This window comes from Arthrobacter globiformis NBRC 12137 (assembly GCF_000238915.1).
GTDB classification, from domain to species: domain Bacteria; phylum Actinomycetota; class Actinomycetes; order Actinomycetales; family Micrococcaceae; genus Arthrobacter; species Arthrobacter globiformis.
This window is the reverse complement of sequence record NZ_BAEG01000027.1, coordinates 54,721-166,403: the sequence shown is the minus strand read 5'-3', so window position 1 is coordinate 166,403 and position 111,683 is coordinate 54,721. Positions and strand designations below refer to the sequence as shown.

106 protein-coding genes (1 of these 106 running past the window's edge) are annotated in these 111,683 nt (G+C 67.0%); 61 read left to right on the top strand and 45 right to left on the bottom strand.

Translation table 11 applies throughout. The features are described 5' to 3' along the window. Positions 1-1,142, top strand: partial view of an amidohydrolase gene (locus tag ARGLB_RS04490; protein WP_003799368.1) — the 3' portion only. Its footprint begins 523 nt before the window's first position; only the last 1,142 of its 1,665 coding nucleotides appear in the window; its start codon lies beyond the left edge, outside the window; its stop codon occupies positions 1,140-1,142. On the opposite strand, the gene ARGLB_RS04485 is transcribed toward ARGLB_RS04490, so the two are convergent. The 5 genes from ARGLB_RS04485 to ARGLB_RS04465 all read right to left on the bottom strand — a co-directional run bounded on the left by ARGLB_RS04485 (position 1,139) and on the right by ARGLB_RS04465 (position 5,859). Further along, a complete protein-coding gene (locus ARGLB_RS04485) occupies positions 1,139-1,525 on the bottom strand; it encodes a VOC family protein (RefSeq protein WP_003799366.1) in 387 nt (128 codons plus the stop codon). The two genes, ARGLB_RS04490 and ARGLB_RS04485, sit on opposite strands and share 4 nt — an antisense overlap. Before the next feature lie 113 nt (positions 1,526-1,638). Further along, positions 1,639-2,649: a carbohydrate kinase family protein gene (locus ARGLB_RS04480; RefSeq protein ID WP_003799364.1), complete on the bottom strand. Its 1,011-nt coding sequence runs from the start codon at positions 2,647-2,649 to the stop codon at positions 1,639-1,641. Positions 2,650-2,768: 119 nt separating this feature from the next. Then, the gene (locus ARGLB_RS04475) at positions 2,769-3,563 is read right to left on the bottom strand and encodes an ATP-binding cassette domain-containing protein (RefSeq protein ID WP_003799362.1); all 795 of its coding nucleotides are present in this window, start codon (positions 3,561-3,563) and stop codon (positions 2,769-2,771) included. Beyond that, on the bottom strand, positions 3,560-4,606 hold the full coding sequence (locus tag ARGLB_RS04470; RefSeq protein ID WP_003799360.1) for an ABC transporter permease: 1,047 nt from the start codon (positions 4,604-4,606) through the stop codon (positions 3,560-3,562). The genes ARGLB_RS04475 and ARGLB_RS04470 overlap by 4 nt, the downstream gene beginning before the upstream one ends. A gap of 134 nt (positions 4,607-4,740) precedes the next feature. After that, complete coding sequence (locus ARGLB_RS04465; protein ID WP_003799358.1) at positions 4,741-5,859, bottom strand: substrate-binding domain-containing protein; 1,119 nt, start codon at positions 5,857-5,859, stop codon at positions 4,741-4,743. Positions 5,860-6,023: 164 nt separating this feature from the next. On the opposite strand from ARGLB_RS04465, the gene ARGLB_RS04460 reads away from it, so the two are divergent. Together ARGLB_RS04460 and ARGLB_RS04455 are read left to right on the top strand one after the other, a co-directional pair. Further along, positions 6,024-7,022 (top strand): LacI family DNA-binding transcriptional regulator, encoded by a 999-nt coding sequence (locus ARGLB_RS04460; protein ID WP_003799357.1) that lies wholly within the window; start codon positions 6,024-6,026, stop codon positions 7,020-7,022. A gap of 43 nt (positions 7,023-7,065) precedes the next feature. Next, positions 7,066-7,359, top strand: coding sequence for a putative quinol monooxygenase (locus tag ARGLB_RS04455; protein ID WP_003799355.1), 294 nt, complete (start codon positions 7,066-7,068; stop codon positions 7,357-7,359). 120 nt (positions 7,360-7,479) lie between these two features. On the opposite strand, the gene ARGLB_RS04450 is transcribed toward ARGLB_RS04455, so the two are convergent. Then, positions 7,480-10,155 (bottom strand): GH32 C-terminal domain-containing protein, encoded by a 2,676-nt coding sequence (locus ARGLB_RS04450; RefSeq protein ID WP_050934273.1) that lies wholly within the window; start codon positions 10,153-10,155, stop codon positions 7,480-7,482. A gap of 296 nt (positions 10,156-10,451) precedes the next feature. Here ARGLB_RS04450 and ARGLB_RS04445 point away from each other — a divergent pair, with 296 nt between their 5' ends. Together ARGLB_RS04445 and malQ are read left to right on the top strand one after the other, a co-directional pair. Further along, the gene (locus ARGLB_RS04445) at positions 10,452-10,790 is read left to right on the top strand and encodes a hypothetical protein (protein WP_003799352.1); all 339 of its coding nucleotides are present in this window, start codon (positions 10,452-10,454) and stop codon (positions 10,788-10,790) included. Between the two features lie 121 nt (positions 10,791-10,911). Then, positions 10,912-13,170 (top strand): 4-alpha-glucanotransferase, encoded by a 2,259-nt coding sequence (malQ, locus tag ARGLB_RS04440; RefSeq protein ID WP_003799348.1) that lies wholly within the window; start codon positions 10,912-10,914, stop codon positions 13,168-13,170. Positions 13,171-13,226: 56 nt separating this feature from the next. Here the strand turns inward: malQ and ARGLB_RS04435 are convergent, their stop codons facing one another. After that, entirely contained in the window at positions 13,227-16,088 is a 2,862-nt protein-coding gene (locus ARGLB_RS04435; protein ID WP_003799347.1) for an alpha-amylase family glycosyl hydrolase, read from the bottom strand. A 160-nt stretch (positions 16,089-16,248) separates the two neighbouring features. Continuing rightward, positions 16,249-17,292, bottom strand: coding sequence for a lactonase family protein (locus ARGLB_RS04430; protein ID WP_003799345.1), 1,044 nt, complete (start codon positions 17,290-17,292; stop codon positions 16,249-16,251). A gap of 249 nt (positions 17,293-17,541) precedes the next feature. On the opposite strand from ARGLB_RS04430, the gene ARGLB_RS04425 reads away from it, so the two are divergent. After that, positions 17,542-18,363 carry a putative protein N(5)-glutamine methyltransferase gene (locus ARGLB_RS04425; protein WP_003799343.1) on the top strand — a complete coding sequence of 274 codons (822 nt, stop codon included), beginning with the start codon at positions 17,542-17,544 and terminating at the stop codon, positions 18,361-18,363. A 110-nt stretch (positions 18,364-18,473) separates the two neighbouring features. On the opposite strand, the gene ARGLB_RS04420 is transcribed toward ARGLB_RS04425, so the two are convergent. The 4 genes from ARGLB_RS04420 to ARGLB_RS04405 form a co-directional block, all read right to left on the bottom strand. Next, positions 18,474-20,690, bottom strand: a complete 2,217-nt coding sequence (locus tag ARGLB_RS04420) for an HNH endonuclease signature motif containing protein (RefSeq protein ID WP_003799342.1) — start codon at positions 20,688-20,690, stop codon at positions 18,474-18,476. A gap of 341 nt (positions 20,691-21,031) precedes the next feature. Beyond that, positions 21,032-21,514, bottom strand: coding sequence for a hypothetical protein (locus tag ARGLB_RS04415; protein WP_003799339.1), 483 nt, complete (start codon positions 21,512-21,514; stop codon positions 21,032-21,034). 111 nt (positions 21,515-21,625) lie between these two features. Continuing rightward, a complete protein-coding gene (locus tag ARGLB_RS04410) occupies positions 21,626-21,895 on the bottom strand; it encodes a GlsB/YeaQ/YmgE family stress response membrane protein (RefSeq protein ID WP_043417940.1) in 270 nt (89 codons plus the stop codon). 140 nt (positions 21,896-22,035) lie between these two features. Then, positions 22,036-22,866, bottom strand: a complete 831-nt coding sequence (locus ARGLB_RS04405) for an aldo/keto reductase (RefSeq protein WP_003799335.1) — start codon at positions 22,864-22,866, stop codon at positions 22,036-22,038. Between the two features lie 271 nt (positions 22,867-23,137). Here ARGLB_RS04405 and ARGLB_RS04400 point away from each other — a divergent pair, with 271 nt between their 5' ends. The 3 genes from ARGLB_RS04400 (at position 23,138) to ARGLB_RS04390 (ending at position 24,460) form a co-directional block, all read left to right on the top strand. Beyond that, positions 23,138-23,749 carry a CDP-alcohol phosphatidyltransferase family protein gene (locus ARGLB_RS04400; RefSeq protein WP_245531468.1) on the top strand — a complete coding sequence of 204 codons (612 nt, stop codon included), beginning with the start codon at positions 23,138-23,140 and terminating at the stop codon, positions 23,747-23,749. Positions 23,750-23,898: 149 nt separating this feature from the next. Further along, positions 23,899-24,108: a hypothetical protein gene (locus tag ARGLB_RS04395; protein ID WP_043417876.1), complete on the top strand. Its 210-nt coding sequence runs from the start codon at positions 23,899-23,901 to the stop codon at positions 24,106-24,108. 160 nt (positions 24,109-24,268) lie between these two features. Beyond that, the gene (locus ARGLB_RS04390; RefSeq protein WP_003799330.1) at positions 24,269-24,460 is read left to right on the top strand and encodes a hypothetical protein; all 192 of its coding nucleotides are present in this window, start codon (positions 24,269-24,271) and stop codon (positions 24,458-24,460) included. A 78-nt stretch (positions 24,461-24,538) separates the two neighbouring features. Here ARGLB_RS04390 and ARGLB_RS04385 read toward each other — a convergent pair whose 3' ends face one another. Both ARGLB_RS04385 and ARGLB_RS04380 read right to left on the bottom strand, forming a co-directional pair. Beyond that, positions 24,539-24,751: a dodecin gene (locus tag ARGLB_RS04385; RefSeq protein ID WP_003799328.1), complete on the bottom strand. Its 213-nt coding sequence runs from the start codon at positions 24,749-24,751 to the stop codon at positions 24,539-24,541. A gap of 75 nt (positions 24,752-24,826) precedes the next feature. Beyond that, on the bottom strand, positions 24,827-25,528 hold the full coding sequence (locus ARGLB_RS04380; RefSeq protein ID WP_003799326.1) for a FadR/GntR family transcriptional regulator: 702 nt from the start codon (positions 25,526-25,528) through the stop codon (positions 24,827-24,829). Between the two features lie 154 nt (positions 25,529-25,682). Here ARGLB_RS04380 and ARGLB_RS04375 point away from each other — a divergent pair, with 154 nt between their 5' ends. From ARGLB_RS04375 to ARGLB_RS04365, 3 genes are all read left to right on the top strand, one after another. Next, on the top strand, positions 25,683-27,164 hold the full coding sequence (locus tag ARGLB_RS04375; RefSeq protein ID WP_003799324.1) for a four-carbon acid sugar kinase family protein: 1,482 nt from the start codon (positions 25,683-25,685) through the stop codon (positions 27,162-27,164). 62 nt (positions 27,165-27,226) lie between these two features. Continuing rightward, complete coding sequence (locus tag ARGLB_RS04370; protein ID WP_003799323.1) at positions 27,227-28,135, top strand: NAD(P)-dependent oxidoreductase; 909 nt, start codon at positions 27,227-27,229, stop codon at positions 28,133-28,135. Then, positions 28,135-29,004: a class II fructose-bisphosphate aldolase gene (locus ARGLB_RS04365; protein ID WP_003799322.1), complete on the top strand. Its 870-nt coding sequence runs from the start codon at positions 28,135-28,137 to the stop codon at positions 29,002-29,004. Before ARGLB_RS04370 ends, ARGLB_RS04365 begins: the two co-directional genes overlap by 1 nt. 67 nt (positions 29,005-29,071) lie before the next feature. Here the strand turns inward: ARGLB_RS04365 and ARGLB_RS04360 are convergent, their stop codons facing one another. The 3 genes from ARGLB_RS04360 to ARGLB_RS04350 form a co-directional block, all read right to left on the bottom strand. Next, positions 29,072-29,560: a DUF3237 domain-containing protein gene (locus ARGLB_RS04360; protein WP_003799321.1), complete on the bottom strand. Its 489-nt coding sequence runs from the start codon at positions 29,558-29,560 to the stop codon at positions 29,072-29,074. After that, positions 29,557-31,302 (bottom strand): CocE/NonD family hydrolase, encoded by a 1,746-nt coding sequence (locus ARGLB_RS04355; RefSeq protein WP_003799319.1) that lies wholly within the window; start codon positions 31,300-31,302, stop codon positions 29,557-29,559. Before ARGLB_RS04355 ends, ARGLB_RS04360 begins: the two co-directional genes overlap by 4 nt. A 92-nt stretch (positions 31,303-31,394) precedes the next feature. After that, positions 31,395-32,768, bottom strand: coding sequence for an MFS transporter (locus ARGLB_RS04350; protein ID WP_003799317.1), 1,374 nt, complete (start codon positions 32,766-32,768; stop codon positions 31,395-31,397). Between the two features lie 179 nt (positions 32,769-32,947). On the opposite strand from ARGLB_RS04350, the gene ARGLB_RS04345 reads away from it, so the two are divergent. The 4 genes from ARGLB_RS04345 to ARGLB_RS22340 all read left to right on the top strand — a co-directional run bounded on the left by ARGLB_RS04345 (position 32,948) and on the right by ARGLB_RS22340 (position 36,247). After that, on the top strand, positions 32,948-33,877 hold the full coding sequence (locus ARGLB_RS04345) for a PaaX family transcriptional regulator (RefSeq protein ID WP_003799316.1): 930 nt from the start codon (positions 32,948-32,950) through the stop codon (positions 33,875-33,877). Positions 33,878-34,062: 185 nt separating this feature from the next. After that, positions 34,063-35,340, top strand: coding sequence for an acyltransferase family protein (locus ARGLB_RS04340; protein ID WP_003799314.1), 1,278 nt, complete (start codon positions 34,063-34,065; stop codon positions 35,338-35,340). Further along, positions 35,337-35,690 (top strand): GNAT family N-acetyltransferase, encoded by a 354-nt coding sequence (locus ARGLB_RS04335; protein ID WP_003799312.1) that lies wholly within the window; start codon positions 35,337-35,339, stop codon positions 35,688-35,690. Before ARGLB_RS04340 ends, ARGLB_RS04335 begins: the two co-directional genes overlap by 4 nt. Positions 35,691-35,917: 227 nt before the next feature. After that, positions 35,918-36,247, top strand: a complete 330-nt coding sequence (locus ARGLB_RS22340) for a hypothetical protein (protein WP_003799310.1) — start codon at positions 35,918-35,920, stop codon at positions 36,245-36,247. Positions 36,248-36,294: 47 nt separating this feature from the next. On the opposite strand, the gene ARGLB_RS04325 is transcribed toward ARGLB_RS22340, so the two are convergent. Continuing rightward, positions 36,295-36,657, bottom strand: a complete 363-nt coding sequence (locus ARGLB_RS04325) for a hypothetical protein (RefSeq protein ID WP_003799308.1) — start codon at positions 36,655-36,657, stop codon at positions 36,295-36,297. A 285-nt stretch (positions 36,658-36,942) separates the two neighbouring features. Here ARGLB_RS04325 and ARGLB_RS04320 point away from each other — a divergent pair, with 285 nt between their 5' ends. Genes ARGLB_RS04320 through ARGLB_RS04300 form a run of 5 tightly spaced genes read left to right on the top strand, consistent with a single transcriptional unit; the run spans position 36,943 to position 43,209 of the window. Further along, positions 36,943-38,583, top strand: coding sequence for a pyridoxal phosphate-dependent decarboxylase family protein (locus tag ARGLB_RS04320; RefSeq protein WP_003799307.1), 1,641 nt, complete (start codon positions 36,943-36,945; stop codon positions 38,581-38,583). Next, on the top strand, positions 38,580-39,950 hold the full coding sequence (locus ARGLB_RS04315) for a lysine N(6)-hydroxylase/L-ornithine N(5)-oxygenase family protein (protein WP_003799305.1): 1,371 nt from the start codon (positions 38,580-38,582) through the stop codon (positions 39,948-39,950). Before ARGLB_RS04320 ends, ARGLB_RS04315 begins: the two co-directional genes overlap by 4 nt. Continuing rightward, a complete protein-coding gene (locus ARGLB_RS04310; RefSeq protein ID WP_003799303.1) occupies positions 39,947-40,519 on the top strand; it encodes a GNAT family N-acetyltransferase in 573 nt (190 codons plus the stop codon). Before ARGLB_RS04315 ends, ARGLB_RS04310 begins: the two co-directional genes overlap by 4 nt. Further along, positions 40,516-42,351 carry an IucA/IucC family protein gene (locus tag ARGLB_RS04305; protein ID WP_003799301.1) on the top strand — a complete coding sequence of 612 codons (1,836 nt, stop codon included), beginning with the start codon at positions 40,516-40,518 and terminating at the stop codon, positions 42,349-42,351. Before ARGLB_RS04310 ends, ARGLB_RS04305 begins: the two co-directional genes overlap by 4 nt. Before the next feature lie 54 nt (positions 42,352-42,405). Continuing rightward, on the top strand, positions 42,406-43,209 hold the full coding sequence (locus ARGLB_RS04300; protein ID WP_003799300.1) for an SDR family NAD(P)-dependent oxidoreductase: 804 nt from the start codon (positions 42,406-42,408) through the stop codon (positions 43,207-43,209). On the opposite strand, the gene ARGLB_RS04295 is transcribed toward ARGLB_RS04300, so the two are convergent. Both ARGLB_RS04295 and ARGLB_RS04290 read right to left on the bottom strand, forming a co-directional pair. Continuing rightward, positions 43,148-44,233, bottom strand: coding sequence for an FUSC family protein (locus ARGLB_RS04295; protein WP_003799290.1), 1,086 nt, complete (start codon positions 44,231-44,233; stop codon positions 43,148-43,150). The two genes, ARGLB_RS04300 and ARGLB_RS04295, sit on opposite strands and share 62 nt — an antisense overlap. A gap of 218 nt (positions 44,234-44,451) precedes the next feature. Next, entirely contained in the window at positions 44,452-46,062 is a 1,611-nt protein-coding gene (locus ARGLB_RS04290; RefSeq protein ID WP_003799288.1) for an MFS transporter, read from the bottom strand. 156 nt (positions 46,063-46,218) lie between these two features. Here ARGLB_RS04290 and ARGLB_RS23110 point away from each other — a divergent pair, with 156 nt between their 5' ends. From ARGLB_RS23110 to ARGLB_RS04280, 3 genes are all read left to right on the top strand, one after another. Beyond that, positions 46,219-46,404 (top strand): hypothetical protein, encoded by a 186-nt coding sequence (locus tag ARGLB_RS23110; RefSeq protein ID WP_139023247.1) that lies wholly within the window; start codon positions 46,219-46,221, stop codon positions 46,402-46,404. A 46-nt stretch (positions 46,405-46,450) separates the two neighbouring features. Continuing rightward, positions 46,451-46,957 (top strand): DUF2231 domain-containing protein, encoded by a 507-nt coding sequence (locus ARGLB_RS04285; protein WP_003799286.1) that lies wholly within the window; start codon positions 46,451-46,453, stop codon positions 46,955-46,957. 229 nt (positions 46,958-47,186) lie between these two features. Further along, a complete protein-coding gene (locus ARGLB_RS04280) occupies positions 47,187-47,447 on the top strand; it encodes a hypothetical protein (RefSeq protein WP_003799283.1) in 261 nt (86 codons plus the stop codon). An 83-nt stretch (positions 47,448-47,530) separates the two neighbouring features. Here the strand turns inward: ARGLB_RS04280 and ARGLB_RS04275 are convergent, their stop codons facing one another. Beyond that, positions 47,531-50,068, bottom strand: coding sequence for an ATP-dependent DNA ligase (locus ARGLB_RS04275; protein ID WP_003799282.1), 2,538 nt, complete (start codon positions 50,066-50,068; stop codon positions 47,531-47,533). A gap of 40 nt (positions 50,069-50,108) precedes the next feature. On the opposite strand from ARGLB_RS04275, the gene ku reads away from it, so the two are divergent. Beyond that, positions 50,109-51,257 (top strand): non-homologous end joining protein Ku, encoded by a 1,149-nt coding sequence (gene ku / locus ARGLB_RS04270; RefSeq protein ID WP_003799279.1) that lies wholly within the window; start codon positions 50,109-50,111, stop codon positions 51,255-51,257. A 40-nt stretch (positions 51,258-51,297) separates the two neighbouring features. Here ku and ARGLB_RS04265 read toward each other — a convergent pair whose 3' ends face one another. The 7 genes from ARGLB_RS04265 to ARGLB_RS04235 all read right to left on the bottom strand — a co-directional run bounded on the left by ARGLB_RS04265 (position 51,298) and on the right by ARGLB_RS04235 (position 57,058). Continuing rightward, positions 51,298-51,564 carry a DUF7218 family protein gene (locus ARGLB_RS04265; protein WP_043417874.1) on the bottom strand — a complete coding sequence of 89 codons (267 nt, stop codon included), beginning with the start codon at positions 51,562-51,564 and terminating at the stop codon, positions 51,298-51,300. 53 nt (positions 51,565-51,617) lie between these two features. Continuing rightward, positions 51,618-52,097 (bottom strand): SRPBCC family protein, encoded by a 480-nt coding sequence (locus ARGLB_RS04260; RefSeq protein ID WP_003799276.1) that lies wholly within the window; start codon positions 52,095-52,097, stop codon positions 51,618-51,620. Positions 52,098-52,355: 258 nt separating this feature from the next. Further along, positions 52,356-52,634: an HPr family phosphocarrier protein gene (locus ARGLB_RS04255; protein WP_003799274.1), complete on the bottom strand. Its 279-nt coding sequence runs from the start codon at positions 52,632-52,634 to the stop codon at positions 52,356-52,358. 51 nt (positions 52,635-52,685) lie between these two features. Beyond that, complete coding sequence (locus tag ARGLB_RS04250) at positions 52,686-54,743, bottom strand: PTS fructose transporter subunit IIABC (protein ID WP_003799273.1); 2,058 nt, start codon at positions 54,741-54,743, stop codon at positions 52,686-52,688. A 2-nt stretch (positions 54,744-54,745) separates the two neighbouring features. Continuing rightward, positions 54,746-55,744: a 1-phosphofructokinase family hexose kinase gene (locus ARGLB_RS04245; RefSeq protein WP_003799271.1), complete on the bottom strand. Its 999-nt coding sequence runs from the start codon at positions 55,742-55,744 to the stop codon at positions 54,746-54,748. After that, positions 55,741-56,547 (bottom strand): DeoR/GlpR family DNA-binding transcription regulator, encoded by an 807-nt coding sequence (locus ARGLB_RS04240; RefSeq protein WP_003799270.1) that lies wholly within the window; start codon positions 56,545-56,547, stop codon positions 55,741-55,743. The genes ARGLB_RS04245 and ARGLB_RS04240 overlap by 4 nt, the downstream gene beginning before the upstream one ends. Positions 56,548-56,800: 253 nt before the next feature. Beyond that, entirely contained in the window at positions 56,801-57,058 is a 258-nt protein-coding gene (locus ARGLB_RS04235) for a DUF6458 family protein (protein ID WP_003799269.1), read from the bottom strand. Between the two features lie 170 nt (positions 57,059-57,228). Here ARGLB_RS04235 and ARGLB_RS04230 point away from each other — a divergent pair, with 170 nt between their 5' ends. The 3 genes from ARGLB_RS04230 (at position 57,229) to ARGLB_RS04220 (ending at position 61,667) form a co-directional block, all read left to right on the top strand. Continuing rightward, entirely contained in the window at positions 57,229-57,846 is a 618-nt protein-coding gene (locus tag ARGLB_RS04230) for an alpha/beta hydrolase (protein ID WP_003799266.1), read from the top strand. A 619-nt stretch (positions 57,847-58,465) separates the two neighbouring features. Next, positions 58,466-59,212 carry an HAD family hydrolase gene (locus ARGLB_RS04225; protein ID WP_003799264.1) on the top strand — a complete coding sequence of 249 codons (747 nt, stop codon included), beginning with the start codon at positions 58,466-58,468 and terminating at the stop codon, positions 59,210-59,212. Positions 59,213-59,297: 85 nt separating this feature from the next. Continuing rightward, positions 59,298-61,667 (top strand): glycoside hydrolase family 65 protein, encoded by a 2,370-nt coding sequence (locus ARGLB_RS04220; RefSeq protein WP_003799262.1) that lies wholly within the window; start codon positions 59,298-59,300, stop codon positions 61,665-61,667. Positions 61,668-61,746: 79 nt separating this feature from the next. Here the strand turns inward: ARGLB_RS04220 and ARGLB_RS04215 are convergent, their stop codons facing one another. Continuing rightward, positions 61,747-63,039 carry an MFS transporter gene (locus ARGLB_RS04215; RefSeq protein WP_003799260.1) on the bottom strand — a complete coding sequence of 431 codons (1,293 nt, stop codon included), beginning with the start codon at positions 63,037-63,039 and terminating at the stop codon, positions 61,747-61,749. A gap of 61 nt (positions 63,040-63,100) precedes the next feature. Between ARGLB_RS04215 and ARGLB_RS04210 the strand changes: the two genes are divergently transcribed. The 3 genes from ARGLB_RS04210 to ARGLB_RS04200 all read left to right on the top strand — a co-directional run bounded on the left by ARGLB_RS04210 (position 63,101) and on the right by ARGLB_RS04200 (position 65,349). Beyond that, positions 63,101-63,691: a hypothetical protein gene (locus ARGLB_RS04210; RefSeq protein ID WP_003799259.1), complete on the top strand. Its 591-nt coding sequence runs from the start codon at positions 63,101-63,103 to the stop codon at positions 63,689-63,691. Between the two features lie 127 nt (positions 63,692-63,818). After that, a complete protein-coding gene (locus tag ARGLB_RS04205; protein WP_003799257.1) occupies positions 63,819-64,616 on the top strand; it encodes a hypothetical protein in 798 nt (265 codons plus the stop codon). Continuing rightward, complete coding sequence (locus ARGLB_RS04200; RefSeq protein WP_043417936.1) at positions 64,600-65,349, top strand: LamB/YcsF family protein; 750 nt, start codon at positions 64,600-64,602, stop codon at positions 65,347-65,349. Before ARGLB_RS04205 ends, ARGLB_RS04200 begins: the two co-directional genes overlap by 17 nt. Before the next feature lie 39 nt (positions 65,350-65,388). On the opposite strand, the gene ARGLB_RS04195 is transcribed toward ARGLB_RS04200, so the two are convergent. Then, a complete protein-coding gene (locus ARGLB_RS04195; RefSeq protein WP_003799253.1) occupies positions 65,389-66,759 on the bottom strand; it encodes a DUF445 domain-containing protein in 1,371 nt (456 codons plus the stop codon). Positions 66,760-66,809: 50 nt separating this feature from the next. On the opposite strand from ARGLB_RS04195, the gene ARGLB_RS04190 reads away from it, so the two are divergent. The 4 genes from ARGLB_RS04190 (at position 66,810) to ARGLB_RS04175 (ending at position 69,614) form a co-directional block, all read left to right on the top strand. Next, on the top strand, positions 66,810-67,739 hold the full coding sequence (locus tag ARGLB_RS04190; RefSeq protein ID WP_003799249.1) for a glycerophosphodiester phosphodiesterase: 930 nt from the start codon (positions 66,810-66,812) through the stop codon (positions 67,737-67,739). Positions 67,740-67,751: 12 nt separating this feature from the next. Further along, positions 67,752-68,546 (top strand): AzlC family ABC transporter permease, encoded by a 795-nt coding sequence (locus ARGLB_RS04185; protein ID WP_003799248.1) that lies wholly within the window; start codon positions 67,752-67,754, stop codon positions 68,544-68,546. Next, complete coding sequence (locus ARGLB_RS04180; RefSeq protein ID WP_003799246.1) at positions 68,543-68,854, top strand: AzlD domain-containing protein; 312 nt, start codon at positions 68,543-68,545, stop codon at positions 68,852-68,854. The genes ARGLB_RS04185 and ARGLB_RS04180 overlap by 4 nt, the downstream gene beginning before the upstream one ends. Positions 68,855-68,948: 94 nt before the next feature. After that, positions 68,949-69,614, top strand: a complete 666-nt coding sequence (locus ARGLB_RS04175; RefSeq protein WP_003799244.1) for an SIS domain-containing protein — start codon at positions 68,949-68,951, stop codon at positions 69,612-69,614. 105 nt (positions 69,615-69,719) lie between these two features. Here ARGLB_RS04175 and ARGLB_RS04170 read toward each other — a convergent pair whose 3' ends face one another. After that, entirely contained in the window at positions 69,720-69,884 is a 165-nt protein-coding gene (locus tag ARGLB_RS04170) for a hypothetical protein (RefSeq protein ID WP_245531467.1), read from the bottom strand. Positions 69,885-70,111: 227 nt separating this feature from the next. Further along, the gene (locus ARGLB_RS04165; RefSeq protein ID WP_003799241.1) at positions 70,112-70,732 is read right to left on the bottom strand and encodes a TetR/AcrR family transcriptional regulator; all 621 of its coding nucleotides are present in this window, start codon (positions 70,730-70,732) and stop codon (positions 70,112-70,114) included. A 113-nt stretch (positions 70,733-70,845) separates the two neighbouring features. On the opposite strand from ARGLB_RS04165, the gene ARGLB_RS04160 reads away from it, so the two are divergent. Both ARGLB_RS04160 and ARGLB_RS04155 read left to right on the top strand, forming a co-directional pair. Continuing rightward, the gene (locus ARGLB_RS04160) at positions 70,846-71,184 is read left to right on the top strand and encodes a thiamine-binding protein (RefSeq protein WP_003799239.1); all 339 of its coding nucleotides are present in this window, start codon (positions 70,846-70,848) and stop codon (positions 71,182-71,184) included. Positions 71,185-71,239: 55 nt separating this feature from the next. Beyond that, entirely contained in the window at positions 71,240-71,917 is a 678-nt protein-coding gene (locus ARGLB_RS04155; RefSeq protein WP_043417873.1) for an O-methyltransferase, read from the top strand. A 106-nt stretch (positions 71,918-72,023) separates the two neighbouring features. Here the strand turns inward: ARGLB_RS04155 and ARGLB_RS22335 are convergent, their stop codons facing one another. Continuing rightward, complete coding sequence (locus ARGLB_RS22335) at positions 72,024-74,189, bottom strand: VCBS repeat-containing protein (RefSeq protein WP_003799235.1); 2,166 nt, start codon at positions 74,187-74,189, stop codon at positions 72,024-72,026. 362 nt (positions 74,190-74,551) lie between these two features. Here ARGLB_RS22335 and ARGLB_RS04145 point away from each other — a divergent pair, with 362 nt between their 5' ends. The 6 genes from ARGLB_RS04145 (at position 74,552) to ARGLB_RS04120 (ending at position 80,648) form a co-directional block, all read left to right on the top strand. After that, on the top strand, positions 74,552-76,156 hold the full coding sequence (locus ARGLB_RS04145) for a multicopper oxidase family protein (RefSeq protein WP_003799231.1): 1,605 nt from the start codon (positions 74,552-74,554) through the stop codon (positions 76,154-76,156). Between the two features lie 112 nt (positions 76,157-76,268). Next, positions 76,269-76,718 carry a signal peptidase I gene (gene lepB, locus ARGLB_RS04140; RefSeq protein WP_003799229.1) on the top strand — a complete coding sequence of 150 codons (450 nt, stop codon included), beginning with the start codon at positions 76,269-76,271 and terminating at the stop codon, positions 76,716-76,718. 119 nt (positions 76,719-76,837) lie between these two features. Next, on the top strand, positions 76,838-77,317 hold the full coding sequence (locus ARGLB_RS04135) for a Dps family protein (protein WP_003799227.1): 480 nt from the start codon (positions 76,838-76,840) through the stop codon (positions 77,315-77,317). Between the two features lie 162 nt (positions 77,318-77,479). Then, positions 77,480-78,538 (top strand): acyl-CoA dehydrogenase family protein, encoded by a 1,059-nt coding sequence (locus ARGLB_RS04130; RefSeq protein ID WP_003799226.1) that lies wholly within the window; start codon positions 77,480-77,482, stop codon positions 78,536-78,538. Continuing rightward, positions 78,532-79,896 (top strand): bifunctional PIG-L family deacetylase/class I SAM-dependent methyltransferase, encoded by a 1,365-nt coding sequence (locus tag ARGLB_RS04125; RefSeq protein ID WP_003799223.1) that lies wholly within the window; start codon positions 78,532-78,534, stop codon positions 79,894-79,896. Before ARGLB_RS04130 ends, ARGLB_RS04125 begins: the two co-directional genes overlap by 7 nt. Next, positions 79,893-80,648 carry a glycosyltransferase family 2 protein gene (locus tag ARGLB_RS04120; protein ID WP_245531466.1) on the top strand — a complete coding sequence of 252 codons (756 nt, stop codon included), beginning with the start codon at positions 79,893-79,895 and terminating at the stop codon, positions 80,646-80,648. The genes ARGLB_RS04125 and ARGLB_RS04120 overlap by 4 nt, the downstream gene beginning before the upstream one ends. A gap of 60 nt (positions 80,649-80,708) precedes the next feature. Here ARGLB_RS04120 and ARGLB_RS04115 read toward each other — a convergent pair whose 3' ends face one another. After that, a complete protein-coding gene (locus tag ARGLB_RS04115; RefSeq protein WP_003799220.1) occupies positions 80,709-81,887 on the bottom strand; it encodes a YihY/virulence factor BrkB family protein in 1,179 nt (392 codons plus the stop codon). A gap of 117 nt (positions 81,888-82,004) precedes the next feature. Further along, positions 82,005-82,220 carry a hypothetical protein gene (locus tag ARGLB_RS04110; RefSeq protein ID WP_003799218.1) on the bottom strand — a complete coding sequence of 72 codons (216 nt, stop codon included), beginning with the start codon at positions 82,218-82,220 and terminating at the stop codon, positions 82,005-82,007. 204 nt (positions 82,221-82,424) lie between these two features. On the opposite strand from ARGLB_RS04110, the gene ARGLB_RS04105 reads away from it, so the two are divergent. Beyond that, positions 82,425-83,000, top strand: coding sequence for a hypothetical protein (locus ARGLB_RS04105; protein WP_003799216.1), 576 nt, complete (start codon positions 82,425-82,427; stop codon positions 82,998-83,000). Between the two features lie 40 nt (positions 83,001-83,040). Here ARGLB_RS04105 and ARGLB_RS04100 read toward each other — a convergent pair whose 3' ends face one another. Beyond that, on the bottom strand, positions 83,041-84,105 hold the full coding sequence (locus ARGLB_RS04100) for an NAD-dependent epimerase/dehydratase family protein (RefSeq protein ID WP_003799214.1): 1,065 nt from the start codon (positions 84,103-84,105) through the stop codon (positions 83,041-83,043). A 178-nt stretch (positions 84,106-84,283) separates the two neighbouring features. On the opposite strand from ARGLB_RS04100, the gene ARGLB_RS04095 reads away from it, so the two are divergent. Beyond that, complete coding sequence (locus ARGLB_RS04095) at positions 84,284-85,252, top strand: sigma-70 family RNA polymerase sigma factor (protein WP_003799211.1); 969 nt, start codon at positions 84,284-84,286, stop codon at positions 85,250-85,252. Here ARGLB_RS04095 and ARGLB_RS04090 read toward each other — a convergent pair. After that, positions 85,147-86,091: a glycosyltransferase family 9 protein gene (locus ARGLB_RS04090; RefSeq protein WP_003799210.1), complete on the bottom strand. Its 945-nt coding sequence runs from the start codon at positions 86,089-86,091 to the stop codon at positions 85,147-85,149. The genes ARGLB_RS04095 and ARGLB_RS04090 overlap by 106 nt on opposite strands. Positions 86,092-86,206: 115 nt before the next feature. On the opposite strand from ARGLB_RS04090, the gene ARGLB_RS04085 reads away from it, so the two are divergent. The 7 genes from ARGLB_RS04085 (at position 86,207) to ARGLB_RS04055 (ending at position 93,080) form a co-directional block, all read left to right on the top strand. Continuing rightward, positions 86,207-86,758, top strand: coding sequence for a D-glycero-alpha-D-manno-heptose-1,7-bisphosphate 7-phosphatase (locus ARGLB_RS04085; protein ID WP_003799208.1), 552 nt, complete (start codon positions 86,207-86,209; stop codon positions 86,756-86,758). Continuing rightward, complete coding sequence (locus ARGLB_RS04080; protein ID WP_043417871.1) at positions 86,755-87,831, top strand: glycosyltransferase family 9 protein; 1,077 nt, start codon at positions 86,755-86,757, stop codon at positions 87,829-87,831. Before ARGLB_RS04085 ends, ARGLB_RS04080 begins: the two co-directional genes overlap by 4 nt. Further along, positions 87,828-88,895 (top strand): glycosyltransferase, encoded by a 1,068-nt coding sequence (locus tag ARGLB_RS04075; protein WP_003799204.1) that lies wholly within the window; start codon positions 87,828-87,830, stop codon positions 88,893-88,895. Before ARGLB_RS04080 ends, ARGLB_RS04075 begins: the two co-directional genes overlap by 4 nt. Next, positions 88,892-90,145, top strand: a complete 1,254-nt coding sequence (locus ARGLB_RS04070; protein WP_003799202.1) for a glycosyltransferase — start codon at positions 88,892-88,894, stop codon at positions 90,143-90,145. Before ARGLB_RS04075 ends, ARGLB_RS04070 begins: the two co-directional genes overlap by 4 nt. Before the next feature lie 176 nt (positions 90,146-90,321). After that, positions 90,322-90,945, top strand: coding sequence for a D-sedoheptulose-7-phosphate isomerase (locus tag ARGLB_RS04065; RefSeq protein WP_050934275.1), 624 nt, complete (start codon positions 90,322-90,324; stop codon positions 90,943-90,945). Then, positions 90,942-92,315, top strand: coding sequence for a PfkB family carbohydrate kinase (locus tag ARGLB_RS04060; protein WP_043417869.1), 1,374 nt, complete (start codon positions 90,942-90,944; stop codon positions 92,313-92,315). Before ARGLB_RS04065 ends, ARGLB_RS04060 begins: the two co-directional genes overlap by 4 nt. Before the next feature lie 63 nt (positions 92,316-92,378). Continuing rightward, positions 92,379-93,080, top strand: a complete 702-nt coding sequence (locus ARGLB_RS04055; protein ID WP_003799194.1) for an SDR family oxidoreductase — start codon at positions 92,379-92,381, stop codon at positions 93,078-93,080. Here the strand turns inward: ARGLB_RS04055 and ARGLB_RS04050 are convergent. Then, complete coding sequence (locus tag ARGLB_RS04050) at positions 93,046-94,290, bottom strand: glycosyltransferase family 9 protein (protein ID WP_003799191.1); 1,245 nt, start codon at positions 94,288-94,290, stop codon at positions 93,046-93,048. The two genes, ARGLB_RS04055 and ARGLB_RS04050, sit on opposite strands and share 35 nt — an antisense overlap. A 291-nt stretch (positions 94,291-94,581) precedes the next feature. Between ARGLB_RS04050 and ARGLB_RS04045 the strand changes: the two genes are divergently transcribed. The 3 genes from ARGLB_RS04045 to ARGLB_RS04035 all read left to right on the top strand — a co-directional run bounded on the left by ARGLB_RS04045 (position 94,582) and on the right by ARGLB_RS04035 (position 98,695). Next, entirely contained in the window at positions 94,582-96,021 is a 1,440-nt protein-coding gene (locus tag ARGLB_RS04045; RefSeq protein WP_003799189.1) for an aldehyde dehydrogenase family protein, read from the top strand. 65 nt (positions 96,022-96,086) lie between these two features. Continuing rightward, a complete protein-coding gene (gene rfaE2 / locus ARGLB_RS04040; RefSeq protein WP_043417918.1) occupies positions 96,087-97,604 on the top strand; it encodes a D-glycero-beta-D-manno-heptose 1-phosphate adenylyltransferase in 1,518 nt (505 codons plus the stop codon). A gap of 110 nt (positions 97,605-97,714) precedes the next feature. Next, positions 97,715-98,695: a spermidine synthase gene (locus ARGLB_RS04035; RefSeq protein WP_043417866.1), complete on the top strand. Its 981-nt coding sequence runs from the start codon at positions 97,715-97,717 to the stop codon at positions 98,693-98,695. Here ARGLB_RS04035 and ARGLB_RS04030 read toward each other — a convergent pair. Beyond that, on the bottom strand, positions 98,674-99,618 hold the full coding sequence (locus ARGLB_RS04030) for a LysR family transcriptional regulator (RefSeq protein ID WP_043417917.1): 945 nt from the start codon (positions 99,616-99,618) through the stop codon (positions 98,674-98,676). The genes ARGLB_RS04035 and ARGLB_RS04030 overlap by 22 nt on opposite strands. Before the next feature lie 152 nt (positions 99,619-99,770). On the opposite strand from ARGLB_RS04030, the gene ARGLB_RS04025 reads away from it, so the two are divergent. After that, positions 99,771-100,520, top strand: a complete 750-nt coding sequence (locus ARGLB_RS04025) for a 3-hydroxybutyrate dehydrogenase (RefSeq protein WP_043417916.1) — start codon at positions 99,771-99,773, stop codon at positions 100,518-100,520. A 24-nt stretch (positions 100,521-100,544) separates the two neighbouring features. On the opposite strand, the gene ARGLB_RS04020 is transcribed toward ARGLB_RS04025, so the two are convergent. The 5 genes from ARGLB_RS04020 to ARGLB_RS04000 all read right to left on the bottom strand — a co-directional run bounded on the left by ARGLB_RS04020 (position 100,545) and on the right by ARGLB_RS04000 (position 104,726). Continuing rightward, positions 100,545-101,180, bottom strand: coding sequence for a LysE family translocator (locus ARGLB_RS04020; protein WP_003799179.1), 636 nt, complete (start codon positions 101,178-101,180; stop codon positions 100,545-100,547). 78 nt (positions 101,181-101,258) lie between these two features. Continuing rightward, complete coding sequence (locus ARGLB_RS04015; RefSeq protein ID WP_003799178.1) at positions 101,259-101,477, bottom strand: helix-turn-helix domain-containing protein; 219 nt, start codon at positions 101,475-101,477, stop codon at positions 101,259-101,261. Between the two features lie 47 nt (positions 101,478-101,524). Next, positions 101,525-101,779, bottom strand: coding sequence for a hypothetical protein (locus ARGLB_RS04010; protein WP_003799177.1), 255 nt, complete (start codon positions 101,777-101,779; stop codon positions 101,525-101,527). Positions 101,780-102,036: 257 nt separating this feature from the next. Then, positions 102,037-103,521, bottom strand: a complete 1,485-nt coding sequence (locus tag ARGLB_RS04005; RefSeq protein WP_003799176.1) for an amino acid permease — start codon at positions 103,519-103,521, stop codon at positions 102,037-102,039. A gap of 287 nt (positions 103,522-103,808) precedes the next feature. Continuing rightward, entirely contained in the window at positions 103,809-104,726 is a 918-nt protein-coding gene (locus tag ARGLB_RS04000) for an SDR family oxidoreductase (protein WP_003799174.1), read from the bottom strand. Positions 104,727-104,936: 210 nt separating this feature from the next. On the opposite strand from ARGLB_RS04000, the gene ARGLB_RS03995 reads away from it, so the two are divergent. From ARGLB_RS03995 to ARGLB_RS03980, 4 genes are all read left to right on the top strand, one after another. Beyond that, entirely contained in the window at positions 104,937-105,761 is an 825-nt protein-coding gene (locus tag ARGLB_RS03995) for an IclR family transcriptional regulator (RefSeq protein WP_003799171.1), read from the top strand. 222 nt (positions 105,762-105,983) lie between these two features. Next, a complete protein-coding gene (gene hutU, locus ARGLB_RS03990; RefSeq protein ID WP_003799169.1) occupies positions 105,984-107,681 on the top strand; it encodes a urocanate hydratase in 1,698 nt (565 codons plus the stop codon). 72 nt (positions 107,682-107,753) lie between these two features. Beyond that, entirely contained in the window at positions 107,754-109,346 is a 1,593-nt protein-coding gene (gene hutH, locus ARGLB_RS03985) for a histidine ammonia-lyase (RefSeq protein WP_003799167.1), read from the top strand. A gap of 165 nt (positions 109,347-109,511) precedes the next feature. After that, on the top strand, positions 109,512-109,748 hold the full coding sequence (locus tag ARGLB_RS03980) for a hypothetical protein (RefSeq protein ID WP_003799164.1): 237 nt from the start codon (positions 109,512-109,514) through the stop codon (positions 109,746-109,748). A 111-nt stretch (positions 109,749-109,859) separates the two neighbouring features. On the opposite strand, the gene ARGLB_RS03975 is transcribed toward ARGLB_RS03980, so the two are convergent. Continuing rightward, positions 109,860-110,120: a hypothetical protein gene (locus tag ARGLB_RS03975; RefSeq protein ID WP_003799162.1), complete on the bottom strand. Its 261-nt coding sequence runs from the start codon at positions 110,118-110,120 to the stop codon at positions 109,860-109,862. Positions 110,121-110,342: 222 nt separating this feature from the next. Here ARGLB_RS03975 and ARGLB_RS03970 point away from each other — a divergent pair, with 222 nt between their 5' ends. Further along, positions 110,343-111,647, top strand: a complete 1,305-nt coding sequence (locus tag ARGLB_RS03970) for a cation:proton antiporter (RefSeq protein WP_003799161.1) — start codon at positions 110,343-110,345, stop codon at positions 111,645-111,647. Positions 111,648-111,683 lie beyond the last annotated feature (36 nt).

Sequence of the window (111,683 nt, the reverse complement as noted above, 5' to 3'; positions counted from 1 at the left end):
ACGGAAGCGGCCGGCCGACAGGGCTCCTGTTGGAGGCGGCCGCCGTCGAACTCGTTGCGCGGGTGATGCCTGCCGAGTCCTTCGCCGAACGGAAGGCACGGCTGGCTGAACTGCTTACGCAGTTTTCGCGGTCCGGCCTGACCGGGGCACACGTGATGGACTGCAACGACGATTCGCTGGAGCTTTACCGGGCCCTCGAAGAAGAGACCGACGGCGGCCTCCCGCTGCGCCTGCGGATCTCGCCCTGGTGCATGCCCGGCACCGGTGAGCCGGACTGGCGCGGGCTGGCCGAACAGATCGGCGTCGGCGGGCGGCGCTGGGAGGTGGACGGCGTCAAGCTGTTCGTTGACGGGACGGTGGACAACGGCACGGCGTGGCTGTTTGAGCCCGATGCGTATGGCGAGTCGGTGGCGCCGTTCTGGCCCCGGCCCGAGGAATACGCGGCGGCTGTACGGTACTTCGCCGGGCGCGGCATTCCCACGGCCACGCACGCAATCGGCGACGCCGGGGTTGCCGCGGTCCTGGATGCCTTCGAGTCCCTGCCTCCGGGCACAGGGGCTACTCCGGCGTTGCCGGGAGTGCACCGGATTGAACACCTCGAGACCGTCCCGGATGAGCTGATCGGGAGGTTCTCCCGATCCGGCCTCATCGCCAGCATGCAGCCGACCCACTGTACGCACTACTCCCGTGCCGACCACTCGGATAACTGGTCCATCCGGCTGGGCACGGACAGGGCCAACAACGCCTGGCGGTGTGCGGATCTCCGTGCAGCGGGAACCATCCTGGGGCTCGGCTCCGACTGGCCGATCGCCCCCTTCGAACCGCTGCCCATCCTGGCGGACGCGCAACTGCGACGGCGGTCGGGCCGGCCCGGTGAACAGCCGATCGTTCCCGGCCAGGCCCTCACGGCCCGCCAGGCGCTCGAAGGCTACACCTCGCACGCCGCCCGGGCTGCGGGGGAGTGGCAGGTTGCCGGCTCCGTCACGGTGGGCAAGCGCGCCGACTTCACGGTGTTTGACGTGGATCCGCTGGCGGCTGCTCCGGATGACCTTGCAGCGGCCCGGGTCTTGGCGACATTCGTGGACGGGCAGGCGCAGCACTCGTCGGTCGGGACCGGCAGGCAGCTGTCCTCGCTGCCTTAGGCGGTGATGGGCTCAAGCCGCCTGCGCAGGAGGCAGAACTCGTTGCCCTCAGGATCGGCCAGGACGTGCCATTGCTCGTCGCCGGTCTGCCCGACGTCGGCGGGCCGGGCGCCCAGGGCGAGCAACCGTTCCAGCTCGGCGTCCTGGTCCCGGTCCACGGGGTTGACGTCGATGTGCAGGGGCAGCTTTCCGATCCGGGGGTCGCTGCTGGGGCTCAGGATGATGGTGGGCTGCAGGCCGCCGAACCCGGCGTCGGGCGGGCCGATCTCAATCGCACCATCCTCCCGGTCGAGCTCGACGTAGCCGAGGACCTCGCACCAGAATCGCGCGAGCAGCTCGGGGTCGGCGCAGCTGAGGACAAGTTCGCTGATACGGCATGCCATGAACCTCAGTGTACGGAGACGCCCGGCTCGGATGCGGCAATTTCCCGGCCCGCGTGTGGCGGCGCTCGTCGCCGTCCCTGACCTGCCCGCGCGATCCTTAGTCGACGGCTCTCTTAGACGGCGGCGGGGGCCACCTCCGCGGGTGCTGCACCCTCGGGTGCAGTGTCTTCAGGCAGGTCCGCCAGGAGCTCGGCCGCCGTAGGCGGATTGGCTCCGGGGCGGCGCACGGTGATCGCGGCGGCCTTCGAGGCGGTGCGTCCCAAGGTTTCCAGGACGGCCGGCGCCAGGCCGTCGGTTCCACGCGCAAGCAGTCCGTAGATCAGCGCCGCCATGTAGGAATCCCCGGCGCCGATGGTGTCGGCCACGGCGGACCGGACGGCCGGCACTGTCAGCTGCAGGTCGGCAGTGGCAAGCAGTGATCCCTCGGAACCGCGCGTGACCACCGCGAGCCCCGCACCCAGCCCCAGGATTCGTGCTGCGGTGTCCTCGAGCTGCAGGTCCGGGTACAGCCACCTGGCATCCTCGTCGCTGAGCTTGACCACATCGGTGAGCGGGACCAGCTCCTCGAAAATGGTCCGGGCCTCAGCCTGGCTGCCGAGGAGTGCGGGGCGGATGTTGGGATCGTAGGTGACCACGCACTCGCGGTGTGCCTGCTCCAGGAGGGTCCTGACTGCTGCCGCGCCCGGAGCCAGGAAGGTCGCGATCGAACCGGTGTGGAGCACCTTGGGAAGGGATGCCGGGGCCACCGCAGGCAATTCCCAGCGGATGTCGAAGTCGTAGGTTGCGGAGCCGTCTGCGGCCAGCGTCGCGGTGGCGCTGGCCGTCCGTCCCGGTGTCCTGGAGCCGGGCAGGAGTGCGACGCCGGCGCGCTGCAGGTGCGCCTCGATGGCCCGCCCGCGGTCGTCGTCGCCGATGGAGGTGAGCAGCGCTGTCCGGATGCCGAGCAGGCCCAGCCCGTAGGCAACGTTCGACGGCGATCCGCCCGGGTGCTCAACGGCACCTTCCGCAGAGGCAACGACGTCCACCAGCGCTTCACCGATGACGATGACTTCCGGCGTTGCTGCGCGGGTTGCTGAGTCGGCAGGTCCTGCGTTGGCGGTTCCGGGGTTTGCGGTTGGGATCACGGTGGGCCTTTCATGGAGCCGTCCGCGGGCCGAAGCCGGCCCGCGGACGGAAGTGGTGACGTGCTGGTTCTAAGGTGGCGCTGGTTTGGTAAGGCGGGGTTTTCGGTAGCGCTGGCCGGTCAGGCTGTGGCGGCACCGGTCATGATCGCGACGGCGTCGGTCATGCTGTGCGACTGAGGGGTGATGGTGGCGGCGCACTTCCCGAGCCGCTGGATGTGGATGCGGTCGGCGACATCGAACACGTGGGGCATGTTGTGGCTGATCAGGATGACCGGGAGGCCGCGGTCCCGGAGATCGCGGACCAGCTGCAGGACCTGGTTCGACTCCCGGACGCCGAGGGCAGCCGTCGGCTCATCGAGGACAACCACCTTGGAGCCGAACGCGGCGGCGCGGGCCACAGCCACGGCCTGCCGCTGGCCGCCGGACAGGTTTTCCACGGGGACGGTCACGTCCTGGAGCGTGGAGATGCCGAGCCGGGTCAGTTCCTCCTTGGCCTTGCGGCGCATGCCCTTGGTGTCAAGGACGCGGAAGAGCTTCCCCAGCGGGCCGGGGAGCCGTTCTTCGCGGCCCAGGAAGAGGTTGGAGGCAACATCGAGCGCGGGTGACACGGCCAGGTTCTGGTAGACAGTTTCGATGCCGTGTACCCGGGCGTCCTGCGGGCGCTTGAAGTGGACGGTCTGTCCGGAGACCTTCAGTTCGCCGGAGTCCGGGACCTCTGCGCCGGTGAGGCACTTGATGAGCGTGGACTTTCCTGCGCCGTTGTCGCCGATGATCGCCAGGACTTCGCCCGGGTACAGATCGAGGCTGACGCCGTCCAGGCCCACGACGCGTCCGAAGGTCTTGACGAGGTCCCTTGCCTGCAGGATCGGCTGGCGGACCGGGGTCTTAGCCGGTTGGAATTCTGTGGCGGTCATGATTTCACCTTTCGGATCCACTGGTCGATGGACACAGCGAGGATGATGAGGATGCCCACGGCAAGGGTCTGGTAGAGCACATCCAGGCCCGCCAGCGAGAGGCCGTTGCGGAACACCCCGACGATCAGCGCCCCGAGGAGGGAGCCCCAGATGGAGCCGCGTCCGCCAAAGAGGCTGGTTCCGCCGATGACGACGGCGGTGATGGAGTCGAGGTTCAGGTCCACTCCGGCGTTGGGGCTGGCTGCGTTCGTGCGGCCGATCTGGATCCACGCACCGATGGCCAGCACGGCCCCGGCGGCGAGGTATACGCTCATCAGGACCCGGTTCACCGGGATACCGGCCAGGCGGGCGGCTTCCTTGTCATCGCCCACCGCGTAGACGTGCCGGCCCCAGGCGGTCTTGCCGAGGATGAAGGCGACCGCGACATAGAGCAGGAGCATCATGACCACGCCGGTGGAGATCCGGACGGGTCCGACCGGGAACGTGCTGCCCATCCACGTCAGCAGGCCGGGCATGGCCGAGCCGCGGACTGTGGAGCCGCCGGAGTAGAGAAGCGTCACGGCGATGAAGATGTTCAGCGTTCCGAGCGTGACGATGAACGGGGGGAGCCGGAACCTGGTGACCAGGAAACCGTTCAGCGCCCCTGCGGCCAGACCCACGATGAGGCCGAGGAGGAGGGCGAGCGGCGCCGGCGTGCCGCTGCCGACGGCCAGCTGAGCAACCACCATGGACGCGAGGATCATCACGGCGCCCACGGAGAGATCGATGCCGGCGGTGAGGATGATAAGGGTCTGGGCGATGGCGAGGGTTCCCACCACTGAGACCTGCTGGGTGATCAGGGACAGGTTCTCGACCCGCAGGAACCTCTCATTGAGGAGGCCGAAGACCACCACCGCAACAAGCAGGACGATGGCCGGGCTGAGTGCTGGATAGCGGTGGAGGACGTTGCGGATACGGCTAAGCGGGGTCTGGCGGTCGAGGAATTCCTCGGCCGGGTCGGCATGGCCTGCGGCGGGCGGGCCGGCGGTCTGTTGCTGGGTCACGGTTGCTCCTGAACTTCAAGGTCCTGCTGGGGCTGGTGCGGCGGCTGCTGATTTTGCAGTTAAATTCTCCTGCTGTGGACCGCGGGAAGGTACTGCATCTTCAGCACCTTCCCGCGGTGCGAGGGCTGTGCTGGCTACTTGCCCCAGCAGATCTTGGAGGCCTCGGACGTGGTGATGCTCTTGACGCCGTCGGCGGCCTTATCCGTGACGAGCTCGACACCGGTGTTGTAGAAGTCCAGGCCTGGTGAGTTGGCCGGCTTCTTACCGGTCTTGGCCAGCTCAACGATGGCCTTGACGCCCAGTTCGGCCATCTTCACCGGGTACTGCTGGGCGGTGGCGCCGATGACGCCGGCCTTGACGTTGTTGACGCCCGAGCAGCCGCCGTCCACCGAGACCACCAGAACGTCCTTTTCCTTGCCCGCCGACTTCAGGGCTTCGAAGGCGCCTGCCGCGGCCGGCTCGTTGATGGTGTAAACAACGTTGACGTTCGGGTTCTTGGCGAGGAGGGTCTCCATGGCGGTCCGGCCGCCGTCCTCGGCGCCCTGGCTTGCCTGGCTGCCCACGATCTCGTAGTCGCCGCCCTTGCCGCCGGTGTATTTGCCGGTCTTGGCTTCGTCACCGTTCTTCTTCTTGTCCGCGGTGTCGATGCCGAGGCCGGTGAGGAAGCCCTGGTCCCGGTTGTAGTCCACGGAGACGACCTTGTCGTCGAACAGGTCCAGCAGCGCGATGGTGGCCTTCTTTCCGCCGAGCTGGGCGGCGGTCCACTTGCCGATCAGCTCACCCGCGGCGAAGTTGTCGGTGGCGAAGGTGATGTCGGCGGCGTCGGCGGGGTCCGGCGGGGTGTCCAGGGCGATGACGAACAGCCCGGCATCCTTGGCCTTCTTTAGCGCATCGACAACCGAAGGGCCGTTGGGCGTGATGAGGATGCCCTTGTCGCCCTTGGAGATTGCGTTTTCGATCGCCTGGATCTGGGTCTCTTCGTCGCCGTCGGCCTTGCCGGCTGCGAGCTTGAGGTCCACGCCGTCGGTTTCGGCGGCCTTCTTGGCGCCGTCCTGCATGGAAACGAAGAACGGGTTTGAGGTGGTCTTGACGATCAGGGACACGCCGACCTTCTCACCCGATGATGTTCCGGCTGGCGAGGTGGTTGACGAACTCCCGCCGCAAGCGGTGAGGCTGAGCGTGCCGAGGGTCAGGACTGCACCGATGGCAAGCAGGCGGTGAGTAACTGTCCGCGGGGCTTTGGAACTCAACATTGAATCTCCTGTTTTCGTGGCACTTCTGGTGCCTGACAACGATGTCATGCATCATGTAATCAACATCACAAGGTACAGTCAAGAGAAATTCGATGATGAAGGACCAATGAATGACAACGATGTCTAATCGTTACCAGCCTGATACGACAAAGAACCGGCCCACCATGCGCCACGTCGCGGCACTGGCGGGCGTCGGCATCAAGACCGTCTCCCGGGTGATGAACGATGAACCGGGGGTGTCCGAGGAAACCCGCCAGCGCGTGCTCGGCGCCTCCCAGCAGCTCAATTACCAGCTGGACATGGCAGCGGGAAGCCTTCGCCGGGCCGGGCGCCGGACCCTTTCCATCGGACTCCTGCTGCCAAGCGTGTCCAACCCCTTCAGTGGTGAGATTCACCGCGCCCTGGAGGACTCCCTGGCCGCCCGAGGCATTGCGGTCTTCGCAGCCAGCCTTGATGACGACCCCGAAAGGGAGAAGGCCCTGGTTGCCGCCTTCCTGGGCAGGCGCGTGGACGGCCTGGTCCTGACGCCTATCGCGAAAAGCCAGTCCTATGTCATTCCGGAGCACTCACGCGATCTGCCCATGGTTTTCATCGACCGCGAACCCGTGGGCATCGAGGCGGACGCAGTGGTGACGGACAACGCGGTCGGATCAGCCATGGCCGCCAGCCACCTGATTGCACAGGGCCACTCGAAGCTCGCCTATCTCGGTGACCGTACAGATATCCAGACTGCCCGCGAACGCCGGCGCGGCTTCATCGAAGAAGTCGGCAGGGCGGGCATCGCGACCTCCTCGGTTCCGGTGCTTGAAGGCCTTCACGACGAGGATTCGGCGAGGCGGGCCGCCCTTCAGTTGCTGACGTCGGAGGACCCGCCCACGGCCATCTTCTCCAGTCAGAACCTCGTCACGTTCGGGGTTATGCGGGCGCTGAAAGAGCTCGGCGCCAGCAAGCGCGTTGCCCTCGTAGGCTTCGACGACTTCACCCTGGCCGACATGATGGAGCCAGGCGTGACCGTGATTGCCCAGCACCCTGACCGGATCGGAAAACTCGCCGCCGAACGCCTTCTGGCCCGGATCGACGGCGACCACGGCGCGGCGCAGACGTACGTCGTCCCCTCAGAGCTCATTACCCGCGGGTCCGGCGAACTGCCCCCGCCGGAATGAACCAAACCACCGAACCCTCAAAACCCGCCCCGACAGGAGAACCATGACCAAGACGCTCTACGCCGAATTCACCGTCAAGCCCGGCAGCGAAGCCCGGGTTGCCGAAATGATGCGCGAACTCACCGAACAGGTGCGCCGTGAGCCCGGCAACCAGCTGTTCCTGCCGTACACCCGGGAAAGCAACCCCCGGGAGTACTTCGTTTTCGAGGTGTATCGCGACGAGGCAGCCTTCCAGGAACACATCACGGCGGACTACGGTGCCCGGTTCAACGGGGAGCTTGCGGACCACATCGAGGAGGACGGGTCGGTGCTGACCTGGCTGCAGCCGGTCCACTAAACCCGGCGCCGCCTCACCACAAAGACCGCCCGGCCAGGGCGGTGCGTAACGGCCCGGTCCGGCACGAACAAGGCCGGTGTCCGCAGGTTCTGCGGACACCGGCCTCCCGTTTAGCGGCCCTTACTTCCTGTTCTTGGTGGGCACTTGCGCTGCCAGGAACATGGACCGGCTGAGCGGCGTGACGGTCAGTGACTTCAGGCGGGCGGTTCCCCCTTCGGCGAAGAGTGCTACCTGGTTGGCGCCCTGTTCAGGGAAGACCTGGTCCGTAATGGTCCGCAGGCCGTTCTGGGCGAACACCTCCACCGAGGACCGGTCCACGTAGATGCGCAGCGTCACGTTGCCGCTGGCGTCCACGGTCACGGGGGCGGAGTCCACCGAAACGAAGAGCGGGTGGAAGTCAGTGCTGCCGGAGTTGCTTCGGTCGATGTACAGCTCCCCGGCTGCCTTGTCGTAGCCGATGACCGTCGATTTATTGCCGTTCCCCAGCACTGTGATCCCGGCCTTGGACGCTGATCCGGGGGCGAACGTCACGTCGATCCGCTGCACGTCGCCCGAGGCCGCAGACGGCAGCGCGTGGGTGCCGGCGGGAATGTTCCGCGCCCGCTTTTCGGCGTAGCTTTCCCTTGTGCCGAGGCCATCCACCTGCTGGACTGCCTTCTGCGTCAGCCGTGGACCATTGGCCGTCTGCGTGAGTGCCACTTCCCGCGGCAGGGACATGGAGCTGCGCCAGGGCGAGGTTGGAATGTTGTTGGCGTAGTCCCAGTTGTTCATCCAGCCGAGCATGATGCGCTTGCTCTGCGGCATGTTGTTGAAGGACACGGACGCGTAGTAGTCCCGGCCGTAGTCGAGCCAGTCGTAGGTCTGGACCCGCGGCGTGGCCGGCTGCGGGGAGGCGACGAACTCGTCGGCCAGGATGTGGCCCCAGCCGAAGCGGTTGTTGTCCACCACCCGGATGCTGGCCTGCCGCCCCCTGAACTCGGAAACGTTCCACGACGCCCAGTCCAGGACCTCGCTGTTAGCCCCGGTGGCCGACCTGACCACCTTGCCGTCCACCACGAGGTTGACGGTGGTCTCATCGGAACGGGGTACTGCGGCCTGGTCCGTCAGCATGACGTGGTCCAGGGTGAGGTGTCCCCAGCCGCCGGTGGCCTGGTCCACGATCCGCAGCTGTGCCTGCTGCCCGGCGAACTCGGATACGTCCCAGCCCTTCCAATTCAGGGCTCCAGCGTCATCGCCGGCGAGGCTGCGGACCACGTTGCCATTCACCAGCAGCTGCGCTTCCAGCGTCTGCCCGGAGCCGGCCGTGCGGTGTCCGCCGCCCACCAGCATGCTCATGAAGTTCCGGTTTACCGTGAACGACGGCGACGTCAGGCTTCCCTGCCTGTCGTCGCCGGGCGCGCCTGCCGTATCGAACGTGTTGATCCGCTTGGCGCCGATATAGAAGTCGCCGCCGGAGGTCGCCGGCTGGAACACCGGGGCCAGATCCCCGGTTCCTGTCCACCCGGCGTCGGCCAGCGTGGAGCCGTCCGGTACCTCAAAGCCGTTGAACAACAGGTCCCCGGGTGGCGGGGTGTTGTCCAGCTTGTCCGAGACCCGCGGGTGCTGTCCGCCGCCCACCAGGAAGTTGAGGTAATCGCTGTCCACGGTGAACTGCGGCGAGGTCATCGATCCCAGCGGCCAGTCGCCGTCGTTGAATGAATTGATCAGGCCGGCGCCGGCAAAGCCGGTGACGGCGTTCTGCCCGGCAATCGTGCCGGAGGCGGGTGCCCCGGCGAATGGCCCGTCCTTCCAGTTGCCGGGTTCGTTGTTCACCGTCCAGCCGTTGTACGTGCCGTCGTTGAAGCCTGCCAGGGGAGTGCCCGCGGGCAGCGCGTCACTGGCCTTCGTTGTCTCCGAGGTGAATGTGGTGCCGTCGAAATTGCCCACGAAATACTGCCCTGCCGAGCCGCCGGCCACGCCTCCCGGGTTGATGTTGACCACCATCACCCACTTGACGTTCGCGGGGTCGCCGTCGACGGCAAGCGGAAACAGGTCGGGGCATTCCCAGAGCCCGCCCGTGGCATTCGCCGGGCCGAACTCGCTGAGCTGCGTCCAGTCCTTGAGGTTGCCGGACTTGTACAGCACCACCTTGTGCTCGGTGGCCTCGACGGCAGTCATCACCCAGTAGCCGCCTCCGCCGGGGGAGTCGTACCAAAACACCTTTGGGTCCCGGAAGTTCGCCGAGTTGCGGTTCAGCACCGGGTTGCCGCTGTACTTGGTCCAGGTCTTGCCCTCATCCAGGCTGTAGGCAAGGGATTGTGCCTGTAGCCCTTTGTACGGTGAGGCGTCCTTGTAAGCGCTGGTGAAGATCGCCACCAGAGGAGGGTTCTCGGCCGTGCCCAGGCCGGAGCTGTTGTTCTTGTCCACCACCACGCTGCCGGAGAAGATGTCCTGCTGGTCGTCCGTGGCGATGGCCAGGGGCTGTTCCTTCCAGTGCACCAGATCTGTTGACGTGGCGTGTCCCCAGGACATGTTGCCCCACTGGTTGCCGGACGGATTGTGCTGGTAGTAGAGGTGGTAGACGCCCTTGTAGAACACCATCCCGTTGGGATCGTTCATCCAGTTCTGCTGTGGCGTGTAGTGATATGCCGGCCGAAACTGCTCGTCGCCGGCAGTGTTCGCCGCCGTTGCCGCCGCCGTTGCCGTCGCTGCTCCGGCGAGTACCGTGGCCAGGCTGAGACCGGCCACGGTCAATGCGGTACATAGCTGTAGTCTGCCAAATTTTCTCTGGTGCATTGTGCTGGTGTCGCCCTTCATCGCGCGTGCCTTTCCCCTCCCGGAGGTGGGTAGACAACGTTGTCAATGACTGGAACGCTAGGTGATGTCCACAAGACAAGTCAACGGATTCGACGGCGGCAAATCGGCTGGCTGTTCGTCGTCCTGGGGCCTGGCCCGGAGGCCCCTGTCGTTGCCGCCAGGCCAGCGGCTGTCAGCCCCCGGTGGAATCGCCTGGCGGTATCGCCGCCGTCTCCAGGGGAGAAAGCAGGGGCAGACACCGTTGTCACGTGCCCGTCGTCGAAGTTCGCCGGGGGCGCCGTTGCTAGGGTGGAATCATGAAACGCAGCCTGCTCGCCATGTCCATGCTTCCTGTCGTCGTTCTGCTGGCGGGCTGCGCCCAGGCCGAGGAAGCAGCCCAGAATGCGGCTAGCTCGGCAGTGTCCCAGGTGGCCAACGCGGCGGCCGAACAGGTGAAGGGGCAGATCTGCACCGTGATCGAGGACGGCCTGGTGAGCGCCTCGGACAAGGCTGCGCTCGCGGGCCTTGTCGCCGGCGCCGAAACAGCCGGCGTGCCCGCCGAAATCACCGGGCCCCTGAAGGAGATCGCCCAAGCGGGCGACAAGGTTCCCAGCGATTCTGTCCGCGAGCTTCAGAAGGCCTGCGCCGCCGCCTGAACCGTGGAGTCAGCGCAGCCTGCAATAATCGGAACCAGCAGTTGCGGGGGTGCTGAAAACGGCCGGCCGCAACGGGCAGCAGCGTTAGTTTCGGGCCCATCACAGCAGACGAGGCGGACATATGAAGGCTCCCAGCCAGCAGCACGCGACTTCCCCAGGGGCATCTTTCCCGGCAACCTCTTCCCCTGAGCCTTCTTCACCTGAAAGGTCTTCTGAAGCGCCGGCGGACAACGGAGCCCCGGTAGCCGGCACCGCAGTCAATCCCGAGCTGCTGCGCTGGCTGGCGGAGGCGTACGGCGTCGGAACCTCCTACCAGGGGTGGGACGGGCAGCCGCATGACGTTGCGGCTGAAACCCTGATCAGTGTCCTGGCCGCGCTGGGCGTGCACGCCCATACCGATCAGCTCATCGAACACGAACTGGCCGAGGCGGAACTGGCGCCCTGGCGCCGCATGCTGCCGCCCGCCGTCGTGATTCAGGAGGGCACGCCGGGGCAGGTGAGCGTCCATGTCCCGCACGGTTCCAGCGTCCGCATGTGGGCCATCACCGAGGACGGACGCGAGCTGGAGGCCGTCCAGGAGGATGTCTGGGTGGAACCCCGCGAAGTGGACGGCATTCTGACCGGCCGCGCCACCTTCGCCGTGCCACAAAATACGGGCCTTGGATGGCACACCCTGCGTGCCAAGGCGGCCGGGGTGGTTGCCGAAGCCACGCTGGTGGTGACCCCCGCCCGGCTGTCCACGGCAGCCGACCTTGAGCAGCGCCGGGGCTGGGGACTGGCCACGCAGCTGTACTCCGTCCGCTCCAAGCGGTCCTGGGGTGTGGGGGATTTTTCCGACCTCGCCGAGCTGGCGGCGGTTGCCGGCGCACGCGGGGCAGACTACGTGCTGGTGAATCCCCTGCACGCGGCCGATCCCGTGCCGCCCCTGGAGCCGTCGCCGTATTCACCGTCGACCCGCCGCTTCTTCAACCCCCTGTACCTGCGGATCGAGGCCATTGCCGAACTTGCGTACCTGAAACCCAAGAAGCAGTCGCTGGTCCACAACCTCATGAAGCGGGCGCGGAAGCTGAACAACGATGCGACGCGGCTTGACCGGGACAAGGTCTATTCCGCAAAGCTGGCAGCGCTGGAGCTGATCTTTGACGTCCGCCGTTCGCCGTCGCGGCAACTCGCCTTTGAGGACTACTGCCGCCGGGCCGGCGCCGGCCTGGATGACTTTGCCCTCTGGTGCGCCATCCGTGAGGACCTCGATGCCGACGACCCGTTTTGGGCGGACCCGACGGCAGCGCTGGGCTCGCCACTGGCGGAGAAGCTGCGGGGTGAGCTGGCGGAAAGGATCGAGTTCCACCGCTGGCTGCAGTGGCTCTGTGACGAGCAGCTTGAATCCGCCCAGCAGGCCGCCCGCAACGCCGGCATGCGCCTGGGCGTGGTGAACGACCTTGCCGTCGGCGTGGACCTTCAGAGCTCGGATGCCTGGACGCTGCACGGCGTCCTGGCGCCCGGCGTCAGCGTTGGCGCTCCGCCGGACATGTACAACCAGCTGGGGCAGGACTGGCACCAGCCGCCATGGCACCCCACCCGCCTCGCCGAAGCCGGGTACAAGCCGTTCCGGGAGATGCTCGCGACCGTGCTGCGGCATTCGGGCGGCATCCGGGTGGACCACATCCTCGGCTTCTTCCGGCTGTGGTGGGTGCCGGAAGGGAACTCGCCGGTGGACGGCGCCTACGTCCGGTTCGACCACGACGCCATGATCGGTATCCTCGCCCTGGAGGCCCACCGTGCCGGCGCAGTGGTGATCGGCGAGGACCTGGGCACCTTCGAGCCGTGGGTCCGGGATTACCTGGCCGCGCGGGGCATCCTGGGCACCTCGATCCTGTGGTTTGAGAACGACGGCGACGCTCCGCTGCCGCCCGAACAGTACCGGCTGCAGGCCCTCTCCAGCGTGAACACGCACGACCTGCCGCCCACGGCCGGGTACCTCGCCGGTGACCACGTGACGCTCCGGAACGCGCTGGGGCTGCTGGAGCGTTCCGCGGAGGAGGAGCGCCTGGAGCACAACGCCAAGCTGGAGAAAATGATGGACCTGCTCCGGCAGCGGGGCCTCCTTTCGTCCAGCGACGCCGGCTCCGAACAGGAACGCATCGAGGCGCTGCACCGGCTGCTCGCGCAGACCCCGTCAGTCCTACTCGGGGTGGCCCTCGTCGACGCTGTCGGAGAACGCAGGGTGCAGAACCAGCCCGGCACCACCTCCGCCCAGTACCCCAACTGGCAGGTGCCACTGGCCAACCCCGACGGGGACCCGGTCCTGATCGACACCCTCGCGGACGATGACCGGTTCAACTCCCTGCTCGCGGCGGTCGAGGAGGCTATGCGGTCCTGACGCCCCGGGGCGCCAAACCGGCCGCCACGGCCGGCGGGCTTGGCGCCCGGGCGTGCCTAGCCGGCCGTGATCACGTGCGTGGTGTGGCCGTACCGGAAGGTGACCGGGCCGCCGTCGTGATTCAGCACGATATTGGAACCGTTCGGAGCGCCATCCTGGCCGTAGTTCTCGTCCCAGGAGCCATTGATGGCGGCCTTGAATTCGTACTGCCCCGCCGGAAGGTCGGCCGTGAGTTTCCACAGCCGGTCAGCCGGATCAAAAGCCATGAACGCCGCCGCGCACGCCGGCTGCCAGTCGTCAGGGCAGCCCATCTCGCTGTTCAGGCTTCCCGCCACAGTGACCGAGTCGGGCTGCGGTGCGGCGCCCACCACCACGGTCCGGACATTGCTCACCACGGTTGACCCTTCGAGGCGTGCCCGGTAGCGAATCTTGGTCCCGTCGGCGAGGTTCCGGGCGGCCAGGTCGTCTGCCACCGTGTAGGCCGGCGACGAGTCATCTTCGGTGCCGATGGCTGTCCACGGTCCGTCCGCGATGCTGCGCTCAAAGCGCACCACGTGGCTGGCCTTCTCCGGGTCCGCCGTGGCAACCACTTCCACGTTCGCCTGGACGGTGCTGCCCTCGGCCGGCTGCTGGATGGTCAGCACCGGGTCCGGCACCACGGCGGACCGGGAAGCGCTGACAGACGTGCGGCCGGCGTTGTTCAGGACGACTGCCCGGTATTCCACCTCAGTGCCGGGATTCAGTCCCGAGACATCGTGGAAGACGCGGTAGGGGGCGGTGTCATCTGTGCCAACGCGCTCCCACGTGCCGCCCGGCGTCCTGGCCTCAAAGGTGACCTCATAGAACGAGTTGCCGCCGACGTCGGCCGTCACCTGGAGGCGGCCGTTGTCCCCGGCGGACGTGGCGGTAGCCGCGCCGGAAACGGGAGGCTGCAGCGCGACGGCGGGTGCCGTCTTCTCCCGGGGGATCCGGCCGGAGGACTGGTAGACGACGGCGGACAGCGGCGGCACCGTGACGGTCAGTGTGCCATCGGCTGAGGTCTTGGAGTTTTGGACGGCGTCGCCGTAGAGAAGGCTGTAATTGCGCTTGGGGATGTAGGTGGGAACAGCGGCGGTCTGCGGTTCCTCAGTGTTGTTCAGCGCTACCACGTACTCGCGCTGGTCCTTGGCATCGGTGCGGGAAAACGCATAGATGCCGGGCCCGTCCGAGGCGTAGCGGTGCTGGTGGGCGCCGTCGCGCAGGGCGGGGTGCTCCTTGGTCAGCTGCGCGAGTTCGCGGATCTTGGCGTAGAGGGGATGCCCGGTGTTGAAGTTGTCGGTGGCATGGGTGGCGTCCGTGCCGAGCAGGTCATCGTCGAGGTAGTCGGACACCTTGCTGGCGAACAGCGTCTGGCGGGCGTCCTGGTCCCCGCCGTTCCCGGTGAAGCCCTGCTCGTCGCCGTAGTAAACCACCGGGTTTCCGCGGGAAAAGTACATGAGCTCGTGGGCGAGTTCGTCCCGGGCCACGCGTTCGGCGTCGTCCGCGCCCGGGTTGTCGGTGCCGATGAAGCTGCCGATCCGGCCCATGTCGTGGTTTCCCAGGAAGGTGGGCAGCTGGTAGACGTTGGAATCCGCGTCGGTGTACCAGTCGTCCGCCACGAAGAAGGTCTCAAGCTGCTTCGCGTCCTCGCTTTTCGAGGCGAAGTTGCGTGCCGCATCCTGGAACGGGAAGTCGAGGACCGCCTGCATCCTGTTCCGGGTGGTGAACTGGCTCGTGTTGCTCTTGGACGTGTCGAAGACCTCGCCGAACATGAAGAACTCGTCCTTGCCGTGCTCCCTGGCGTAGGCCAGGACGTCGGGCCCGAACTGTTGCCAGAATTCATCGTTGACGTGCTTCATCGTGTCGATGCGGAACCCGTCCACGCCGAAATCCCGGATCCACGCCTCGTAGATGTCCGTCATGCCGGCCACGACCGTCGGGTGTTCGGTGAACAGGTCGTCCAGGCCGAAGAAGTCTCCGTAGAGGGAGTTTTCGCCGGCGAAGGTGGTGTCGCCGCGGTTGTGGTACAGCGTGGGGTCATTGAGCCAGGCCGGAACCTTGAGGTTCTGTTCCGCCGCATCAAGCACCGGTGTGTACGGGAAGGAGGTCCCGGCGTCGAGCTTTGGGAAGTCCGCTCGGCCGGCGAAGTCCCGGTCATCGAAGGCAGCGCCTGAGGCGGTGCGGTACGGCTCCTTGTCCTTGGAGACGTAGCCGGTGCGGGCGCCCTCCTTGTAGCCGATTACGTCCGCGGTGTGGTTGGTGATGATGTCGAAGTACACCTTCATGCCGCGCGCGTGCGCCTCGTCGATCAGCGCCTTCAGCTCGGCGTTGGTGCCCAGGTGCGGATCGATCTGGGTGAAGTCCGTGACCCAGTAGCCGTGGTAGCCGGCGGAATTGTCCTCGGTCTGGACCGCCTTGTTCTTGAAGCTCGGTGTCAGCCAGATCGCCGTGGTTCCGAGCCCCTGGATGTAGTCGATCTTGTCCAGCAGGCCGTTGAGGTCCCCTCCGTTGTAAAAGCCCTTGCGGGTGGGGTCGAAGCCGGACACCATCGGATCCGGTCCCAGGCCGCCCTGGTCGTTGCCGGTATCGCCGTTGCTGAACCTGTCCGCCATGACAAAGTAGAAGTTCTCGTCGGCGACAGGGGTGCGGAGGGAATGGGCGCCTTTATCCGCGTCCGACGGCGGTCCCGGGGTATTGCTGGTGACGGCGGCCTGGGTCTGTGCCTGGGTGGGAAGGGCTGCCTGGGTGGGCAGGGCTGCCGGGGTGGGAAGGGCTGCCTGGGCGGGCAGTGCTGATGCAGCCAGCAGAACGAGCGCGCCGGCCGCTGCCAGAGTTGCGCGGGCGGGCTTGGTGCGATCGCCGGTGCGGCGCGGGGAATTCAGGCGAGGGACGGTGAACATGTTGGACCTTCCGCAAAGCAACGTTGCTTGTCCGGGTGGGGAAGCCCGGAATCCGTTAGGGTGCCGACTCATCCAAGGCAAGCCCGATAACCAATACCAGCTCCTGTGATGGAGCAGTATTGGCGATGACTAATCCTGTATTGGCTTTGTCGATTGCGGTTTAGCTTGCCACAATCAAGGCCGTGGGGGAACCCGCAACGAGGCGCTGAAGTGGGCCTTCCGGAAGTCCGGTCCGGAGGTCCAAGCGGAACGTCGTAATGTCGTGGGACCGCTCATGGGCCACGTGAAGCCACCCGCCGCGGACCAGGTGATGACGGGGCCAGTCGCCGCCGCTGGCAAAGTCGCCGAGCGGGCTAAGCAGACTGCCCTCAGCTGACGGCGTCACTTCCAGCACGCCGACGCGGTTGGATCCGCGCACGCCTACGTAGGCGAACCGCCCGTCTGCCGACAAGGCGATTTCGGCCGCGGAGTCACCGTCCTTGGCGCCGTCGGACGTCGCGGGACCCTGCCCGGTCAGCTCGAACTTCCCCGATGCCGAGGCGGCCCGGGCTGCGAAAACCTCGATGGAGTACTCGGAGACCACAAACACCGTTCCATCGGAGTGCTGCACCAGGTGGCGGGGCCCGCTGTTCTTCGGAAGCACCACCTCATGGTCCAGCACCAGGCCCGTCCCGGGGACGTGGTTCCACACCCGGAGGAGATCGTGGCCGAGGTCGGTGGTCATGATCCGGCCGTCAGCGAGTACCAGGCTTGCGTGCGCCCGGCTGGGGCGGTCGTCCCGGTGCGGATCGCTGGAAGGCGCCGCCGGAAGGCGGCGGGTGATCCCGCCGTCGTCCGTCAGTTCGTACAACAGCACCTGGCCGTCACCCCAGCAGGCAACAATCAGGAATTTGCCCTGCGGATCGACGGTGACGTGGCAGGCAGCTTCGCCGGCCACCCAGGGTTCGCCGACGGCTTCGAGGCCGAACTCTCCGCGTCGCCGGTACGCCTGGACGGTTTTGGCGTTCTCGCCAACGGCGTAAACCACCGGCAGTTGCCGGTGCGCGGCAACGAACGACGGCGAGTCCGCCTTTGCGGCCGTGCCGCGCCAGGTGAGCGTCCCATCAGCGCTGGCCGAGACGGCCCCGATTCCGGCACCGTGGCCGCCGCTGTCCGCAGTGTAGGAGCCGGTCCAGATGAGCGTGTGGGTTTCGCTGTGGGTCATCGTTATATCCTGCCAATAATTGCCGGATTCGGCGTCGGATAACATTGATTTTTGCAGAGCCGATTTGGCTGCGGGGCACGTTCTGAAGTGCCTGCGCAGCGTCAATGATGTGCCGATTCGGTACTACCGGGAGGTGAGAGCCATTCACGCAATGCCAGCTTGGGTTCTTCCTGCTCGCCGCCCTTCGGAGCGCCAAGGTTAGACGGCCGTATGCACGGAGCGCCCATCATTCAGCCGAAGGACGCCTCCATGCATGTTCAATCGCCGCTTTCCCGTTTCACCGTCATCAGCAGACTGCGCGCCGCCGGCTGTGTCTTTGCCGAGGACGAAGCGGACCTCCTCCTTTGTGCCGGCCTGGCCCCCAACGAGCTGATCAACGCCGTGCAGCGGCGAGTTGACGGGTTTCCGCTGGAGCATATTCTCGGCTGGGCCGAGTTTTGCGGTTTGCGGATCAGGGTGGCGCCGGGCGTTTTTGTGCCGCGCCGCCGGACGGAACTGCTGGTCCGTGAGGCTGCTGCACTGCTTGGCGCCTTGGAGGCGGCGTCCGCGGAGGGATCGCCATCGACCCCGCCAGTCGTCATTGACCTGTGTTGCGGCTCCGGAGCAGTAGGTGCCGCGTTGGCGGCACTCGTGCCCGGCATTGAGGTGCACGCTTCCGACGTCGACCCAGCTGCCGTGCGTTGCGCCGGCCTCAACGTCGTGCCGGTGGGCGGAGTGGTCCACGAGGGTGACCTCTACTCTGCGCTGCCTGCCCGGCTCCGGGGCAATGTTGAGATCCTGGCGGTAAATGCGCCGTATGTACCCACGGCTTCCATCCGCAGCATGCCCCACGAGGCCCGAGTTCACGAGCCACGGGTGTCGCTCGACGGAGGGCCCGACGGCCTGGACATCCAGCGTCGGGTGATCGCGGAAGCGGGTGCCTGGCTCAGGCAAGGCGGGCACCTTCTCATTGAAACGAGCCGGCTGCAGGCTCCAAGTACAGCTGCGGCCATGGTCAGTGCGGGCTTGCGCCCTCGGATCGCCGCGTCAGCCGAACTGGACGGGACAGTGGCGATCGGGCAGCGGCTGTAGCCCGCTTGGGGTGCAGGGCTCGCCCCACTTGCCGCGCAGTCGCGCTCTTCCCGCCAACGCTGGCGTTCACCGCGGGTCCCGCGGCCCCGGCGCCCGTCTTTCGGGCGGGCTTATGTTTTGTGGTGGTGGTTTTGCCGGGGTTGTTGGCGGGGGTCGATGTGGGGCGGTGGGATAAACCACGGGACCCCGTTTTTGACGCGGATTTTCCACTGTTCCTTGTGAATTAAGTGGTGGTGGTGGGTGCAGAGGAGGACGCCGTTGTCGGTGCTGGTGGGTCCGCGGCGGGACCAGTAGGTGATGTGGTGGGCTTCGCACCAGGATGCGGGGATGGTGCAGTTGGGGAAGGCGCAGCCTTGGTCTCGGGCATTGAGGGCTTTGCGGATGTGGGGCGGGAAGATCCGGGTGGTGCGGCCGATGTCGAGGATGCGTCCTTGGCTGCCGAGGAGGACGGGGATGATGTCGGCGTCGCAGGCGATTTTGCGGATGGTGGAGGCGGTGACGGGGCCGGTGTAGTTGAACGTTCCGCTGCCGGTGGGTGCGCCGCTCGGTCCGCCGGGGCGGGGTGTGGGGAAGGGGTCGGTGCCGGACCAGTTGATGCCGGGGAGCGTGGTGACGGGCTGTTTGCCTGTCAGGGTGTCGGGTTCGCTGGTCTGCCAGTTGGTCGGGTCGGTGCCTGGCTCGGGCTGGGATTCGCTGGTTTGCCAGATGTCCGGGCCTGTTGGCGGATTGATGGTGGCCTGCCAGGGGGTGGGTGTTGGCCGGGGGCTGTCTGTTCGCCGGGTGCCGGGGCCGTTTGTGTTCGGGGCGTAGCGGGGGCCGCGGTTGGCGGTGGTTTGGATGCTGTTGAGGAGGTCCCGGTAGCCGATGGTGACCATGACTTGGGGGCGGAGTCCTCCGGTGGTGGGCAGGGTGCCGGCGGCGAGGGCTGCCTTGGACGCGCCGACGAGGCCGTCGAGGCGTTGCTGGGCGAGGGTGCGGCGGTCCAGGTCCGGTTCCGGGGTGGGGGCGTTGAAGGCCTCGTCGGGGTCGGCAGCGGCGGCGCTGATACCGGCGGCGCTGCCGCTGCCGCCGTCACCGCTGCCGCCGTCACCGCTGCCGGCGCTGCTGGTACAGCCGTCAGCGCTGCCGCCGACACGGATACCGCCATCCACGCTGGTGCCGTTGTCGGTATTCCGGCAGGTGGTGGTGTTGGGGGTGGTGGTGCGGGGGTTGGTGGCGGTGTTCATGACGGTGGTGAGGACTTCGTATTGGTCGGTGGTGGCGCGGATTTCGAGGTGGTGGAGGCCGCCGCGTTTGTGGTGGAGGAAGACGCCTTGGCGGTGGCGGAGGTTTTCTTCGGAGGGTTCGGTGCCGTCCTGGTCGAGGGCGTCGATCCAGCGGTGGGCGATGCGGGTGAGGAAGTCGTGGTCGTTTTCGATCGCGGTTTGGGTGAGGTTGTGTTCCATTTCGGTGATCAGAGCGGGGTCGGGGATGTGGCGAACTTTGTCCAGGGCGGTGGTGATGGTGGTTCCGGCGCGGGAGGAGATGATTCCGGTGGTGAGGGCTGCTGCGGTTTCTTCGCGTTCGGGTGGCATGGGCCGGCCGGCGAGTCCGGCGCGGGGGAGGGTGGCGTTGGCGAGGGCGAGGCGGCGGCGTGCTTCGGGGGTGCTGATCCGGAGCCGGGTGCGGAGGAACTCGGCGGTGTTTCGGGCTCCGTCATCGGCCGGGGACCAGGCCACCGCAGAGGCAGAGGCCGCCGGGGTTGGAGCGGGGGCGGCGGCAGCGGCTAAGGAGGAGCCAGAGGCTCCAGCCGTGGTGGCGGCCGGCTCGGAGGGCTGAGCGCCAGGATCCGGGACAGGCCCGGGGTCGGTGCACCAGCCTGTGGTCCAGCCTGTGGTCCAGCCGGCGGCGCGGCTGGCGGTCGCGGCGGCGTTGATCGCCTCGGTCCGTGTCCGGTCCACCGCCGCGGCGGCGAGTACTTGCAGGTGTTCGACGCGGCGGGAGAGCTTCTCGGTCAGTTCCGCGAAATCGGCCGCCTGAAGGAAGTTGGCCGCGGCGAGCTCCTCCGGCGCCGAGCCGGTGGCGGACTCCAGCAGCGCCAGGGCCGCGTTCAGATCAGTCGTTGCCAGCGCCAGTTCAGCGGTCAACAGGGCAGCTGACTCCGGGCCGTCCGTGCCGAGCTGTGGAGTGGCAGGGCCAGAGCCAGCTGCAAAGCCGGCGGCAGCACCGCCGTCGGACACGTCCTTGGCCGGTGCGTCAGAAAGGGGAGCTGCCGGGACGCTGCGCAGCCGGCGGCCAGGCAGCAGGGCCGCGGAACCCAGGCCCGAGACGTCAGTCCCGGCTGCCATCTCCGCTCGATCCTCCCCAAAGGCTTCCATGGGAAAACTATCTCAAGGGGGTCTGACATTTTTGGATGTGACCGAAAGCACTGCCTGCCTCCAGGCCGGCTGCGGCACCGCCGTCGGACGAAGATGTGTCCGCAACGGCGGTGCCTGATCCGGCAGAAGCCGGACGTCCGGAAGCGGGGATGCCATGCAGCAGGGCAGAATGCAGGCCGGGCAATGTTGCCCGGCCTGACATCCTGTCCGCAGTTTCCCCGGTGGCTTCCATAGGAAAACATTGTCAGAGGGGTCTGACATTTTATTTCTTGCCCACACCACCCAGGGTGCAGGCTCAAGCAGCCAACCCGCTACTGCTTGTCTGGATTTACATTCGTGGCGGCGCCGGCGGGAGTGGCTCCGCCCTCGTCCGACCAGTCCTGGCCCGTGCTGTCGTTGCGTGCCGGATCGGACTCCACATCGGAGGTTCCGAGGTTGACCGTCTCCGGATGCGTGCTGTGGGCGGGCACGTGCCCGCTGTCTGCCGAGGTACCGGCTGCAGATGCAGTGCCGGCGGAAGCGGTGCCAGCATCACCCGGTTTCGGCGTGTCGTGGTGCATGGCCGAGCTGAGTACGGTTCCTGCCCGGCGCGCGGCTTCCGCCAACTGGTCACCGACCTCAGGGGCCTTTTCCTTGACGGCTTCCGTTGCTGCCGTGACCTTGTCCTGGACCGGCTTACTGTCCCAGATGCCTGCGGCCCGTGCTTTGAGCTTGTCGTAAGCTGCCCGGCCGGACCTGGATCCGAGCACGTAGCCTGCAGCGATTCCGGCGCCGAAGAGAAGTTTGGATTTCATGATGATCTCCTGCTCTTGAGGGGGATCTGTACGAATTGATTCGGCCCGTTGGGCCGGGTAGGAGACCGGCTCCGGGAAGTTTCCCCGGAGCCGGTTCCGGCACTGTTCGGCCTAGTGGGCCGAGCGCTTGGTAATCATGCCGTAGACCAGCAGGACGATAAGTGCCCCACCGATCGCCAGCAGCCATGTGGACAGCGAGAAGAACTCGTTGATACCCACGTTGAAGAGCGCGCTGCCGATAAAGCCGCCGAGGATTGCGCCGACGACACCCAGCAAAAGCGTGATGAAAATGCCGCCGCCCTGTCGGCCGGGGAGGATGGCCTTAGCGATGGCTCCAGCGATGAGACCCAGAATCAGAAATGCAAAAAACCCATTTTTTATCGTTCCTTCTTCAGCTAAAGGAGTTACCCGGATTGCCGGGTACGCTTCGTCCTTCTCCCTAATACTAAACATGCTTACTATTTTTCTTCCAGTCGCCCTCCGGTGGGGAGCGGCCGGGAAGGCGAACGCACGCCCGGGCGTCAGTGGCCCTGGACGTCGGAATTTACGCCCGCCTCGGGCCCTTCATCGAGGGTGCTAATGGCGGTCAGGTCCTCCTCATCCAAAGTGAAATCGAAGACGTCAATGTTCTCCGTCATTCGCTGCGGATCGGCCGACTTGGGGATGGCCACCAGCCCCTTCTGGACGTGCCAGCGCAGCACCACCTGGCTCACCGTCCGGCCGTGTTTGCCGGCGATTCGGTTCAGAACGGGCGCGGACAGGAGGCCCGATCCGGCACCCAGCGGACTGTATGATTCGGTGGCAATCCCGTGCCGCTCGTTGTAGGCGCAGTCCGCGGAGCGGGTCACGGACGGGTTGAGCTGGATCTGGTTCACGGCCGGTACAACGTCGGTCTCCCACATGAGCTTTTCCAGGTGGGCGGGCTTGAAGTTGGATACGCCGATCGACCGGGCTTTCCCTTCGCCCTGCAGACGTTCAAAGGTCTTCCACGTGGAGATGAAATCTCCGCGGCGGGGGAGTGGCCAGTGAATCAGCAGCAAGTCCACATAGTCCAGGTTCAGGCGCTTCAGCGCGCCTTCAAGGCCTGCCACGGCCAGATCCCCACCCTGGAATTCCCCGTCCAGCTTGGTGGTGATGAAGAACTCCGCCCGGTCCAGGCCGCTGGCTCGGATTCCGGATCCGACGCCGGCCTCGTTCCCGTATCGCACGGCCGTATCGATATGACGGTATCCGGCTTCCGCAGCGCGTACGACGGCGTCACTCACCTCCCGGTCGTTCAGCGGCCAGGTGCCAAGGCCGATTTGGGGTATCCGGTTGCCGTCGTTCAGCTCGATGACTGGTGCGAGTGCCATGCGGAAGAGTCTTTCCTATCGGGGGCTGTTTGCCCAGACCCCGGTTGCCAGCTTGACCGCCCGTGTTGCTATCTTCCGAGGTCAGCCCGGGAAAGCTTGCGGGCCGCCTGTTGTTACGATGAGCGCAAGGAGGCATATGCAGGTCTTGCTCGGTAGGCGCGCTCTGGTGGACGTAGCCGTTGCCATGGCTGGTTTCCTTGTGTCCGGGACTTGGCTTCTGACTGCTACCGGTGCCGGGGCACCGCACTTCCTTGCCGCGATAGGTGCCGGAGTGGCGGTTGTAGGACATGCTGCGGCTTCCATCGTCTGCCGCAGGCCCCGGCTGACCACGGCAGCGGACCGCGTTACCCTGACCCGTGCTGTCCTGGTGGCATGCTGTGCGGCGGCAACGGTTCCGGCGTTGTTCAGCGGAACCGGACCCGGCATGCCGGTGGTCGTGCTTGGTGCGGTGGCTTTTCTTCTTGACGCGGTGGACGGGGCCGTTGCGCGGCGGTTTGCCTGCGTGAGCCCGGCGGGAGCTCGGCTGGATGTCCAGACTGACGCAGCGCTGGTCCTCGTACTGTCGTGTGCAGCTATCCCTGTCGTCGGTCCCTGGGTGCTGGCCATCGGGCTCATGTGGTATGCCTTCGTTGCCGCCGGTTGGATCAGGCCTGAACTGAAACGAATGCTGCCCGTTAAAAGGCTGCGCAAGGTTATCGGCGCCTTCCAGCCCTTCGCCTTGCTGGTGGCACTCACGCCCGGAGTCCCCGGTGGAATCGGCGTGTCAAGCGTCGTCCTGGCGCTCGTGACGCTGGGGGCTTCGTTCGGGCGGGACATCGTCGAACTGGAACGAGGCCACCGCAAGTTGACCGGCCGCCGCTCCAGGACTGAACTGGTGAACTGACGCGGTGAACTGGCGGCTCCGGGTGAACTGCCGACGACTGCACGTGGCGAAGGGCTTGGTGCTCTGGACTAACCGTGGAGGCGCTGGTAATTCTTGGAGTGGCCCGGCCGGAAAAGTCCCGGCCCTTCCAACAGCTAAGGATCCAGACCATGAGCGATACGCCCGCCGATCCGGAGCAGAACCCGACGGACCAGCCCGAGGGAGGTTCACCCCAGGGATTCCCCTTCGACCCCAACCAGGACCCGCCCCAGGAGGAACCGGCAGTTCCGCACCAGGACACCCCGGGGCCGCCCACCGGCCCGGACGGCGAACCTGATGAGCCCGCGCTGGAGGATCCGCAGCGGCCGCCCTCCCGTTAGCAACCCATCAGCACAGGCCCGCGCCCCTGTCGCCAGCCTGTGCTGATGCCCAGCCGGAGGGCAGGATTCTATCCATTCGTCCATTGGGCGCGTGTGGCGTGTTTCCTAGCCTTGGAGGAGAACTTCTCCCAGCCCTCCGACCCAAGGATGACCTTCAACGATGAAACGCATCGCACTGCTTCGGGAACGCTCCACACCCTCCGCTTCGACCGGAACCCACTGCCCGGCGTCGGGAATGTGGGCCCCCGTCGACTCGCCGGACGAGGCGCACGCCTTCTTTGAAGGACAGGTATTTCCCGCGTTCCGCGGCATCCCCACCTTGTGGCGCCGGAGTGCTGCCGGCCAGGATTAAGCAAATAATGCGGCGCCGGCTGAACAACAGCCGGCGCCGCATTATTAGTTCCGCTACCGCTGTTCCGCTGCCGCGCGGTCAGTCCCGCTCCAGGCGGAATCCGAGCTTGAGGGTGACCTGCCAGTCCGCCACCTGGCCGTTCTCGAGATGGCCACGGATCTCTTTGACCTCGAACCAGTCCAGGTTGCGCAGGGTCTTTGCGGCGTCGGAAATGCCGTTGCGGACGGCCGCGTCGACGCCTTCGGTCGAGGTTCCGACAATTTCAGAAATGCTGTAGGTGTTATTAGACATCTTCGCTCCTCGTGATCGCCATCGATACCCGGCTGCGGGCCGTTCCTGCAGAGTATCGGACGAGGCGCCCAGGGACTAGGCTTCCAGCACGTAGCTTCTGAGGTCGTCGAGGGTCTGCTGCATGTGGGCGTCCATGGCGTTGCGTGCCTGCCGCGGATCGCGGGCAGCCAGGGCCTCGAAAATGTTCTGGTGGTGCCCGATCGCATGCTCCTGGATATCAGGCACCTTCGAGGTTTCCGTTCGGCCCTTTTCGAGAACCCGGTGCAGCGGTTCGAAGAGGACTGCCACGAAGACGTTCTCGGACGCGTGGAGAATCTGGTCATGGAATGCCAGGTCGGCGGCAACAAAGCTCGCCACGTTGTTGGCCTGGTGCGCCTTCCGCATATCCGCCACGCAGTTCCGAAGGCCATCAAGCTCGTCATCGGTGATGCGCTGGGCCGCCAGTTCGCAGGCGCCTGTTTCCAGCATCCGGCGCAGCTCGATCAGCTGGACCGCGGCGGCCGGCCCGTTCTGGCCCTCGGAGGCGGCCCGGAGCACTGCCTCCAGTGACGACCAGCGGTTCAGCGGGTTCACGAACGTGCCGCGGCCCCGTTCCACGCTGAGGATGCGCTGCGCTTCAAGCGTCTTCATCGCCTCCCGCACCGTCATGCGGCTGACGTCGTGCCGCGCGCTGAGTTCGAGCTCTCCCGGCACGCTGCTGCCCGGCGGAAACTCGCCGGAGATGATGCGGTCAAGGAGTTCGTCGGCGACGACGCCCACCAATGATTTGCGTGCCATTTCTTCCGTTCAGCGTGTGCGGCCCTTCAGCCGTGATGTCTGCAAAAGTGTACTTGCGCACGTGCTGTGCGTTATGCCACACTAGCACCAGACGCAAGATGTCTGACATCTGACAAATCATCCGCATGACAGTTTCGACACAACGGAGTGCACAGTGCCCCTCGAATCCGACGTCCTGGCCGCCTTTCCCGCCGAGCTCCAGATCCCCGCCCGGCAGGTTGCCGACGCCGTTGCGGCCACGGCGGCAACGTCCCCGCGCGTCCTCGTGGTGCTCGACGACGACCCCACCGGCACCCAGTCGGTGGCAGATCTCCCTGTGCTCACCCGCTGGGAAGTCGAGGACTTCCAGTGGGCTCTGCATCAGGGTAAGCCCGCCGTGTACGTGCTGACCAACACCCGGAGCCTCGACCCGGAAGAAGCAGCCGCCCGCAACGAAGAGGTGGTGCGCAACGCCCTGGCCGCTGCCCGCGACGGAGAGGTCCGGCTCGGCTTTGTTAGCCGCAGTGATTCGACCCTCCGCGGCCACTTCCCCCTGGAACCGGACGTCATCGCCGCCACGGTGGCGGCAGAAAGCGGAGAGGCCACCGACGGCGTCGTGATGGTTCCCGCATTTCCCGACGCCGGCCGCATCACCATTGGCGGTGTCCACTACACTCGCGGACCCGGGGCCGGCGAGCTGACCCCCGTTGCCGAGACCGAATTCGCCAAGGATGCCACCTTCGGCTTCGCCAATTCCGAGATGGCCAAGTACGTGGAAGAGAAGTCGCAGGGGCGGTTTGCCGCGGACTCCGTGATCGTGCTGGACCTGAACATCATCCGCGCCGGTTCCGCCACCGGGCAGGCTGAGGTGTCGGCCAAGGCAATTGCTGACGCCATCGAGCCGGCCACGCAGTCCACGCCCATCGTGGTGGACATCGTCACGGAAAACGACATGCGCGCCCTGGCCCTCGGGCTGGAAGAGGCCGAGCGCCGCGGAAAGAAGCTGCTGTATCGGGTTGGCCCGCCGTTCATGCGCGCCCGGATCGGCCAGGACATCCGGCCCGAGCTCAGCGGCGAGGAAGCCTACGCGGGCAACACCCCGTCCGAAGCCGGCGGCCTGATCGTGGTCGGCTCGCATGTGGGCGTGACCACCAGGCAGCTCAAGGTGCTCACCGACCGGCACAGCAGTGCGCGCATCGTGGAGATCGACGTCGAACACCTCCTGGGCGAGGATGCACCCGCCTACCTCGACCAGACGGTGGATGCCGTGGTGGCGGCATTGCGCAGCGGCGACGTCATCGTCCACACCAGCCGCCTGCTCATCAAGACCGATGACCCGGCCGAAAGCCTGCGGATCGCACGCACCGTGTCCGCCGCCGTCGTCGCCGTAGTGAACCGGACACTGAAGACCTTCCCGCCGCGGTTCGTCATCGCCAAGGGCGGGATCACATCCTCGGATGTTGCCGCGCACGGGCTGGAGATCCGGCACGCGATCGTCCGCGGGCCCATGCTGCCCGGCATCGTGAGCCTGTGGGAGCCGGTTGACGGCCCGGCCAAGGGGATCCCGTACATCGTTTTTGCCGGCAACGTCGGTGACGACGAGTCGCTCGCCCAGGTCACCAGCAAGCTCAGCAACACGTCCCCGCGTACCCCCTAACCTCGCAAGCTCGGCCAGGAACCCAGTACGCGCGGGCCCAAGAAACTTCAACGGAGAACACCATGACCTCGAATTACAAAGTCACCGTCCTCGGCCTGGGCGCCATGGGCCTGCCCATGGCCACCCGACTCGCCAGCCAGCTGACCGTCCACGGGTTCGACATCGCCGAACCGCGCCTGCGCCTCGCCGAAGAATCCGGTGTGAAGACCTTCGCTTCCGCCCGTGACGCCGCCCAGGACACTGACGCCCTGCTGCTCGCCGTGCGCAACAGCGAACAGCTCGACGATGTTCTGTTCGGCGGGAACGGCGTGGCCTCGGTACTGAAGCCGGGCGCCGTCGTCATCCTGACCAGCACCGTGGGCACCGAGGCGATTCCGTCCACCGTCGCGCGCCTGGCCGAATTCGGCGTCGGGCTTGTGGACGCCCCGTTGTCCGGCGGCCCGAAGCGTGCAGGCGAGGGCGACCTGCTGATCGTCGTCGGAGCCGAACCCAAGGCGCTGGAATCTGCGCGTCCGGTCCTTGAGCTGCTCGCGTCGACGCTGACCGTCGTGGGCGACAAGCCCGGTGACGGCCAGGCGCTGAAGACCGTCAACCAGCTGCTGTGCGGTATCCACATTGCGGCTGCCGCTGAAGCAATGGCGCTGGCCGACGCGCTGGGCCTGGACCAGGCGAAGACCCTGGCCGCGCTGGAGGCCGGCGCGGCGGGCTCGTTCATGCTGTCCAACCGCGGACCGCGCATCCTGGAGGCCTACACCGAGGAAGGCGCCGAGGTGCTCAGCCGCCTCGACATCTTCGTCAAGGACATGGGCATTGTGGGCAAGGCTACGCGCAGTGCCGGACTGGCGACCCCCGTTGCTGCCGCGGCCGAGCAGCTGTACCTGCTGGGCCAGGCCCACGGGCTGGCCGCCGCTGACGACTCCGCCGTCATCAAGGTTGTTGCCCCCACCAAGCGCACCGGCGGGGAAGGCTGATGCGGGCACAACTCGATGAGCTGGTGGTGTCCGCCCTCAAACGGGGGTCGGCCGTGCCGGCGTTCACCTGCTACGACTTCACCACGGCGCTGGCGGTGGTGAGCGCCGCCGAGGAAGGGCAGCGCGGCGTCATCCTGCTGGTGGCGCCCAAGACTGCCGCCACGGCCAACGGACTGAGGCTCATCTCCGCGCTCCGGGGTCTGGCCGACGACGCGTCCGTCCCGGTTGCCGTGCAGCTGGACCACGCCACAGACCTTGACGTCATTTCCGCCGCCGTCGCCGCGGGGGCCGACTCCGTCCTGGCGGACGGCTCGGCGCTGCCGTACGAGGACAACATTGCCTTGGTGTGCGCAGTGCGTTCCGCACTCGAAGCCCAAGGGCATGCCGAAGTGGTCCTGGAGGCTGAACTCGGCGGCTTGGCCGGGGACGAGGACAGGGCCTTCGGCACGGAGGGCGACGGGGCGGGCAACGAGGTTGCCGGGCTCACCGACTCCGCCCAGGTCGAGGACTTCGTGGCACGGACGGGCGCACAGCTGCTCGCCGTCGCCGTGGGCAACGTCCACGGGAAGTACAAGGGCGAGCCGCGGCTGCGCTGGGACGTCCTGCAGGACATTGCCGTGCGCACGCACATCCCGCTGGTGCTTCATGGCGCCTCGGGCATTCCGGCGGACGAGCTGGCCAAGGCGCCCGCCATGAACGTGGGCAAGGTCAACTTCAATACCGAACTCCGCACCGGCGTCCTCGCCACGCTGGAGGAACAGCTCCCCGCGCACCGGTCCGACGGCGAGAACCTGCAGGGACTCCTGACCCGGTGGAACGCCGCCGCCAAGGACTTCGGCACGAGCACGCTGGCGATCCTCAGCCGCTGACCGGAGTTTTTGTACACGTATCGCGAGTTCGGGGGCCTTCAGAAACCAATACGTGGACAAAAGCTCGTCAGTCGATCACGAAGACCCGGATCACCACGCGGTCCGGATGCCGTTCGCCGGTCCCCACCGCCAGCCGCGTATTGAGCCAGTCCCATTCCGGCGCGGACGCGGTGAGCCGTGGCCAGCAGCGGAAGTAGATGCTGCCGGCATTTACGGGCTCGCCGCGGTTGAGCCGCCCCATGTCCTCGTCACTCCCGTGGCGCAGCGCCGAATTCTGAACAAAGATGCGGTGGCCGTCCGTGGTCTCCAGGACATAGCGCGCGTCCAGTTCCGTCAGTGTGGGACTAAGGAGGAGCTGGTAGTCGGCGCCGCCCGGCAGGACCCGTCCGTTCAGGCGCGGGCCGCTGACTGTTCCGCCGGTGATGGGGATGATGCGGCGGTGGCCTTCCGGGGTGGGCCCGACGTCGATCGGCTCGCCGACGGTGACTGACAGTTCCGCCAGGAAGGTGAACCCGGGGGCTGCCGGGGATTGCCGTGCTTCCGGCGGGGCGGTCACAGGATGCCTGCTGTCAGGCGGCTCGGATGGTCCTCGCCGAACAGGATGGTCTGCCGGGCAACCACGGTCTCGGCCGAGTCATAAGCCAGCCGTCCGGTGTTGAGGTTGCGGTCCCAGCGCGGATGGCAGCTGGACGTGACCTGGACCCGCAGCCTGTCGCCCGCGGCAAATGTGTAGGCGGTCTGCCACAGGCTGACTGAGTACTCGTAGGCCCTGCCCGGTTCGATCGGCGACGGCGCGTGGCCGGGCTGGAACAGGCCGGTCCCGGCATGGCTGTCCCGCCAGGAGGCCCGGACAATTCCATCGGCAATGCTCAGTGACGTTCCGTCCGGAGCCACCCGGCACAGCCGCACCACAAAATCCGTATCGACGGCGGTGGAGGCGGCGAAGAAGGTGGCGGTGACTTCACCGAACAGCGTGACCGGCTCCTCGAACTCCTCCGTGGTGAAGGTGAGGACGTCGGCCCTGGCTTCCACAGCGTGCTGCTTTGCCGGCCCGGCGGGATACGCGCCATGGATCATGGTGGCGCCGCCGACCGTGGGCACAGGATCCAGGGGATCGTAGTCGTATTCGATGGACCCGCCGGACGCGGGCGTGTCCATGAGGGTCCCGTCCGCACCCAGGAACCAGCTGCGGTGGCTGTTCGGCGAGGGAAGTTCGTCAAAACCGCGCCACTGGTTTTCGCCCATGAAGTACAGCAGGACGGCGGGGACACGGCCCATGCTTTCCGGCCGGTCCTTGAGCACGGCATCGAACCAGGCCGTGTGGAGCCCGGAAAGATCACCCAGGCCGTTCATCACGGATGCGGCGGCGTTCACCCCGAAGTTCACATCCGCATAGCCGCCGGAGAAGTTCGTGTGGGTCCACGGACCCATGATGAGCCGTGGCACAGGTGCGGCGCCCGTCCGGCTGTGCGCCAGCTGCATGGCGTACTGCGCGAGTGTGCTCGGGCAGAAGATGTCGAACCAGCCGCCGATGTGCAGGGTGGGCAGCGGCACCGGCTTCGCCGAAGTTTCGTCCCACAGCCGGGTGAAGCCGTTCCCGGGGGATTCACCGGCCGAGGGCAGGATGTGACGGTTCATGAATGTCCCGAGCCTGGCGGAGAGGTCGGACAGGGGGAGGGCGTCGAAGGCGTCGCCGCCGGCGAACGAACGGTCCAGGTCCAGCCAGGACTGGAATTCCTTGCCCTGCCGTTCAGCGTCCTCCGAAAATTCACGGAGCACCTCGTTGGCTGAGGCTGACGCGTGGCCCCAGCTGAAGCGGCAGCCGAGTTCGACGGCGCCGCCGCGGTACAGCGAGCCGTTGTTGGCGTTGGCCCCCGCTGAGATGCCCGGTGCCAGGGCGGCGAGTCCGGCCGGGGCGAGGGACGCCGCCCGCCACTGGGTTTCGGCGAAGTACGACCGGCCCCACATCCCGACGGAACCGTTGGCGTACGGCAGCCGCGCTGCCCATTCGACTGTTGCGGCGCCGTCGGACGCTTCATTGACTGACGGGTCAAAGTCGCCGTCGGAACCGAAGCGTCCGCGGCAGTCCTGCATGATCACGACGTACCCGGCCGCCGCAACGGTTGTTGGGTTGAAGTAGGCGGAATTGACGGCGAGGTCGCGGCCGTAGGGTGTCCTGGTCAGCAGGACCGGGCACGGCTCGCCATCCGCGGGGCGGTAAACGGTGGAGCGCAGGACGGTGCCGTCCGGGAGCGGGGTTTCGACGTCTTGTTCGATCAGTACGGGGCGGGCTGTCACGGAAGGTTCCTCACTGTGGTGTGGCCGGATTTGCAGGGAGGGAGCGCCGGGGCGGGTGCCCTGTCACTCCCTCCTTGCCCGGGGGTAAAGGTTTAGGTGTTGGCGGTTGCCTTGGTTCCAAGGTCCTCGGTGGCTACGTTGTAGGTCTCCTTGACCCAAATGGCGGTCACGGCAGCCGAGGCGAGGCAGCATGCTGCGGTGAACGCGGCCACGGGGATCCATCCGATGGGTCCCGGCTGGACGACCGCGGCCGCGATGGCGGGTGCGAAGCCGGTGACAACGAGGCCAAGCTGGGAGGCGGTGGCGGCTCCGGAGTAGCGGACCTTCGTGGGGAACATTTCGGCTGTCATCGCCGGGCCGAGCGGGTTGACCATGCCGTATCCCACTGTCATGAACAGGATGCCGGTCGCAAAGATCAGCGGCACCGAGGTGGTGCTGATGGACCAGAAGAAGGCAAACGCTGCGGCGGCGCAGATCAGGTTTCCGGTGATGAAGACAGGCTTGCGTCCGATCCTGTCCGCGAGGATGCCGGCTGCGGGCTGGGCGATGACCGCCAGCCCTGCCGTGAGGATGGTGACGCCCAGCATGGCCGGCGCCGGGATGCCGAACTTGCTGGTGGCGTAGGCCAGGCCGAATGCGGCGAAAACCGAGGACACCACGCTCCAGAGCCCGAAGAAGATCACCTTGATGATGGTGGTCCAGTGGTCGCGGAGGACCACCTTGATGGGAAGTTCAGTTTCGGTTTCGGCTTCCTTGGCGGCCTCGAACACCTCGGACTCCGGAAGGCGCATGCGGATGTAGAGCCCGACGCCGACCACCAGGATGCTGGCAAGGAACGGCAGGCGCCAGCCCCAGCTGAGCAGGTCCTCCTGCGGCAGCATCGAAACGGCAAGGAACGCCAGCGAGGCGAGCATGATTCCGGCAGCCGCGCCGGTGTTGACCCAGCTGCTGTAGAAGGCCCGCTTGTTGCTGGGGGCATGTTCGATTGTCATGGTGACGGCGCCAACAGATTCACCGGCGGCGGAGGCCCCCTGCAGGGCACGCAGGACGACCAGCAGGATGGGGGCCGCCGCGCCAATGGCAGCGGTGGGCGGCAGGCAGCCGATCAGGAAGGTTGCCACGCCCATCACCACGAGCGTGAGCACCAGCATCTGGCGGCGGCCGATGCGGTCGCCGTAGTGCCCGATCACGCTCGCGGCCAGCGGGCGGACAACGTAGCCGATGCCGATGGTGGCCATGGACAGGATGGTGCCCAAGGCGGGATCGATCCCAGGGAAGAAGATTTTGTTGAAGATCAGCGCGGACGCCGACCCGTAGATGAAGAAGTCGTAGTACTCAAGGGTGCTGCCGATGAAACTGGCAACGGCGGCACGGCGTGCATGCTTGGTTCCCTGATGGGAAGCGGGTGTGACCTGTTCCGCGGACGGCGTCAACGGCGTCGGCGGATCGATGGGACCAGCGGTCATTGCGGATCTCCTACTGAGGCAAGGGAAGGAAAGATTTCTGGGGCTCGCATGCTGAGCCGCGTGGCGGGGTCGGCTGTGGCCTCCATCACGCGTTGGTCAATAGTATGCACTTGATTCTGCGCTCGTCAATAAACATGCAAAATAAGTGCGGGATGCGCTGCTGGCATGATGGAGGCGTGATGAGCAAGCTTCGTGTCCCCGGCCCCGGCATGGATCCGGACATGGCCATTGATTTTCCGCGGCCGTTGAAGGGGCCCTCGAGCCAGCACCAGCTGATGACGTTGCTGGTTGACTACTGGGTCAACAGCGATGCGTGGCTGCCTTCCCGGCTGATCGGCGCGCTGGCAGCGGATCTGGGCATCACGGCTTCAGCGTCGGCCACGGCCCTCAGCCGCCTCGCCTCCCGGGGTGTGCTGGAGCAGTCAAGCGCCGGCCGGTCGTCCCGCTACCGCATCACCGAGGGTGCGCGAAAGCGTGTGCGCTCCGGACTGGCGCAGGTTTCGGTGTTCGGTGAGCAGTCGCGTCCCTGGGACGGCAGCTGGACGGTTATCGCATTTTCCATCCCTGAGACGTCCCGGGATGTCCGCGAACTGTTCCGGTCGCGGCTGCGGTGGCGCGGCTTTGCGCCGCTGTTCGGGGCGGTGTGGGTCTCGCCCCGGGACCACTCGGAGGAACTCGAAAGCACGTGCAAGGCCTTCGGCGTTGACGATTTCGCCATATTTCGAACCGCCGATTCAACACTCCGCGGCAAGAGGTTCATCGATGCCTGGTCGCCGCAGGAGTTCAGGGCGCAGTATCAGCCCTTCATCGACAGGTTTGCCCCGTGGCGGGAGCGCCTCGACGCAGGCACTGTGACGCCGGCGGAGGCCCTGCGGGTGCGGACCGAGCTGATGGATGCCTGGCGGGCCTTCCCCTGGAGCGACCCGGACCTTCCTGCCGAACTGCTGCCGGAGGCCTGGCCACGCACCGAAGCGCGCGAGGTCCTGGTCCGACTGTATGACGGGCTGGCGCCGGCGGCGCTTGAGTACGTCGAGGAGGCCGTGGCCCGGGAGGCCCCGGACCTGGCGGGCTCTGCCAGTGTCATGCCGGTGCGCTCCGGCAGCTACTGAGCGCGTCCCGCGGGAGTTGTTGTACACGTCTCGCGAGTTCGGGGGCCTTAGGGGCCAATAAGTGGACAAGGACTCCATGCCGCCACATGTGGGGGAAGTTGGCGCACAATGGAAACCACAACGACGTAAGCGAGTTCCAGTGGGGCGCCATGAAGAATTCCACGGAGCCAGCGGCAGGAAGGGACATGGCCGGGACCGCCCGCGACCTGGCCATCGATCTCGCGCGCTTCGTTTGCCTCGCCCTTGTGGTGGTGGGGCACTGCATGATGACCAGCCCGGTACTGCATCCCGACGGCACCGTCACCACCGAAAACACCCTGGCCGAGCAGGACTGGTTCGAGCCGGTCATTTGGGTCTTCATGGTGATGCCGCTGTTTTTTGTGGCCGGGGGCATCACCGGGATTCAATCCTGGCGGCGCATGCAGGCACGCGGCGGCAGCGGCCTTGAGTTCGTCCAGTCCCGGCTGCTGCGCCTGGTCCGCCCGGCGGCGGCCCTGCTGGCGGCAATGTTTGTTGGCCTGTGGGGTGCGCTGCTGGCCGGTGTGGATCCGCAGGTGGTGCAGCTGCTGGCCAGTGGAGCCGGGATGCCGCTGTGGTTCCTCGCTGCCTATCTGGCGGCCCAGCTGAACATTCCGCTCCTGGTGCAGCTGCACCGGCGTGCCCCGTGGCTGACGCTCCTGGGACTGGTGGCGCTCGTGGTGACGGTGGACTGCTTCCGCGGCGCTTTCCCGACGGTCGCTTACATCAACATGGTCTTCGTCTGGTGCGCCGTGCAGCAACTCGGGTTCTTCATGGCCGACGGCTGGCTGGACCGGTGGAGGGGCTCGCAGCTGGTGGGGCTGATCGCAGCCTGCAACCTGGTGATGGTTGTCCTGGTGGTGCTGGGCCTGTACCGGGACAACATGCTGGTGAACCTTAATCCGCCCAACCTCAGCCTGGTCCTGCTGGGTGTTTCGCAGGCGGCGGTGCTGCAGCTCACCCGACCCCTGCTAAGCGCACTCGCCGCCGTGCGGTGGATCCGTGCAGTGGTGGCTGTTGCGGGCCGCCATGCCATGACGGTCTATCTCTGGCACCTGCCGCTGCTGGCCGCCATGACCGGGCTGCTCCTGCTGACCGACTTTCCCAAGCCCGCCTCGGGTACCGCCGGATGGTGGTGGTCCCGCCCGCTCGTTTTCTTCGGCGTGGTCCTCCTCCTGCTGCCCGCGGTTCTCCTGTTCGGTCGGCTTGAGGAACGGCCGACGCCGGCCATGCACTCACGCGGCCGGGCACCGGCCGCCGTGGTGACCGCCGTCGTTGTCGTTTTTGTCCCGGTGGCTGACGCCGCCGTCAACGGCCTGACGCTGGGACTCCTTGGCGGCGGTGCCGCCTGCTTTGCGATGGCTGTGCTGCTGCTGGGGCGCGTTCCCGCCCGCGGCGCTCGACCATTGCCAGCACAGGCATTAAGTGCCAATGTCGAACCATGACGGAGAACACGGCAGCCACCGAGGACCATTTCACCCCGGACGTCACCACGTTCCGGAACGATGAGCTCCACCGCTACGAACTGCACGTGGGGGGAAAGCTGGCGGTGGAGGTCAGGTTCGAAGACAAGCCTGGGCACGTGGATTTCATCCACACCCAGACGTCCGAGCAGTTCCAGGGCCACGGCCTGGCCAAGGTGCTCATCCACTTTGCCCTCGACGATGTTGTGGCGTCGGGTAAGCGGATCATTCCGCATTGCCCGTTTACCGCCCGCTACCTGCGCAAACACGAGGTGTACACGCAGTGCATCGACTGGCCGGAGGCGGCCGCACCCAAGCTTCTCGGTACCTGACGCACGTCCCAAACCGGCGCGTCCCCGCCGTCCCTGCGTCCCCGCGGCACTTGTGAGCTGCGGGGCATTTCCGTACGATCGGGCAAGGCTATGCAGTTGGCCCTTGGACTCTCTTTTGGGGATCTCTTTGAATCACAACTGCGTGGTGCCGGTGCGGGTCGAACACCCCTGGCACGCCACTTCCGGCCTCCGTGTGCCCACCTGCCTGGTCCCGGGGGTGCCGTGCGATGACTGACGAAATCTTGACTGATCCGGCGATGAGCGAACGTGCCGTGACAGACGACCGTGCCATGACGGATGAGGAGCTGCGCCGCCACCTGGAGGGACGCCTGGGCGGGGCCGTGGACCCGGCCGCAACCCTCGCTGCGGTGCCGGACGCGGAGCTGGCCCGGCTGGCGGACGGGCTGTACCGGCATTTGGACACGCCCAGCCCTGCCTTCGGCGCCCGCTTCTGGTATGTCCAGGTCAGTGAGGAACTCAGGCGGCGCCGCCTTCGCCCGTCCCGCCCGGGCGCCGCTCCGGCGGACCCGGTCGCAAGCGAGGCCGCCGCCGGGTAGGCGCGCCCGCGCTGTGGGGCTTAAGTGTGCGTTCGCGCTGGGTGGGATTACGACGGCGGGGGCTGCTTGGCGCGGTTGCGTTGCCATTGCGCTGCGTGCCAGAAAAGCAGGCCGAGGAATCCAGCGAGGCCGGCGAAAAGCATCTGCGGCGCGAACGTGATCCACATGTAGCTCACGGGCATGACCTGCGGCTGGGTACCGGAGTTCAGTGACTCCTGGGCCAGTGTGAAGACTCCGAATGGTGACACCAGCAGGATCGCCTCGATCACCCACAGCGCAACGATGAATGGGTTCACGGACAGCCGGCTCCGTTGCATTCCGGGCTGCCCGGCGCCGGGACCGTATGCGGTGGGATTGCCCTGCGAATCCACTTCCCGAAAATTTATCGGATCCTGCTCGTAGCCGGACATGTTCCCCCTGCTTCCTGCTGCGGTCGGCGCCTCGTGCAGAAACTCTACTCCGCCCGTCCCACCGTGTCCCGGGAGGGCGTCCCGCCCGCCAGGCGGGCATTATGTGCGTTTCGGCTGGGCGGCGAAAGTCAATGACCCCGAATAACGGGGAAAAACCGCGGATCTGCGCGGTTCCCAGAAATACATCACATAAGTTTGACTAAAAGGCTGTCCTAAGTAAGGCTTGCCTTGCTTGGCGCCCGTAGCTGGTGCCTGATGCATATCACGCCGAAAAAAGGATGACCTATGACGCTGCTGCCCGACGTGGAGGAACCACGCGTGGACTTCGATGCCGGAACTGGCCCGCATGCCCAACACACGTCTGCCCAAGGCACTTCCGGCCTGGATTTCGGGTCCGGCGTGGAACTCGCGCTCGCGGCCAGCAACCAGCTGTTCAACGCCCGGAATGCGCCGCGCTACGTGGCCCAGGTGCTGCAGGGCGTCAACGCCGTGGCCACCAAACTCGAGCGCACCTCGAAGCCGTTCACCGGCGTCGGCCCGGCCGAGATGAAGCGCCGCGTCGAAGCAGTGGACCTGGAGCGGCCGCTGCCGGACACGGCGGCAGCCCTCGAGGAGCTGCAGCACACCTACCTGCGCGACGCCGTGTACTTCCATGACGCAAAGTACGCCGCGCACCTGAACTGCCCCGTGGTCATTCCCGCCCTCGTGGGCGAGGCAGTGCTGTCGGCCGTGAATTCGTCGATGGACACGTGGGACCAGAGCGCAGGCGCCACCATGATCGAGCGCCGCCTCATCGACTGGACCGCCGAGCGGCTCGGCCTGGGAGGCACAGCCGACGGCGTGTTCACGTCCGGCGGCAGCCAGTCCAACCTGCAGGCGCTGCTCATTGCCCGCAACCACGCGGTGGCCCGGCTGCGGCAGGATCCGGCCAACGAGGGGCTGCGTCTGCCGCTGCTGCTGGAGAAGCTGCGGATCTTCACTTCGGTGGACAGCCACTTCAGCATCCAGAAGTCGGCGTCCATGCTGGGACTGGGGTTCGACGCCGTCGTGTCCGTCGCCTGTGCGCCCGACCACCGCATGGATCCGGCCGCCCTGGCCACCGCCCTGGCCACGGCCCACAACGACGGCCTGGTTCCCATGGCGGTTGTGGGTACGGCCGGGACCACGGACTTCGGCGCAGTGGATCCGCTGGCGGAACTGGCCGCCCTCGCCGGAGCCTACGGTGCATGGTTCCACGTTGACGCTGCCTACGGCGGCGGACTCATGGTTTCCAACCGCCACCGCCATCTTCTGGAAGGCATCAGGCTGGCGGACTCCGTCACGGTGGACTTCCACAAGACGTTCTTCCAGCCCGTCAGTTCCAGCGCGCTGCTGGTGCGCGAGGGCGCCATGCTGCGCCACGTCACCTACTACGCCGACTACCTGAACCCGGAAACCGCGGCCCGCGCCGAGATCCCGAACCAGGTGGACAAGAGCATCCAGACCACTCGCCGGTTCGACGCCCTCAAGCTGTGGCTGACGCTCCGCATCATGGGCGCCGGTGCCGTGGGTGCGCTGCTCGACGAGGCGATCGACCTGGCGGCCCGTGTGGGCTCCGTTCTCGCAGCGAACGACGACTTCGAGCTGGCGGCCGAGCCGCAGCTGAGCACGCTGGTCTTCCGGTACCGGCCGCTCACGGCGGACGGGACGCGGCTATCCGAGGACGCGGCCGATGAGCTGAACCCGGCGATCCGCTCGGCCGTGTTCGCGTCCGGCCAGGCCGTCGTGGCCGGCACCAAGGTCGCCGGCCGGCACTACCTGAAATTCACGCTCCTCAACGCCGAGGCAACGCTCGAGGATATCGGCGAGATCATTGCCCTGCTTCGAAGCTCGGGCGAGAGCCTGCTCGCTGCCGGCTCGGCCGCACGGACGGAGGCACACGCATGAGCACGGCATCTTTCAGTACCTCAGGCGCAGGCCACGTTTACGATTTCGCCGGCATCGGCGTCGGCCCCTTCAACCTGGGCCTCGCCGCGCTGAGCGAACCGATCGAGGGCCTGGACGGCGTGTTCCTGGAACGGCGGGAATCCTTCGACTGGCACCCCGGCATGATGCTGGAGCCGGCCCACCTGCAGGTGCCGTTCATGGCGGATCTCGTGACCCTGGCGGATCCGACATCACCGTACTCCTTCCTGAACTTCCTCAAGCAGACCGGCCGGCTCTACCGCTTCTACATCCGCGAAAACTTCTACCCGCTGCGGGCCGAGTACAACCAGTACTGCCAGTGGGTGGCCGGCCAACTGCCGTCGGTCCGGTTCGGCGCGGACGTCACCGACGTGACGTACGACGGCGGCGTGTACACACTTTCGGTGGACGGCCCGGCCGGGCCGGAGGTGCTTCGTGCGCGCCGGCTGGTGCTCGGCACCGGAACATCGCCCTATGTTCCCGAAGCATGCCGCGGCATTCTGGCTGCCGGGGGACCGGTCCTCCACAACGCGGAATACCTGGCGCGGAAAAGCGAACTCCAGCAGCGGCGGAGCATCACCATCGTCGGCAGCGGACAGAGCGCGGCGGAGATCTACTACGAGCTGCTTCAGGACATCGACGTGCACGGGTACCAGCTCAACTGGGTCACCCGCTCGGGAAGGTTCTTCCCGCTGGAGTACACCAAGCTCACCCTGGAAATGACGTCGCCGGAGTACGTGGACTACTTCCACGGGCTCCCGCAGGAACAGCGCGACGGCCTCATCAAGAGCCAGAAAAACCTGTACAAGGGCATCAACTCCGAGCTCATCGATGCCATCTACGACCTCCTGTACACCAAGAGCCTCTCCGGCATGGTGGACACCCGGCTGCTCACGCATTCCACCGTGACCGGTGCGGACTGGAACGCCTCCACCGGTTCCCACACCCTGGAGCTGTCCCACGGGGAGCAGGGCGCGGACTATTCGCTGGACACCGAAGCCGTGGTGCTTGCCACCGGATACGCCTACCGCGAGCCGGCGTTCCTTGCCGGCGTGCAGGACCGCATTGCCCGCGACAGCGCCGGAAGGTTCGCCGTCCAGCGCAACTACAGCACCGGCGTCGAACCCGGCGAAATCTTCGTGCAGAACGCCGAACTCCACACCCACGGCTTCGTCACGCCGGACCTCGGCATGGCCGCGTACCGCAACTCCTGCATCCTCCGGGACATCCTGGGCCGCGAGGTCTATCCGGTGGAGCGCAGCATTGCCTTCCAGGAGTTCGGAGCGCCCGCCGTGCTTGCGCCGGCGGACGCCGCCGGACTGGCTGCGGACGCGGAGGTGCCCGCATGAGCTTCACCTTCCGCTGCCTTGACGCCGCAGCCGACGCGCCGCTCCTCCACAGCTGGGTCACCCGCCCGTACGCCTCCTTCTGGGGGATGCTGAACGCGTCAGTCGAGGACGTGGTGGAGGAATATTCCAAGATCCAGTCCAGCGGACACCACCACGCGCTGCTGGGGATCGACGACGGCGTCCCGGCCTTCATGATGGAGGAGTACCTGCCGGCATCGTCGCCGCTCAGCAGCGTCTACGCCGTCCAGCCGGGTGATATCGGCATGCACCTGCTGGTCGCCCCGCCGCAGGGAATGCCGCGTCCGGGGTTCACTGCCGACGTCATGGAGTCGGTCCTGGACCGGCTCTTCCAAAAACCCGGTGTGGAGCGCGTGGTGGTGGAGCCCGACGCCCGCAACACGAAGATCCACGTCCTCAACGCCCGGCTGGGCTTTGAGCCTGCCGGCGAGGTGACCCTGCCGGACAAGCAGGCACTCCTGAGCTTTTGTACACGCGAGTCATTCCACGCTGCGCGTGCCGCCCGTTCCTTGACCCCGACACGCCAATCAACGCAGGAAGCATCACTGTGACCACCCTTGAATTTGAATCTGTCCTGACCGCCGGCAATGCGGCTTCCCACCTCACGCCGGAACGCTGGGCCGCTGCCAACCGGCACCTGATCCGCAAAGCGCTCGCCGAGTTCTCGCACGAGCGGATCCTCGTCCCGGAACCGACCGGAAACGGCGACGGCGGGTACCGGGTCCGCAGTGACGACGGCACCGCTGAATACCGCTTCTCCGCCCGGATCCTGCAGATGGACCACTGGTCCGTCGACGCGGCTTCGATTACCTGCCGCCGCGACGGCCAGGACGCCCCGCTGGATGCGCTGCGCTTCATTACTGAACTCTCCGGAACCTTGGGCATCCGCCAGGAAATGCTGCCCATTTACCTCGAGGAGATCAGCAGCACCCTCTCCAGCCATGCGTTCAAGCAGTGGATGGGCCAGCCGTCGTCGGCCGAACTGGCAGCCGGCGTGACCCGCGGGGCGGACGCAGCCACGGACTTCCAGACGATTGAACGCAGCATGACCGAGGGGCACCCGTGCTTTGTGGCCAACAACGGGCGGCTGGGGTTCGGAATCGGTGACTACCGCGCCTTTGCCCCGGAGGCAGCAGCCCCGGTGCAGCTGGAATGGATCGCGGTGCACCGCAGCAAGGCGGTCTTCACATCCAGCGAAGGGCTGGACTACGCCGCGCACCTGGAAGCGGAACTGGGGGCAGGCGCCTTGGCCTTCTTTGACGCCGAACTCGGCGCCCGTGGCCTGGACCCTGCCCAGTACTTCCTGATGCCGGTGCATCCGTGGCAGTGGGAGAACAAGCTGACGGTCACGTTTGCCGCCGAAATCGCCCAGCGGCACATTGTCCACCTCGGAATCGGGGCTGACAGGTACCAGGCCCAGCAGTCCATCCGCACGTTCTTCAATAGCACCGCGCCGGGGAAAACGTACGTCAAAACGGCCATGTCCGTGCTCAACATGGGGTTCATGCGCGGGCTGTCACCGCAGTACATGAAGGCAACGCCGGCGATCAACGACTGGCTCCAGGACCTGATCGCCGGTGACGAGGCACTCCAGGGCCGGGGGCTTGCCATGATCCGTGAAGTGGCGGCCATCGGCTACCACAACGGCTACTACGAGGCAGCCGCTGCGAAGGAGTCGCCGTACCGGAAGATGCTCTCCGCGCTGTGGCGGGAAAGTCCGTTGCCGCTGCTCAAGGACGGCCAGCAGCTGGCCACCATGGCCTCCCTCCTGCACGTCGACGCCGCGGGCAAGCCCATGGTGTCCGCGCTGATCGAGCAGTCCGGGATGGAGCCGGGCGCGTGGCTGCGGCAGTACTTCGAGGCGTACCTCGTCCCGCTGGTGCACTGCCTGTACCGCTACGAGCTGGCCTTCATGCCCCATGGCGAGAACGTGATCCTGGTCCTCGAGAACGGCGTGCCGGTCCGCGCCGTCATGAAGGACATCGCGGAGGAGATCGTGGTGATGGGGGACAGGCTTGACCTGCCCGAAGCGGTGTCCCGGATCAAGGTGGACATTCCCGACGGCGACAAGGTCCTGTCCATCTTCACCGACGTGTTCGACTGCATCTTCCGCTTCCTCGCCGCCCTCCTGGAGGAGGATGGCGTGCTCGGCGGCGAGGAGTTCTGGCGTACCGCGGCGGCAGCGGTTCGCGGCTACCAGGCGGAGCACCCGGAACTCGCGGACCAGTTTGCCCGCCACGATCTGTTCGCCCCGGACTTCGAACTCTCCTGCCTGAACCGGCTGCAGCTGCGCAACAACCAGCAGATGCTGGACCTGGCTGACCCGTCCGGGGGCCTGCAGAAGGCGGGACGGCTCGCGAATCCGCTGGCCACATTCGCCTGAGCTCCGCCGTCGGGCACGGCTGATTCATCGGTGCTGCGGGGCTAGGCTGGTGGCATGACGCCGAATACCGCCAGACCCACAGCCCTCGTCACCGGCGCCACCGCGGGACTTGGCGCCGAATTTGCCCGCCAGCTCGCCGAAAAGGGAAACAACCTGGTGCTCGTGGCGCGCGATACGGCACGGCTGCAGGCCACAGCGGACGAGCTGCGGCGGCGGTACGGAACAACGGCGGAGGTGCTGACCGCGGACCTGACCGACGACGGCGGCGTGGCCGCCGTCGTCGGACGCCTTTCAGACCCGTCACGGCCGGTGGACGTGCTGGTGAACAACGCCGGAATCGGGCTGCTGCACAACTTTGACGAGAACCCGATCGAGGACGAGCGGAAGCACCTGAAGCTCCATGTGCAGACGGCTATGGAGCTCAGCCACGCCGCCCTGCAGGGCATGCTGGCCCGCGGTTCCGGCCGGATCATCAACGTGGCCAGTGTGGCGGCTTTCCTTCCCCGCGGTTCCTACTCGGCGGCGAAGGCCTGGCAGCTCAGCTTCAGCCGCTGGGCGAACCTTGCCTACTCGCCTCGCGGCGTTAAGGTGACCGCCGTCTGCCCCGGATTTGTCCACACCGAGTTCCATGACCGGATGGGGATGGACAAGTCCGTGTCCCCGGGCTGGACGTGGCTGCGGCCGGGGCGCGTGGTCCGCGAAGCGCTGGCGGACAATGAGCGCGGAAAGGCTGTTTCCATCCCGACCAAGCGCTACAAGGTGCTGGCCGCCGTCGTCCGCGTGGTGCCGGACAGGTTTACGGCCGGGCCGCCGCGCCGGCCGCAGGAGCCTGGCGTCGGTTCCGCCGCGAGCGGATAAGGAGCACCACGAGGATTCCGGTGCCGGCCCCCACCACGGTTTCGACGGCGCGTTCGACGATGAGCACTTGCGGGTCCGCCGGCGCCGCAAGCTGCGTCATCAGCAGGATCACCGGAGTGAACCAGACCATCGCCAGCCCGTAGTGCCGGGTCATGAACAGCTCGGTGCCGAACTGGAAGACGATCACCAGCAGCGCCAGCACCGCAGCCTCCGCGCCCGGGAAGAAGTGCAGCGGGGCCCATGGCCCAGGCAGAAGTACGACGGCGACCAGCACCAGCCCGAGGAACGTCCCCATGATCCTGTGGATGCCACGGTGGACGCTGCTGGGCAGGTCCGCGCCGGCGAGGGGAACCGCCGCCGCAGCCATCGCCCAATGCGGGTGGCCGCTTCCGGTCAGGACGCCGATGGCACCGGCGGCGCCGACGGCCAGCACATAGCGGGCGGCGTGCAGGGCAGTCCGGCGGCGCAGTGCTCCCCGCAGCCGGGCGGACGGCCGCGCTGCGCCGCGGCGCCATGCCCTGCCCCGGACCCAGCCGCCGAATCCCACGAGCAGGGAGAAAGCGGCGGCCGCGGCAGCGATGAGCAGCGCAACGTACCAAGGTACGGCGGTGGGAACGGATGCGCAGGCGCCCAGGGCAAGGATCCCGAAGAAGGGGCCGTTGGGCCGGAGATGGACCTTGTCCGAATAGACGGATCCAACGCCGGCCAGAAGGGCTTCGATGCCAACGAGCCACCATGAATGCAGGCCGTTGACCGAAAGGAACACGCCCACGGTCACGCCCGAGAGCAGGACCAGCGCCGCCTGGAGCTGGTGCTTGAGCCGGAGCTGGTGCGGCTCCGAGCGGCCGTACATGCCGGTAAGCGCTCCGAACACGGCGTAAATGGTGAGCTCCGGCCGGCCGGCGAGCAAAAGGACGAGGGAGGGGACGGCCACGCTGATGGCCACACGCCATGCGGAGAGGTGGTCGTTGTTGGCGGGGCCCAGGCTGTGGAGCTGCCGCAGGTGGTGCACTACAGACTGCACCGGCACGACCCCTTTCACCCTACGAAGGTAACACCGCCGCAAAGATCTCACCGCGGGCTGCGTCACAAAGTGAGGCAGGCAACAGGGGCGGTTCAACGGGGGGTCAACTGGGTCAGCGCTGTCGAGATGGCAGCGCGAAGGCCCGCCCGGTATGCCCTTGGAGAGGGCGGCCCGGACGGGCCTTCAGTCGCGTCAGCTTTCAGTGCCAACAGCCTGCATCAGGCGCGGGCGGGCACCTTGTTGAGTTCGTCGTCGAGGTCCTTGTCCAGGTCCCGGTCGACTTCGTCGATGGCGTCGAACGGCAGTTCGTCGAGATCGATCAGCGGGTTCTCGTCCTGGGTGGCCACCAGTTCACGGGCCTCCGCCGCGGTGTCCACGCTGGGCATGGAGCCGGGCAGCGGGCGCTGGGCGGATTCCTTGAGGAAGTAGATGGCCGCGGCACCAACAGCCGAGGTGGCCATCAGGTAGTAGGCAGGCATCATGTCGTTGCCGGTGGCGTTGATGAGGGCATCCACGATGAACGGCGTCGTGCCGCCGAAGATTGCCACAGAGAAGTTGTAGGCAATGCCCATGGCGCCGTAGCGGCTGGCAGTGGGGAACTGCGCCGGCAGCGCGGAGGCGAGGTTCGCAACGTAGAAAGTCACGGGGAACGCGATCAGCGACAGGCCGGCCAGGGTTGACCAGATGCTGCCTATGCCGATCAGCATGAACGCCGGGGCGGCCAGGACCACGGTGCTGACGGCACCGATCCAGAGAACCGGGCGGCGGCCGATGCGGTCAGAGAGCTTGCCGGTCAGCGGAATGCAGAGGCTCATGACCACGAGCACAGGGATGGTGAGCAGCGTGCCGTGGACGGGGTCGTAACCCTTGGACTCGGTGAGGTAGGTGGGCATGTAGGACGTCAGCGCGTAGCCGGCGGTGTTGGCCGCTGCCACGAGGATCATGGCCACGATGATCGAGCGCCAGTAAGCCTTGACGATGCCGATGGGCCCCTTTGCGGCAGCCTCATCACCGGCGGCAGCATCCTTGGCGAGTTCCTCCTGGGCGTCCAGGGTGGCCTGGAACTGGGGCGACTCCTCAATCTTGCTCCGGAAGTACACGGCGATCAGGCCCAGGGGACCCGCGATCAGGAAGGGCAGGCGCCAGCCCCAGTCCTCCATGGCGGCCTGGCCCAGGGTCAGCTGCAGCACAGACACCAGCGCGGCGCCCAGAGCGAAGCCGAGGTAGCTGCCCATGTCCAGGAAGCTGGCGAAGAAGCCGCGGCGCTTGTCAGGGGAGTACTCGCTGACAAAGGTGGTGGCGCCGGCGTATTCGCCGCCGGTGGAGAAGCCCTGCACGAGCTTGAGCACCACCAGGAGGGCGGCTGCCCACATGCCGATCTGCGCGTAGCCGGGCAGCAGGCCGACGGCGAAGGTGCTCGCCGCCATCAGCATCAGCGTGGCCGCGAGGACCTTCTGCCGGCCGACCTTATCGCCCAGCCAGCCGAACACGACGCCGCCGAGCGGGCGCGCGATGAAGGTGGCAGCGAACGTGCCCAGGAGGAACAGGGTCTGCACGCTCTTGTCGGCTTCCGGCAGGAACACAGGCCCCATGGTGGTGATGAGGTAGCCGAACACGCCGACGTCGTACCACTCCATGGTGTTGCCCACGATCGTGCCGCCGAGGGCCTTCTTGAGCATGGGCTGGTCGACGACGTTAACGTCGGATACCTTGAGCCGGCGCCGCGCGAGCAGCTTTGGTTTCTTCGCACCCTGGGGTGCGGCCTGGTTGGTTCCGCTGGCGTTCCTGGCGCCTGCTGAAGAGTCGGTCGTGCTTCGGTCTGTGGGCATTTGGGCAACTCCTGTGGAGGTCATTTGCTTGCGACTTATAGCTGCCCCGCTCCGGGCAGGCCTTCAATTTTACGGGATTTCCATGGAAATCGAGAGTTGGGTGCCGTATGATCGCCCGGTTTCGGGGGGTGGAACTGACCGAAAGTCAGATTTGTTTTGGCCGATCTGGCCCCGCCATTCCGCGGATTTTCCGCATCGCCGGCGATCGTTATCAAACCTTTTTCTGGAACGGGGCTGTACGGGCCCGATTTTGTGCCGATTCCGGGCCTGCCGGCAAGGGAAATGAGCAACGGACGGGTGCTGATTGAACCGTTCAACCGCGGTGCTCGTCTGATTGGTTAGGTCATAACTTCCAGACAGTTCATCACTTCCAGACAGGGTGTTCGCCATGGACTACGAGATCAGCGGTCTGCCGATGCATGTGTTGCTCGTCCACGCAACGGTGGTCTTCGTTCCGTTGGCGGCCCTTTGCACGCTGCTCAGCCTTCTCTGGCCCGCGGCCCGACGGCGTTTGGGAATCGTTACGCCGCTTATTGGCCTGTTGGCGCTGGTCCTGGTGCCGGTCACCGCCGCTGCCGGCGCGTGGCTCCTGGACCGCGTTGATCCCACCCCGCGGATCAATGCCCATATGCAGCTTGCCGGGACGCTCCTGCCGTGGGTGGTGGGCGTGTTCCTCGTGGCCCTGGCCCAGTGGCTGTGGTTCCGCTACGGCACCACGCAGGCAGAGGGGATGCGGAGGCGAATGGGTGCCGCCGGGTCCCGCATCGCGGGGATTGTCGCCGTGGTGGTCGCCTTGGTGCTCTGCGGCGGCGCAGTAACCGCCGTGGCGCTGATCGGGGAATCAGGGTCCAGGGCGGTCTGGGAAGGATCCTTCCGGACCGGGGCCGACGACTAAAGAAGTCTCTTCCCGGACGGCGTGATTCTGCCTAAGGTGGACCCATGGGAACACTGATCTTTGAGTAGTGCCGGCTCCGGCATTCGCCGCCGCAATCAACTCCGCCTGTTCAGGTTTTCTGGCTTCGCACTGCTTCTTCGCTGGAGCAGGGCTTCCTTGCCATCCGGTACCGGCGGAATCACGGATCTCATATGGGGACATTCCATTTCATCGCGGAAAGGAAGAACAAATGGGCGACTCCCACAACGGAAGCAGCATCAAGCCGGATGTCGCTGCGCATCTGGCGGAATCGATGGACACGCCGCCGCTGCCCACTCCCGAGACCTTGGCCGTGACCACGGCAATGGGTGGGGCGAAGCAGTGGCCGGACGGCAACGGCAAACGGCGCCACCCCAAGGAACACGGCGCAAGCCCCGGCCGCCTTGGACAGGGTGCCGCTGTGACGGCAATCCACCGGACCAGCCGTCCGCAAATGCCCCACTCGTCCTGACCAGCTGAAAACACCAGACAGCCTGGCAGCGCCCAATATCGGGCGCCACCAGGCTGTTCTGTGTGGCTGGCAGGACTGTGCCATCATAGTTGCGGGGATTCCATCACGACCTCCGCCGGTTCCTTGTCCAGCCGCCAGCCGCGCCACACCGGATGGCGGAGCTTGCCGCTTCCGGTCCATTCACCGAAGGTCACCTCACCCACCAGGGCGGGGTTCACCCAGCGCGCGTCTGCCGCGTCCGCCGAGGGAACGTCATCGAACGGCGACGTCTTCCGGGCCAGCCCCTCCATCTTTTTCCGCAGTTCCTCCAGTTCACCCATGCTGAAACCGCTTCCCACGCGGCCCACATACCGCAGCGCTTTGCCCTCCGGAATGCCGACCAGGAGGGAGCCCACGGTGTTGGACCTGTCGCCCCTGCCGGCGCGCCAGCCGCCCACCACCACTTCCTGGGTCTTCTCGATCTTGAGCTTGATCCACGTGTGGGTCCGCTGCCCGCTGACGTAGCGGCTGTCCGCCCGCTTGGCCATCACGCCTTCCAGGCCGAGCTCGCGGGCGCTCTCCAGGATGTGTTCCACCCTGTCATCCAGGGTCTCCGAGAGTTCCACCGGGCAGTCCGCGGGCTTGAAAAAGTCAGCGAGGCGTTCCCGCCGTTTCCGTAGGGAAAGCCTGCGCAGGTCGTCGCCGCCGTCGGCGAGCAGGTCAAAGAGCATCATCCGGACCGGGATGGCGGCACGGGCACGTTTCACGTCGCCCGGCCTGGTCAGTTTCATCCTTCCCTGCAGGAGCCCGAAGTCGGGCGTGCCGGAAGGCCCGACGGCGATAATCTCGCCGTCCGCGATGAAGTCCTGCGGTGGCCAGCAGCTCCGGTCCGTGAATTCGGGATAGCTGGCCGACATGTCATTGCCGTTGCGGCTCAGGAGCCGGATGCGGTCGCCGTCCGCCACCACGAGCGCACGGATCCCGTCCCATTTGAGTTCGAAGAGCCAGTCGCTGCCGTGCAGGTCCGCCGGGGTGCCCGCCGAGGCCAGCATGGGGGCCGGGTCCTCCTGGAGGGTATCCCTTCGGGGTGCTGCCGGCCTGGAAGCCGCCGTGCGGGCCGGTCCCGCCGGACCTTTGGCGCCAGCCGGTACCTTGGTGCTACCAGGCGATTTCCGTGCCCCTGGAACCCTGTCCATCAGATGGATGAGCCATTGTGACTCCTCGCCCTGGCCCTTTCCCGTGTGGATCAGGGCGAACCTCTTGCTGCCGCCCAGCCCGCCGCCCTCACCGCCCGTCAGCGTGGCGATTACTTCCGTGCCGTTGACCCATTTCTCGAGCTCGTAGACGCCCTTGTCCCAGATGCTCACACTGCCCGCACCGTACTCGCCCTTGGGGATGTCGCCTTCAAAATCGGCGTAGTCCATGGGGTGGTCTTCGGTCTGTACCGCCAGATGGTTTTTGTCCCCTGACTCCGGCACGCCCTTAGGCAGCGCCCAGGAGACAAGCACGCCCTCGTGCTCCAGCCGGAAGTCATAGTGGAGCCGGCTGGCGTGGTGTTCCTGGATGACGAAGATCTCCTTGCCCGCCTGCCCCGGTAGGCCGTTGGCTTTTGCCGCGTGGTGCTCTTCCGCGGTGAACGGCTCGGGCGTCTTGCCTTGGTCGCGCAGGGACCGGTACTTGGTCAGCCGGGGATCCGCGTGCCCGCCGCCGCGCGATCCCGCCGTTTTTGGAGGCTCGGGGGATGCATGGATGGTGCCCGCACTGACCGGGGCGAAGGGGTCCTTGCCGGCTGCCACCCGGCGCATGACTTCCTCATAGTCCAGATGCTTGAGCGACGGCGAGCTCAACTCACGCCAGGTCCGCGGAGCCGCCACGGTGGGGTGCAGGCGCCCGCGGAGCGAATACGGAACGATGGTGGTCTTCGCCGCGTTGTTCTGGCTCCAGTCCACCAGGACCTTTCCCGTCCTGAGGGTCTTCTTCATGTCACTGACCGCAAGGTCCGGGTGGTCGGCCTCCAGCGCCCGCGCCAGTTCACGGGCGAAAGCTGACACCTCGTCCGAGGTCTGGGTACCTTTCAGGACCGCGTACAGGTGGATCCCCTTGCTGCCGCTGGTGACCGGAACCGGCTCAAGTCCCACGTCCTGCAGGATGGTCCGGGCCAGCTTGGCCACCTCCACGCATTCGGGCAGTCCCGCGCCTTCCCCGGGATCGAGGTCCAGGACGAGCCGGTCGGGCGGCAGGGCACTGCCGTGGGAGTCCACCGTCCATTGCGGCACGTGGATTTCCAGCGAGGCGATCTGCGCCAGCCAGGTGAGGGTGGCCGGATCATTAACCAGTGGATAGTAGTTGGTATTGGACTTGTGCGTGATGGCGGCGCGAGGCACCCAGCCCGGGGCAGAGTCGTCCAGGTTCTTCTGGAAAAACATCTCGCCGGGCTGCGCTTCGGTTCCTACCCCATGCACCCACCTTTTGCGGGTTGCCGGTCGGTTTCTGGCGGCGGGGATCAGCACCGGGGCCACAGCGGCGTAATAGGCGATGACGTCCGCCTTGGTGGTGCCGGTGGCGGGATACATCACTTTGTCGAGGTTGGTCAGGGTCAATTCGCGGCCGCCGACGCGCACGCGTTCCTTACCGCCGGCCATGGGGCTTCACCTCCGGCGTTGTGTGCTGTTGACTTGTCCCATGAGAGCCATCTGGAAAGGCGCCATCGCGTTCGGGCTGGTCAACGTCCCGGTGAAGGTCTACAGCGCCACCGAGGACCACGACATCAGCCTCCATCAGGTGCACAACGCCGATGGCGGCCGCATCCGCTACCAGCGCCGCTGTGAGGTCTGCAGCGAGATCGTCGACTACTCCGACATTGAAAAGGCCTACGAGGACGACGGCCGGACGGTGATCCTCACCAAAGAGGAGCTCAAGTCCATTCCCGCGGAGAACAGCCACGAAATCGAAGTGGTGCAGTTCGTCCCCTCCGAACAGCTCGACCCCATCATGTTCGAGAAGAGCTACTACCTGGAGCCGGATTCCAAGTCGCCCAAGGCCTACATGCTGCTGCGCAGGGCACTGGAGGACACTGAGCGGGTGGCCGTGGTGCAGTTCGCGCTGCGGGACAAGACCCGGCTGGGTGCTTTGCGGATCCGGGACGACGTCCTGATGCTGCAGGCGCTGCTGTGGGCGGATGAAGTCCGGGACGCCTCGTTCCCTGCCCTGGACACGTCCATCCGCATCTCCGCGCAGGAACGGGAGATGTCCGCCGCGCTGGTGGAGTCCATGGCCTCCGACTTCGAGCCCGCGCAGTTCACCGACGACTACCAGGCCCAGCTCCGGCAGCTTATCGAGGCGAAGCTGGAAAAGGGCGACGCGCTGGACACCGAAGAGACGTTCGGTGCCGAGGCCGAGGGTGGCAAGGGGGAAGTGATCGACCTGATGGAGGCCCTGAAACGCAGCCTCGACAAGAAGCGCGGGGGAGGGCCGGCCGCACAGGACACCTCTGAAGACGAGTCGTCCGAGGACGAACCCTCCGGTCCGGCCAAGCGCAGCGGCCGCAGCAGCAGCCGGAGCAGCACCGCCAAAAAGGACGCGGAGGATTCCGACGCCGAAGCCGCCAAGAGCGGTACCGCCAGGACCCGCAGCAAGACTGCCGGCGCCGCCAAGACGAGTGCCGCGTCCAAGGCCAGTACCGCTGCCAAGACCAGCGCAGCGTCGAAAACCGGCACAGCCTCGGCGGCAAGCACCGCATCCAAGACCGGCGCCGGCTCCAAGACCGGCGCTGCCTCGAAGACCAGTACCGCTGCCAAGTCCACGGCGAAGACCGCGCGTAAGGGCGCCTGAATGGGCGGGCGCCCCGCGGCGCGGCTGCACGTGCACCCGCTTAGGAATTCCTGAGCGCGGAGACGAGTTCGCTCTTTTTCTTGCCTGAATATCCTTTGAGGCCGATTTCCTTGGCTTTGGCCTTGAGCTGATCCACGGTCCAGTCCTCATAGTTCCCGGACTTGCCGCCTTTGCGGCCCACCCCGGAGCGTCCCTTGTTGGCTGCCGCATTGGAGACGCGCGCCGCCTTCTGCTTCGAGGCCCCCTCGTCGCGGAGCTCTTCGTAGAGTTTTGGATCTTTCACGCTGGGGTTCTTCCTCCCTGGCATTGCTACCTCCGTGATGGGACGACAGGCATTAAGGAACGATCGGGTGGATCAAGTCAGTGGGCTCCCGGACTGTCTACTTCGCCCCGGTCCACCGCGGCACGCCAGGCGCCCGTCTCGATGCCCCGGGCTTCGATGAATTCCTTGAACCGCACCAGGTCGGAGGACACTTGCTGCTCATCAACGTGGGCGGCGGCACCGGCCCTTTCCAGCAGACTCTCGGGCTCCCATGCGAGTTCCACGTTCACGCGGCAGAGGTCCTTGCCCAAGTCCTCGAACGTGACTCGGCCGGCGTTGCGGGGTTTGTCCTTGCTGACCCAGGCGATGCACCGGTCCGGCGTCTGTTCCAGGATCTGTGCGTCGTATTCGCGCCTGACGCCCGCCACGCTGGTGCGGAAATGGAGGGAGGTCTCGTCGATCTGCTCCACGGACTCGACGCCCTTCATGAAACGGGGAAACGATTCGAACTGTGTCCACTGGTTGTAGGCCGTGCTGACCGGTACCTCGACGTCCACGCTTTCCTGCAAGGTTTCCACTCTGTCATCCTCCTTCAGCCCGGCAGTCCCGGGGTCAATCGAATGGCTGGCCACAGTTCCAAGCTAGTGCGGCGAAGAATCAAAAACAAGAAACTACTAAGTTTGCTTACTGACGTGCAATTGCCCGCTGATCAGGTGCGATGACGGGCCCCGGCCATGCACCCGCGGCAAAAACCATCCGGAAACGGCAACGGCCGGCCTTCGCGGCAGTCCCCTGACGGAAGCTGCTGCGAAGGCCGGCCGTAAAGCGCGCGGTGCCTACTCGGCGTCGTGATCCGTTTCCAGGATCTGGACCAGGCGCTCGAGGGCGGCGTCGGCGCCATCACCGTCGGCCCGCAGCACCACAACGTCGCCGTGCGATGCGCCAAGGCTCATGAGGGAAAGGATGCTGGCCGCGTCCATGGCCTCGTCGGCAGGCTCCCCTTCGCGGGCAATGGTGATGTCGAGGTCAAACTCGCCTGCTGCCTCAGCGAAGATGGCGGCGGGACGGGCGTGCAGGCCTACGCGGCTGGCGACTGTTGCGGTACGTTCGGACATTTCTGCTCCTTGCATTTGCAGTGTGGGTTTGGGTGCTGAAGGACAGCGCGGTCAGACAGTTACGGGCACGTTCTCCACCGTATCAACGGCCTTGCGGGCAGCCCAGCGTTTGAGGGCCACCACGATGAGCGCCGTGACCACGGTTCCGGCCAGGATGGACACGATGAACATCAGCACGTTGCCGATGGCGAAGAACACGAAGATGCCGCCGTGGGGTGCCTGTGACGTGACGCCGAAGGCCATGGTGAGCGCGCCGGTGACAGCGCCGCCGACCATGCTCGCCGGGATGACGCGCAGCGGGTCCGCCGCAGCGAACGGAATGGCACCCTCGGAGATGAAGGAGGCACCCAGCAGCCAGGCGGCCTTGCCGTTTTCGCGCTCGGCCAGGCTGAAGAGCTTCTTGTCCAGGACGGTGGCCAGGGCCATCGCCAGCGGCGGTACCATGCCGGCGGCCATCACGGTGGCCATGATCTGCCAGGGTGCCTGGTTGGTGGCGCTGCCGGCGCCGAGGCCGGCGACGGCGAAGGCGTAGGCCACCTTGTTGACGGGGCCGCCGAGGTCGAAGCACATCATGAGGCCGAGGATGATGCCCAGAACGACGGCGGACGCGCCGGACATGCCCGAGAGCCAGGTGTTCAGCCCGACGGTGATGCCGGCAATCGGTCCACCGAGGAACAGGAACATCGCGCCGGAGGCGATGATGGAGGCCAGCAACGGAATGATGACGACGGGCATCAGGCCACGGAGCCAGCGGGGCACTGACCATGTTCCGATCAGGTGGGCGATGTAGCCGGCGAGCAGGCCGCCGACGATGCCGCCGAGGAAGCCGGCACCCATGAAGCCGGAGACAGCACCCGCAACGAAGCCCGGTGCAATACCCGGACGGTCGGCGATCGCGTAGGCAATGTAGCCGGCGAGGGCGGGAACCAGGAAGCCCATGGACAGGGCACCGATCTTGAAGAAGACGGTTCCGAGGTACAGGGCGAGGTTGCCGTCGGGAAGGTTAACCAGGGAGTTGTTGGCCAGGATGTCGTTGGCCTTGGTGCCCAGGGCGATGTCGAACCCGGCCAGCAGGAAGCCCAGAGCGATCAGGAGGCCGCCACCGGCCACGAACGGGATCATGTAGCTCACACCGGTGAGCAGCGCCCTCTTCAGCTTCTGGCCAATGTGCTCGCCCTTTTCGGCGGCTTCCTTTTCCGCCTGCTCTTCGGCACCGAAGTGCGGGACGCGGCGCGCGTGCGGGTCGTTGGCTGCGTCGAGTGCTTCCTGGACCATCTTGGCGGGTTCGTCGATGCCGCGCTTGACCGGCGCGTTGATGACCGGCTTGCCGGCGAAGCGCTCCTTGCCGCGCACGTCCACGTCCACCGCGAAGATCACGGCGTCGGCTGCGGCAATGACTGCCGGGTCCAGCGGCTTGGCACCGGAGGAGCCCTGGGTCTCAACCTGGAGGTCCACGCCCATTTCCTGGGCCGCGGCCACGAGGGAGTCCGCGGCCATGTAGGTGTGCGCGATGCCGGTGGGGCAGGCCGTGACGGCGACGAGGCGCCGCGGTCCACCGGCAGCAGCGCCACCGGAAGCAGCGCCGGCAGTTGCAGCGCCGGCCGTGGCGCCGCCGGCAGCAGCGGTGGCCGCGGTTTCGGAGGCGGGAGCCTTCGGCTTGTCCGCCAGGGCGTTGTCCACGAGCTCCACGATTTCTTCCCGGGACGTGGCCGCGCGGAGCGCGCCGGTGAAGTCCTTTTTGATGAGCGAGCGGGCAAGCTTGGACAGCAGCTTCAGGTGCTCCTGGTCGGCGCCGGCCGGTGCAGCGATGAAGAAAATAAGGTCGGCGGGACCGTCCTTGGCGCCGAAGTTGACGGGCTGGGACAGGCGTGCCATGGCAAGGGTCGGTTCGGTCACGGCAGCCGAGCGGCAGTGCGGGATGGCGATGCCGCCGGGAACGCCGGTGGCGGTCTTCTGCTCGCGGGCGAAGGCATCGGTGAAGAGGCCTTCGACTTCGCTGGCGCGTCCGTTGGCGGCAACACGGCCGGCCAGGTGCCGGATCACGTCCTCGGGCGAATTGCCCAGGTTCTGGTCAAGCTCGACCAGGTCCGCGGTGATGAGCTGAGTCACTGTCAATCCTTCCGGAGAGCCGTGATGGTTACGGCGTCGGGGGTTGTTTGGTGGACTGCCGGGACGGTGGAGCCCGGCAGGGAAGCGGCAGCGGCGCCATGCGCCACAGCCTGGCGGAGGCAGTCAGCCGGGGCTGCGCCCTGGCTGGCGGCCAGCAGATAGCCGGCCAGCGACGAGTCACCGGCGCCGACCGTACTGACTGCGGTGACCGGCGGGTGCGTGGCCAGCCACGCGCCGTCGGCCGTCACGAGGACAGCGCCCTTTGAACCGAGCGTTGCCAACACGGCCCCCACACCGGAACGCACGACGGCGGCAGCTGCCGCCGCGGCGGCATACGGATCCGCTTCGAGTTCCTCAGCCGTGCTTGCCGAGGAAAATCCTGCTGCTGCGGCCAGTTCGGCCAGCTCCTCGGCATTGGGTTTGAGCAGGTCCGGTTTTCCGGACGCTGCTTCTGTTGCGTCGCCGGCGACGGCCGCTGCCAGCGGTGCGCCGGAGGAGTCGACGGCAATCATCGGAACCCCGGCCCCGGCGTCGGCATTGCGCAGCCGCCGGGTGACCGTGGCGTAGAAGTCAGCCGGGACGCCGGGCGGAAGCGAACCCGCCAGGACCACCCAGCTGGCTCCGCGTGAACGTTCCAGGAGCAGGCTGATCAGCGCCTCCTGTGCGTCCTCGGCGAGGACAGGGCCAGGTTCGTTGATTTTGGTGGTGACACCGCCCGGCTCCGTCAGCGCCACGTTGGTGCGCAACGGTTCGTGGATGGCGAGCGAAGCGAAGGGCACGCCTTCTTCCCGCAGGCCGGCCAGCACGGGATCGGTTTCCGCGCCGGGCAGCACCGCAAGTGTTTCGAGGCCGGAGGTTACGAGGGCACGGGAAACATTAACTCCCTTGCCGCCGGATTCCTGTCGGACGGAAACTGCGCGCTGCACTTCGCCCCGTTCGAGGGGGCCGGGCAGCGCCACCGTCCGGTCCAGGCTTGGGTTGGCTGTGAGGGTGACGATCATGCGACTACCACCTCCACGCCGGCGTCGGCGAGGGCCGCAGCTAGTTCCGAGCTGGGTTTGCGGTCAGTGATCACGGTATCCAGATCTTTCAACGAGGCGAACTGGACGAGCGTTTCCGCATCCAGCTTGGACGAGTCGGCCAGCACCACGATGCGGCGTGCCGAGTGGACGAAGGCAGCCTTGACGGCGGCTTCTTCAGAATCTGGTGTGCTGAGGCCAAAGCTTGCATGGATGCCGTTGGTCCCCACAAAAGCGATATCCGGACGCAGCTTGCCGGCGGCTTCCACCGTGCCCTGGCCCACCGCGGCCTGCGTGAGTCCGCGGACCCGGCCGCCGAGAATCTGCAGGGCGATGCCTGGTGTGCTTGCGAGCTTGGCGGCAATGGGGACGGCGTGTGTGATGACAAGGAGTTCCCGGGACGGATCAGCCGGTTTGGCCGGAGCTGCGGCGCCGCGGCGGGCGAGGAGGTCGGCGAGGACTTCGGTGGTGGAACCGGCGTCGAGGAGGATGCTGCTGGAGGGGCCCTTTGGAAGGAAGCCCAGGGCGGCTTCGGCGATGCGGAGCTTCTGCGCCTGCCGCTGGATGGTCCGCTCGAGGATGCTCTCCTCCGTGGTGCTGAAGCGGTCCGCGGACACGGCGCCGCCGTGCACGCGGCGCACCGTGCCTGCCGACTCCAGGGCGGCGAGGTCGCGGCGGACGGTCTCGGTGGTGATGCGGAAGCGCTCGGCGAGATCGGTCACGCTGGCGCGGCCGCTGGCCGCAACGAGCCCGGCGATCTGCTGCTGACGCTCCTCGGCAAACACATACCCTCCATTGCGTAGTTCCTGCGCTGCAATTTTTCTGCAGTGCGTCTTCCTGCACCTGTCGTAATCCCTCGATCAGTAACTGTGGTCAGTGACCGCTGTCACAAATCTGCAAGTACTTGACTTTATCTTCGTTCTTGTTGGTTTGTCAACGAAAAAACAACAGAAAACCAAAATGGCCGGACCCGACCCGAAGGTCCGGTCCGGCCAAGCTGCTGGCTTCACCGCTGCCCGTTCAACGTCACCGTCGCAACTAGAGGCCGCTGTCACGGCTTTCATTCCGGGTGATCCTTTCACCCGTGTTGGGGTCCACGACGGAGCGTGTCTCGCTGATGCGGCGGCTCCGGCCGGGGGACGCCATGACCAGGGATGCGATGAGGCCGATCACCCCCACGGCCATCAGGATGTAGCCGATCAGGGTCTGATCCACGTTGGGAATGAGGCCTGGTGTGATGGCCCAGGCGAGGATCGCACCCAGGGCGATGAGGAAAATGGCGGAACCGATTCTCATGACTTGCTCCTTGCGTTCGCGGACTTCTCGTAACTTGGTTCGTACGGTTGGCCGTGCGTCATTTGCTAAGCATGCTGTCAAGCGTCAGGCTACATCCGGGTAAGTCCCGTTTCAATCAAATCCGCAGGTCAGGGCGAGGGTGGCTTTCGGCAACTCGATAGGCTGGTCGGATGGAGACGGTTGTATGGTCCAAGCCGCAAGAGGAGCGTCCCGGCACCCCGCTGCTGGTGATGATGCACGGCTACGGGACCGATGAATCCCGGATGGTCAACCTCTTCGACTATCTCCCCGCGGAATTCACCTGTGCGGCACTCCGCGCGCCCATGCCAATCGCTGAGGGCTACGGCTGGTTCCTGCTGGACTATTTCCTGACCAACGACTTTGCCGATGTCATCACGGCTGCCAATTCAGTGTTTTCCTGGATCGACTCGGTCCGGTCGCTCCACACCAGTGTGAGCCTGCTGGGCTATTCGCAGGGGATGGCCATGGCGAGCACGCTCCTGCGCCTGCGGCCCCGGGGCTTCCCGGCGGTGGTGGGGCTTTCCGGGTTCGTCCTGGACAACGACCTGCTGGCGCTCAGCGAGTCGTTTGACGAGCGGCCCCCGTTCTTCTGGGGCAGGGACAAGGCCGATCTCGTGATCAACGGGGACGCAACCGCGTACACGGAGGAGTGGCTCAACACGCACACCCGGCTCACGGCGAGGACATATCCGGGCATGGGCCACGCCATGTCCAAGCAGGAGATGGTGGACGTCAGTGCGTTCCTGCGGCACTATGTCCTGGGCTGACTCCCGGTTCCGGCGGAGGCGCAATTAAAAACAGTTGCGGGGTAAAACTGCAAGCGCTTACACTCTTCTTCGGCCGGGACTCGGCCGGCAGGCGTCCATTCGGGGGTGGCGGCTGGCAGTGCATCACCGAAGAGTGTTCGAAAGGGCAGGACCGCGCCATGCATCCTTGCGCCACCCGTCCTGCGGGGATGTTCCGCTGGCTTGCCCTGAACCGCCCGCGCCCTCATCATGGACATAGGCAAAAAATCGTGCGCCCGCGCATGGAAGCCTTCCGCCTGGCCCGCAACGCCGCGGTGCATGTGGCGGAACCGCGAGAATTCACCCGCCGGACATAACCCGGCCGGTACCTACCAAGCCGGCCGCGCCAACAGCAGGACGCTGGTGGCGGCCAGGGCAGCGCAGCCCCGGTCCGCAGGATGTGCCGGCCTGTTGTTCACGCCGCAGAATCACCGTAACTGAACCCGCCAAGCCCGCTGCCCTGAACGCAGATGCTGCAGGCTGCAGGTTCAGCAAGCGGCAGTTTCTGCGGGCGCACCACATTCTTAGGTCACCGGCGACCACGTTCCTGGTAATTCCCAACACATTGCTGTCCGACCCCCGAAAGGACACGGAACAAAGCATGACCAAAACCCTGAATACCAGCGCTGGCAGCCGGCCAAACAGCTGGACCGGCGCCGCCGCCATCCTTTTTGACCTTGACGGCGTGCTCACGCCCACTGCCGTGGTCCACGAGCGCGCCTGGCAGGAGCTGTTCGACGGCTACCTCGAAACCGTTCCGGAAAAGGACGGGTACCGGGAGAGTGACTACTTTGACCACATCGACGGCAAACCGAGGTTCGACGGCGTCCGGGACTTCCTGACGTCCCGTGGCATCACGCTGCCCGAGGGCCCGGCCGACGACGATCCGGACAACATCACGGTCCAGGGCCTGGGCAACCGGAAGAACCGGATCTTCAACGACATTGTCAGTTCCGGGGTGGAGCCCTTCGCGGGATCGGTGCGTTTCCTGGAAGCCGCGCTGGACCGCGGACTGAAGGTCGCCGTCGTCTCCTCCTCACGGAACGCCCCCTCGGTGCTGCGTGCGGCGGGGCTGGCGGAGCGGTTCCCGGTGGTCGTGGACGGCGTCGTGGCCGCTGAGGAAGGGCTGCCCGGCAAGCCGGACCCCGCGACCTACGAGTATGCCGCCCGGCTCCTGGACCTGCCGAGCGAGCAGTGCGTCGTCGTCGAGGACGCCGTGTCCGGTGTGCAGGCGGGCAGCGCCGGCAGTTTCCACTCAGTCATCGGCGTCGACCGTGGGGCCGGGCGGCAGACGCTGCTCGATGCCGGCGCCACCCTGGTGGTCAACGACCTCGAGGAACTTCTCTAGGCCCGCAGCTCCCGTACACCGACCGGGCCCCGCAGGCCCGACAGAACTTCCAGCACCATTTTCGACCGTCTAAGGAACGCCACTCATGGCACTCATCAACGCTGACCGCGTCCGCTTCCCCAGTGATCCCTGGAGGCTCGTGGAGACGAGCCACGCACCCGGCGACGCCGGGACGCTCGAGACGCTCTTCGCCCTCGGCAACGGACACCTCGGTGTCCGGGGTGCCCACTGGGCATCGGCCGATGCTGAACTGCCCGGCAGCTTTATCAACGGGTTCCACGAGATCTGGGACATCAAGCACGCAGAGAATGCCTACGGTTTCGCGCGCACGGGCCAGCGCATCCTCTACATTCCGGACGCCAACAACTTCACGGTCATCATCGACGGTGAAATGCTCAGCCTCACCGAATCGGCAGTGCTGGACTACCGGCGGTCCGTCGATTTCGCCACCGGCATCTACGAGTGCAGCATCGTCTGGCAGTGCCGTTCCGGCGCCGCGGTGACCACCGTGGAACGCCGGGCTGTGGGCTTCGAAACGCGCGGCAGCCTGGGCATCTCCCTGGAGGTTTCTGCCGACCGGGCGGTCTCCGCCGACGTCACCTCGTCGGTCATCAACCGGCAGGACCAGCCAGTGGAGGACCACTCCACCCACGACCCGCGCCGGTCGGGCCGGCACGCGGGCCGGGTCCTGCTGCCTCTCAAGATGGAGGGCGGCGACGGTTCGCTGCGCCTGTCGTGGGAGGCTGCTGAATCGAAGCAGCGGGTGGGAATGGCCGTCGAACACTGGACGTCCGCCGGCCACCAGCCGTTCGACACCCTCGTTGACCAGGACGGCAGCAGCGTCCGCTACGTGCTGGCGGTCGCCGCCGACGAGCCGTTCCGGCTCGAAAAGAGTGTCAGCTACGCCGTGTCCCGGGGCGCCCGGACGGGTGTGCCCGGCGCTGCGGACGCGGAAGCCGGGGAGGACCCGGCCGTCACGGCGGAAGCCGGGCTGAAGCCGGTGGGCGATATCTTCGCCGAAAGCGAGGCACACTACCGCAGCTACTGGGCCAGCTCCGACATCCAGGTGGGCGGGCAGCCGGAACTGCAGCAGGCCATCCGCTGGAACCTCTTCCAGCTGGCGCAGGCCACCGCAAGGGCGGGTGTCGCAGGCATCCCGGCCAAGGGTGTCACCGGTTCGGGCTACGACGGGCACTACTTTTGGGACCAGGAGGTTTACCTCCTGCCGTACATGACGTATTCAAACCCCGACGGCGCGCGCCAGGTCCTGGAGTTCCGGCACGAGATGCTCCCGGACGCCAAGATCCGCGCCAAGGAGCTGAGCGTTGACGGGGCGCTTTTCCCCTGGCGCACCATCAACGGCCTGGAGGCGAGCGCCTACTACGCCGCCGGCACGGCGCAGTTCCACATCGCCGCGGCCATTGCCTTTGCCACCAACAGGTACCTCTGGGCCAGCGGTGATTCGGAGTTCCGGGCCGGGATGGGGGCCGACCTGCTCATCGAGACCGCCCGCATGTGGGTTTCCCTGGGCTTCTTCGGCAAGGACGGCCTGTTCCACATCCACGGCGTGACGGGCCCGGACGAGTACACCGCGGTGGTGAACGACAACCTCTACACGAACGTCATGGCCCGGTTCAATCTCCGGGCAGCCGCCGCACTGAACCACGCGGCGGTCGACGACGCCGAACGGGAATTGTGGGAAGCGGCTGCGGAGCGGATCCAGCTGCCCTTCGACGAGCACTTCCAGGTGTACTCGCAGGACAACGACTTCATGACCCTGGAACCATGGGACTGGACAACGCCGCGCTCCAAGTACCCGCTGCTGCTGAACTTCCACCCGCTGGTGATCTACCGCCACCAGGTGCTGAAGCAGGCGGACACGGTGCTGGCCATGTTCCTGCAGTGGCAGGAGTTCACCGCGGAGGAGAAGCGCCGCGCCTTCGATTTCTACGATCCGATCACCACGGGGGACTCCACGCTGTCGGCGTGTGTGCAGGGGATCATGGCCGCCGAGGTGGGGTACCGCAAGGCTGCCCTGGAGCACTTCACCAATGCCGTGTTCATCGACCTGGACAACTCCCACGGCAACACGATCGACGGCGTCCACATCGCCTCCACCGGCGGGGTGTGGAGCTCGCTGGTGTGCGGCTTCGCGGGGCTCCGCGACCAGGGCCCCGTGCCGTTCTTCGATCCCCGGCTGCCCGAGGAATGGGACACCCTGCGCTTCCACCTGCAGCTCCAGGGCCGCCGGCTCCTGGTGGAACTCGATCAGGACGCCATTACGCTGACAGTCCTCGACGGCGATGCGCTGGACATCGACGTGCGCGGGGTCCGGCACTCCGTGGCTTCCCACCCGGTGCGGGTTGCGCTGGAACCGGTGCACGTCCCCGAGCCCTCGGTGTTCCCCAGCGGGCCGCCGACGGCGAGCATCCCCGTGGTGCGCGCCCGCGAGTGACCCGGGACCTGGTGGTGCCCGGTTGGTGGTGCCCGGTCAGGGGACGGGCGTCAGCGGGCACACCGTAGCGGGCGCGCGGTCAGGTGGTGGCCTCGGCTCCGGCGGGCAGCGCGTCCCGGCGGTCGAGCGGATGGGCGATTTCGTCCACGGACATCCGGGCCACCAGCAGGGCCGCCACCGCCATGACCGGACAGACCCCGCCCGCCACCAGGAAGATGAGCCAGATCGGGAGCACGGCGGCGGCGGGACCGGCCAGCGCCATGGAGACCGGCATCAGCGCCAGCGACACGAAGAAGTCCAGGCTGGAAACCCGCCCCAGCAGATGCGGGGGCACGCGCCGCTGCAGCAGCGTTCCCCAGATGACCATGCCCACACTGCCCGTGGCACCGAAAATGAAAAGTGCCAGGGCCAGCAGCCAGAAGCTGTCCATGAGCCCCACCGCTGCCAGCGGCAGGGTGCCCGCTCCCCAGCACGCCATCATGACGGTGAGGTAGCGGCGCGGGAGCCGGACGGACGCCGTAACCAGCGAGGCCACGGCGCTGCCGACCCCCATGACGGCCAGCAGGAACCCGAACATGCGGCTGTCCCCGCCCAGCTGGTCCCGGATCACGAAAGGCAGGAGCACTTCGATGGGCCCGATCAGGAACAGCACCGAAATGCACGCCCACAGCAGCGTCCACAGGAGCCACGGCGTCCGGACCGTATAGCTGACGCCCTCACGGAGGTCGGAGAAGAAAGAAGTCTTGGCTGGTGCTGCCGTGGCGGATCCGGGGGCCGCAAGGGCGTGCTGGCCGAGGAAGTTCAGGATGATGAAGGCCAGCAGGTGGCACCCCGCCACGCCCGTCACCGCATGCGACGGCGACAACGCCGCCACAACGATGCCGGCCACGGCAGGACCCGCCGCCTGCTGCAGCGTGGGACGCAGGGTTCCTTCCATGCCGTTGGCGGCCAGCAGGTCCTCCGGCGGCAGGATCCGCGGCAGAATCGCCGAGTACGCCGGGAAGAAGAACGCCGCCCCGACCCCAAGGACGAAGGCACCGGCCACCAAATGCCAGAGCTGAAGCCAGCCGGTCATCGCCAGCCCGCTGACAGTTGCGATCACGGCAAGGTTGGTTCCCTCGACGGCGATGATCAGCAGGCGCTGCGGAACGCGGTCCGCTGCGATGCCACCGGCCAGGACGAATGCCACGAGGCCCACGCTGCCTGCCGCCGCGACGAGGGACAGTTCGAGCGGGCCGCCGCCGATGTGGATGACCTGGTACACCATGGCCACGGCCCACATGCCTGAGCCGAAGATGGATACGGCGAGGGCGCCGATCAGGACGCGGTATTCGCGGTGGGAAAAGGGTCGGAGGGCGCGGGGGAGGGGCACACGGCAATCTTAGGCCGAGCCTCTGGCGCGTGGAACGCGTCCGGCGGGATAGGCTCTAGCCATGGGGAACACACCGGCCCGGCCGGGGCGGCGCAATGTGGCGCTGATCGGCGCAAACTTTGGCCTTGCCCTGCACCCGGTGGACCGGAACGGCGTCCATATCCCCGGTGAGCCCGCCAGTTGTTTCGCCTCTTTCTGGGTGGCTGACTGGTCCCGGTGGGGCACCGGAACGGTCCTCATGGTGGCCACGCTCCAGGGTTGGCGCAGCTACGGCTCCAACGAATTCTTCGCCTCTTCCCTGGCCACCGAACTGACGCGCTTCTTTCCGGAGGCCACGCGCTTTCCGCTCGGCGCGGTCAGCCATACCCAGGACGAGTTCGACGTCGAACTGGACCTTGAACGCGGATTCCGGGCGACGGGGCGGCGGGCCGCCCTCGAGATCTCCGGGGTGCTGGACCGGCGGCAGTTTTCTGCGCCGGACTTCCAGCTGGGACCCGCCAGCGCCTCCATGAGCAACGTCTACCACCCCTGCAGCGGAGGCAAACTCTCCGAGTTCGGCGTCGAATGGCCCGGCGCGCCTACTGTCTACCCCGGACCCCGAGGGCCGTCCTCATCGGCGTACATGGCCGTGGGCGAGTCGTGGGCGCTGTGAGTGCCGGCTGATGTGAGGGCTGGCCCGGCACCACTATGATCAGCATGCTTGGTATCTTGAGGTGTGGCCTAGTGTTAAGGCTAGACGGCGGTCTCCGGCCGCCGGTTGTTCCGAGGTAGAGGTGATGATGGCCAAGCGACGCAATCCCGCGATGAGAATCGCGCAGGAAACAGCCCACAACGCCGTGTTCGACGCACACGGCAATCCCAAACCCGGCGTTCACAACCTGCTGCTGCGGGCCGTGGAGATCCAGCGCCCGCTGGTGGTGGCGAACATCCGCCGGCTCCAGCGCCGCAACCCGCGGGCATCTGCAGCCCAGCTCGCGGACATCCTGGAGCGCGACTATCTTCGGGCAGTGACAGGCGGGGGAGCGCTGGTCGGGGCCACCGCCGTCGTTCCCGGGGTCGGCACTGTGGCGTCACTGGGCCTCTCCGCCGCCGCCACCGTCGGTTTCCTCGAGGCAACGGCCCTGTACGCCACCTCGCTGGCCGAACTGCACGGGATCCGGATGACGGATCCGGAGAAAGCCAGCACCCTGGTGATGGCCGTGATGCTCGGCGAGGAGGGCACCGCGTTGCTGGGCTCGCTCAGCGGCCAGGCCATGGGCCGCGGCAAGGGTGCCAGCCAGGCCTGGGGAAATGCGCTGGCGGGCAGGATGCCGTCGTCCGGGTTCGGTTTCATCCGGGAGCGCATCCAGAAGGCCTTCCTGCGGAACCTGCTCAGGCGGCAGGGAACCGCCCTGTTCGGACGTGCGCTGCCTTTCGGCATTGGAGCGGTGGTGGGCGGTGCCGGTAACCTCATGATGGGCAGGGCCGTCGTCGCCAACGCGAAAGAAGCCTTCGGGCCGATGCCGGACACGTTACCGGGCGAGCTCACGAGTCAACGGGACACAACGGAAGGTAGTGCGGGTGGATCTGAACGCTGACCTCGGGGAGTCCTTCGGCTCCTGGACCATGGGTGATGACGCGGCCATGTTCGAGCTCATCACGAGTGCCAACGTGGCCTGCGGCTTCCATGCCGGAGACCCCGTGACGATGCTGGATAGCTGCCGCGCCGCCTATGAACTGGACGTCACGGTCGGCGCCCACGTTGGCTACCGGGACCTCGCCGGCTTTGGGCGGCGCTCCCTGGACATGTCCTTCGACGAATTGTTCGGCGACGTCCTGTACCAGCTCGGGGCGCTCGACGGGGTAGCGCACGCGGTGGGTGCCACCGTGGACTACGTCAAGCCGCACGGTGCCCTCTACAACCGGGCATTCCACGATGCCGAGCAGGCTTCCGCGCTGGTGGCAGCCATCCACGCGTACGATCCCGGGCTGCCGATCCTGGGTCTTCCGGGTTCCGAGCTGCTGAAGCAGGCGCAGGATGCCGGGCATCCCGTATTCCGCGAGGCGTTCGTGGACCGCGCCTACCTGCCGGACGGCACCCTGGTGCCGCGCTCGCAGGAGGGCGCCGTGCTGCACGACGTCGTGCCGATCGTTGAGCGGGCGGTGCGCCTGGCGCTCAAGGGTGAGGTGGTGGCGGTGGACGGGACCGTGGTCCGGGTGGACCCGGATTCCCTGTGCATCCACGGCGACACCCCCGGCGCGGTGGAAATGGCTGCGGCCGTCCGCGCCGGCCTGGAGGAAGCCGGCGTGGAACTGACGCCGTTCGCCTAACCCCGTCAGCCCGGGGACGCGGCCCGGGGACGCGGCCCGTCAGCCGAACGTCAGGTGGGCCACCGTGAAGATGGCGAGTCCGGCGAGGGATCCCACCACCGTGCCGTTGATCCGGATGAACTGCAGGTCCTTGCCCACCTGGAGCTCGATCTTCTGCGACGTTTCCTCGGCATCCCAGCGGGCCACCGTATCCGTGATCACCCCGGCTATGTCGGACCGGTAGGTGCGGACCAGATAGCCGGCGGCGTCGCCGATCCAGGCATTGACCTTGCCGGCCAGTTCCTCGTCGGTGACCAGCCGGGTGCCGAAATCGCGGACGGCCGCCTTGAACTTCACCGTCAGTTCGCTGTCCGGATCGTCGACGGCGGTGAGCAGCGCGCCCTTGATGGTGGCCCAGGTCCGGGAAGCAAGTTCACGGACCTCCGGATCGCCAAGCACCTGCGCCTTGATGCCCTCCGCGCGGGCGATCATGGCGGGATCGTGCTGCAGATCCTGGGCCAGGTCGGTCAGGTACTTGTCGATGGACAGCCGGACCTGGTGCTGCTGGTCATCCTGGACCGCCCGGGTGAATTTCAGCAGCTCGATGTAGACCTTGTCCCCCACCAGGCCGTCCACGAAGCTGGGCACCCACTGCGGGGAGCGCTCCGTGACGAGCCGGCTTACCGTCTGGTGGTTGGCCGCCATCCAGTCCGCTGCCCGGTCCACGAGGAGGTCCACCAGCTTGTGGTGGTGCCCGTCGGCGAAGATCCGCTCGGCCATGCGTCCCACGGGCGGGCCCCACGGGGGAGCCAGCAGGTGCCTGCGGACCATGCCCTCGATAACTGCCTGGACGTCGTCGTCGTTCAGAACTTTGAACGTACCGCGGATGACGGCGGCGCCCTCTTTGGCCACACGCTCGGCGCCGCCCGGGCCTGACAGCCAGCTACCCACTTTGCCGGAGATGTTGATGCTGGCCAGCTTGTCCTGGACCACCTGTTCGGAGAGGAAGTTGGTCTCCACGAACTCGCCCAGGGACGCGCCGATCTGGTCCTTGCGGCGCGGAATGATGGCGGTGTGCGGGATCTTCAGCCCCATGGGGTAGCGGAACAGGGCCGTCACTGCGAACCAGTCGGCCAGTGCGCCCACCATGCCGCCTTCCGCAGCGGCCCGGACGTACTCCAGCCAGGGGTACTGCTTCTGCAGCGCGAAGGCCACGACGAACACCACAGCCATGGCTATGAGCAGGCAGAGTGCCACCACTTTCATCTTCCGGAGTGCGGCCGCCTTTTCGGCGTCGCCCGCCGTGAGCTGGCGTACGACGGCGGGACGCGCCGGAGTGCGGCCGCCGTGTTCGTCTTTCCGCTCGGGGCTTTCCGGGGAAAGCTCCTCCGTCGAATCTTGCTGGGTGGTTGGCTCAGAGTTCACCTGCATGTGCCAAGCCTAGCCCCGCTTTGGCGGCCGCGGTCCGCTAACGTGTGACCATGACAGCCGACGAGTCAGCCTTAACCCGTCCCCTGGTCTACGCCCACCGGGGTGCCAGTGCGGATTTCGCCGAGCACACCCGCGCCGCCTATCTCCGGGCGCTCGCCGACGGCGCGGACGGCGTGGAGTGCGATGTGCACCTCACCCGCGATCAGCACGTTGTCCTGCTGCACGACTCCAATCTGGACCGGACCTCGGACGGCACCGGTCCCGTGGCCGAACGCACCGTCGACCAGTTGCGGCAGATGGATTTTTCATCCTGGAAGGGCGTCCGGATCCCCGAGGCCTACGGGCCCAGGTCCGAACAGTTCCTGACCCTGCCGGACCTGCTGGACCTGCTGGGGGCTGCCGGGCGGGAGATCGGGCTGGCCATCGAGCTGAAGCATCCCAGCCCCTACCAGCTGCGGCTGGAGGACCGGGTGCTGGAAGTGCTGCTGGCCGAGGGCTGGGACGCCGCCACATCCAGGTTGGGCAACATCCGGGTGACCTTCATGAGCTTCAGCCCGGACTCGGTGAGGCACCTTCGCAAGTCGGTGCCCGGGGAGTTCATCTGCCAGCTCGTGGACGACGTGAATGTCACCGGGATCCGTGAGGAGCTGGGCCTGGGGCCTTTCACGGGCAGTGCTGTGGCCAACGTGATGAAGGCCGCGCAGCTGGAGGGTGAACGGATTCTCAACGAGGGCGCAGTGGAAATGGCCGGGCCCGGCATTGATTATGTCCGCCGGCATCCCGGCACTGTGCGGCGCTGGCTGGACTCCGGGCGCCGGTTCCGGGTCTGGACGGTGGACGAGGACCACGACGTGGAGCTGTGCCGGGGGCTGGGCATCCATGAGATCACCACCAACCGGCCGGGGCAGGTCCTGGCCCAGCTCCGGCAACCAGCCCTGGCGTCAACCTCGACCACAACCCAGTCGCAGCCGCCGCTGTGATTGAGTGGTGGCATGCCCATCACCTGGCCCCCGAAACTCCTGCGTTCCCCTGCGGTCCGTGTTGGCTTGTCCATCAGCGTCGCCACCGGCCTGTACGGGGTGTCCTTCGGGGCCCTCTCCGTGACCTCGGGCCTGGACTTCTGGCAGACCATGGCACTGAGCCTGCTGCTGTTCAGCGGCGGCTCCCAGTTTGCGTTCATCGGCGTGGTGGCGGGCGGCGGATCAGGGGTGGCCGCGATGGGCGCGGCAACTCTCCTGGGCATGCGCAACGGCATCTACGGCATGCAGCTGAACGCACTGCTGCAGCCGCGGGGGTGGCGCAGGTTTGCCGCCGCACACGTCACCATTGACGAGTCCACCGCCACCAGTACCGGTCAGTCCGACCCGGACGAGCAGAGGCGCGGATTCTGGGCCGCCGGCATCGGGATCTTTGTCCTCTGGAACGTCTTCACCGCGGTTGGCGCGCTGGCCGGGGGTGCGCTGGGAGACCCGAAACAGTGGGGGCTCGACGGCGCAGCCGTCGCGGCGTTCCTCGGTCTGCTGTGGCCGCGGCTCAAGGGCCGGGAGCCGGTGGCAATCGCCGTCGTCAGCGCCCTGGCCACGGTGCTGGCCGTGCCGTTCGTCCCGGCGGGTGTCCCCATTCTGATTGCCGCCGTGGTGGCCGCCGTCATCGGCTGGCTCAGCCATGGCCGCCAGGACGAAGGGCTTGAACCGGACATCGATCCCTATACGGAGCGGCACCCCGGCCATCACCCGGGCGCCGGACAGTACAAGGGCAACGGGACCAACCCCGGAGGAGCCAAATGAGTCTGTGGGTGTGGCTGCTGCTTTCCTGCCTCTTCGCCTACGCGTGGAAGCTGGTGGGCTACCTGCTTCCGGACAGCCTGCTGCAGAACCCCAGGATGTCCCGGATGGCCGGAACCATGACCATCGGGTTGCTGGCATCCCTGACGATCGTCAACACCCTGGCCAGCGGGCAGGCGCTGGTACTCGATGCCCGGCTGGGCGCGTTGGCGGCCGCCGCTGCAGCCCTGTTCCTCCGGGCACCCTTCCTGGTGGTTGTGCTGGCAGGTGCGGGAGCTGCGGCCCTGCTCCGGCTGGCCGGCTGGAACTGAGCCGGCTGGCACATCAGCCAGGCAGACGCGGCATTTGGAGTGACGTGAATCACATCCGTTGTATGCTCGAAGTAGCTAAGAGGAGCATCAAAAAATGAAGGCCGTCAGCAGACTGTCGCGTACCCGCGCCACCGACGCGCAGTTCGAAGTGAAAGCCCCGGTGGATATCGTCCTCGAGCACCTGCGCCAGGTTGGCCCCGCACTGGCCTCCCTGCGGAACGAATCCTCGCGCTTGGCTGGCTGGGGAGAGGAACTGGCCCGCCGCCTGCTGTCCGGAAACCGCCTGCTCACGGCGGGAAGTGCCGGTTCGGCGGCCGAAGTGCAGCAGTTCACCGCGGAACTGCTGGGGCGCCACGCCGGTGAGCGCCGGCCATTCTCCGTCATTGCCCTTCGGCCAGGGGTGGCAGCCAGTGCTGCGCCGGTCAATGCCATCGAAATCGCGCAGGGCCACGCCGAAGAGGCTGCCGTCGGGGTGAGGGCGCACATCCGTTCCGGCGATGTCCTCCTGGTAGTCTCCGCCAGCGGGCACCGGCATGCCCTGCTGGAGGCCGCGACCGCGGCGCGGGCAGCCGGAGCCACCGTCTGGGCGGTGACGGGGGCGGCGCCCAACCCGCTGGCCCAGGCTGCGGATGAATCGATCTGCATCAACGCTCCCAAACCGCAGGTGCGGGAAGCGCAACTGATCGCACTCCAAGCCATGAGCGAATGCCTGGCTGCGGCCCTGCACGCCATGGCCACCCGGCCGGAACCGCCCAGGTGAACCGGAAGCCCAGGTGAGTCCGAGGCCCAGGTGAACCGGAAGCCCAGGTGAACCCGGCGCCCGAGGGGGCCCTGAGGTGCGGGGTTGGGCTTGGCCGGGCCGGACTCAGGCGGCGCCGTAGGCGTCAGGGGAAGCTGGCTCGGACCGTCTGGCGAGCTCTTCGGTGGCGAGATCGTACCAGTCCTGGGCGCCGAACACTGGCGTCGGGGTATCGAGGTTCCGGTAGAGTGCGTCCACGATGATGGCGAGCTCGTCGGTGGAGGCTGCCATCAGGGTAGCTTCAGGGTCCGGCGCGTGTTTCATGAACTGGGCAAGCTGTGAGCGGTTCATGGTGCCACGGCCGGTATCAGATGAACACATGAAAAGAATGACATGATGTGCTCCGTATTTGGAATGCCCGAGGCTGGCTGCCTAACCCACCGGTGTGCCTAGCTTACTGTGCAAGCACTGTGTGCGGAATATGCCGGCCCGGGTTTCCGCGGCCGCCACACCAGTTGCTACTCAAACTGTGATGACGGGAGCGGCACCTGGGCAGGCAGCGGCCTGGTGGGCCGTTCCGCGCGGACGGCGTCCTCGACAAGGGCAGCCGGGCGGCGCCAGGCGTCCGAACCCGGCTCCATGGTGTCGACCACTCCGATCAGCATTGCCAGGAGCCGCACCATGTCCGTGAGTGAGATGTCCACCCGCAGGGTGCCCTGGTCCTGGCCGCGGTCAAGGAGTACGCCAACGGACTCGATCAGGCTCCCGGTGATTCCGGTCAGCAAGTCCCGCCGGCCGGCTACGGCACCGAGCAGGTTGGCGTTGTCGCTGGCTGCGCTCATCACGGCGTCAATGACCCGGAACAGGCCGTCGGCGGCATCGGTGCCGGCAAGGGCGACGTCGATAACAGGGTCCACGTGGAGGCGGAGCTGGCGGTTCAGGGCAGCCAGGACGAGCTGCTCCTTGTCCGAGAAATTACGGAACAGTGTTGCCGGCCCCACTCCCGCGGTAGCGGCAATGGTCTGCAACGGAACATCCGGGCCATACTGCCGGAAACACTCGCGGGCGGCATTAATGATCTTGTCCACGTTGCGTGCAGCGTCAGCACGAAGTGGCTTGCGCTCTACTGCGAGGTTCATGGAACCAAGGTTAGCAACGCTGTGTCAGCCTGACTCCGTTACCGGTTGGTAGCGCCGAATATGACGCAGCACACGTTTCCGGGCGGCAGATTCCTCCGTGTCAGACTGGACCCATGTTGCTTGCCTTTTCTGTCGCCCCTTCCGGAATTCCCGCTGATACTGCCTACGCTGCGGCGGGGAACGGCGATGCCTCGGTGCACGACGCCGTGGCTGCCGCCGTCAAGATCGTCAGGGAATCCGGGCTGCCCAATCAGACGGACTCCATGTTCACCACCATCGAGGGCGAGTGGGACGAGGTGTTCGACGTCGTAAAGCGTGCCACCGAGGCGGTGGGGAAATTCGGCAGCAGGGTGTCCCTGGTGATCAAGGCCGACATCCGGCCTGGCTTCTCCGGCGAACTCACGGCCAAAGTGGAGCGCCTGGAAGGTGCCTTGAACGGTTCCCAAGCCTGAGGCTATTGACTGCCGCAGCCTAGCCGGGCCGGGCGCTTGCTGTAAGACTGTGCGCATGTTTGAGCACAAGCCGCGGCCCGAGTGGACGGCCGTAGAAGAGTACTTGTCCGACGTCGTCGTCCACCCCGATGATTCCGTCCAGCGCGCCGTCCGGTCCGCCGAAGAGGCCGGGATGCCGCCGATCGAGGTGACCCCGAACGCCGGAAAGCTTTTGAAGCTGCTGGTGCGGGCGTCCGGCGCCCGCAGGGTGCTGGAGATCGGCACGCTGGCTGGCTTCAGCACCATCTGGATGGCCCAGGGAATGCCCGACGACGGGCGGCTGGTGACGTGCGAATACCTCCAGAAGCATGCCGATGTTGCCCGGGCAAACGTGGACGCGGCGGGCGTCGGCCACAAGGTGGAGATCCGGACGGGTGCGGCGCTGGACACGCTGGCCGCCCTCGAAGCCGAAGGTGCGGCTCCGTTCGACTTCGTCTTCATCGACGCAGACAAGGAAAACAACCCGCAGTACCTGGAATGGGCAGTGCGGCTGGGCAGGGCCGGAACCAGCATCGTGATGGACAACGTCGTATGGGAGGGTGTGGCGCTGGACCCCTCGATCGATGAGGTCAACGCCCCGGGAATCATCGGCGCGCTGAAGATGATGGGGGAGGACAGCCGGCTGGACGCCACCGTCATCCAGACCGTGGGGTCCAAAGGCTGGGACGGCTTCGCGCTGGCCGTTGTGCGTTAACCCCGCGTCGTCGTTAACCGCCCCACAGCGAAGCACCGCCCGCGTACTGGCTGTACGCGGGCGGTGCTCTTTTTGCTGGGTGCTCTTCCTTCCAGGAGCCGGTGAGCTACTGGATCGAACTCATCGAGTTCCAGCCGGTGCCGGCTGTGGACTTGCTGACGAGGGTGCTGCCGTTGCCGCGGTAAAGAAGGAGGGTTCCCCTCGAATCACGGGCAGTGATGTCCGCCCTGCCGTCACCGCTCAGGTCACCGGGGGTCGCCAGGGAGCTCAGGCTGCCCCAGCCGGCGCCGATCTGGACCCGGGCGAGGAACCCGCCGGCGCCGTCGCCACGGTAGAGCCACAGGCTGCCGGCAGCGTCCCGGGAGACGATATCGGGTTTGGCGTCGCCGTTGAAGTCGGTGCCCAGGATGGTGTTCTGGGTGTTCCAGCTGCTGCCGATCTGGATCCGTCCGGAGAGGCCGCCGTTGCCGACGCCGAGGTAGGCGTAGAGCCTGCCGGCACTGTCGCGGGCCACAAGGTCGGCCTTGCGGTCGCCGTTGTAGTCGCCTCCGGCGGTGATGGCGGTGAAGGAGTTCCAGCCGGAACCGATCTGGCTGCGGCTGGAGAAGCCGCCGAGTCCATTGCCCTTGTAGAGGTACAGCAGGCCGGTGGAGGACCTGGCGATGACGTCGGCCTTGCGGTCGTTGTTGAAGTCGCCGCTGCTGATGATCGAGTTCATCGAGTTCCAGCCGGTTCCGACCTTGGTCCGGGTCTGGAAGCCGCCGGTGCCGTTGCCGCGGTAGAGCCACAGGGTTCCGGTGGAGTCGCGGGAAACGATGTCGGCCCGGCCGTCACCGTTGAAGTCCTGCACCTTGCGGTACGGAGCGGTGACAGTGGTGCCGATCTGCACGGTGCGGCTCGCCAGCGGGCTGACGTTGCCGGCGGCGTCCGTGGCACGGACGAGGAAGTTGTACGTGCCGCTGACCTGTGCGTCCCACGTCTTCGGTGAGGCGCAGGTGGGATCCCAGACCACGTTCGTGGGCTGGAGCTGGCATTCGAACCGCGCACCCGTATCACTGCTCGTGAAGCTCAGGGTCGGGGAGTTGTCCAGGCTGGGCGAGGACGGGAACGGTGACACGATCGAAACCGGCGGCGCGACCGTGTCCACGGTGAACCTGAGGGTCCCGGAGGTCAGTCCGCCGGCAACAGCCTGCACAGAGTGGGGGCCGTTCGCCAGCGTGGGCAGTTTCAGGGAGTAGGTAGAACCGGTAACGGTGGCGGCCCGGGGAGCGCCGCCGTCGACAACGAGCTGAACCGGGCCCGCGGTTCCCGCGGGCAGCGTGCCCGTGATGGTAGGCGCGTTGACCCTCGTGATGTTGTCGGAGCTGGAGCGGCCGCTGTCGCTGGCAGCAGGCAGGTCAGGCGTATTGGGACCCCCAACGGAGTCCGTCGCGAGCAGGCCCTGGACCGTGAAGGTGTTCACCGTGAGGGTGTTCACGCCCGGCCCGCCGGCGTTCGGTCCGACGACGTTCACGAAGTTGTTGCCCGAGGGGGCGCCGGTGACAGTCCGTGCGGTGTTGATGTCGCCCAGGGTGCCGGCCGCAGCGCCCTCCTGGCGGAGGAAGGTCGCGGTGGTCCCCCTGCCGAAGTCCCCGAGGAAGGCGGCTCCGACGCCGGCCCAGTTGCACGCGGCGTCGGGGGTGGGGGCGCAGGCGCCCTGGTCCAGGGTCTCGTTGATGACACCGAGTCCGTCTCGGTCGGCGGCGGCCGTGAAGGTATGGACGCCATAAGGGTGGGTGATGGTGTACGACTGCCCGGCCACGAGGCCGTCCAGGCGGAACCGGAGCCGGGCGAAGCCCATCTGGTCGCCGTCGATCACGGCCTCGTTGGCATGCGCTGCTTCGAGGGCCGCTTCGTAGAGGCCAAGGTTGCCGCCGGACGCTTCAGCGGCGAACCAGAAGGCTTCGTCGGGGAAGTTGTCCGGGTAGGACGCCGGCTGGTCCGGGTTCGGCGGCTCGACGAGGCAACCCTGCCCCGCCTGGTAGCAGAGCTGCAGCCGGACCGTGCCGTCCGAAAACCAGGTGGGGAACCCGTTTGCGGGGTCGACCGGGCCCATCCCGGCCGTTTCGGCGTTAGCCGGGACAGCGCCGAGGGGCGACAACGCGGCGGCGAGCAGGGCGCCGGCGACAGCCGGGGCAATCCGGCCGGCCGTAATGGAGGCCTTGCGGTGCGCTGGCCGGGAGCGCTTGGCTCCGTCGGGCATCATGGGCCTCATCGCGGAATGCGAGGACATGGTAACTCCTTATGGACACTCGATTTGTGGCCCCCAGTACCTTCAAGGCCAAGCCGGGAGATGCGTTCCCAACTGCGTCAACACTGGACGCAGCACCTTGGATAAAGGTCGTATAAAACCGGTGAATTCGGGGGTCTGCGCTGCCCCATGTTCGCGTATGCCAAGGGATGCGGTCCGGAAATCGTGTGGACTCCGGCCGGTGAAACGGAATTAGACCATCGATTTGAGGGGGCCCAATTGGGGGCGCCCTCCGCCGACCCCCACCCCTTCCCAGCCCGGTCCGGCTTTTTCCAAGTACGCCGCGACATCCTCGAACTATCCCAACCGGTCTCGAACCATCCGAATCGAAAGGAGGCCCGGTTATGACCGTGTCCAGACGAAATGTCCTGTTACTGGGTGGCCTCGGTGTTGTTGGAGCCGGCGTTGTTTCGCTCCCGCACGGCGAAGTGGAGGCCAAATCCGCCAGCAGGCTCAGCAGCGCAGAGATGCCCAAACCGTTCCAGTCGGCGTTCGTGATGCCGCCGGTGCTGGCCCCGGACAAGGTGGAGGTGGACCCCGCCGACGGCAAGCCAGTTAACCACTACACCGTGACCGAGAAGGCAGCCATGGCATCCATCCTGCCGCGGCTTCAGACACCTATTTTGGGCTACAACGGGATTTTCCCCGGCCCCACGATCAGCCTGGACCAGGGCACCAAGGCGGTGGTCCGGGTCCGGAACCGGCTTCCCGCAACACACCCGAACGATGGCCACGTGCTATCCACGTCCACACACCTGCACGGTTCCGCCTCGCTGCCGCAGTTCGACGGGTATGCCAGTGACGTCACCCAGACCGGGTTTTTCAAGGACTACCACTACCCGAACTTCCAGCCCGCCCGCACGCTGTGGTACCACGACCACGGGGTGCACTTCACGGCACAAAACGCCTACTCCGGCCTGGCAGCCCAGTACCACCTGCACGATCCGCTGGAACGCCAGCTGCTTCCGCAAGGCGGGTTCGACGTGCCTCGCATTATTTCCGACGCGATGTTCGCCGCGAACGGCGCCCTGGGCTACGACGACAATACCCACTCCGGACTCTGGGGGGATGTCATCCTGGTCAATGGCAAGCCGTGGCCGGTGATGAAGGTGCAGAAGCGCATCTACCGCTTCCGGGTCCTGAACTGCAGCATTTCCCGCTCCGTCAGGCTGACGCTGAGCACCGGGGATCCGCTGATCATCGTTGGTACCGACGGCGGCCTGGTCCCCACACCGCAAAAGGTGGCCAACTACCGCCATGCCGGGGCAGAACGGTACGAGGTGCTCATCGATTTCCGGAAGTACAAAGCCGGCCAGCGGATCGAGCTGCGCAACCTGTCCAACCCCAACAACGTTGACTACGACTTCACCAGCAAGGTGATGGCCTTCGACGTTACGGATGAACCGGTCAACACCGGCGACCCGACCTGGAACACGGTGCCCGCGCAGCTGGCGCCCACCAATGAGGTCATGACCATGACCGAGAAGCAGGCCACGAAGGTCCGCAAGTTCCGGGTCAAGCGGAATGACGTCACCAACATCTGGACCATCGACGACGACAGCTGGCAGGACGTCATTGCCAGCGGCTACAAGAAGGTCGCCGCGGAGGTGGACCTGGACGCCGTCGAGGTGTGGGAGATCGAGAACCGGTCCGGCGGCTGGTTCCACCCCGTGCACATCCACCTCGTGGATTTCAAGGTCCTGAGCCGCAACGGCCGGGCACCTTTTCTTCATGAGCTCGGTCCCAAGGACGTTGTCTACGTGGGTGAGGGGGAGACGGTCCGGCTGCTCATGAAGTTCGGTCCGCACCGCGGCCGCTACATGGTGCACTGCCACAACCTGCCCCACGAGGACCACGACATGATGGTTCAGTTCCGGGTGGGGCTGAAGGAAGATGACAACGATCCCAACGACCCCATGACGGCGGCGCTGCCCCAGTGGGACGGCTAGCGGCGCACCGGGCCGATCCAAAGTCCAGGACCGGCCCGGACAGCAGAACCATTACCGAAAACCCTGCCGGATCCGCCCGGCAGGGTTTTCGGGGAGGACAATCACGACGGCGGTGCTGCTGGCCGCCGGTCTGCTCGCCGCCCGCCTGTGGCTGGTGGAGCCGGTGACGGTCAGCTCGGAAAGCATGGAACCGGCACTGCCCAGGGGCAGCACGGTGCTGATGTTCAAGCCGGGGCCAGCGTTGGGGTCCCTCAGGACCGGAGACCTGGTGGTGTTCACGAGCCCGGAGGACGGCAACCCTGCCGTGAAGCGGGCCATTGCCTTCGGGGGCCAGACCGTCGCCATCGAGGATTCGGTGCTGGTGGTGGACGGGATCGCACAGGCCGAGCCGGGCATCGACCACAGCCGCATCGACGGCACCTACTTTGGTCCGGTCACGGTGCCGGCCGGGCACGTCTTCGTCCTGGGGGACAACCGGGCGGGCTCCATCGATTCACGCACCTATGGGAGCGTTCCGCTGGAATCGTTGCAGGCAACGGTGCTGTGGCCCTCCGGCCGCTAATGCACATGCCCGCGCCAAAAAGACCCCGGCCAAAAAGATAAGTATGCTGGGAATCATCCTTGCCGGCTGCCCGGCCGGCCAGGCATGAAACGCATCGGTGACCGCAGCGGAGGAAGACAATGAAAGCATCCGACACTCTGGCCAGCAATCTGCAGAAGGTCCTCACCGACCTGATCGAGCTGCACGTTCAGGGCAAGCAGGCGCACTGGAACCTGGTGGGCACCAACTTCCGCGACCTGCACCTGCAGCTGGACGAGATCGTGGACAGCGCCCGGCTGCTCGCCGACCAGACCGCTGAGCGCATTCGCTCGCTCCATGCCCTTCCGGACGGCCGGAGCGCCACCGTCTCGTCCGGCACCAGGCTGGAACAGTATCCTGCCGGCCTGACCGTCACCAAGGACACCGCCAAGCTCATCACCAAGAGGCTGGAACAAACGGTCAAGACCATCCGCGACGTCCACGATGAGGTTGATGAAGAAGATCCCACAAGCGCGGACCTCCTGCACGAGGCCATCACCCGGCTGGAGCAGCTGGCCTGGATGGTGAACGCGGAAGTGATGCCGGCCTCGGCGTCCGTGACCGCCCCGGAAGGGAAATAGCAGCGCCATGATCCCGCCATCCCGCTCGTCAGCGGACACCGCATGAACGCTCCACACCGCCAGTGGCAGCCCATCCGCCTCAGCCCGCCGTCGTAAGGCGAGTCCGCCCTGGAAGAACCTCCGCTGGACGTCGAGCAGCTACAGGACAGGGTCGCGTCGGCCGTGGGGGACGTCCCTGCCCTGCTGGCCATCGCCCAGCAGGCCGGCCGTTCCGCGCCGAAGCCCGGTGACGGGCGGACAGCCCGGCTCTGGGAGCTGCTGGCATCCGTGGCCGCGGTGGACGTGGCTGCTGCGCGGGTTATGGAACCGCACCTGGATGCCGGCGCCATCCTGTCCCAGGCGGGAACACCGGAATCCTTTACCGGATCGTGGGGCGTGTACGCAGCCGAGGCCCCCGGCACGCGGCTGGCCGCCGAGGCAGGACCCGGCGAGGCAGAACCCACCGGGAAAGCCGCTGGCGTGCAGCTGAACGGCTCCAAGCCCTGGTGCTCTCTGGCCCAGTTCGTGGACCACGCCGTGGTGACTGCACACACGGAGACCGGTGGCCGGGCCGCCTTCGCCGTCGATCTCAGGGCCGCTGGCGTCACGTGCGACGTCCCGGAATGGACCAGCCGCGGACTGCGCGAGATCCCCAGCGGAACTGTCCATTTTGACCGGGTTCCGGCCGTCCCGCTCGGCGGCGACGGCTGGTACTTCCAGCGCCCCGGCTTTGCCTGGGGCGGCATGGGCGTGGCAGCGTGCTGGCTGGGCGGCGCCGTCGCGCTGGGCCGGCACTTCGAAGCCGCCCTCCTGCGGGGTGCCAGGTCCCAGCGCGAGCCGGACCAGGTGGCACTCGCCGCCCTCGGCGAAGTGGACCGGATCCTGACCTCTGCCCTCCAGTACCTCACCCGTGCCGCCGACGCCGTGGACGCTGCCGGGACGGAACGGGAACCCGCCATGGACGGGGCCCACGGCCAGCCCAGCACCGGCGGCGGGGCCGGGCTGGACAGCAGTGCCGTTGGCGGGTGGAGCGAGGCGCTCCGTGTCCGGGGAACTGTTGCCGCCGCCGTCGAACGCGTCCAGCTCCTGGTGAGCCAGAACCTGGGGCCCGGCCCCCTGGCCTTTGACGAACGGTACGGCAAGGGCATGGCGGACTTGTCCCTCTACGTGCGGCAGCACCACGCCACGCGTGACGACGCCCAGCTGGGCGTGCTCACGCTCAAAGGGGAGCACGCGTGGTGACGTTCTCGCACGCGGATGCGGGCACCGATGAGGCGGCCTGGGCGGCCAGCGGCCTGGACACGATCGGCGAACTCCCGCTGGATGCGGCGGAGCTGGCCGGGATGGAGTTCGTCGTTTTGGTTGCCCACCCGGACGACGAATCCCTTGGTGCCGGAGGGCTGCTTGCCCGCCTCACGTCCGCCGGTGCGCACGTTGAGGTGCTGCTGTGTTCGGCGGGGGAGGCGTCCCATCCGGATTCGCCTACCACGACGCCGGAGCAGCTTGCCGCCGTCCGCCGGGAGGAGTTCGCGGCGGCCATGGCTGCGTTCGGACTGGCGGACCACTGGCAGTTCCTGGACCTCCCGGACAGCGGGCTGGCCCAGCACCGCGCCGTCATCGCCGAACGCCTGACGGAGGCTATTGGGCAGCGCACCGTGGCCATTGTTGCCCCGTACCGCGGAGACGGACACACCGACCACGACACCCTGGGATCCGTGGCTGCGGAGACCGCCGAGGCCGGCGGCCACGGGCTTCTGGAATACCCCCTTTGGTACTGGCTGTGGGCCACGCCCGGTGACACCGCGTGGCGGAACTGGGTGCGGCTGCCCCTGAGCCCCGCCGAACAGCGGACCAAACGCGAGGCCCTGCACACCCATGCCTCCCAGCTGCGGCCGCTCTCTGACCAGCCGGGCGACGAGGCGCTCCTGTCAGAGCAGTTTCTTGCGCACTTCGCCCGGCCCTTTGAGGTTTTCGCGTGGCGGCCGCCGGTCACCGGACGGCGGAGCGCCCGGGACGCCGAGGCCGTCTTTGATGCCCTGCACCGCAGCGCCGAGGATCCATGGAAGTACCAGGACAGCTGGTACGAGCAGCGCAAACGCAGTCTGACGCTCGCCGCGCTCCCTGAACAGAAGTACGACGCCGGCCTGGAAGTTGGCTGCTCGATCGGCACCCTGAGCGCGGAGCTGGCAGGGCGCTGCGGGAAGTTCCTGGCCGTGGACGCCAGCGGCACTGCCGTGGCACGCGCCGCCGAAAGGCTCGCCCGGTTCCCGGGCGCCGAAGCGCGGCAGCTGACCCTGCCGGAACAGTGGCCGGCCGCCAACTTTGACCTGATCGTGGTCTCCGAGATGGGCTACTACCTTGCGGCCGCGGAACTGGAGGAGCTGATCACCCGGATCGCCGCGTCCCTGACCCCGGGCGGAACACTGCTGCTCTGCCATTGGAGGCATCCGGTGTCCGGCTGGGAGCTCGACGGCGACGCGGTCCACACGATGGCACGGAGCCAGCTGCGGTGGCCACCGGCCGGCACATACCGGGAGCGTGACTTCGTGCTGGAAACCTTCATCGCGCCGGGACCAGATCGCGCCGGAACCAGCGCGTGACGCCGCACAGATCCAGGCCAGCCATCAGCCGGGTTGAGGTGGTGATGCCGGTGCATGACGAGGAGGGCCACCTTGGAGCTGCCCTTTCCGCGCTCCGCAGCGCGTCTGAAGCCCTGGCCCGCCGGCGACCCTCAGTGGGCGTGGGAATCACCGTTGTCCTCGATCATTGCACCGACCGTTCGGCAGAGATCGCGGACCGCTTCGCCGGGTCCCGGCCAGCGGTAAGAGTGCTGCGCCGCCGGTTCCGCAACGCCGGTGCCAGCAGGGCGGCGGGAGTCGCGGCAGCCATCCGGGACCTCGACAGCGGCACTCTTGACACCACTTGGCTGGCAAATACGGACGCCGATTCCAGAGTTCCAGAGAGCTGGCTTGTTCGCCAATTGCACTTCGCGGACGCCGGCTGGGACGTGTTGCTGGGTTCCGTGGAGCCGGACTCCGCGGGGATGGATCCGGAGCTGCTACGGAGCTGGCGCCTCAGACATCCGTTGGAGGAACGGCACGGCAATGTGTACGGCGCCAATCTCGGCGTGCGCGCCTCGGCGTACCTCCAGGCTGGCGGATTTCCGCCGCTGCCGTCCTCGGAAGACCGTGCCCTGGTGGAACTGTTACGGCGGAGGGGCTTCGCCGTCACCGCCACGGACAGCACGCGTGTACTGACTTCCGGGCGGACCACTGCCCGGGCACCACACGGTTTTGGTTCATACCTCCGTGCCTTGGGCGTGGAGACGGCCGCGGCCCTCCGGAGCAGCTGAAGCCGTAAACGCCCCCGGGCAGCTGCCGGCAGGCAGCTGCCCGGGGTGGAGTCGGGTGGTTCAGCGGCTGTTGCCGTTGCCTTCACGGGCGGTGGCTCCGCCATGGCCGTTCCGGCGGTCGGTGTCCCGGTTGTCGCGGTCGCTGCCGTCCTGGTCTTTGCCCTCGTGGCCGTTGGCCTTTTCGCTGTATTTCTCGCGCAGCTCGCGTCCCAGCCGGATGTCTTCCTCTTCCTTCTCCTGCAGCTTGTCGCTCTTCTTGGTGTCGCGGGGCGGAAGCTGGAGCGTGTCCTCGGCCTCAATGCCAGCCTGCAGCTGCCGGCCACGTTCCATCTCGGCGTCGAACTCCGCACCAAAAAGCAGGGACATGTTCAGGATCCAGAGCCACAGCAGCATGACGATCACGCCGCCGATGGCGCCGTACGTCTTGTTGTAGTTGCTGAAGTTGCCCACGTAGAACCCAAAACCCACAGAGGCCAGCACAAAAATGAGCAGGGCGATGAGGGAACCCAGGCTCATCCAGCGGATCTTTGGTTGGCGGACGTTGGGGGTGGCGTAGTAGAGGATGGCGATGACGACGATCACCAGTGCGACAATGACCGGCCACTTCGCGATGTTCCAGACGGTCAGGAAGGCGCCGCCCAGGCCCATGACGTTGCCGACGGCCTCTGCCACCGGGCCGCTGATGACCAGCATGGCGGCGAGCAGCGCAACGATGATCAGCGAGACCAGGGTCACCGCGAGCATGGTGCCGCGAAGCTTTACGAAGCCCCGGCCTTCATCAATTTCGTATATCCGGTTCATGGCCCGGCCGAACGCGGTCACATACCCTGATGCGGACCAGAGGGCCGTCAGGAGGCCGATAACCAGGGTAAAGCCGGCTGCCGGTGAGGTGGTCAGTTCCTGGATGGGCTCGCGGATCATCTCCACAGCCTGCCCGGGCGCGATGCCCTGGACGATTTCCAGGAGTGCCGCCGTCGTTTTCTCCGCTTGGCCAAAGATGCCGAGCAGGGAAACTAGGGCGAGAAGTGCGGGGAACATCGAAAAGATGGCGTAGTAGGTGAGCCCGGCGGCGAGGTCGGGGCATTGGTCCGCGGTGAATTCACGCAGGGTTTTGCGGGCAATGTACTTCCACGATGGCTTGTCCACGTCCGTGGGACTGTCCGGCTTTCGCGGGTCATCCGGTGCGGGGGCGCTGCCGGCCTTTGCGGTACTGGTTTCCGGGGCTTCTTTCGTCGCCATGAGGCATCCTTTCGTTCGCGGGCGGGACGTGTTCCGGCGTCGCGGATCGTTCCCTGCCCGCTATCAGGGGTTCGGGCTCGCGGGTGGTTTGTGAGGTCGCATCAGGGGTCGGGTCCCTTACGATCCGGGCGACCGGGGCGGATTGCGGCGGTCCAGGGTGAGCGGGTCACTCCCCAGCGGATCGTCGGCCGGCTGCTTCTCACCCAGCGGATCGTCCGCTGTCCGGGTGTCCGACTGCGGGCTTTCGGCCAGTTGGCCGGAAGCCAGGGGGTTGGGGTCCTGCGCGTTGGGCGGGGGAGCGCCGGCGCCCTGCGGCCGTTGGTTATCCGTCATGGTTGATCCCTTTCCGGCATGTCGGGTTGGCGAGTGCCACCGGTAATCGCTCGCCATAAAATAGTAAGCATGGTTACTATTAGATCGTAAGTACCCTGATCGCCGCTAGTTCAAACGGCCGCCCCTCCGGCAGCGTCACGCCGGCTGTCAGCGGCCGGGTTCTGCCCGGAATGACGTGCTGGAAAAGAGAGAGGTGGATCCACGATGGACCCAACTGCCTGGATTTGGATCGTCGTTGTAATCGTCGTCATCGCGCTCATCGCGGTGCTTCTGATGTCCAGCCGCAAGCGCCGGGAGGCGTTCCGGCAGAAGCGGGATGAGCAGAACCGCCAGCATGCCGCAGAGATCCGCAGGAAAGCGGAGAACGCCGACCTTGAAGCACGCGAAAACGAAGCCCGGGCCATGCATGCCAAGGCCGACGCCGAAAAGGCGCAGGTCGAGGCGGCGCGCCTTCGCCAAGAGGCAGAGCAGCGGCAGTCGGCCGCGCAGGAATTCCGGACGGATGCCGAGAAGCACCAGTACAAGGCTGATGCGCTGGACCCGGATGTGGATGATGATGGCAATCGGCGCCACGATGCACGGGCGGATGCGGGACGTGATGATATTCGGGCTGATGACGCCCGTACCGGTGAACGGGACATGGCTGCGCGCGACATGGGTTCGCGGGCAGATGACGTGCGGACAGATGATGGACGGGCAGATAATGCCCGCAACGCTGATGCCCGCCCGGATGCCGACGCCACCACGGACGCCACTAGGCGGAACACTCCGCGCGAGTAGCCGTCGCCGGCCGTCGACGCCCGGTAGCGAGCGGGCGGAGCTAGCGCCGGCGCAGGAGCGTCAAGAGCCCGCGGCGTGGCCTGAGCGGGGGCGACGCCGGGACGCCGGCGCCTTCGCCCATGCCGTCGATCACTTCGCGGATGGCGTCCAATGACGGCGTTTGCGGCTCCCAGCCGAGCTCGTTCCGGATCCGCGTGGTGTCCATAACCGGCGCGCCTGCCGCCATCTCCACCCATCCCGAGTCAGTCTGCTGCAGCCGAAGCCGCCAGGTGGCACCGACGAAGGCGTGCAGCGCGCGGACCGGGACGGGGAGGATCCTCTTGGCGGAGAAGAGCCGGGCCAGATTTTGCGGCGTGACCACCGGCTCGGCTGCCACATTGAACGCGCCGCTGGCCCTGCGCTCAAGCACGCGCCAGTACGCGTCCGCGACGTCGTCGGCATGCACCGCCTGAAAGATCAGTTCCTCGGGAACCGGCAATATTGGCAACGCCGGCCGGCGCGGGATGAACCTCGGGTGGACCCACCCCAGGAAGTACCTGCCGATTTCGCTTCCGGCCTCGCCCTGGAAGATGAGGCCGGGGCGCAGTCTGGCCACTGCAACCGACGGATTGTCCGCAGCGAACCTGTCCAGCAGCTTTTCCTGCTCGGCCTTGTGCCGGCTGTAATGTGAGCCCTCCATGCCTCCCGCAGGCCAGGATTCGTCCACGCGGTGGTCCTTGGCCGATTTGCTGTAGGCGCCCACGGAGGAAGCGCACACCACGTGCCTCACTCCTGCTTCCCGGGCAGCCGCCAGCATGTTGGCAGTGCCGGTGACGTTCGTGCGGTGCAGTTGAGGGAGGTCCCGGTTCGGCTGGATCTGCCACGCCAGGTGCACTACCGCGTCGGCTCCGGCAAAGGCCTTGGCCAGATCCTGCACAGCACCCTCCCCGCCCACGTCCAGGGTGTGCCACTCGACGCCGGCGAACGGCGGCCGTGAAGTGTCCGGCGAGCGGCGGCTGATGCCCACCAGTTCCAGTCCACCCGGGTGTTCCTGCCTGGGCTCCTGGAGTCTGCGCAGGAGTGCTGTCCCCGCATTGCCGCTGGCGCCCGTGATCGCGATACGCATGAAATGCTCTCCGTCCGTTGCCGTGGGATGTTCCGGCCGCCCGACGACGGGCCGTGGCCGTGGTGCTTCTTTCGAGCCTAGCGTCTCAGGGCATTGTGTAATAAGCACGCTTATGATTTCCTACTTCTAAGTCTTGCCGCAGGCTTTCTCGACCTCCCGATCGAAGGAATCCACGACAATGCCAGAAACCCCGCCCTCCTTGTCCGCGTCCTTCCCTGCTTGCGCAGCACCGCAGCCAGCGACCCGGGCCGGACGGCTGCACGATGCCTTCCAGAACCAACTGGTACTCAATTACCTCGACCTGGCAGAGTCGCTCGCTTCGCGGTACGTCGCCCGCGGACGCGAGCGCTCCGACCTTGTCCAGGTGGCCTACCTGGGGCTCATCAAGGCCGCCCGCGGCTTTGACAAGGAAAAGGGCGAAAGTTTCCCGGCCTATGCCGCGCCCACTATTAACGGCGAACTCAAGCGCTTTCTGCGGGACCGGTGCTGGACCGTCCGGCCGCCGCGGCATGTCCAGGACGTCCGGACGCAACTCCTTCATGCCGCCCCGGACCTGGCCCAGTCACTGGGGCGTGTTCCCTCGGCGCAGGAGCTGGCCAGCGAGTTGGGAGTCACCCCGGCTGACGTCCGGGAGGCCCAGGCAGCAGGCAGCAGCATGCATCCCGACTCGCTGGACAGCCCCGATCCGTGGGGCGGACCAGCCATGGGCGAGGGGCTTGTCTCGCTGGACCAGCCGATCGAGCACCTCGAAGAGCTCGTGTGCCTCAATGAGGCGATCCAGGAGTTGGACCCTGACGACCGGGAAATGCTGTACCGGCGGTACTTTCGCGAGGAGACCCAGGTGGAACTGGGCAAACGGTTCGGCATCTCACAGATGCAGGTGTCCCGGCGCCTCTCCCGGATCCTGGTCTGGTTACAGCGCCGGCTGCTCGACGAGGAGGGCCGGGGCGGAACCACGGACAGCTGCCGGACAGGCAGCACCAGGACAGGCAGCACCAGGCCAGGCAGCGCCCCGGCGGGCAGCGGGCGGGTCGGTGCGGATCAGACGGGCCGGAGCTGCCCGACAGCCGCCAATACGTCTTCCACCGTGACTGCCAGCAGGGCCGGGTCCGGGGTTGCCGCGAAGGTGTCGCCGCGCCGCGCCTGAGCGTCCGTCAGCACAATGTGAGGCCCAGGTGGCGGCCCCCAGACCTCGGCCGGGGCCGGACCGAAAAGCACCACCGAAGGCCGCGAATAGGCAGAGGCGAGGTGTGCGGCACCGGTGTCCGCTGACACCACCAGCCGGGACTCCGCGACGGCGGCCATGAATTCGGCCAGCCGCAGCCGCCCCGCCAGGACCTGGTCTTCCGGGAGGCCGGCGAGCCGTGCGACGTGCAGTGCCCGCGGCCGTTCCGCCGAGCTGCCGGTGAACACCACCTGGTGGCCATCCTCCGAGAGGGTGCGGGCCACTTCGGCGAAGCGGTCCTCCGGCCACAGACGGCTGCCGTAGGCGGCCCCCACATGCACCACGGTGGCACCGGGGCAGAGGCTGGAAACGGCGGGCGGGAGCAGCCGGAAATCGTCCGGTTCCGCGTCAATGCCGTGCCACTGCAGCAGCCTGGTCCACCGCTCGCGCTCATGGATTCCCTCCAGCCAGGCGGGGCCAGGCCGCTCGGGGGTTTGGTGGCCGACGATGGTCCTTGGCTGCACGGCAGCGAGCCGGGCCTCGCTTTCGGGTCCGCTGCCGTGCAGGTTCACTGCTATGTCCACCGTGCCAGTCTCGATGGGAATCGGAACATCCAGGCCATGGGTCGGGAGCAGTTCGTAGCCGCCCACCAGCTCCAGCGCATCTTCCAGCCAGTCCTGGGCCGCATAGAGCAGGCGGTGTTCCGGATAGGCACGCCGCAGCGCTCGGAGCGCCGGCACGGCAACCAGCAGGTCGCCCAGCTTCAGGGCCCTCAGCACTAGCAGGACCGGTTGTTCGTGCTTGCCGTTCAGTGCTTCCACTGCCGTCCTTCTGCTCCTCGGCGTCAGCCCCTGGGGCCGCTTGTCGAGGAGTCTAGCCGAGAAGAAGTGGGCGGCCAGTTGTTTAGGTCTCTCCCAGTCGGGGAACGGAGGGGGTATGGCAACTAACGCTTTGGTGCTCAAGGCTGTGCTGTTCGACCGGGACGGAACGCTCGTGGTTGATGTGCCGTACAACGGTGATCCGCAGCGGGTGGAGCCGTATCCCGGCGCGAGGAGTGTCCTCGACAGGCTGCGCAGCCGGGGCCTGGCCACCGGCGTCCTAAGCAACCAGTCGGGCATTGCCCGAGGCCTCCTGACAGCGGAGGAAGTGGACAGCGTGAACGCGCGGGTGGAGGATCTCCTGGGCCCCTTCGACGTCTGGGAGGTCTGCCCGCACGCAGCCGGTGAGGGGTGCTTGTGCAGGAAGCCGGCGCCGGGCATGATCCACAGCGCCTGCCGGCGCCTTGGCATCGACCCGTCAGAGGCGGCGTTCATCGGCGACATCGGCAGCGACGTCGAAGCGGCCGCGGCCGCCGGCGCGCGGGGCGTACTGGTTCCCACTCCGCAGACCAGAACCGAAGAAGTCGAGGCCGCCGCCGAGGTTGCCGCGGACCTCGAGCAGGCCGTCGCGCTGCTGCTCCAGGCACCGTTGCTTCGAGGACCGGCATGAGCAGGGTCCTGGTGGCTCGGCTGGACAGCGTCGGCGACGTTCTCCTGGCGGGCCCGGCGGTCCGGGCCGTCGCCAATGGGCGGCGGGCCGACGGCGGCAGCCCCAACGACGTCGTCGTGCTTTGCGGCCCGCAGGGCCAGGCGGCAGCTTCACTGTTGCCCAACGTCGCCGACGTTTTTGCCTGGGACACGCCGTGGATCAGCAATCCGGCGCCGCAGGTGACCGGCCCGCACCTCGACTCGCTGGTGGGTTATGTCCGGAACTCCCGTATCACCGAGGCGGTCATTCTCACCTCCTTCCACCAGTCGCCGCTGCCCCTGGCGCTCCTGCTGCGGCTGGCCGGCGTGGAGCGTATCACCGGAGCCTCCACCGACTATGCGGGTTCCCTGCTGGATGTCCGGCTCAAACCCGGCGAGGACTTTCCCGAGGACCAGCCGGAGTCCGTGCGGGCGCTCGGCATCGCCCGGGCGGCGGGCTTCCGGCTCAGGGCGGGTGATGACGGCAAACTCGCGGTCAAGGACCCTCCCGGCACCCGGCACCTGGTGGGTGACGGCCCCTACGTCGTAGTCCACCCCGGGGCAACAGTGCCCGCCCGGGCCTGGCCGCCGCTGCACCATGCGGCGGCGGTGGAACTGCTGGAGGGTGCGGGCCACCGGGTGGTGGTGACCGGCGGCCCCGGGGAAACTGACCTCACCGCAACCGTGGCCGGCCCCTCCGCCGTCGACCTGGGTGGCCGGACGGACCTCTCCACCCTGTCCGGTGTCCTGGCCAACGCAGACGTTGTGGTCACCGGAAACACCGGGCCCGCACACCTGGCCGCCGCCGTCGGAACCCCGGTGGTGAGCCTGTTTTCCCCCGTTGTCCCCGCTGTCCGCTGGGCGCCGTACGGCGTCCCGTTGGAACTGCTGGGGGACCAGAACGCACCGTGCCGGCTTAGCCGCGCACGCATCTGTCCGGTGCCGGGACATCCCTGCCTCAGCTCGGTTTCGCCGGAACAGGTGGTGGAGGCGGTGGAACGCCTGCTGGGCGGGGTCTCCTCTCTCAGCACACGCAGAAAGGTCAGGAAACAATGAGAATTCTGCTCTGGCACGTGCACGGGTCGTGGACGGATGCGTTCGTCCGCGGCCGGCACGAGTACCTGCTGCCGGTCCTGCCCGGTGGCGGGTCCTGGGGACTGGGCCGGGCCGGCCGGGACTGGCCCGCTTCGGTGCGGGAGGTCGCGCTCGCCGAGCTGGACGCCGGCAGCATTGACGCCGTCGTGCTTCAGCGGACGGAGGAAGCCGCGGAGGTGACGCGCGTGCTTGGCCGCCGTCCCGGCGTCGATCTTCCCGCCGTGTACGTGGAACACAACACGCCCAAGGGCGATGTTCCGTTCACCGTCCATCCGCTGGGGGAGCAGCGCGACATCCCGATCGTCCACGTGACCCATTTCAACGAGCTGTTCTGGGACAGCGGCAAGGCACGCACCAAGGTCATCGAGCACGGCATCGCGGACCCCGGCTACCTCTACACAGGCGAGGTCCCGGAACTGGGCGTGGTGGTCAATGAACCGGTGCGCCGCGGACGCGTGACGGGAACGGACCTGCTGCCCCGTTTCGCCACTGCCGCCCCGCTTCAGGTCTTCGGCATGGGCAGCGACGGGCTGGCCGAGGCCACCGGAATCCCGGCGCCGCGCCTCGTTATCAGGGGCGATCTGAAAACCACAGAGCTCCACCGGGAACTGTCGCGCTGCCGGGCATACCTGCACCCGCTGCGCTGGACTTCCCTGGGGCTGGCCCTGCTGGAGGCGATGCACCTTGGCATGCCGGTCCTGGCCCTGGCCACCACTGAGGCGGCGCGGGCCGTCCCGCCCGAGGCGGGCTGCATCTCCACGGATGTGGAGGAGCTGCGCCGGTGTGCACGGCTGCTGGTCAACGACCCGGAGGAGGCCCGACGGCGGGGCAAGGCGGCGCGGGAGGCGGCGCTGGAGCGCTACGGACTTGAGCGGTTCCTGGCGGACTGGGACCAGGTGCTGGCAGATCTGGGGGCGGCCAGGCCGCAAAGGGGGTCTCAGGAGAGGGTGGCATCGGGGGATGCAGCTTTGAAGGTGTCCGGACCGGATGCCCTGTCCGCGGCGCGAGAAAGGAATACCCAGTGAAGATCTCGATGATTTCGGAACACGCCAGTCCTTTGGCAGCGCTAGGCGGAGTGGACGCGGGCGGCCAGAACGTACATGTTGCCGCCCTGTCATCGGCCCTCGCGCGGCGGGGCCACCGGGTGACTGTGTACACCAGGCGGGACGCGCCCGGCCTGCCCGCGCGGGTGCAGGTGCATCCCCGGCTCGAGGTGGTCCATGTGGACGCCGGGCCCGCCGAGCAGGTGCCCAAGGACGAGCTGCTGCCCTTCATGGGCGAGCTGGCGGACGGCGTGGTGCAGGACTGGGGTCATTCGCCGCCGCACGTGGTGCACGGCCACTTCTGGATGTCCGGCGTGGCCGCCCTGGACGCTGCACGCCGCGAGCCCGGCGGTTTCCGGGTTCCCGTGGTGCAGACCTTCCACGCGCTGGGCACGGTCAAGCGCCGCCACCAGGGTGCCGCCGACACGAGCCCCGCCGAGAGGCGGTTCCTCGAACCGTCCGTGGGCCGCTCGGCGGACCGCATCGTGGCCACCTGCTCCGATGAGGTCTTCGAGCTTCGGGCGATGGGGATCGATACCCGCAGGGTTTCCATCGCTCCCTGCGGGGTGGACCTGGACCTCTTCTCCAGCGAGGGCCCGGCCGACGCGACGTCCCGTTTCCACCGGATCCTCTCCGTGGGCCGGCTGGTTCCGCGCAAGGGTGTGGACCTGGTGATCCGCGCGCTGCCGTACTTGCTGAACGCGGGATTCGACGACCTTGAGCTGCTGATCGTGGGCGGCGGGGCGGACGCGGGCGGGCAGGACCCGGAAGCGCGCAGGCTGCTGGACCTTGCCCGGGAGCTCGGCGTGGCGGGCCATGTGGAGCTACGTGGCCAGGTGCCCAGGGACGCCATGCCCGGCATTTTCCGAAGCGCGGACGCTGTGGTGTGCACGCCCTGGTATGAGCCCTTCGGCATTGTGCCCCTGGAGGCGATGGCCTGCGGCGTTCCGGTGGTTGCCGCTGCAGTTGGCGGCCTGACGGACAGCGTCGTGGACCGCGGAACCGGCCTGCACGTGCCGCCCAAGGACCCCGAAGCCATCGCAGACGCCCTCGGAACGCTGCTGGCCAGCCCGGACCTTCGCACGAAACTCGGGCAGGCGGGCGAGCGGCGGGCGAAGGCCCGCTACTCCTGGAGCAGGGTCGCCGCGGAAACCGAAAAGGCCTACCAGCTGGCCATCGCAGGCACCGCTGACGCAGGCAGCATGGAACCGATGGAAGGAGCGGCACTGTGACTCCCGAATCCCTGCGGGAGGCTGAACTTCCCGCCGTGCACCGGGTTGGCGCCCGGTCCGGTTTCTCCCCACCTCCCGCAACTTCCTCACCGGACGGGGTTTCTCCAGACGGGGTTTCTCCGGACGTCGCTTCTCCAGACAGAGCCCGGCCGGACAGGGCCGGGCAGGACGCGTCGCTGCACGAAGCCGCCTTGGGGTCGCAGCAGGCTGTGCGGACCCACCTGGAAAACGTCCTGCCTGCCCTCCGGTCCCTGGAAAGCCAGGCCGACAGGCTGGCCGGCTGGGGCGTGGAACTGGCCCAGCGACTGCTGAGCGGGCAGAAGCTGCTCGCCGCCGGGAACGGCGGGTCCGCCGCCGAGGCGCAGCACCTGACCGCGGAGCTTGTGGGCAGGTTCGACGGCGACCGGATGCCCTTTTCCGCGATCTCCCTGCACGCGGAGAGTTCGGCCGTCACGGCCATCGCCAATGACTACGGCTACGCGGAACTCTTCGCGCGGCAGGTCCGCGCCCACGGCAGATCCGGGGACATCCTCGTGCTGCTGTCTACGAGTGGACAGAGCCCCAACCTGCTCCGGGCGGCCGAGGCGGCGGCCAGGCTGAACGTGACCACGTGGGCCCTGACCGGCCCGGCGCCCAACCCGCTGGCTTCCTGCTGCGACGACGCTGTGGCCATCGATGCCATCTCCGCTAACGCGCAGGAGGGGCACCTGATTGCGCTGCACGCAATTTGCCGGGCCTTCGAAGCTGAAGTGGCCCGCAGGGGCCAGGGCGTTCCCGGGCCGGGGGCTGATCGCGGATGAGGATCACAGTAGTGGGCGACGTCTTGCTGGACGTGGACCTTTCCGGCGAAGCAACCCGGCTGTGCCCCGACGCGCCCGTGCCCGTGGTGGACGTCTCCGACGTCCGGCGCCGGGCCGGCGGTGCCGGGCTCGTGGCCCGGATGCTGGCCCACGACGGCCACCGGGTCACCCTGGTGACAGTGCTTTCCGACGACGACGCCTCCCTGGCACTGGAAGGCGCGCTCGCCGGCGTGCGGGTTGTGTCCGGGCCTTCCGGTGCGAAAACGCCTGTGAAGACCCGGGTGCGGGCGGGCAGCCAGCCGGTGGTGCGGGTGGACGAGGGATGCGAGCGGCCGGAAGTACCGGCGGCCACCGCGGGCATGCTCAGGGCGCTGGACCAGGCCGAGGTGATCGTCGTGGCCGATTACGGAAGGGGCGTTGCCGCGAACCCGGAGATCCGCGAGATGCTCGCGGCCCGCGCCGGTGACATTCCGATCGTGTGGGACCCGCATCCGTCCGGCGCCATGCCCGTGCCGGGGGTGGCGGTCGTGACGCCCAACCTGTCCGAGGCCGCCAAGGCCGCAGATTCCGGCGTTGGAACGCCTGGGGCTATTCCCGCCGTCGGCAGCGCCCTCGGCGAAACACTGCTGGACCGCTGGCAAAGCCAGGCGGTCCTTGTGACCATGGGGGAGCGCGGTGGCCTGCTGTCCCGGCCCGACACCCCGCCCGTGGCCATCCCGGCCCCTGCCACCGAGGTCGCGGATCCCTGCGGCGCCGGCGACCGGCTCGCGGCAAGCCTGGCCGTGCACCTGGCGGAAGGCCGCAGCCTGCAGGAGGCAGCGGAACGGGCCATAAATGCAGCGGCCGCCTTCCTCGGCGCTGGCGGGGTGGCCTCCCTGCCGGACCGCCACCGCCCGGTCTGGCACCACAGCCGCGAGGAAGACGCCGTCGGCCTTGCCCGGCGGGTTCGCGCCAACGGAGGAACCGTCGTGGCCACCGGAGGCTGCTTCGACCTGCTGCACGCAGGCCATGCCCGCACGCTGTCGGCGGCCAGGGACCTCGGCGACTGCCTGATCGTGTGCCTGAACTCGGACGAGTCGGTGCGCCGGATCAAGGGCGAGGAACGGCCGATCGTGAGCCAGCAGGACCGGGCCGAGCTCCTGCTGGCACTCGAGTGCGTGGACGCCGTCCTGGTTTTCGGGGAGGACACGCCGGAGGCCTGCCTGGCGACGCTGCGCCCGGACGTCTGGGTGAAGGGCGGCGACTACCGCGCCTCGGAGCTGCCCGAAGCGGGGCTGGTCGAGAGCTGGGGAGGGCGCTGCATGACGGTGCCGTTCCACCCGGCCCGGTCCACCTCAGTCCTCGCGGACGCCCTGGCCAAGGTCAGCTGAACTGGCCATGCTCAGCGGAACCGCCACACAAACCTGACATTAGACCCGACTGAAAGGAACACCATGACTGAATCGACTATCCGGCCCGGCCGGGTCCTGGTAACCGGCGGTGCCTCCGGACTGGGGGCCGCCGTCGTCGATGCCGTGCTGAAAGCCGGGGGAACCCCGGTGGTGCTGGACCGGGACATCCGGAACGTCTCCGCGGCGAAGGCATTTGAAGTGGACGTCTCGGACCGCGTAGCCGTGACCGAGGCAGTACGGCAGGCGGCCGAGACCCTGGACGGGCTGGATGCCGTGGTCACGGCGGCCGGCATCGACCGGTGCGGCAAGCTGGAGGACGTGGCCGCGGAGGAATGGGAACGCGTCATCGGGGTCAACCTGATGGGCACGGTTTCCGTCGTCCGGGCTGCCCTTCCGTACCTTAAGGAGTCCCGCGGCCGGGTGGTCACCATCGCGTCCACGCTGGGAAAGCGGGCACTGCCGGAGGCCACAGCGTACTGCGCCTCCAAATTCGGGGTGGTGGGCTTCAGCCATTCCCTGGCGGCTGAAACGGGCGGCGAGATCGGCGTGACCACCATGATCCCAGGCGGCATGAAGACCCGCTTCTTCGACGACCGCGCTGAGCAATACAAGCCGCAGGACGATTCACGCCTGAATGATCCCGGCAACGTGGCGCAGGCAATCCTGTTCGTCCTGTCCCAGCCCACCGGCTGCGAGGTCCGCGAAATGCTTATCTGCCATGAGGAAGAGGGCTCATGGCCGTGAGCTGGAGTACATCCTCGTAAACCTCTGAGGGTTCGACGGCCTTCACGGTGGACTCGTCATGCGGGCACCGTGGGGCCGTCCACCCGACCTGGGTGACGTCCACGCCGCACACCGGGCAACGCGTGACCCAGCCCAGACGGACCCGGTGCTTACTGCGGCCCAGCGGGGCTGCGTTGATGGCATTGCCCGCCCAGTAGATGCCCACGGTGGAGGTGCCGAGAGCCTGGGCGAGGTGGCGCGGTCCGCTGTCGTTCGCCACCACGACGGTGCTGCCCGTTAGCAGTGCGGCCAGCTCACCGAGGCTGAGGTTGCCGGCCAGCGACTCTACGGCCGGGCGGGCTTCTGCAGCGTGTCCTGTTCCGGCCTGTCCTGTTCCGGCCTGCTCGAGGGCGAGTTCCACAACCGTCTCGGCCAGTTCCTTTTCGCTGCTGTCGCCCACCACATAAACCCGGAAGCCGTCGTCGGCGGCCCTCCGGGCAACCGCGGCGAAGCGTTCAGCCGGCCAGCGCCGGCGCGGATCCGTCGCACCCGGATGGATCACTAGCACCCGGCCGTGCCCCGGCCCGCCGTCGCCGCGCCCCGACCCGCCTTTGGCCAACCCGCCATTTCCCAGGGGCAGCGCCTGCCCGAGCCGCTGGATGAACTCCGGCAGAGCCTGGAGTCGGGCCTCCAGCTCACGGGGAGGAGCCCCTGCGAACCCCGCCACCTCGAGGGCACGGAGCGGCTCGTGCTGGTAGTACACGTAGGGCACGGTCCGCTCGAGCGGAGCTGCGTCCGGGGTTCTGGTGCCCACGGTGTGGCGTGCGCCGAGGCGGAGCAGGAACGGATTTGAGTACCGGCCGCCACCGTGCACCTGGACGGCCAGGTCAAAGTTCCTGGCGCGCATCCCGGCAACAAACCGCTCCACTTCGTGAGGGTCTTCCGGCCCCGGGCGGACCCCCTCGGCAAACGGCAGAATCACCGTTTCATCCACCGGTCCCACGGTTTGCGACAGCAGTTCAGCCTGGACCGGCGCGCACAGCAGGGTGACGCTGGCCCCAGGGTAGGCGGCCTTCAGGGCTGCCACCGCCGGGAGGGCATACATCAGGTCACCGAGCCCGCCGCCACGGAGGACAGCGATGCGGGAAACACCGCCGAATTCTTCCAAAACCGGGCCGATTCCGTGGCCTGTGATGCGTGCTCCGCCGAAGTCGGCGTTGATGAGTTCCAAGGTGTCAGCCCTCTCGGTTCCGGATGGTTTAGGTCAGGATGCGTTCAGGTCGGGTGGGTAGTGGGGCCCACCCTACGGTGCATCGGCCCTGTATTGCCAGCTTGGAAAACCTGTATTTCCAGCCCGGAGAACCCGGCCCGCGTACTCAACGGGATCCAGCCCGCCGGCCCGAAAAACTCCTGCTGCCGGCGCGTGTAAACCCTTCGGCGCCGGGGTACGGATCACCTCAGAGAGTGCGGGAACGGACCGCCAAAACTCTGAGCAGCAGGCCAATCCCCAGTGAGGAGCCCCATGCAATCGACCATCACCGGTGAGCTGACAAACGCGGAAGATGTGCTCACCATCCTGAACCCGCGAACCGGGGAACCTGTCGGCAGTCTTTCCGTCGCCGGAACAGATGATGTGGCGGGAGCCGTGGCGGCTGCCCGCGCTGCCCAGCCCGGCTGGGCGGCAACGCCTCCGGGGGAGCGCGGCAAGCTGCTGCGCGAGGCGGCCCGGGCGCTGGACACCGCCGCCGCCGGGCTTGCGGAACTGAACGCGCAGGAGACCGGCCGTCCGCTGGATGAAGCCCTTGCCGGCATTGCCGCCGGCGTTTCCACGCTGGAGCAGTACGCGGAACTTGGACCCGTACATCGTGGGCACAGCCTGCGCGGCAACGCGCTTGCAGCTGATTACACGGTCGCTGAGCCCCGCGGCGTGGCCGTCCTGCTGACGCCGTGGAACGATCCCGTCGCCGTGGCGTGCGGACTCATCGGGGCGGCCCTGGTTACCGGGAACAGTGCCATTCACAAACCGAGCGAGCGGTGCCCGCACCTGGGAAAGCTGCTGGGGGAGGTAGTGGCGCCGGTATTTCCGCCCAACGTGCTGGTCACGCTCACCGGAGGGGCCGACGTCGGGACCCTCCTGACCCAGCAGCCTGACGTCGACATGTTCGCCCACGTCGGATCCAGCGCGACCGGTGACCGGATTGCGCGGGCGGCGGTGCTGACGGGTGCCTATGTCATCAGGGAAAACGGCGGAAACGACCCGCTGGTGGTGGACGCGGACGTGGACCCCGGCTGGGCCGCGGAGCAGGCTGCGATCGGGGCGTTCAGCAACAGCGGGCAGATCTGCACGTCGGTGGAGCGGATCTACGTCCACCGGTCCATCGCCGAACCGTTCTGCCATGCGCTCGCCGGGCAGGCCCGGGACCGCAACACGGAACATCCCCTCGCGCCGCTCGTGGATACCCGGATGCGGGACACGGTCCACCGGCATGTTGCCGAGGCGCTGCAGCTGGGCGCGCGAGCCATTGAGGGCGGCACGGTCCCGGTCGGGCCCGGAGCCTTCTACCCGGCCACGGTCCTGGTGGACTGCGCCGACACCATGGACGTCATGGCCGAGGAGACATTCGGCCCTGTTGCTCCCGTGCGTGTGGTGGACAGCTTCGAGGAAGGGCTGGCCCTCGCCGCGGCCGGCCGGTACGGACTTGCCGCCACCGTTCTGACCGGCAGCATCGCCCACGCCCAGCAAGCCGTGGCCGCGCTGCCGGTGGGGACCGTCAAGGTCAACGAGGTTTTCGGCGGTGCACCCGGCGGGGCCGCCCAGCCCCGGGGCGAAAGCGGGCATGGGTTTGGCTACGGCCCCGAACTCCTGGATGAGTTCACCCGGGTCAAGGTGGTGCACATCGCGGCGCCGCCTGCCCGTGAAGCTGCGCCCCCTGCTCATGAAACCGACGGGGCAGCATCGTGACGGCCGCAGCACCCGGCGCCGGAGGACTCGCCGGGGACGACGGCGGGCGGCAGCGTTCCGAACCAATGCGTTCCGAACCAATGCTTTCCGAACAGCGCGGCCTCGCCGCGTGGCTTCCCCGGAGGCTGGCCGAGGAGCAGCCGGCCATCACTGTCGTGGGCGACTTCATGCTCGACGGCTGGTGGACCGGCTCGATCGACAGGATGTGCCGCGAGGCCCCGGCTCCCGTGGTGGACATCAACCGGCGGGACTTTGCCCCCGGCGGCGCCGCCAACACCGCCATGAACCTGGCCGCCCTCGGTGCCCGCGTGAGCGTCGCCGGCATCATCGGAGCGGACGACGCCGGCGCGGAACTTAGGCGCCAACTGCTCGCCGCAGGGGTGGACACCGCACTGCTCGCCGAACACCCGGGCATGGTCACCACCACCAAGATCCGGATCAGCAGCGGCGGCCAGGTCCTGCTGCGCTTCGACGACTCCGCGGAAGCTGTCCCGGCGGACGCCCTGGCAACGTTCGCAGCGGCGGTGCCCGCCGCCGTCGGACGCCAAGACGCGGTGGTGATCTGCGACTACGGAACCGGAGTCCTCGCGGAACCGGTGCGCAGCCGGCTCATCCAGACCCTTGCCCGCCGTGGGCAGGACACGCTGGTGGTGGTGGACGCGCACGATCCCCGCCCGTGGGCAGGGCTCGAGCCGGACCTGGCCACGCCCAACGCGCAGGAGGTGGCCAGGATGCTGGACCTTAGGCTGGGCAATGGGCCCGGGCGCGCTGACGTGGTGACCGCGCACGGCGGCGAGCTGCTGCAGGCAACGGGAGCCCGCGCCGTCGTGGTCACGCTGGACTGGGACGGAACGGTGCTCATCCCGGCGGCCGGCAACCCGCACCGGACGTGGGCCCGGCCGGCTACCGAGAAGCAGGCCTCCGGCGCGGGCGACACCTTCGTGGCGGCGCTGACCCTGGCGCGTGCGGCGTCGCTGCCGCTGACGGCCAGCCTCGACCTCGCACAGGCGGCGGCGGACGTGGTGGTCCACCACCCCGGGACGTCGGTATGCGGCACGGACGAGCTGGGCCGCTACCTGGAAAGCTTCGCGGACACCGCGCTGGCGGCCGACGAACTGGAGCGGCACATCCATGCCCACCGCAGCGACGGCCAGCGCGTGGTGCTGACCAACGGCTGCTTCGATGTCCTGCACCGAGGGCATACGCGCTACCTGAACCAGGCCAAGCAGCTCGGCGACATCCTGGTGGTGGCGCTCAACAGCGACGACTCCGTGCGCAAGCTCAAGGGGCCCGACCGCCCCATTAACAGCGTGGCCGACCGGGCAGCAGTGATCGCCGCCCTGAGCTGCGTGGACTACGTGACCGTCTTCGACACCCCGACGCCGATTCCGCTGATCGAACAGCTGCGGCCGGAAATCTACGCCAAGGGCGGGGACTACACGCCGGAGATGCTGGCCGAAACCGAGGCCGTGGAGGCCTACGGCGGCACGGTGACCATCCTCGATTACGTGGCCGAGCGCTCCACCACGGCCATGGTCCAGCGCATCCGCAACGGCGAGGGAGCGCCGGTGCCGGAGGCGTAGGGCCCGCGGGTCTGGCCTGTCGCCCGCTGGTCTGGCGGGGAACAGGGCCGGGGGCAGCGGCAGCCTGCGGTCAACTAGGCTTGAAGCATGACGGAAGCGGCGGAGAACTGATGGCACGGCGCACTAAGTCAGGTGGGAAATCCGGGCCCAAAGCCGCCACCAAATCCGGCGGCAGAAGAGGCACAGCAACGGCCTCCATCGTGCTGGAAGATGCCAGTCAGGCGCGTCCCGGGGGAGTTCGTGCAGATGGCCCTGTTGAGGGCATCTACTACATCGACACCGGCGACTGCGAGCTCATTGCCGACCAGGACAACTCCACCGGCTGGCTCCTGCGCATCAACGGTGTGATGAGTTCCCACATCGACCTCGCCGATCCCCTGTTCCTGGACTTCGAGTACATGCGCTGGATGTCCGCCCTGATCGAATCGCGTTGGCCGACGGAGTCCAAGCCCAGGCTGCGGGGCCTGCACCTGGGTGGCGGGGCCTGCTCGCTGGCCCGCTACTTCCATGCTGCCTACCCGGATGCCCGGCAGGTGGTGGTGGAGCTTGACGGGAAGCTGGCCGAGTACGTCCGCGGCTGGTTCGACCTGCCCAAGGCCCCGCTGCTGCGGCTGCGCGTCGGCGAGGCCCGCGCTGTGACGGAAACCCTCACCCCGGACACCCGCGACTTCATCATCAGGGACGTGTTCGCCGGCGCGGTGACCCCCTTTCCGCTGACCACCGCCGAGTTCAACGCGCATGTGCGGCGGGTGCTGGCGCCCGGCGGCGTGTACGTGGTGAATTCGGGCGACGGCCCGGACCTGAAAAACACCCGTGAGGAGGCGGCCACCCTCGCGGCGACGTTCGGGCACACCACCATCATCGCGGACCCGGCCATGCTGAAGGGACGCCGGTACGGCAACATGGTGATGGCCGGCAGCGACCAGCCGTTCGAGGACGATCCGCAGCTCGCGCGGCGGCTCCTGGGCGGGGCGGTACCCGCTCACATCTGGGACGATGCCAAGGTCCGGGCCTTCGCTGCCGGGGCCCAGGTGCGCCACGACCCCGCCCCTCCCGCCGAGCCTGCACCTCAGCCTTCAGTCAGCGGTTGAACCGCCGCGGCCCTGCCTTTGCCGCCGCGGCCCTGTCCGAGTAGCCACTCCCGGTGCGCCGTGGTCTGATCTCGCAGCGCCGTTACCACTGCGGCGACGGCCGGCCGGCGCATCGAGTCGGGCCGCAGGACCATCCAGTAGGGCAGCCGTTCGGCGATGTTCCCGGGCAGCAGGCGCACCAGGTCCTCGTGCCGGTCGGCCATGAAACACGGCAGGAACCCCACCCCGGCGCCGGCACGGGTCGCCTCGACGTGCACGAACACATTGGTGGAGCTCACGCCCTCGCGCATCGCCGGCACCAGCCGGCGCGGTGCGTCCAGATCGTCCACCTGCAGCATCGAATCCACGAAGTACACGAGCGGATGTGCGGTCAGGGCCTCTATCGAGTCCGGCATGCCGTTGGCCTCGATGTACGAGCGGGACGCGTACATCCCGAGCTCGTACTCGCCCAGCCGGAACGCCTCGGCCCGGTGCACCTGCGGCTCGCCGACCACCACCTCGATGTCCAGTCCCGAGCGTTGCTGGAGGGCCCGGCGCGTGACTGTGACGATCTCGACGCTGAGCCCCGGGTGATCCTTCCTCAGCCGGGCCACCGCCGGGGCGGCGATGTAGGCGCTGAAACCGTCGGTCGCCGTCATGCGTACGACGCCGGTAATCGGGTCGGGCGCGTGGCCTGACGGTCCCAGCGCACGCACCGCCGTCTCCACCTGCTCAGCCACCAGCACGGCCTGGGCGCCGAGCTCGGTCAGCTCCCAACCCCCGGACGCCCGGGCCAGAACACGGCCGCCCAAGGCCTTTTCCAGTGCGGCAATCCGGCGTGAAACGGTGGTGTGGTTCAGGCCCAGGACCTGGGCCGCCGTCGTGAACTTCGCCGAGCGTGAGACAGCGAGCAGCACCAGCAGGTCGTCCGGGTTGGCATCCATATCTGCAATTTTGCACGAATCCAGTGCCTGATTAGTCATTGAACCCCGTTCCTTCTGCAGGAATACTCGGGTGAATCGGAAGTGCTGCACGTGGCGGCACGTGTCAACGTGGACACTTTGAGGAGCAGACTGTGGACGCACAAGGTCCGGACGTGGAAAAGAGCCTTAACGGCCGCAAGGCGCTGGTGACCGGCGGTGCCAGCGGCATCGGCGCCGCCTGCGTACGGGAACTGGCCGTCAGGGGAGCCAAGGTGGTGGTGGCCGACGTCGACGAAGCCGGCGCCGCGGCCCTCGCCGATGAGGTGGGCGGCACGTCCTGGGCAGTCGACCTCCTGGACGTCGAGGCGCTGGCCGCGCTGAGCCTGGACTGCGACATCCTGGTGAACAACGCCGGCATCCAGCGCATCAGCCCCATCGAGGACTTCGATCCCGTGGCGTTCCGGCGGATCCTGGCGCTCATGCTTGAGGCGCCCTTCCTGCTGATCCGCGCCGCGCTGCCGCACATGTACGCCAACGGATTCGGGCGCATCATTAACCTGTCCTCGGTGCACGGCCTCCGCGCCTCCCCGTTCAAGAGCGCCTACGTCTCGGCGAAGCACGGCCTTGAGGGACTGAGCAAGGTGACGGCTCTTGAAGGCGGCGAGCACGGGGTTACGTCCAACTGCATCAACCCCGGTTATGTGCGGACGCCGCTGGTGGAGAAGCAGATCGCGGACCAGGCACGTGTCCACGGGATTCCGGAGTCGGAGGTCCTGGCGAAGGTGATGCTCACCGAGTCCGCGGTGAAACGCCTCGTGGAACCTGAAGAAGTTGCCTCGCTGGTTGCGTGGCTGTCCTCCGACGCAGCCGGAATGGTCACCGGGGCCAGCTACACGATGGACGGGGGCTGGTCCGCCCGGTAACCCCGGTGAGCTTGTCGAAACCAGTCAGCTCTTTGAACCGGTCAGCGCGAGGGTGCCGCCGAGCCCGATCATCATTACCCCGCCAGTAGTAGTGACAGCTGCCACCCGGCGGGGTGAGCGGGCGAACCATTGCCTCGCGGTTCCTGCGGCGAGTGCCCAGACGCTGTCCGAGACCAACGCGATGCCCAGGAACGTGGCACCAAGCAGCGCGAGCTGGACCGGAATGGCGCCGGCGGAATGGTCCACGAACTGGGGGAGGACCGCTACGAAGAACACCACGGACTTCGGATTCGTGGCCCCCACAATGAAGCCCTCGCGCAGAATCCGCCGGGTGGTGGCCGGCCTGGACGGATCCGGGCCTGCAGGGCCGCCCCGGCGGTGGAGCACCGCCACGATTCCCAGATAAATAAGGTAGGCCGCGCCGGCGAACTTCACCACGGTGAACAGCAGCACCGACTCAGCCAGCACCACGCCGAGGCCCAAGGCCACCCCTGCGATCTGCAGCAGTTCCCCGGCCGCATTGCCGAGAACGCTCAGGAGGCCGCCCCGCCGCCCCAGGGCCAGCGACCGTCCGATGACAAACAGGACGCTGGGGCCCGGAACGGCGATGAGCAGCGCCGAGACCAAGGCAAAGGCCAGGAGATTCTGCAGCGGGAGCATGCCTGATCGTAACGCCGGCGGATGTCTGCCAGCTAGCACCTGTGTGCTTCGGGCCCGTGGCCCAGGCAGTTTCCCGCCTCAGCCGCGTGCGCCCTGTTGGTTCTCAGTAACTGGGCTGCCCGAGGCCCGGATGTACTCCTCCACGGCAGACTCCGGCACACGGTAGGACTTGCCGAACCGGTCGGCCGCCAGGGTCCCGGCCCGGACCATCCGGTAGACGGTCATTTTGGAAAGGCGCAGAGCCGCGGCAACCTCGGCAATGGTGAGGTACGCGGTTGGCAGGTTGGTGATGGACATGGGATCGGCTCCTGTTGAACGTCGGCTGGACTGGCGGGATGATCCGCCTAGTCCGGCCGCCTCAGTTGCCGGTAGTCGTAGAAATACACCCGATCCGAGGTGCAGATCCCGATCGACCGGCCGTTCTTGACCACAACAGTGCCTTCGCGCCTGCCGTTGAACGGGTCGTCGCCCACCAGGACGTCGCCGATCTTGTACGGAACAGCGGCCGTGCGCGCCCGCTGCAGCGTCTGGGCCAGGAAACCGGGTGTCCGCCCGGATTGAAGATGCTTTGCCGGCGCCCCGGCCTGGATTTCCAACATGAGGACCACTCCTTCACAGTGTGACCGATAGTCGAATCACTGGCGGCGCGGCTCCGGGTCATCATCCGGGGTCATTGCCCCAGCCGGCTTGCACCGTGTAGTCCACTGTAGGAAGTAATCACATACGTCACACGAGTAACATCTACCTCATTTATCACATCAGCCACTCGCGTAACAGGCTGAAAGTACCTGTCTTTACCCATTTTTACTACTTGTTTTTGCTTCTTCCCACCTGCCACGCCATTTTCGCGGGAATCCTACTCAGTTTTGGCGACCACAGGCACTGGGGAGGTCTCATCCTCAAGGTGGGCGCGCCGTCGTCCGCTGCCCCTGACCCAGAGCCGGTAGGCGACCACCAGCAGTCCCAGCCACGCGGCCCCCACATAGAGCGCCACGCGCGTGTCCTCGAAGAAGCCAAGCACCGCGATCACCAGCCCCATGAAGCCGATGGTGAGGACCGACGCCGCCGGCCACCAAGGCGAGGGGAACTCCGACGCCGGCAGGCCATTCCGGGCGATCTCGCGTTTCATCGCCACGTGGGAGGCCAGAATCATGACCCACACCCACACCGTGGCGAACGTGGCGATGGAAGCGATGAGCAGGAAGACATCTTCCGGGATGACCGCGTTCAGGACCACTCCCACCAGCAGGATCCCGGCCATCATCACCACAGTCATCCACGGCACGCCATGCCGGGAAACCCGCCCGAAGCTCTGCGGTGCATGCCCCTGCCTGGCCAAACCGAAGAGGATCCGCCCGGCGCCGAAGATGTCGCTGTTGATGGCGGACAGGGCGGCGGTGATCACCACGGCATTGAGGATGTGCGGTGCGGCGGGAATGCCCAGGCCGCTGAAGATCTGCACGAACGGGCTGCCGCCGCTGCCGATCTCGTTCCACGGAAAGAGGCTCATCAGCACGCCGAGGGTGAGTACATAGAACAGCAGGACCCGGACCGGCACTGTATTGACGGCCTTCGGGATCACCTTCTTGGGGTCGGCTGCCTCGCCGGCTGTGATGCCGATGGTTTCAATCCCGCCGAAGGCGAACATGACGACGGCGAACGAGGCCAGGAGCCCCTCGAAGCCGTTCGGGAACAGGCCGCCGTGCTCCACCAGGTTACCCAGGCCCGGAACGGCCGAGGTCTCACCGTTCTGGAACCCGAACGCCAGGATGGCCGCACCGCCCGCGATCATGGCGATAATGGCTGCAACCTTGACCAGCGTGAACCAGAATTCGAGTTCGCCGAAGACCTTTACGCTCAGCAGATTCAGCGCCGCAAGGAGGAAGATGATGGCCAGGATCCAGACCCACCGCTCCACGGACGGGAACCAGAAGCCCATATAAATGCTGAAGGCGGTGACATCGGCGATGGCCACGATCGCCATCTCGAAGACGTAGGTCCAGCCGGTCACGAAGCCTGCCAGCGGGCCAAGATAGCGGCTGGCGTACTGCCCGAAGGATCCGGAAACCGGGTGCCGCACGGCCATTTCGCCAAGTGCGCGCATCACCATGAACACGGCCGCGCCGCCGATCATGTAGGCGAGCAGCACGGCGGGGCCGGCTTTTTGGATGGCAGACGCGGAACCGTAGAACAGGCCGGTGCCGATGGCAGAGCCCAGCGCCATGAAGCGGATGTGGCGGACGTTGAGGCCGCGGTTCAGAACGGTTTCGACGGCGGTTCCGACGGCGGTGCTGGTCGCGTTTTCGGGCGCCAACTCATCAGTTGTTTGGGCTTGTTGCATGCGAATACCTTCTCGTCATTGGGAGGGGGATCGCTATCCAGCAGACCATGTTCGGAGGAGCTGTGATGAGACTCACGGGCTCTTGGTGTCTTTGATTTCAGACTGTGCGACGCGCCGCATTTGGTGCGAACGGTGGCCATGCTCCGCGGCCGCGTCGGCAAAATGTGCCCTGTCCCTGCTGTTGATGCCTCGCAACCCCGTGCCTGGTTTTTGCCGGATCCGAGATGCATGCAGCCCGAGGAGATGGATGGCAGCTGCCGAAGTCAGATCCAGCAGCCCCCTCCGCCTCAGCGGTAGCCGGTATCATCGGCGGGCAGTCCGGCGTCCTGGACCTCCGCCAGGTAGCGCCAGCAGTCAGGCCGGGAGCCGTCGACGTCGGTGAAGCCGTACTCCAGTGCCAGCCCGCCGGAGGAGAACGAGCCGCCGGTTCGGCGGTGTACGTCAGAATCGGCGGCCAGAGCGGCGACCGCCCGGCCCACAAACAACGGGCTTTCCGAAATGGCGGCGAAGTGCGGATTCGTGGCCGCTGCCTCCCGCCAGTTGGCTTCGGTCACGCCGTAGTGCTCGAGCATCATTTCCGAGCGCATCCACCCCGGGGTCAGTGCCACGGCCGTGCAACCGAACGGCTTCAGCTCCTCGGCCTGGCTGAAGGCGAGCCGCAGGACAGCGGACTTGGCGAGGTCGTAAAACGCCGAAAGCCGATAATGCGTGGTGTTGTACTCCCGCGTTCCGTCCGTCATTTCCACCACTAGTCCTCCCGGCCGCCGGATGAGCAGCGGCAGCGCGAAGTGGCTCGTGACCAGGTGCGTGTCGATGGCCCCGTGCAGCATCCGCAGACCTCCGTCCAGGTCGTGTTCCCAAAGGGGTGTATTCCACTGGATGAGGTTTTCGCCGCCCCAAATGTCATTCACCAGGATGTCAAGCCGACCGTGCCCGTCCTCGATTCGGCGGACCAGCGCTTCTACCTCCGGGGCGTTGAAATGGTCCACCGCCACTGCGATGCCGGTCCCGCCGGCCTCGCTCACCATGGCGGCCGTTTCCTCAATGGTTTCCGGGCGGCGGTAGTCGGACGTCCGGCCCTTGGTAGTGCGTCCGGTGCAGTAGACCACCGCCCCGGCTTCACCGAGGGCCACGGCCGTTCCGCGGCCTGCCCCCCGCGTGGCCCCGGCGACCAGCGCTACCTTGCCCCTCAGCGGAAATTCCATGGACAAACGCTACCGCCGTATCCGGGGAAGCGGGATGATGGGACCAACCAAGTGATGTCTGGTATTCCAGACGGCCGTGGTTCCGAAGGAGGGTCGCAGAGAGCGGGCTGGGCGCAAGCTTAAGTACGGGATACCGGACACTTTTCGGGCTAGACCCCGAAAAGACAGAAATCCCGAATGGACGGCCAGACGACGAGGCGTGGAGGACACATGGCAGGCACGATGGCGGCGACGGCGGCAAGGCGGCCGGAATCAGCGGTCAAAGCGAAGGTTCCCGCCGCGGAAAACACCCTGCGGATCCTCAAACTGTTGGCTTCCAGGCGGGGGCCGATGGCGGCGTCGAACATTGCCACGGCGCTGGGGCTGCCCCGCTCGAGCGTCTACCACCTCCTGGGCGTCATGGAGGCGAACGGCTTCGTCCTGCACCTGCACGAGGAGCAGCGCTACGGCCTCGGCATCAGCGCCTTCGAGCTCAGTTCCGCGTACTCGCGGCAGGAACCGCTGTCCAGGCTGGGGCGGCCCATGCTGGCGTCCCTTGTTGATGTCCTTGGCGAAAGCGCACACCTGGCGGTGCTGCACGGCCGGGACGTGCTCTACATTGTGGAGGAGCGGGCCAAGCACCGGCCATCCCTGGTGACCGACGTCGGGGTCCGGCTGCCCAGCCACCTTACCGCCAGCGGTCGGGCCATCCTTGCCGCACTGCCCAAGTCCCAGGTCCGCGCGCTTTATCCGAATGCCGCCGCCTTCACTGCCCGGCACGAGGTGGAGGGCGCCATTATGAAGTACTCGGCCCTGTCATCGCACCTGGACCAGGTGCGGCAGCGTGGCTACGCCACGGAACACGGGGAGGTTACACCCGGCTTTGGCTCCATCGCCGCCGCTGTCACGGATCATCTTGGATGGCCGACGGCGGCAGTCGCCGTCACGTTCCTCGAGGACAAGCTGCCGGAGGACCAGTGGCCGGTGCTCGCCGCCCGTGTGCAAAAGGTCGCCGACGAACTCTCGGTGCGCATCCACGGTCGCCCTGCGAAATAGGCAGCAGCCCAACTAGGTAGCAGCGGGGGGCGTTCCCAGCCCTGAGAACCCCCTGTGCTGCTACCTGGTTGGGTCTGGGATACCGGACAGCACCAGCCGGAAACCCCTGTCTGGCCCGCTCAGAAGGGGCTTTAGTTGATACAGAAGCACTTCCGCTCAAACCAAGAATTCTGCAACCCGCAACAGCGATACATCCCACACCCGCAAGACGAAGGAGCCACCATGGCACCCGCCGATTTCACCACCGGTGCCCGCCCGGTCAAAGCAGCCCGCGGCACCGAGCTCACCGCCAAGTCCTGGCAGACCGAGGCACCCCTGCGCATGCTCATGAACAACCTGGATCCCGAGGTCGCCGAACGCCCCGATGACCTGGTGGTCTACGGTGGCACCGGCCGCGCGGTCCGGTCCTGGGCAGCATTCGACGCCATCACCCGAACCCTCGAAACCATGGACAAGGACGAGACCCTGCTGGTCCAGTCCGGAAAGCCCGTCGGGGTGTTCCGCACCAACGAGTGGGCGCCGCGCGTGCTGCTCGCCAACTCCAACCTCGTCGGCGACTGGGCCACGTGGCCGGAATTCCGCCGGCTCGAGGCCGAGGGCCTGATGATGTACGGCCAGATGACGGCAGGCTCCTGGATCTACATCGGAACCCAGGGCATCCTGCAGGGCACCTTCGAGACCTTCGCCGCGATCGCCCGCAAGATCACCGGGGACGAAAACGGCACATTGGCGGGAACCCTGACGCTGACCGGCGGCTGCGGCGGCATGGGCGGCGCCCAGCCGCTGGCCGTCACCCTGAACGAGGGCGCCTGCCTGATTGTCGACGTCGACGAGACCCGACTGCGCCGCCGCGCCGGCAAGCGCTACCTGGACGAGGTGGAAACCGACCTCGAGGCCGCCATCGCCAAGGTCCTCAAAGCCAAAGAGGAACGCCGCGGCTGGTCCGTGGGCTATGTGGGCAACGCGGCCGAGGTCTTCCCCGAACTGCTTCGCCGCCACAAGGCCGGCGAGCTGACGGTCGACATTGTCACCGACCAGACCTCCGCACACGACCCCCTGAGCTACCTGCCGGAGGGCATTTCCGTGGACGAATGGCACCGCGAAGCCGAGGCTGATCCGGAGGGCTTCACCAAGAAGGCCCAGGCCTCGATGGCCAAGCACGTCCAGGCCATGGTCGAGTTCCAGGACGCCGGCGCCGAGGTGTTCGACTACGGCAACTCCATCCGCGACGAGGCCCGCAAGGGCGGCTACAGCCGGGCGTTCGAATTCCCCGGCTTCGTCCCCGCCTACATCCGGCCGCTGTTCTGCGAAGGCCTCGGCCCGTTCCGCTGGGTTGCCCTGTCCGGTGACCCGGAAGATATCCGCGTCACCGATGAGGCCATCAAGGAACTGTTCCCGGAGAACAAGCACCTGCACCGCTGGATCGACGCCGCCCAGGAGCGCGTCGAATTCGAAGGCCTGCCCGCCCGGATCTGCTGGCTGGGCTACGGCGAACGTGCCAAGGCCGGCCTGTTGTTCAACCGGCTGGTCAAGGAAGGCAAGGTCAAGGCGCCCATCGTGATCGGCCGCGACCACCTCGACTCCGGCTCCGTCGCCTCGCCGTACCGCGAGACCGAGGCCATGGCCGACGGCTCCGACGCCATCGCCGACTGGCCCATGCTCAACGCCCTGCTCAACACGGCGTCCGGCGCCACGTGGGTCTCGCTGCACCACGGCGGGGGAGTGGGCATCGGCCGCTCCATCCACGCAGGCCAGGTATCCGTCGCCGACGGTACCGACCTCGCGGCGCAGAAACTCGAGCGGCTCCTCACCAACGATCCGGGCATGGGCGTGATCCGGCATGTCGATGCCGGCTACGACCGCGCCGTCGACGTCGCCAAGGAACGCGGCGTCCGCATCCCCATGAACGAGTCCCGGTGATCGAGCCTGCCGAATTCCAGGTTTCGACAAGCTCAACCACCGCCGCAAACCTCCACCACTGAAGTAGGAACCATGACTGCCATTACCCACGAACCGCTTACCGTTACCCTCGGTGCCAGCGGTGTCACGCCTGAGGACGTCGTCGCCGTCGCCCGCCACGACGCCGAGGTGACCGTCTCCCAGGAAGCACTGGACACGGTCGCCAAGGTCCGCGCGCACATCGACGAACTGGCCCACAGCGAAGTCCCGGCCTACGGCATCTCCACCGGCTTCGGCGCGCTCGCCAACCGGCACATCCCGAACGAGCTGCGCACCCAGCTGCAGAAGTCCCTCATCCGCAGCCACGCCGCCGGCATGGGCCCGGCGGTGGAACGCGAAGTGGTGCGCGGCATCATGTTCCTGCGCGCCAAGACGCTGGCATCGGGCCGCACCGGGGTCCGGCCCGTGGTCCTGCAGACCATGGTGGATGTGCTGAACGCCGGCATCACCCCGGTGGTCCGCGAGTTCGGTTCACTGGGCTGCTCCGGCGACCTCGCACCGCTGTCCCACTGCGCCCTTGTCCTCATGGGCGAAGGCGAGGCAGCCGGGCCTGACGGCGAACTCTACGGGGGTGCCGGCCAGCCCACAGTTGCCGAGCTGCTCGCCGCGCACGGCATCGAGCCGGTGACCCTGGCCGAGAAGGAGGGGCTGGCGCTGGTCAACGGCACCGAGGGCATGCTGGGCATGCTCCTGATGGCCATTGCGGACCTGCGGCAACTGCTGACGACGGCGGACATCACCGCGGCGCTCAGCGTCGAGGCGCTGCTCGGCACCGACCAGGTGTTCCTGCCCGAGCTGCACGCCGCCCTGCGGCCGCACCCGGGCCAGGCGGCCAGTGCCGACAACATGCTCCGGGTTCTTTCCGACTCAGCGATCGTTGCCTCGCACCGCGTGGGCGATTCCCGCGTCCAGGACGCCTACTCCCTGCGCTGCGCACCCCAGGTCGCGGGCGCCGTAAGGGACACCGTGGACCACGCCGAACTGGTGGCTTCCCGTGAACTCGCGGCCGCCATCGACAACCCGGTGGTCCTGCCTGACGGCCGGGTCAGCTCCAACGGCAACTTCCACGGTGCCCCGGTGGCCTACGTGCTCGACTATCTGGCCATCGCGGTCGCGGACCTTAGCTCCATCGCCGAACGGCGGACGGACCGCATGCTGGACCCGGCCCGCTCGCACGGTTTGCCGGCGTTCCTGGCCGCGGATCCGGGCGTGGACTCGGGCCTCATGATCGCCCAGTACACCCAGGCCGGTCTGGTCTCGGACAACAAGCGGCTCGCGGTTCCCGCGTCCGTGGACTCCATCCCGAGCTCCGCCATGCAGGAAGACCACGTGTCCATGGGCTGGCACGCTGCCCGCAAGCTCCGGAAGGCCGTGGAGAACCTGCGCCGGGTGCTCGCGATCGAACTCGTGACCTCGGCACGGGCGATTGACATGCGCACCCAGCTTTCGGGTGGCCAGCTGACGCCCGGACCTGCCGGGGCGGCGGTCCTCGAAACGCTGCGGACCGTCGTTGGAGGTCCGGGCACGGACCGGTTCCTCTCACCCGAGCTTGAGGCCGCCGACCGGCTGGTCGCCTCCGGCGCGGTGCGGACGGCAGCCGAATCCGCCGTCGGAAACCTCGCCTAGAGGTGAACATTGTGCACCGCCGGCAAACATTTGCCGGCGGTGCCGAAATACTCTGCAACGCGCGGCACAGAGCCCTGCGAGTGTAGTAGAACTAAAGGTGTAGTAAACGTCACATCAAAGAAGCTGTGGCGTAAGAAGAACATCCACAAAGGGGTAGAAGTTCACATGAAAGCACGCGGGACAGTTCTGTCCAGACGCATGGCACACGCAGCTACGGTTTCCGACTGGGGATCGCTGCACGTGGGCGAGCGGGTTGAGATCATCAAGCAGGCGCACGTCATTGCGGCAGGCGAGGTGGAAGAAATCTCACGGAGCGGAAACGTGCTGTGGCTGGTCTGCAGCGGAGCAGCAGAGTCGCAGCTCTTTATGAAGTCCGACGGCGTGCAGGTGCGCCGGATGTAATCCGGCTGAAGCCGTGCGGTAGAACGCACACAGGAAATCAAAAAGCCCCCGACCTTGGATCATTCGGCGTTTCGGCCAGAATGGGCTCAGGATCGGGGGCTTTTTCGCGTGTTAGGCTGCGATGTCCTCGTGTGTTTCACCGAAGGGAACGGACTCGTCGAGGGCCACCGTGTAACGGCCTGGCTCCAGGCGGGTGACCTTGATGCCGCAGGTGCCTTCCTGGGCAGCGGTTTCGATCAGCGTCTCAACCGCGCTTTCCAGGCCGTCGTGGACCTGGTCGGCGCTGGTGAAGGCCAGGTCGATGGACCGGGCATCCGCTGAGCGGGACGCGCTCAAAGGAGCGGTTGGGCGCTCCATGGTTGCTGTGCTCATGTACTGACTTTCTTTGGTTCTTGCCGGGGGGCAATAGACCATTCTACCGGGAATCAGCACAAAGGTAAGATGACTGTCATTTGACAAGCCTGTTGACGATAGTTGTCTTATCAACCATTTTGCCCTGGCGCGGCATTTGCAAGCGACCCTGCGCCACGCTGCCTCGTGCCTTGCGCGCTAGTGTTGGTCAGGTCCGAGAGGCTGACGGCGCAGGAGGCGACCGTGTTTGAAGGTGCCAGCATCATGTTCGCCGCGGCGGGCATAGCCGTCTTTGTTGCCGCGATCCTGCCCAAGGCCCTGCGCGATGCTCCAATCTCCATGCCGATGGTGTTCCTGGGCGCCGGCGCCGCCGCCTTCGGCCTGCTTCCCAATCTTCCCGACCCGAGCCCTGTCCGGCACCCCGAACTGACGCTGCATCTGACCGAGGTGTGCGTGATCATCTCGCTGATGGGAGCCGGGCTGGCGCTGGACCGTCCGGTGGGGCGGCGCAACTGGGCCACCACCTGGCGGATGCTCGGTATTGCGATGCCCCTGTGCATGCTCGGCCTGACACTCCTTGGACTCTGGCTGCTGGGCCTGGGACTCGCCGCCGCGCTCCTCGTGGCCGCCGCCCTGGCCCCCACGGATCCGGTCCTGGCGTCCGAGGTGCAGGTGGGAGAGCCGGCCGACGAGGAAGAGGGCACCGACCAGGAGGACGAGGTCAGGTTCGCCCTGACCTCGGAGGCGGGACTGAACGACGGGCTGGCCTTTCCCTTTGTGTACCTGGCCATTGCCATGAGCCTCGTGGGGACCGCGCCGTCGGCCTGGTTTCCGGAGTGGTTCGGCGTGGACGTCCTGTGGCGCATCGGAATGGGCGTGCTGCTGGGCTACGGTACTGGCAAGGTGCTGGCCCGGCTGTTCTTCTCCGCCCGGCACGACAGCATCCGGCTGTCCAACCACTCCGAGGGCTTCGTTGCGCTGGCCGCCACCTTCCTGGCGTACGGCGTCACCGAAATGATCGAGGGCTACGGCTTCATCGCTGTGTTCGTCTGTGCCGTGACCATCAGGGCGGCGGAACGCACCCACGGCTATCACCGCATCCTTCACTCCTACGTGGAACAGCTCGAGCGGCTCCTGACGGTGGTCATCCTGGTCCTCTTGGGCGGGGCGATCGTGCGGGGCCTGCTGGCCGACGTCGGGTGGGTCGAGGTGGGCGTGGCGCTGGCCTTCCTGGTCCTGGTCCGTCCGCTGTCCGGCTGGCTGGCGCTGGCCCGCGGCAAGACCGGTCCCCGGGAACGGATCGCCATTTCCTTCTTCGGCATCCGGGGCATCGGCTCCCTGTATTACCTTTCGTACGCCTTGGGCCAGGGCAGCTTCGGGGACCAGGCGGAGCGCCTGTGGAGCATCATCGGACTCGTCGTGGCCATGTCCGTGGTGCTTCACGGGGCCACCACGGCGCCGGTCATGAAGCGTCTGGACCGGCTCCGCGAGCACAAGGCGGCCGAGAAATTTGGCGACGAGGGAAAGGCGCCGCACACGCCGGTCTGACCCAGCGGATCACGAATCACGCGGGTATTCTGCTTT

What these genes read in the sequence shown, in the direction of transcription:
- ARGLB_RS04485 (WP_003799366.1), bottom strand. Translation starts at nt 1,525, where the DNA reads ATGGCATGCCGTATCAGCGAACTTGTCCTCAGCTGCGCCGACCCCGAG.
- ARGLB_RS04475 (WP_003799362.1), bottom strand. Translation starts at nt 3,563, where the DNA reads ATGACCGCCACAGAATTCCAACCGGCTAAGACCCCGGTCCGCCAGCCG.
- ARGLB_RS04465 (WP_003799358.1), bottom strand. Translation starts at nt 5,859, where the DNA reads ATGTTGAGTTCCAAAGCCCCGCGGACAGTTACTCACCGCCTGCTTGCC.
- ARGLB_RS04460 (WP_003799357.1), top strand. Translation starts at nt 6,024, where the DNA reads ATGCGCCACGTCGCGGCACTGGCGGGCGTCGGCATCAAGACCGTCTCC.
- ARGLB_RS04455 (WP_003799355.1), top strand. Translation starts at nt 7,066, where the DNA reads ATGACCAAGACGCTCTACGCCGAATTCACCGTCAAGCCCGGCAGCGAA.
- ARGLB_RS04450 (WP_050934273.1), bottom strand. Translation starts at nt 10,155, where the DNA reads ATGAAGGGCGACACCAGCACAATGCACCAGAGAAAATTTGGCAGACTA.
- ARGLB_RS04445 (WP_003799352.1), top strand. Translation starts at nt 10,452, where the DNA reads ATGAAACGCAGCCTGCTCGCCATGTCCATGCTTCCTGTCGTCGTTCTG.
- malQ (WP_003799348.1), top strand. Translation starts at nt 10,912, where the DNA reads ATGAAGGCTCCCAGCCAGCAGCACGCGACTTCCCCAGGGGCATCTTTC.
- ARGLB_RS04435 (WP_003799347.1), bottom strand. Translation starts at nt 16,088, where the DNA reads ATGTTCACCGTCCCTCGCCTGAATTCCCCGCGCCGCACCGGCGATCGC.
- ARGLB_RS04430 (WP_003799345.1), bottom strand. Translation starts at nt 17,292, where the DNA reads ATGACCCACAGCGAAACCCACACGCTCATCTGGACCGGCTCCTACACT.
- ARGLB_RS04425 (WP_003799343.1), top strand. Translation starts at nt 17,542, where the DNA reads ATGCATGTTCAATCGCCGCTTTCCCGTTTCACCGTCATCAGCAGACTG.
- ARGLB_RS04420 (WP_003799342.1), bottom strand. Translation starts at nt 20,690, where the DNA reads ATGGCAGCCGGGACTGACGTCTCGGGCCTGGGTTCCGCGGCCCTGCTG.
- ARGLB_RS04415 (WP_003799339.1), bottom strand. Translation starts at nt 21,514, where the DNA reads ATGAAATCCAAACTTCTCTTCGGCGCCGGAATCGCTGCAGGCTACGTG.
- ARGLB_RS04405 (WP_003799335.1), bottom strand. Translation starts at nt 22,866, where the DNA reads ATGGCACTCGCACCAGTCATCGAGCTGAACGACGGCAACCGGATACCC.
- ARGLB_RS04395 (WP_043417876.1), top strand. Translation starts at nt 23,899, where the DNA reads ATGAGCGATACGCCCGCCGATCCGGAGCAGAACCCGACGGACCAGCCC.
- ARGLB_RS04390 (WP_003799330.1), top strand. Translation starts at nt 24,269, where the DNA reads ATGAAACGCATCGCACTGCTTCGGGAACGCTCCACACCCTCCGCTTCG.
- ARGLB_RS04385 (WP_003799328.1), bottom strand. Translation starts at nt 24,751, where the DNA reads ATGTCTAATAACACCTACAGCATTTCTGAAATTGTCGGAACCTCGACC.
- ARGLB_RS04380 (WP_003799326.1), bottom strand. Translation starts at nt 25,528, where the DNA reads ATGGCACGCAAATCATTGGTGGGCGTCGTCGCCGACGAACTCCTTGAC.
- ARGLB_RS04370 (WP_003799323.1), top strand. Translation starts at nt 27,227, where the DNA reads ATGACCTCGAATTACAAAGTCACCGTCCTCGGCCTGGGCGCCATGGGC.
- ARGLB_RS04365 (WP_003799322.1), top strand. Translation starts at nt 28,135, where the DNA reads ATGCGGGCACAACTCGATGAGCTGGTGGTGTCCGCCCTCAAACGGGGG.
- ARGLB_RS04350 (WP_003799317.1), bottom strand. Translation starts at nt 32,768, where the DNA reads ATGACCGCTGGTCCCATCGATCCGCCGACGCCGTTGACGCCGTCCGCG.
- ARGLB_RS04345 (WP_003799316.1), top strand. Translation starts at nt 32,948, where the DNA reads ATGAGCAAGCTTCGTGTCCCCGGCCCCGGCATGGATCCGGACATGGCC.
- ARGLB_RS04340 (WP_003799314.1), top strand. Translation starts at nt 34,063, where the DNA reads ATGGCCGGGACCGCCCGCGACCTGGCCATCGATCTCGCGCGCTTCGTT.
- ARGLB_RS04335 (WP_003799312.1), top strand. Translation starts at nt 35,337, where the DNA reads ATGACGGAGAACACGGCAGCCACCGAGGACCATTTCACCCCGGACGTC.
- ARGLB_RS22340 (WP_003799310.1), top strand. Translation starts at nt 35,918, where the DNA reads ATGACTGACGAAATCTTGACTGATCCGGCGATGAGCGAACGTGCCGTG.
- ARGLB_RS04325 (WP_003799308.1), bottom strand. Translation starts at nt 36,657, where the DNA reads ATGTCCGGCTACGAGCAGGATCCGATAAATTTTCGGGAAGTGGATTCG.
- ARGLB_RS04320 (WP_003799307.1), top strand. Translation starts at nt 36,943, where the DNA reads ATGACGCTGCTGCCCGACGTGGAGGAACCACGCGTGGACTTCGATGCC.
- ARGLB_RS04315 (WP_003799305.1), top strand. Translation starts at nt 38,580, where the DNA reads ATGAGCACGGCATCTTTCAGTACCTCAGGCGCAGGCCACGTTTACGAT.
- ARGLB_RS04310 (WP_003799303.1), top strand. Translation starts at nt 39,947, where the DNA reads ATGAGCTTCACCTTCCGCTGCCTTGACGCCGCAGCCGACGCGCCGCTC.
- ARGLB_RS04300 (WP_003799300.1), top strand. Translation starts at nt 42,406, where the DNA reads ATGACGCCGAATACCGCCAGACCCACAGCCCTCGTCACCGGCGCCACC.
- ARGLB_RS04290 (WP_003799288.1), bottom strand. Translation starts at nt 46,062, where the DNA reads ATGCCCACAGACCGAAGCACGACCGACTCTTCAGCAGGCGCCAGGAAC.
- ARGLB_RS04285 (WP_003799286.1), top strand. Translation starts at nt 46,451, where the DNA reads ATGGACTACGAGATCAGCGGTCTGCCGATGCATGTGTTGCTCGTCCAC.
- ARGLB_RS04280 (WP_003799283.1), top strand. Translation starts at nt 47,187, where the DNA reads ATGGGCGACTCCCACAACGGAAGCAGCATCAAGCCGGATGTCGCTGCG.
- ARGLB_RS04275 (WP_003799282.1), bottom strand. Translation starts at nt 50,068, where the DNA reads ATGGCCGGCGGTAAGGAACGCGTGCGCGTCGGCGGCCGCGAATTGACC.
- ku (WP_003799279.1), top strand. Translation starts at nt 50,109, where the DNA reads ATGAGAGCCATCTGGAAAGGCGCCATCGCGTTCGGGCTGGTCAACGTC.
- ARGLB_RS04265 (WP_043417874.1), bottom strand. Translation starts at nt 51,564, where the DNA reads ATGCCAGGGAGGAAGAACCCCAGCGTGAAAGATCCAAAACTCTACGAA.
- ARGLB_RS04255 (WP_003799274.1), bottom strand. Translation starts at nt 52,634, where the DNA reads ATGTCCGAACGTACCGCAACAGTCGCCAGCCGCGTAGGCCTGCACGCC.
- ARGLB_RS04245 (WP_003799271.1), bottom strand. Translation starts at nt 55,744, where the DNA reads ATGATCGTCACCCTCACAGCCAACCCAAGCCTGGACCGGACGGTGGCG.
- ARGLB_RS04235 (WP_003799269.1), bottom strand. Translation starts at nt 57,058, where the DNA reads ATGAGAATCGGTTCCGCCATTTTCCTCATCGCCCTGGGTGCGATCCTC.
- ARGLB_RS04230 (WP_003799266.1), top strand. Translation starts at nt 57,229, where the DNA reads ATGGAGACGGTTGTATGGTCCAAGCCGCAAGAGGAGCGTCCCGGCACC.
- ARGLB_RS04225 (WP_003799264.1), top strand. Translation starts at nt 58,466, where the DNA reads ATGACCAAAACCCTGAATACCAGCGCTGGCAGCCGGCCAAACAGCTGG.
- ARGLB_RS04220 (WP_003799262.1), top strand. Translation starts at nt 59,298, where the DNA reads ATGGCACTCATCAACGCTGACCGCGTCCGCTTCCCCAGTGATCCCTGG.
- ARGLB_RS04210 (WP_003799259.1), top strand. Translation starts at nt 63,101, where the DNA reads ATGGGGAACACACCGGCCCGGCCGGGGCGGCGCAATGTGGCGCTGATC.
- ARGLB_RS04205 (WP_003799257.1), top strand. Translation starts at nt 63,819, where the DNA reads ATGGCCAAGCGACGCAATCCCGCGATGAGAATCGCGCAGGAAACAGCC.
- ARGLB_RS04195 (WP_003799253.1), bottom strand. Translation starts at nt 66,759, where the DNA reads ATGCAGGTGAACTCTGAGCCAACCACCCAGCAAGATTCGACGGAGGAG.
- ARGLB_RS04190 (WP_003799249.1), top strand. Translation starts at nt 66,810, where the DNA reads ATGACAGCCGACGAGTCAGCCTTAACCCGTCCCCTGGTCTACGCCCAC.
- ARGLB_RS04185 (WP_003799248.1), top strand. Translation starts at nt 67,752, where the DNA reads ATGCCCATCACCTGGCCCCCGAAACTCCTGCGTTCCCCTGCGGTCCGT.
- ARGLB_RS04180 (WP_003799246.1), top strand. Translation starts at nt 68,543, where the DNA reads ATGAGTCTGTGGGTGTGGCTGCTGCTTTCCTGCCTCTTCGCCTACGCG.
- ARGLB_RS04175 (WP_003799244.1), top strand. Translation starts at nt 68,949, where the DNA reads ATGAAGGCCGTCAGCAGACTGTCGCGTACCCGCGCCACCGACGCGCAG.
- ARGLB_RS04170 (WP_245531467.1), bottom strand. Translation starts at nt 69,884, where the DNA reads ATGGCAGCCTCCACCGACGAGCTCGCCATCATCGTGGACGCACTCTAC.
- ARGLB_RS04165 (WP_003799241.1), bottom strand. Translation starts at nt 70,732, where the DNA reads ATGAACCTCGCAGTAGAGCGCAAGCCACTTCGTGCTGACGCTGCACGC.
- ARGLB_RS04160 (WP_003799239.1), top strand. Translation starts at nt 70,846, where the DNA reads ATGTTGCTTGCCTTTTCTGTCGCCCCTTCCGGAATTCCCGCTGATACT.
- ARGLB_RS04155 (WP_043417873.1), top strand. Translation starts at nt 71,240, where the DNA reads ATGTTTGAGCACAAGCCGCGGCCCGAGTGGACGGCCGTAGAAGAGTAC.
- ARGLB_RS22335 (WP_003799235.1), bottom strand. Translation starts at nt 74,189, where the DNA reads ATGTCCTCGCATTCCGCGATGAGGCCCATGATGCCCGACGGAGCCAAG.
- ARGLB_RS04145 (WP_003799231.1), top strand. Translation starts at nt 74,552, where the DNA reads ATGACCGTGTCCAGACGAAATGTCCTGTTACTGGGTGGCCTCGGTGTT.
- ARGLB_RS04135 (WP_003799227.1), top strand. Translation starts at nt 76,838, where the DNA reads ATGAAAGCATCCGACACTCTGGCCAGCAATCTGCAGAAGGTCCTCACC.
- ARGLB_RS04115 (WP_003799220.1), bottom strand. Translation starts at nt 81,887, where the DNA reads ATGGCGACGAAAGAAGCCCCGGAAACCAGTACCGCAAAGGCCGGCAGC.
- ARGLB_RS04110 (WP_003799218.1), bottom strand. Translation starts at nt 82,220, where the DNA reads ATGACGGATAACCAACGGCCGCAGGGCGCCGGCGCTCCCCCGCCCAAC.
- ARGLB_RS04105 (WP_003799216.1), top strand. Translation starts at nt 82,425, where the DNA reads ATGGACCCAACTGCCTGGATTTGGATCGTCGTTGTAATCGTCGTCATC.
- ARGLB_RS04100 (WP_003799214.1), bottom strand. Translation starts at nt 84,105, where the DNA reads ATGCGTATCGCGATCACGGGCGCCAGCGGCAATGCGGGGACAGCACTC.
- ARGLB_RS04095 (WP_003799211.1), top strand. Translation starts at nt 84,284, where the DNA reads ATGCCAGAAACCCCGCCCTCCTTGTCCGCGTCCTTCCCTGCTTGCGCA.
- ARGLB_RS04085 (WP_003799208.1), top strand. Translation starts at nt 86,207, where the DNA reads ATGGCAACTAACGCTTTGGTGCTCAAGGCTGTGCTGTTCGACCGGGAC.
- ARGLB_RS04080 (WP_043417871.1), top strand. Translation starts at nt 86,755, where the DNA reads ATGAGCAGGGTCCTGGTGGCTCGGCTGGACAGCGTCGGCGACGTTCTC.
- ARGLB_RS04075 (WP_003799204.1), top strand. Translation starts at nt 87,828, where the DNA reads ATGAGAATTCTGCTCTGGCACGTGCACGGGTCGTGGACGGATGCGTTC.
- ARGLB_RS04060 (WP_043417869.1), top strand. Translation starts at nt 90,942, where the DNA reads ATGAGGATCACAGTAGTGGGCGACGTCTTGCTGGACGTGGACCTTTCC.
- ARGLB_RS04055 (WP_003799194.1), top strand. Translation starts at nt 92,379, where the DNA reads ATGACTGAATCGACTATCCGGCCCGGCCGGGTCCTGGTAACCGGCGGT.
- ARGLB_RS04045 (WP_003799189.1), top strand. Translation starts at nt 94,582, where the DNA reads ATGCAATCGACCATCACCGGTGAGCTGACAAACGCGGAAGATGTGCTC.
- rfaE2 (WP_043417918.1), top strand. Translation starts at nt 96,087, where the DNA reads ATGCGTTCCGAACCAATGCTTTCCGAACAGCGCGGCCTCGCCGCGTGG.
- ARGLB_RS04035 (WP_043417866.1), top strand. Translation starts at nt 97,715, where the DNA reads ATGGCACGGCGCACTAAGTCAGGTGGGAAATCCGGGCCCAAAGCCGCC.
- ARGLB_RS04030 (WP_043417917.1), bottom strand. Translation starts at nt 99,618, where the DNA reads ATGGATGCCAACCCGGACGACCTGCTGGTGCTGCTCGCTGTCTCACGC.
- ARGLB_RS04020 (WP_003799179.1), bottom strand. Translation starts at nt 101,180, where the DNA reads ATGCTCCCGCTGCAGAATCTCCTGGCCTTTGCCTTGGTCTCGGCGCTG.
- ARGLB_RS04015 (WP_003799178.1), bottom strand. Translation starts at nt 101,477, where the DNA reads ATGTCCATCACCAACCTGCCAACCGCGTACCTCACCATTGCCGAGGTT.
- ARGLB_RS04010 (WP_003799177.1), bottom strand. Translation starts at nt 101,779, where the DNA reads ATGTTGGAAATCCAGGCCGGGGCGCCGGCAAAGCATCTTCAATCCGGG.
- ARGLB_RS04005 (WP_003799176.1), bottom strand. Translation starts at nt 103,521, where the DNA reads ATGCAACAAGCCCAAACAACTGATGAGTTGGCGCCCGAAAACGCGACC.
- ARGLB_RS04000 (WP_003799174.1), bottom strand. Translation starts at nt 104,726, where the DNA reads ATGGAATTTCCGCTGAGGGGCAAGGTAGCGCTGGTCGCCGGGGCCACG.
- ARGLB_RS03995 (WP_003799171.1), top strand. Translation starts at nt 104,937, where the DNA reads ATGGCAGGCACGATGGCGGCGACGGCGGCAAGGCGGCCGGAATCAGCG.
- hutU (WP_003799169.1), top strand. Translation starts at nt 105,984, where the DNA reads ATGGCACCCGCCGATTTCACCACCGGTGCCCGCCCGGTCAAAGCAGCC.
- hutH (WP_003799167.1), top strand. Translation starts at nt 107,754, where the DNA reads ATGACTGCCATTACCCACGAACCGCTTACCGTTACCCTCGGTGCCAGC.
- ARGLB_RS03980 (WP_003799164.1), top strand. Translation starts at nt 109,512, where the DNA reads ATGAAAGCACGCGGGACAGTTCTGTCCAGACGCATGGCACACGCAGCT.
- ARGLB_RS03975 (WP_003799162.1), bottom strand. Translation starts at nt 110,120, where the DNA reads ATGAGCACAGCAACCATGGAGCGCCCAACCGCTCCTTTGAGCGCGTCC.